General features: G+C 49.1%; 98 protein-coding genes, 1 tRNA gene and 5 pseudogenes (1 of these 104 running past the window's edge). 60 read left to right on the top strand and 44 right to left on the bottom strand.

What is annotated here, in order from left to right; all coding sequences use genetic code 11:
* Positions 1–232, top strand: partial view of a YcbJ family phosphotransferase gene (locus tag OGY15_RS13735; protein ID WP_151217925.1) — the 3' portion only. It extends 662 nt beyond the left edge of the window; only the last 232 of its 894 coding nucleotides appear in the window; its start codon lies off the left edge, out of view; the stop codon is at positions 230–232.
* On the opposite strand, the gene elyC is transcribed toward OGY15_RS13735, so the two are convergent.
* Entirely contained in the window at positions 209–985 is a 777-nt protein-coding gene (elyC, locus tag OGY15_RS13730) for an envelope biogenesis factor ElyC (protein WP_151217926.1), read from the bottom strand. The genes OGY15_RS13735 and elyC overlap by 24 nt on opposite strands.
* A 135-nt stretch (positions 986–1,120) precedes the next feature.
* On the opposite strand from elyC, the gene cmoM reads away from it, so the two are divergent.
* The 7 genes from cmoM (at position 1,121) to OGY15_RS13695 (ending at position 11,783) form a co-directional block, all read left to right on the top strand.
* Positions 1,121–1,924 (top strand): tRNA uridine 5-oxyacetic acid(34) methyltransferase CmoM, encoded by an 804-nt coding sequence (gene cmoM, locus OGY15_RS13725; protein WP_151217927.1) that lies wholly within the window; start codon positions 1,121–1,123, stop codon positions 1,922–1,924.
* A complete protein-coding gene (gene mukF, locus OGY15_RS13720; protein WP_151217928.1) occupies positions 1,917–3,239 on the top strand; it encodes a chromosome partition protein MukF in 1,323 nt (440 codons plus the stop codon). Before cmoM ends, mukF begins: the two co-directional genes overlap by 8 nt.
* Positions 3,220–3,924, top strand: a complete 705-nt coding sequence (gene mukE / locus OGY15_RS13715; RefSeq protein WP_016152457.1) for a chromosome partition protein MukE — start codon at positions 3,220–3,222, stop codon at positions 3,922–3,924. Before mukF ends, mukE begins: the two co-directional genes overlap by 20 nt.
* Positions 3,924–8,384, top strand: a complete 4,461-nt coding sequence (mukB, locus tag OGY15_RS13710; RefSeq protein ID WP_187259758.1) for a chromosome partition protein MukB — start codon at positions 3,924–3,926, stop codon at positions 8,382–8,384. The genes mukE and mukB overlap by 1 nt, the downstream gene beginning before the upstream one ends.
* Positions 8,385–8,629: 245 nt before the next feature.
* A complete protein-coding gene (ldtD, locus tag OGY15_RS13705; RefSeq protein WP_286539632.1) occupies positions 8,630–10,381 on the top strand; it encodes a L,D-transpeptidase in 1,752 nt (583 codons plus the stop codon).
* A gap of 177 nt (positions 10,382–10,558) precedes the next feature.
* Complete coding sequence (mepK, locus tag OGY15_RS13700) at positions 10,559–11,107, top strand: peptidoglycan L,D-endopeptidase MepK (protein ID WP_003831948.1); 549 nt, start codon at positions 10,559–10,561, stop codon at positions 11,105–11,107.
* 28 nt (positions 11,108–11,135) lie between these two features.
* A complete protein-coding gene (locus OGY15_RS13695; RefSeq protein ID WP_065944967.1) occupies positions 11,136–11,783 on the top strand; it encodes an MBL fold metallo-hydrolase in 648 nt (215 codons plus the stop codon).
* Between the two features lie 53 nt (positions 11,784–11,836).
* Here OGY15_RS13695 and aspC read toward each other — a convergent pair whose 3' ends face one another.
* The 4 genes and pseudogenes from aspC to pncB form a co-directional block, all read right to left on the bottom strand.
* Positions 11,837–13,027, bottom strand: a complete 1,191-nt coding sequence (aspC, locus tag OGY15_RS13690) for an aspartate transaminase (RefSeq protein WP_286539629.1) — start codon at positions 13,025–13,027, stop codon at positions 11,837–11,839.
* Between the two features lie 183 nt (positions 13,028–13,210).
* Positions 13,211–14,286: pseudogene (ompF, locus tag OGY15_RS13685) on the bottom strand (porin OmpF).
* A gap of 590 nt (positions 14,287–14,876) precedes the next feature.
* Positions 14,877–16,277, bottom strand: a complete 1,401-nt coding sequence (gene asnS, locus OGY15_RS13680; RefSeq protein WP_151217932.1) for an asparagine--tRNA ligase — start codon at positions 16,275–16,277, stop codon at positions 14,877–14,879.
* Between the two features lie 166 nt (positions 16,278–16,443).
* Complete coding sequence (pncB, locus tag OGY15_RS13675) at positions 16,444–17,646, bottom strand: nicotinate phosphoribosyltransferase (protein WP_151217933.1); 1,203 nt, start codon at positions 17,644–17,646, stop codon at positions 16,444–16,446.
* A gap of 266 nt (positions 17,647–17,912) precedes the next feature.
* On the opposite strand from pncB, the gene pepN reads away from it, so the two are divergent.
* A complete protein-coding gene (gene pepN, locus OGY15_RS13670; protein ID WP_210904897.1) occupies positions 17,913–20,525 on the top strand; it encodes an aminopeptidase N in 2,613 nt (870 codons plus the stop codon).
* Between the two features lie 71 nt (positions 20,526–20,596).
* On the opposite strand, the gene ssuB is transcribed toward pepN, so the two are convergent.
* The 5 genes from ssuB to ssuE are packed head-to-tail and all read right to left on the bottom strand — an operon-like array spanning position 20,597 to position 24,847.
* On the bottom strand, positions 20,597–21,364 hold the full coding sequence (ssuB, locus tag OGY15_RS13665) for an aliphatic sulfonates ABC transporter ATP-binding protein (RefSeq protein ID WP_210904898.1): 768 nt from the start codon (positions 21,362–21,364) through the stop codon (positions 20,597–20,599).
* Positions 21,361–22,152, bottom strand: a complete 792-nt coding sequence (ssuC, locus tag OGY15_RS13660) for an aliphatic sulfonate ABC transporter permease SsuC (protein WP_151217935.1) — start codon at positions 22,150–22,152, stop codon at positions 21,361–21,363. The genes ssuB and ssuC overlap by 4 nt, the downstream gene beginning before the upstream one ends.
* 10 nt (positions 22,153–22,162) lie before the next feature.
* Complete coding sequence (gene ssuD / locus OGY15_RS13655; RefSeq protein ID WP_286539625.1) at positions 22,163–23,308, bottom strand: FMNH2-dependent alkanesulfonate monooxygenase; 1,146 nt, start codon at positions 23,306–23,308, stop codon at positions 22,163–22,165.
* Positions 23,305–24,279 (bottom strand): sulfonate ABC transporter substrate-binding protein, encoded by a 975-nt coding sequence (locus OGY15_RS13650; protein WP_278238774.1) that lies wholly within the window; start codon positions 24,277–24,279, stop codon positions 23,305–23,307. Before OGY15_RS13650 ends, ssuD begins: the two co-directional genes overlap by 4 nt.
* On the bottom strand, positions 24,272–24,847 hold the full coding sequence (ssuE, locus tag OGY15_RS13645; RefSeq protein WP_286539621.1) for an NADPH-dependent FMN reductase: 576 nt from the start codon (positions 24,845–24,847) through the stop codon (positions 24,272–24,274). The genes OGY15_RS13650 and ssuE overlap by 8 nt, the downstream gene beginning before the upstream one ends.
* A 242-nt stretch (positions 24,848–25,089) precedes the next feature.
* Here ssuE and pyrD point away from each other — a divergent pair, with 242 nt between their 5' ends.
* Both pyrD and zapC read left to right on the top strand, forming a co-directional pair.
* On the top strand, positions 25,090–26,100 hold the full coding sequence (pyrD, locus tag OGY15_RS13640) for a quinone-dependent dihydroorotate dehydrogenase (RefSeq protein ID WP_016152472.1): 1,011 nt from the start codon (positions 25,090–25,092) through the stop codon (positions 26,098–26,100).
* A gap of 165 nt (positions 26,101–26,265) precedes the next feature.
* On the top strand, positions 26,266–26,808 hold the full coding sequence (gene zapC, locus OGY15_RS13635; RefSeq protein WP_151217940.1) for a cell division protein ZapC: 543 nt from the start codon (positions 26,266–26,268) through the stop codon (positions 26,806–26,808).
* Here zapC and OGY15_RS13630 read toward each other — a convergent pair.
* Positions 26,805–27,911, bottom strand: coding sequence for a YcbX family protein (locus tag OGY15_RS13630; protein WP_286539618.1), 1,107 nt, complete (start codon positions 27,909–27,911; stop codon positions 26,805–26,807). The two genes, zapC and OGY15_RS13630, sit on opposite strands and share 4 nt — an antisense overlap.
* A gap of 98 nt (positions 27,912–28,009) precedes the next feature.
* Between OGY15_RS13630 and rlmKL the strand changes: the two genes are divergently transcribed.
* From rlmKL to rmf, 6 genes are all read left to right on the top strand, one after another.
* The gene (gene rlmKL, locus OGY15_RS13625; RefSeq protein ID WP_210904902.1) at positions 28,010–30,118 is read left to right on the top strand and encodes a bifunctional 23S rRNA (guanine(2069)-N(7))-methyltransferase RlmK/23S rRNA (guanine(2445)-N(2))-methyltransferase RlmL; all 2,109 of its coding nucleotides are present in this window, start codon (positions 28,010–28,012) and stop codon (positions 30,116–30,118) included.
* A gap of 12 nt (positions 30,119–30,130) precedes the next feature.
* A complete protein-coding gene (locus OGY15_RS13620) occupies positions 30,131–32,038 on the top strand; it encodes an ABC transporter ATP-binding protein (RefSeq protein ID WP_151217943.1) in 1,908 nt (635 codons plus the stop codon).
* 14 nt (positions 32,039–32,052) lie between these two features.
* The gene (gene pqiA / locus OGY15_RS13615; protein WP_286539615.1) at positions 32,053–33,306 is read left to right on the top strand and encodes a membrane integrity-associated transporter subunit PqiA; all 1,254 of its coding nucleotides are present in this window, start codon (positions 32,053–32,055) and stop codon (positions 33,304–33,306) included.
* Between the two features lie 4 nt (positions 33,307–33,310).
* Positions 33,311–34,951 carry an intermembrane transport protein PqiB gene (pqiB, locus tag OGY15_RS13610; protein WP_286539612.1) on the top strand — a complete coding sequence of 547 codons (1,641 nt, stop codon included), beginning with the start codon at positions 33,311–33,313 and terminating at the stop codon, positions 34,949–34,951.
* Positions 34,948–35,511 (top strand): membrane integrity-associated transporter subunit PqiC, encoded by a 564-nt coding sequence (pqiC, locus tag OGY15_RS13605; RefSeq protein ID WP_151217946.1) that lies wholly within the window; start codon positions 34,948–34,950, stop codon positions 35,509–35,511. Before pqiB ends, pqiC begins: the two co-directional genes overlap by 4 nt.
* Before the next feature lie 256 nt (positions 35,512–35,767).
* Positions 35,768–35,935: a ribosome modulation factor gene (gene rmf, locus OGY15_RS13600; RefSeq protein WP_003035871.1), complete on the top strand. Its 168-nt coding sequence runs from the start codon at positions 35,768–35,770 to the stop codon at positions 35,933–35,935.
* A gap of 107 nt (positions 35,936–36,042) precedes the next feature.
* On the opposite strand, the gene fabA is transcribed toward rmf, so the two are convergent.
* Positions 36,043–36,561, bottom strand: coding sequence for a bifunctional 3-hydroxydecanoyl-ACP dehydratase/trans-2-decenoyl-ACP isomerase (gene fabA / locus OGY15_RS13595; RefSeq protein ID WP_003035875.1), 519 nt, complete (start codon positions 36,559–36,561; stop codon positions 36,043–36,045).
* Positions 36,562–36,629: 68 nt separating this feature from the next.
* Positions 36,630–38,390, bottom strand: coding sequence for an AAA family ATPase (locus OGY15_RS13590; RefSeq protein ID WP_151217947.1), 1,761 nt, complete (start codon positions 38,388–38,390; stop codon positions 36,630–36,632).
* 185 nt (positions 38,391–38,575) lie between these two features.
* On the opposite strand from OGY15_RS13590, the gene matP reads away from it, so the two are divergent.
* Positions 38,576–39,028: a macrodomain Ter protein MatP gene (gene matP, locus OGY15_RS13585; protein ID WP_151217948.1), complete on the top strand. Its 453-nt coding sequence runs from the start codon at positions 38,576–38,578 to the stop codon at positions 39,026–39,028.
* Between the two features lie 97 nt (positions 39,029–39,125).
* Here the strand turns inward: matP and ompA are convergent, their stop codons facing one another.
* Both ompA and sulA read right to left on the bottom strand, forming a co-directional pair.
* Positions 39,126–40,184, bottom strand: coding sequence for a porin OmpA (ompA, locus tag OGY15_RS13580; RefSeq protein ID WP_151217949.1), 1,059 nt, complete (start codon positions 40,182–40,184; stop codon positions 39,126–39,128).
* Between the two features lie 357 nt (positions 40,185–40,541).
* The gene (gene sulA, locus OGY15_RS13575) at positions 40,542–41,051 is read right to left on the bottom strand and encodes an SOS-induced cell division inhibitor SulA (protein WP_151217950.1); all 510 of its coding nucleotides are present in this window, start codon (positions 41,049–41,051) and stop codon (positions 40,542–40,544) included.
* Positions 41,052–41,267: 216 nt separating this feature from the next.
* Here sulA and OGY15_RS13570 point away from each other — a divergent pair, with 216 nt between their 5' ends.
* On the top strand, positions 41,268–41,882 hold the full coding sequence (locus OGY15_RS13570; RefSeq protein ID WP_151225160.1) for a TfoX/Sxy family DNA transformation protein: 615 nt from the start codon (positions 41,268–41,270) through the stop codon (positions 41,880–41,882).
* On the opposite strand, the gene yccS is transcribed toward OGY15_RS13570, so the two are convergent.
* Both yccS and OGY15_RS13560 read right to left on the bottom strand, forming a co-directional pair.
* Positions 41,860–44,013: a YccS family putative transporter gene (gene yccS, locus OGY15_RS13565; RefSeq protein ID WP_151217952.1), complete on the bottom strand. Its 2,154-nt coding sequence runs from the start codon at positions 44,011–44,013 to the stop codon at positions 41,860–41,862. The genes OGY15_RS13570 and yccS overlap by 23 nt on opposite strands.
* 18 nt (positions 44,014–44,031) lie before the next feature.
* The gene (locus OGY15_RS13560; RefSeq protein WP_016152485.1) at positions 44,032–44,478 is read right to left on the bottom strand and encodes a YccF domain-containing protein; all 447 of its coding nucleotides are present in this window, start codon (positions 44,476–44,478) and stop codon (positions 44,032–44,034) included.
* 125 nt (positions 44,479–44,603) lie between these two features.
* Between OGY15_RS13560 and helD the strand changes: the two genes are divergently transcribed.
* Positions 44,604–46,658 (top strand): DNA helicase IV, encoded by a 2,055-nt coding sequence (helD, locus tag OGY15_RS13555; RefSeq protein ID WP_210904905.1) that lies wholly within the window; start codon positions 44,604–44,606, stop codon positions 46,656–46,658.
* Between the two features lie 31 nt (positions 46,659–46,689).
* On the opposite strand, the gene mgsA is transcribed toward helD, so the two are convergent.
* Both mgsA and csgI read right to left on the bottom strand, forming a co-directional pair.
* On the bottom strand, positions 46,690–47,148 hold the full coding sequence (gene mgsA / locus OGY15_RS13550) for a methylglyoxal synthase (protein WP_114682373.1): 459 nt from the start codon (positions 47,146–47,148) through the stop codon (positions 46,690–46,692).
* A 92-nt stretch (positions 47,149–47,240) separates the two neighbouring features.
* The gene (gene csgI / locus OGY15_RS13545) at positions 47,241–47,903 is read right to left on the bottom strand and encodes a curli synthesis inhibitor (RefSeq protein ID WP_151217953.1); all 663 of its coding nucleotides are present in this window, start codon (positions 47,901–47,903) and stop codon (positions 47,241–47,243) included.
* Between the two features lie 172 nt (positions 47,904–48,075).
* Between csgI and OGY15_RS13540 the strand changes: the two genes are divergently transcribed.
* Positions 48,076–48,489, top strand: a complete 414-nt coding sequence (locus OGY15_RS13540; RefSeq protein ID WP_151217954.1) for a CoA-binding protein — start codon at positions 48,076–48,078, stop codon at positions 48,487–48,489.
* Between the two features lie 67 nt (positions 48,490–48,556).
* On the opposite strand, the pseudogene hspQ reads toward OGY15_RS13540, so the two are convergent.
* A pseudogene (hspQ, locus tag OGY15_RS13535) lies at positions 48,557–48,874 on the bottom strand (heat shock protein HspQ).
* A gap of 57 nt (positions 48,875–48,931) precedes the next feature.
* Positions 48,932–50,143, bottom strand: a complete 1,212-nt coding sequence (gene rlmI / locus OGY15_RS13530; protein WP_187259703.1) for a 23S rRNA (cytosine(1962)-C(5))-methyltransferase RlmI — start codon at positions 50,141–50,143, stop codon at positions 48,932–48,934.
* 214 nt (positions 50,144–50,357) lie between these two features.
* On the opposite strand from rlmI, the gene OGY15_RS13525 reads away from it, so the two are divergent.
* Genes OGY15_RS13525 through yccX form a run of 3 tightly spaced genes read left to right on the top strand, consistent with a single transcriptional unit; the run spans position 50,358 to position 52,037 of the window.
* Positions 50,358–50,906, top strand: coding sequence for a YbhB/YbcL family Raf kinase inhibitor-like protein (locus OGY15_RS13525; RefSeq protein WP_151217956.1), 549 nt, complete (start codon positions 50,358–50,360; stop codon positions 50,904–50,906).
* A gap of 14 nt (positions 50,907–50,920) precedes the next feature.
* Entirely contained in the window at positions 50,921–51,709 is a 789-nt protein-coding gene (locus OGY15_RS13520) for an AraC family transcriptional regulator (protein WP_286539600.1), read from the top strand.
* 46 nt (positions 51,710–51,755) lie between these two features.
* Positions 51,756–52,037 (top strand): acylphosphatase, encoded by a 282-nt coding sequence (gene yccX / locus OGY15_RS13515; RefSeq protein WP_151217958.1) that lies wholly within the window; start codon positions 51,756–51,758, stop codon positions 52,035–52,037.
* Here the strand turns inward: yccX and tusE are convergent.
* On the bottom strand, positions 52,034–52,363 hold the full coding sequence (gene tusE / locus OGY15_RS13510; protein WP_151217959.1) for a sulfurtransferase TusE: 330 nt from the start codon (positions 52,361–52,363) through the stop codon (positions 52,034–52,036). The two genes, yccX and tusE, sit on opposite strands and share 4 nt — an antisense overlap.
* An 88-nt stretch (positions 52,364–52,451) precedes the next feature.
* Positions 52,452–53,111, bottom strand: a complete 660-nt coding sequence (gene yccA, locus OGY15_RS13505; protein WP_016152501.1) for an FtsH protease modulator YccA — start codon at positions 53,109–53,111, stop codon at positions 52,452–52,454.
* Between the two features lie 269 nt (positions 53,112–53,380).
* Between yccA and OGY15_RS13500 the strand changes: the two are divergent.
* Both OGY15_RS13500 and OGY15_RS13495 read left to right on the top strand, forming a co-directional pair.
* Positions 53,381–55,008: pseudogene (locus tag OGY15_RS13500) on the top strand (ABC transporter substrate-binding protein).
* 142 nt (positions 55,009–55,150) lie between these two features.
* Positions 55,151–55,238: transfer RNA gene (locus OGY15_RS13495), tRNA-Ser, on the top strand.
* Positions 55,239–55,256: 18 nt separating this feature from the next.
* Here OGY15_RS13495 and OGY15_RS13490 read toward each other — a convergent pair.
* Positions 55,257–55,510: pseudogene (locus OGY15_RS13490) on the bottom strand (hypothetical protein).
* A 1,521-nt stretch (positions 55,511–57,031) separates the two neighbouring features.
* Here OGY15_RS13490 and OGY15_RS13485 point away from each other — a divergent pair.
* Positions 57,032–57,619 (top strand): helix-turn-helix domain-containing protein, encoded by a 588-nt coding sequence (locus tag OGY15_RS13485; RefSeq protein ID WP_187259701.1) that lies wholly within the window; start codon positions 57,032–57,034, stop codon positions 57,617–57,619.
* A gap of 1,103 nt (positions 57,620–58,722) precedes the next feature.
* Here OGY15_RS13485 and OGY15_RS13480 read toward each other — a convergent pair.
* On the bottom strand, positions 58,723–59,301 hold the full coding sequence (locus OGY15_RS13480; RefSeq protein ID WP_286539592.1) for an HD domain-containing protein: 579 nt from the start codon (positions 59,299–59,301) through the stop codon (positions 58,723–58,725).
* 362 nt (positions 59,302–59,663) lie between these two features.
* Here OGY15_RS13480 and OGY15_RS13475 point away from each other — a divergent pair, with 362 nt between their 5' ends.
* The gene (locus OGY15_RS13475) at positions 59,664–60,599 is read left to right on the top strand and encodes a LysR family transcriptional regulator (RefSeq protein WP_252838108.1); all 936 of its coding nucleotides are present in this window, start codon (positions 59,664–59,666) and stop codon (positions 60,597–60,599) included.
* 360 nt (positions 60,600–60,959) lie between these two features.
* On the opposite strand, the gene OGY15_RS13470 is transcribed toward OGY15_RS13475, so the two are convergent.
* The 8 genes and pseudogenes from OGY15_RS13470 to OGY15_RS24700 form a co-directional block, all read right to left on the bottom strand.
* Positions 60,960–61,622, bottom strand: a complete 663-nt coding sequence (locus OGY15_RS13470; RefSeq protein ID WP_252838109.1) for an EAL domain-containing protein — start codon at positions 61,620–61,622, stop codon at positions 60,960–60,962.
* A 33-nt stretch (positions 61,623–61,655) separates the two neighbouring features.
* Positions 61,656–62,375 carry a fimbrial biogenesis chaperone gene (locus tag OGY15_RS13465; RefSeq protein ID WP_187259697.1) on the bottom strand — a complete coding sequence of 240 codons (720 nt, stop codon included), beginning with the start codon at positions 62,373–62,375 and terminating at the stop codon, positions 61,656–61,658.
* Positions 62,375–63,721 carry a fimbrial protein gene (locus OGY15_RS13460; protein WP_210904910.1) on the bottom strand — a complete coding sequence of 449 codons (1,347 nt, stop codon included), beginning with the start codon at positions 63,719–63,721 and terminating at the stop codon, positions 62,375–62,377. Before OGY15_RS13460 ends, OGY15_RS13465 begins: the two co-directional genes overlap by 1 nt.
* Before the next feature lie 13 nt (positions 63,722–63,734).
* Positions 63,735–64,019 (bottom strand): FimD/PapC C-terminal domain-containing protein, encoded by a 285-nt coding sequence (locus tag OGY15_RS13455; protein WP_286539667.1) that lies wholly within the window; start codon positions 64,017–64,019, stop codon positions 63,735–63,737.
* A 3-nt stretch (positions 64,020–64,022) separates the two neighbouring features.
* Positions 64,023–66,374: pseudogene (locus tag OGY15_RS13450) on the bottom strand (fimbria/pilus outer membrane usher protein); the annotation flags it as partial.
* 46 nt (positions 66,375–66,420) lie between these two features.
* Complete coding sequence (locus OGY15_RS13445; RefSeq protein ID WP_247604983.1) at positions 66,421–67,152, bottom strand: fimbrial biogenesis chaperone; 732 nt, start codon at positions 67,150–67,152, stop codon at positions 66,421–66,423.
* A 53-nt stretch (positions 67,153–67,205) separates the two neighbouring features.
* A complete protein-coding gene (locus OGY15_RS13440) occupies positions 67,206–67,730 on the bottom strand; it encodes a fimbrial protein (protein WP_210904912.1) in 525 nt (174 codons plus the stop codon).
* A gap of 211 nt (positions 67,731–67,941) precedes the next feature.
* On the bottom strand, positions 67,942–68,325 hold the full coding sequence (locus OGY15_RS24700; protein ID WP_353655340.1) for a response regulator transcription factor: 384 nt from the start codon (positions 68,323–68,325) through the stop codon (positions 67,942–67,944).
* A gap of 2,028 nt (positions 68,326–70,353) precedes the next feature.
* Here OGY15_RS24700 and OGY15_RS13435 point away from each other — a divergent pair.
* The 5 genes from OGY15_RS13435 (at position 70,354) to OGY15_RS13410 (ending at position 77,616) form a co-directional block, all read left to right on the top strand.
* Positions 70,354–73,029, top strand: coding sequence for an autotransporter outer membrane beta-barrel domain-containing protein (locus tag OGY15_RS13435; RefSeq protein WP_286539584.1), 2,676 nt, complete (start codon positions 70,354–70,356; stop codon positions 73,027–73,029).
* A 99-nt stretch (positions 73,030–73,128) separates the two neighbouring features.
* On the top strand, positions 73,129–74,271 hold the full coding sequence (locus OGY15_RS13430) for a glycosyltransferase family 4 protein (protein ID WP_151217970.1): 1,143 nt from the start codon (positions 73,129–73,131) through the stop codon (positions 74,269–74,271).
* Between the two features lie 515 nt (positions 74,272–74,786).
* The gene (deoD, locus tag OGY15_RS13420) at positions 74,787–75,494 is read left to right on the top strand and encodes a purine-nucleoside phosphorylase (RefSeq protein ID WP_151217971.1); all 708 of its coding nucleotides are present in this window, start codon (positions 74,787–74,789) and stop codon (positions 75,492–75,494) included.
* Positions 75,495–75,532: 38 nt separating this feature from the next.
* Complete coding sequence (gene tsgA, locus OGY15_RS13415; protein WP_151225181.1) at positions 75,533–76,696, top strand: MFS transporter TsgA; 1,164 nt, start codon at positions 75,533–75,535, stop codon at positions 76,694–76,696.
* 86 nt (positions 76,697–76,782) lie between these two features.
* Complete coding sequence (locus OGY15_RS13410; protein ID WP_151217973.1) at positions 76,783–77,616, top strand: nucleoside-specific channel-forming Tsx family protein; 834 nt, start codon at positions 76,783–76,785, stop codon at positions 77,614–77,616.
* Between the two features lie 44 nt (positions 77,617–77,660).
* On the opposite strand, the gene OGY15_RS13405 is transcribed toward OGY15_RS13410, so the two are convergent.
* The 4 genes from OGY15_RS13405 to dsbA all read right to left on the bottom strand — a co-directional run bounded on the left by OGY15_RS13405 (position 77,661) and on the right by dsbA (position 80,500).
* A complete protein-coding gene (locus OGY15_RS13405) occupies positions 77,661–78,347 on the bottom strand; it encodes a Crp/Fnr family transcriptional regulator (protein WP_286539578.1) in 687 nt (228 codons plus the stop codon).
* A gap of 121 nt (positions 78,348–78,468) precedes the next feature.
* Positions 78,469–78,762, bottom strand: a complete 294-nt coding sequence (gene cbpM, locus OGY15_RS13400; protein WP_151217975.1) for a chaperone modulator CbpM — start codon at positions 78,760–78,762, stop codon at positions 78,469–78,471.
* Positions 78,762–79,682, bottom strand: coding sequence for a curved DNA-binding protein (cbpA, locus tag OGY15_RS13395; RefSeq protein WP_151217976.1), 921 nt, complete (start codon positions 79,680–79,682; stop codon positions 78,762–78,764). The genes cbpM and cbpA overlap by 1 nt, the downstream gene beginning before the upstream one ends.
* A 194-nt stretch (positions 79,683–79,876) precedes the next feature.
* Positions 79,877–80,500: a thiol:disulfide interchange protein DsbA gene (dsbA, locus tag OGY15_RS13390; protein ID WP_151217977.1), complete on the bottom strand. Its 624-nt coding sequence runs from the start codon at positions 80,498–80,500 to the stop codon at positions 79,877–79,879.
* A gap of 389 nt (positions 80,501–80,889) precedes the next feature.
* On the opposite strand from dsbA, the gene OGY15_RS13385 reads away from it, so the two are divergent.
* The 6 genes from OGY15_RS13385 to agp all read left to right on the top strand — a co-directional run bounded on the left by OGY15_RS13385 (position 80,890) and on the right by agp (position 86,263).
* Positions 80,890–81,294 carry a VOC family protein gene (locus tag OGY15_RS13385; RefSeq protein ID WP_151217978.1) on the top strand — a complete coding sequence of 135 codons (405 nt, stop codon included), beginning with the start codon at positions 80,890–80,892 and terminating at the stop codon, positions 81,292–81,294.
* 70 nt (positions 81,295–81,364) lie between these two features.
* A complete protein-coding gene (locus tag OGY15_RS13380; RefSeq protein WP_151217979.1) occupies positions 81,365–81,727 on the top strand; it encodes a copper resistance protein in 363 nt (120 codons plus the stop codon).
* A gap of 48 nt (positions 81,728–81,775) precedes the next feature.
* Positions 81,776–83,656 (top strand): protein-disulfide reductase DsbD family protein, encoded by a 1,881-nt coding sequence (locus OGY15_RS13375; protein WP_210904913.1) that lies wholly within the window; start codon positions 81,776–81,778, stop codon positions 83,654–83,656.
* Positions 83,653–84,276, top strand: coding sequence for a DsbA family protein (locus tag OGY15_RS13370; protein WP_151217980.1), 624 nt, complete (start codon positions 83,653–83,655; stop codon positions 84,274–84,276). Before OGY15_RS13375 ends, OGY15_RS13370 begins: the two co-directional genes overlap by 4 nt.
* Entirely contained in the window at positions 84,266–84,772 is a 507-nt protein-coding gene (locus tag OGY15_RS13365) for a protein disulfide oxidoreductase (protein ID WP_278238789.1), read from the top strand. Before OGY15_RS13370 ends, OGY15_RS13365 begins: the two co-directional genes overlap by 11 nt.
* A 249-nt stretch (positions 84,773–85,021) precedes the next feature.
* The gene (gene agp, locus OGY15_RS13360; RefSeq protein ID WP_151217982.1) at positions 85,022–86,263 is read left to right on the top strand and encodes a bifunctional glucose-1-phosphatase/inositol phosphatase; all 1,242 of its coding nucleotides are present in this window, start codon (positions 85,022–85,024) and stop codon (positions 86,261–86,263) included.
* Between the two features lie 38 nt (positions 86,264–86,301).
* Here agp and OGY15_RS13355 read toward each other — a convergent pair whose 3' ends face one another.
* Together OGY15_RS13355 and wrbA are read right to left on the bottom strand one after the other, a co-directional pair.
* Entirely contained in the window at positions 86,302–86,529 is a 228-nt protein-coding gene (locus OGY15_RS13355) for a YccJ family protein (RefSeq protein WP_061067654.1), read from the bottom strand.
* A gap of 20 nt (positions 86,530–86,549) precedes the next feature.
* Positions 86,550–87,146, bottom strand: coding sequence for an NAD(P)H:quinone oxidoreductase (wrbA, locus tag OGY15_RS13350; RefSeq protein ID WP_003832057.1), 597 nt, complete (start codon positions 87,144–87,146; stop codon positions 86,550–86,552).
* Positions 87,147–87,532: 386 nt separating this feature from the next.
* On the opposite strand from wrbA, the gene OGY15_RS13345 reads away from it, so the two are divergent.
* The 3 genes from OGY15_RS13345 (at position 87,533) to rutR (ending at position 89,479) form a co-directional block, all read left to right on the top strand.
* A complete protein-coding gene (locus tag OGY15_RS13345) occupies positions 87,533–87,706 on the top strand; it encodes a con-10 family general stress protein (protein WP_003036022.1) in 174 nt (57 codons plus the stop codon).
* Positions 87,707–87,867: 161 nt separating this feature from the next.
* Positions 87,868–88,782 carry a DMT family transporter gene (locus tag OGY15_RS13340; RefSeq protein ID WP_187259687.1) on the top strand — a complete coding sequence of 305 codons (915 nt, stop codon included), beginning with the start codon at positions 87,868–87,870 and terminating at the stop codon, positions 88,780–88,782.
* Positions 88,783–88,840: 58 nt separating this feature from the next.
* A complete protein-coding gene (gene rutR, locus OGY15_RS13335) occupies positions 88,841–89,479 on the top strand; it encodes an HTH-type transcriptional regulator RutR (protein WP_286539568.1) in 639 nt (212 codons plus the stop codon).
* On the opposite strand, the gene OGY15_RS13330 is transcribed toward rutR, so the two are convergent.
* Entirely contained in the window at positions 89,476–89,871 is a 396-nt protein-coding gene (locus tag OGY15_RS13330) for a lysozyme inhibitor LprI family protein (RefSeq protein ID WP_151217984.1), read from the bottom strand. The two genes, rutR and OGY15_RS13330, sit on opposite strands and share 4 nt — an antisense overlap.
* A 58-nt stretch (positions 89,872–89,929) precedes the next feature.
* Positions 89,930–93,892 carry a trifunctional transcriptional regulator/proline dehydrogenase/L-glutamate gamma-semialdehyde dehydrogenase gene (gene putA / locus OGY15_RS13325; protein WP_187259685.1) on the bottom strand — a complete coding sequence of 1,321 codons (3,963 nt, stop codon included), beginning with the start codon at positions 93,890–93,892 and terminating at the stop codon, positions 89,930–89,932.
* Positions 93,893–94,313: 421 nt separating this feature from the next.
* Between putA and putP the strand changes: the two genes are divergently transcribed.
* From putP to phoH, 5 genes are all read left to right on the top strand, one after another.
* On the top strand, positions 94,314–95,822 hold the full coding sequence (putP, locus tag OGY15_RS13320; RefSeq protein ID WP_286539563.1) for a sodium/proline symporter PutP: 1,509 nt from the start codon (positions 94,314–94,316) through the stop codon (positions 95,820–95,822).
* Between the two features lie 212 nt (positions 95,823–96,034).
* Positions 96,035–96,868 (top strand): iron uptake transporter permease EfeU, encoded by an 834-nt coding sequence (efeU, locus tag OGY15_RS13315; protein WP_286539561.1) that lies wholly within the window; start codon positions 96,035–96,037, stop codon positions 96,866–96,868.
* 57 nt (positions 96,869–96,925) lie between these two features.
* Entirely contained in the window at positions 96,926–98,053 is a 1,128-nt protein-coding gene (gene efeO, locus OGY15_RS13310; protein ID WP_187252685.1) for an iron uptake system protein EfeO, read from the top strand.
* Positions 98,054–98,058: 5 nt separating this feature from the next.
* Complete coding sequence (efeB, locus tag OGY15_RS13305; protein ID WP_151217988.1) at positions 98,059–99,342, top strand: iron uptake transporter deferrochelatase/peroxidase subunit; 1,284 nt, start codon at positions 98,059–98,061, stop codon at positions 99,340–99,342.
* Between the two features lie 522 nt (positions 99,343–99,864).
* The gene (gene phoH, locus OGY15_RS13300) at positions 99,865–100,653 is read left to right on the top strand and encodes a phosphate starvation-inducible protein PhoH (protein ID WP_003036052.1); all 789 of its coding nucleotides are present in this window, start codon (positions 99,865–99,867) and stop codon (positions 100,651–100,653) included.
* A gap of 55 nt (positions 100,654–100,708) precedes the next feature.
* Here the strand turns inward: phoH and OGY15_RS13295 are convergent, their stop codons facing one another.
* Complete coding sequence (locus tag OGY15_RS13295) at positions 100,709–101,002, bottom strand: YciI family protein (RefSeq protein WP_151217989.1); 294 nt, start codon at positions 101,000–101,002, stop codon at positions 100,709–100,711.
* Between the two features lie 730 nt (positions 101,003–101,732).
* Here OGY15_RS13295 and OGY15_RS13290 point away from each other — a divergent pair.
* From OGY15_RS13290 to OGY15_RS13240, 11 genes are all read left to right on the top strand, one after another.
* Entirely contained in the window at positions 101,733–102,275 is a 543-nt protein-coding gene (locus tag OGY15_RS13290) for a fimbrial protein (RefSeq protein WP_151217990.1), read from the top strand.
* A gap of 65 nt (positions 102,276–102,340) precedes the next feature.
* Positions 102,341–102,898, top strand: coding sequence for a fimbrial protein (locus OGY15_RS13285; protein WP_187259681.1), 558 nt, complete (start codon positions 102,341–102,343; stop codon positions 102,896–102,898).
* Between the two features lie 52 nt (positions 102,899–102,950).
* Complete coding sequence (locus tag OGY15_RS13280; protein WP_286539555.1) at positions 102,951–105,386, top strand: fimbria/pilus outer membrane usher protein; 2,436 nt, start codon at positions 102,951–102,953, stop codon at positions 105,384–105,386.
* A 16-nt stretch (positions 105,387–105,402) separates the two neighbouring features.
* Positions 105,403–106,149, top strand: coding sequence for a fimbria/pilus periplasmic chaperone (locus tag OGY15_RS13275; RefSeq protein ID WP_286539554.1), 747 nt, complete (start codon positions 105,403–105,405; stop codon positions 106,147–106,149).
* A 97-nt stretch (positions 106,150–106,246) separates the two neighbouring features.
* A complete protein-coding gene (locus OGY15_RS13270; RefSeq protein WP_187259679.1) occupies positions 106,247–106,795 on the top strand; it encodes a fimbrial protein in 549 nt (182 codons plus the stop codon).
* Between the two features lie 44 nt (positions 106,796–106,839).
* Positions 106,840–107,346 (top strand): fimbrial protein, encoded by a 507-nt coding sequence (locus OGY15_RS13265; protein WP_151217997.1) that lies wholly within the window; start codon positions 106,840–106,842, stop codon positions 107,344–107,346.
* Positions 107,347–107,405: 59 nt separating this feature from the next.
* The gene (locus OGY15_RS13260; RefSeq protein ID WP_187259677.1) at positions 107,406–107,867 is read left to right on the top strand and encodes a fimbrial protein; all 462 of its coding nucleotides are present in this window, start codon (positions 107,406–107,408) and stop codon (positions 107,865–107,867) included.
* Between the two features lie 9 nt (positions 107,868–107,876).
* Positions 107,877–108,428 (top strand): fimbrial protein, encoded by a 552-nt coding sequence (locus tag OGY15_RS13255; RefSeq protein WP_247604985.1) that lies wholly within the window; start codon positions 107,877–107,879, stop codon positions 108,426–108,428.
* Between the two features lie 7 nt (positions 108,429–108,435).
* Entirely contained in the window at positions 108,436–110,046 is a 1,611-nt protein-coding gene (locus OGY15_RS13250; RefSeq protein WP_286539545.1) for a PglL family O-oligosaccharyltransferase, read from the top strand.
* Between the two features lie 127 nt (positions 110,047–110,173).
* Positions 110,174–111,151 carry a fimbrial protein gene (locus tag OGY15_RS13245; protein WP_278238799.1) on the top strand — a complete coding sequence of 326 codons (978 nt, stop codon included), beginning with the start codon at positions 110,174–110,176 and terminating at the stop codon, positions 111,149–111,151.
* 108 nt (positions 111,152–111,259) lie between these two features.
* Positions 111,260–112,876 carry an EAL domain-containing protein gene (locus OGY15_RS13240; protein ID WP_353655355.1) on the top strand — a complete coding sequence of 539 codons (1,617 nt, stop codon included), beginning with the start codon at positions 111,260–111,262 and terminating at the stop codon, positions 112,874–112,876.
* Between the two features lie 680 nt (positions 112,877–113,556).
* On the opposite strand, the gene OGY15_RS24695 is transcribed toward OGY15_RS13240, so the two are convergent.
* Positions 113,557–113,718, bottom strand: a complete 162-nt coding sequence (locus OGY15_RS24695) for a hypothetical protein (RefSeq protein ID WP_353655354.1) — start codon at positions 113,716–113,718, stop codon at positions 113,557–113,559.
* Between the two features lie 499 nt (positions 113,719–114,217).
* On the opposite strand from OGY15_RS24695, the gene OGY15_RS13230 reads away from it, so the two are divergent.
* Entirely contained in the window at positions 114,218–114,448 is a 231-nt protein-coding gene (locus OGY15_RS13230) for a hypothetical protein (protein ID WP_210904926.1), read from the top strand.
* Between the two features lie 42 nt (positions 114,449–114,490).
* Entirely contained in the window at positions 114,491–114,766 is a 276-nt protein-coding gene (locus OGY15_RS13225) for a hypothetical protein (protein ID WP_151218002.1), read from the top strand.
* A 250-nt stretch (positions 114,767–115,016) separates the two neighbouring features.
* Here OGY15_RS13225 and OGY15_RS13220 read toward each other — a convergent pair.
* On the bottom strand, positions 115,017–115,343 hold a 327-nt coding region (locus OGY15_RS13220), incomplete at its 5' end, for an integrase core domain-containing protein (protein WP_162882076.1).

Below are 115,343 nucleotides of genomic sequence, written 5' to 3'. Positions count from 1 at the left end.
TTTGATGCTGTGGGCACCCAGGGAATATGAATTGTTCCGTTTAATGGATAATGCGCTGGCGGAAAGCCTGCTATGGCAATACCTGCAGCGCGCGCCAGTAGCGGAGTCGTTCATCTGGCGGCGCTGGTTATATGTGTTATGGGATGAGGTGGCACAATTGGTTAACACCGGGCGTTTTAATCGTTCCAACTTTGACCTGGCTACGAAATCACTGCTGCCGTGGCTCGCCTGAACCTTTTAGCCACTGCCATATGCGCCCCAGCGTTTCGTAACCCGCGCGGTCGCTATGCATCAGCCAGACGGGTGAAGGAATCGCGCGTTCCCACGGATTAAGCGGAGAATCAATCGCTAACTGATTAGCTGGCGCTGGCAAAGGATGTAACCCGGCCTGCTGGAAGAAGATCATCGCTCGCGGCAAGTGTGAGGCTGAGGTTACCAGCAAGAACGGCGCGTTACCGATGGCCTGTTTTACCGCGGCGGCTTCTTCTTCGGTATCTTTCGGTTGATCCAGGGTGATTATTTCATCGGCTGGCACCCCCAGCGACTGCGCAACGCGTGCACCAGCTTCAGCGGTACTGACGTTATTAGTTTTTGCGGCAGCACCAGTAAAGATAAGCTTAGATCCCGGGTTTGCGCGCCATAGGCGAATACCTTCACTCAGACGTGGAAGGCTGTTGTTGATCAGGTTTGAACTTGGTGCCCACTGCGGATTCCAGGTATATCCGCCCCCCAACACCACAATGTACTCCACTTTTTGTGTATCCTGCCAGGTTGGATAACTATCCTCAATCGGTTTCAACAAGCTATCGGCGACGGGCTGCAAACTTAAAAGTAACAGCGCCAGCCAACTCAGGCTAATACACACTTTCCCTGTTTTTTGAAAACGGCTAAACCAGATCAGTGCCAGGCCTATACCCATCATAATTAGCATCAGCGGCAGCGGCAGCATCATACCGCCCATCACTTTCTTCAGCGTAAAAAGCATGCTTTTTGGTTCCTTTTTTAACCATACAGCAGGGGATCTGCAGGGATATTACACCAGGAAGGTTCCTTCTTGGCGTGGGTGTGACAAAATAGCGGTTTTACTTAGTCACCCTAAAGCCAGTATGTGGAGAGCCCGATGCGGGATCGCAATTTTGATGACATTGCAGAGAAGTTTTCCCGTAACATTTACGGCACCACCAAAGGTCAACTAAGGCAGGCTATCCTTTGGCAGGATCTGGATCGATTACTGGACTCGTTCGGTGAGCAAAAACTGCACATTCTGGATGCCGGTGGTGGTGAAGGGCAAACGGCCATTAAAATGGCAGAACGTGGACATTTTGTCACATTATGCGATCTGTCAGGCGAGATGATCGCTCGTGCGCAACAGGCGGCAGAGGCAAAAGGTGTGAGCGGAAACATGCATTTTATACAATGCGCCGCTCAGGATGTTGCTTCGCATTTGGAAAGCCCGGTTGATCTGATATTGTTTCATGCTGTGCTGGAGTGGGTGACAGATCCGGTCGGCGTGTTGCAGAGTTTATGGTCAGTGCTGCGTTCTGGCGGCGCGCTGTCGTTAATGTTCTACAATGCTAACGGTCTGTTGATGCACAACATGGTCGCAGGGAACTTTGACTATGTTCAGGTGGGGATGCCGAAACGTAAAAAGCGTACGCTTTCACCGGATTACCCACGCGATCCGGGGCAGGTCTACCAGTGGCTGGAAGAGATCGGTTGGCAAATTACCGGTAAAACGGGCGTCCGCGTGTTTCATGATTATCTGCGAGATAAGCACAAACAGCATGACGATTACGAAATGTTACTTGAGTTAGAAACGCGCTATTGCCGTCAGGAACCGTATATCAGCCTTGGGCGCTATATTCACGTCACCGCGATTAAACGTCCGGCCCGAGCCGCAGATGCAAGGATAATTTATGAGTGAATTTTCCCAGACAGTCCCCGAACTGGTTGCCTGGGCCAGAAAAAATGACTTCTCCATCTCTCTGCCGGTAGACCGACTTTCGTTCCTGCTGGCTGTCGCCACACTGAACGGTGAGCGACTCGACGGCGAGATGAGTGAAGGTGAGCTGGTGGATGCGTTCCGCCATGTGAGTGATGCGTTTGAGCAAACCAGCGAAACCATCGGCGTGCGCGCCAACAACGCGATCAACGATATGGTGCGTCAACGTCTGCTGAACCGCTTTACCAGCGAGCAGGCTGAAGGCAACGCCATTTATCGTTTAACGCCGCTCGGAATTGGCATCACGGATTACTATATTCGACAGCGCGAATTCTCTACGCTGCGTCTTTCCATGCAGCTGTCAATTGTTGCCGGTGAACTGAAGCGCGCGGCGGATGCGGCGGAAGAAGGTGGCGATGAGTTTCACTGGCATCGCAACGTCTACGCGCCATTGAAATATTCGGTGGCGGAGATTTTCGACAGCATCGATCTGACTCAGCGCATCATGGATGAACAGCAGCAGCAGGTAAAAGACGATATCGCGCAGTTGCTGAACAAAGACTGGCGAGCGGCGATTTCCAGCTGTGAACTGCTGCTTTCTGAAACGTCTGGTACGCTACGTGAATTGCAAGATACGCTGGAAGCGGCAGGGGATAAGCTACAGGCTAACCTGTTACGCATTCAGGACGCCACGATGACGCATGACGATCTGCATTTTGTCGACCGGCTGGTGTTTGACTTACAAAGCAAGCTCGATCGCATTATCAGTTGGGGCCAGCAATCTATTGATTTGTGGATCGGTTACGATCGACATGTGCATAAGTTTATCCGTACCGCGATCGATATGGATAAAAACCGCGTCTTTGCCCAGCGTCTGCGCCAGTCTGTGCAGACATACTTTGACGAACCGTGGGCGCTGACCTATGCCAACGCCGATCGTCTGCTGGATATGCGCGACGAAGAGATGCTACTGCGTGACGAAGAGGTCACTGGTGAGCTTCCGGCCGATCTGGAATACGAAGAGTTTAACGAAATCCGTGAACAGCTGGCGGCGATCATCGAAGAACAGCTGGCTATCTACAAATCCAGACAAACACCACTGGATCTCGGTTTGGTCGTGCGCGAGTATCTGGCGCAATACCCACGTGCCCGTCACTTCGACGTTGCGCGTATTGTTATTGATCAGGCGGTACGTCTTGGCGTAGCGCAAGCAGATTTCACCGGACTGCCCGCAAAATGGCAGCCGATTAATGATTACGGAGCCAAGGTACAGGCGCATGTCATTGACAAATATTGAACAAGTGATGCCGGTAAAGCTGGCGCAGGCGCTGGCGAACCCGTTATTTCCAGCGCTGGATAGCGCCTTACGTTCAGGCCGACATATCGGCCTGGATGAACTGGATAATCATGCCTTCCTGATGGATTTTCAGGAATATTTTGAAGAGTTTTACAGCCGCTATAACGTGGAATTGATCCGTGCGCCGGAGGGGTTCTTCTACCTTCGTCCACGTTCAACGACGCTCATTCCCCGTTCGGTTCTGTCTGAACTGGACATGATGGTCGGTAAAATTCTTTGTTATCTCTACCTCAGCCCGGAACGCCTGGCGAACGAAGGGATTTTTACCCAGCAAGAGCTGTATGACGAGCTGCTGACGCTGGCGGATGAAGCCAAACTGCTGAAGCTGGTGAACAACCGTTCAACCGGTTCGGACGTTGATCGCCAGAAACTCCAGGAAAAGGTTCGTTCTTCGCTAAACCGCCTGCGCCGTTTAGGCATGGTGTGGTTTATGGGTCATGACAGCAGCAAATTCCGAATTACGGAATCAGTCTTCCGCTTTGGCGCGGATGTGCGCAGCGGTGACGATCCGCGCGAAGCACAGCGTCGCTTAATTCGTGATGGCGAAGCGATGCCGGTCGAGAACCGCCTGCAGCTCAACGATGAGCCCGAAGAGAATCAGCCGGACAGTGGAGAAGAAGAATAATGATTGAACGCGGTAAATTTCGCTCACTTACGCTGATTAACTGGAATGGTTTTTTTGCCCGTACGTTCGACCTTGATGAACTGGTTACCACGCTGTCAGGCGGTAACGGTGCGGGTAAATCCACTACCATGGCGGCATTTGTTACAGCGCTTATCCCTGACTTGACCCTGCTGCATTTCCGTAACACCACCGAAGCCGGTGCAACCAGCGGTTCACGTGATAAAGGCCTGCACGGTAAGCTGAAAGCGGGTGTCTGTTACTCAATGCTTGACGTCCTCAACTCGCGCCATCAGCGTGTGGTCGTGGGTGTGCGTCTGCAGCAGGTTGCTGGCCGCGATCGTAAAGTGGATATCAAACCGTTTGCCATTCAGGGACTGCCGATGTCCGTGCAGCCAACCCAACTGGTAACGGAAACACTGAATGAACGCCAGGCGCGCGTGCTGCCCCTCTCTGAGCTGAAAGAGAAGCTTGATGAGATGGAAGGCGTGCAGTTTAAGCAGTTCAACTCGATAACCGATTATCACTCGCTGATGTTCGATCTGGGCATCATCGCCCGTCGTCTGCGCTCAGCCTCAGACCGCAGTAAGTTCTATCGCCTGATTGAAGCATCGCTGTACGGCGGGATCTCCAGCGCCATTACCCGCTCGCTGCGTGACTACCTGCTACCGGAAAACGGTGGGGTGCGTAAAGCGTTCCAGGATATGGAAGCTGCGCTACGTGAAAACCGCATGACGCTGGAAGCGATTCGCGTAACCCAGTCTGATCGCGACCTGTTTAAGCATTTGATCAGCGAGGCGACCAACTATGTGGCCGCAGATTATATGCGCCACGCCAACGAACGTCGTATCCATCTTGATAAAGCGCTGGAATATCGCCGTGAGCTGCATACCTCACGCAAGCAACTGGCCGCAGAGCAGTATAAGCATGTGGATATGGCGCGTGAACTGGGTGAGCATAACGGCGCTGAAGGCGATCTGGAAGCCGATTATCAGGCTGCGAGCGATCACCTGAATCTGGTGCAAACCGCGCTGCGTCAGCAGGAAAAAATTGAACGCTACGAAGCGGATCTCGAAGAACTGCAGGTTCGTCTCGAAGAACAAAATGAGGTGGTCGCGGAAGCCGTTGACCGCCAGGATGAAAACGAAGCCCGCGCGGAAGCCGCCGAACTGGAAGTAGATGAGCTAAAAAGCCAGCTTGCCGATTACCAGCAAGCGCTGGATGTCCAGCAAACGCGCGCCATCCAGTACACTCAGGCGATTCAGGCGCTAAATCGGGCGAAAGAGCTCTGTCACTTACCGGATCTGACGCCCGACAGTGCTGTCGAATGGCTGGAGACGTTCCAGGCGAAAGAGCAGGAAGCCACGGAAAAACTGCTGACGCTGGAACAAAAAATGAGCGTGGCACAAACCGCGCACAGCCAGTTCGAGCAGGCTTATCAGCTGGTGGCGGCTATCAACGGTCCGCTGGCGCGCGGTGAAGCCTGGAGCGTGGCGCGCGAACTGTTGCGGGAAGGTGTTGAGCAGCGCCATCTGGCGGAGCAGGTTCAGCCGTTACGTATGCGCCTCAGCGAGCTGGAGCAGCGTCTGCGCGAACAGCAAGACGCCGAGCGTCTGCTGGCTGAATTCTGCAAGCGTCAGGGTAAACAGTTCGACATCGATGAGCTGGAAGCGCTGCACCAGGAGCTGGAAGCACGTATCGCCGCCTTGTCTGACAGCGTCTCTTCTGCCAGCGAACAACGTATGACGTTGCGTCAGGAGCAGGAGCAACTTCAGTCTCGTATCCAGCATCTGATGAAGCGTGCGCCTGTCTGGCTGGCCGCGCAAAATAGCCTGAACCAGCTTAGCGAGCAGTGTGGCGAAGAATTTACCTCCAGCCAGGACGTCACCGAGTACCTGCAACAGTTGCTGGAGCGCGAGCGTGAAGCCATTGTTGAGCGTGATGAAGTCGGCGCGCGCAAAAATGCGGTTGATGAAGAGATTGAACGTTTAAGTCAGCCGGGCGGGGCGGAAGATCAGCGTCTGAACGCGCTGGCGGAACGCTTCGGCGGCGTTCTGCTGTCTGAAATCTATGACGATGTTAGCCTTGAAGATGCGCCGTACTTCTCTGCGCTGTACGGTCCTTCGCGTCATGCTATCGTGGTGCCGGATCTGTCGCTGATCACCGAACAGCTTGAAGGACTGACGGATTGTCCGGAAGATCTCTATTTCATCGAAGGGGATCCTCAGTCGTTTGATGACAGCGTTTTCAGCGTTGATGAGCTGGAAAAAGCGGTAGTAGTAAAAACCGCCGAGCGTCAATGGCGTTATTCCCGCTTCCCGACGGTGCCGATTTTTGGTCGTGCCGCGCGCGAAAGCCGTATCGAAACCCTGCATGCCGAGCGTGAAGGGCTGTCTGAACGTTTTGCAACGCTCTCCTTTGACGTCCAGAAAACCCAACGTCTGCACCAGGCGTTTAGCCGCTTTATCGGCAGCCATCTGTCGGTGGCGTTTGAAGCCGACCCGGAAGCGGAAATTCGTCAACTGAATGGCCGTCGCGTTGAACTGGAACGTGCGCTGACCAATCATGAAAATGATAATCAGCAAAGCCGTATGCAGTTTGAACAGGCGAAAGAGGGGGTTTCTGCTCTTAACCGTCTGCTGCCGCGTTTGAATCTGTTGGCAGATGACACGTTGGCCGATCGTGTGGACGAAATTCGTGAGCGTCTGGATGAAGCCCAGGAAGCAGCGCGTTTTGTGCAGCAGCACGGCAATCAGTTAGCCAAACTGGAGCCGATGGTTTCGGTTCTGCAAAATGACCCTGAGCAGTTTGAACAACTGAAGGAAGACTACGCATATTCCCAGCAGATGCAGCGCGATGCGCGTCAGCAGGCTTTTGCCCTGACCGAAGTGGTGCAGCGCCGGGCGCACTTTAGCTATTCCGACTCGGCCGAAATGCTGAGCGGTAACAGCGATCTAAACGAAAAACTGCGTGAACGTCTTGAACAGGCGGAAGCTGAACGTACCCGCGCCCGTGAAGCTTTGCGCAGCCACGCCGCGCAGTTAAGCCAGTACAATCAGGTCATGGCGTCGCTGAAAAGCTCGTACGACACCAAAAAAGAGCTGCTTAACGATTTACAACGTGAACTGCAGGACATTGGCGTTCGCGCGGACAGCGGTGCCGAAGAGCGTGCGCGTATCCGTCGTGATGAACTGCATGCGCAGCTCAGTAACAACCGCGCTCGTCGCAACCAACTGGAAAAAGCGCTGACCTTCTGCGAAGCGGAGATGGATAACCTGACCCGCAAGCTGCGCAAGCTGGAACGCGATTATTTTGAGATGCGCGAGCAGGTGGTTACTGCGAAAGCGGGATGGTGTGCGGTAATGCGAATGGTGAAAGACAACGGTGTTGAACGTCGTCTGCACCGTCGTGAATTGGCGTATCTGTCCGGTGATGAACTGCGCTCTATGTCGGATAAGGCGCTCGGCGCGCTGCGTCTGGCCGTTGCGGATAACGAACATCTGCGCGATGTGCTGCGCATGTCTGAAGATCCAAAACGTCCAGAGCGTAAAATTCAGTTCTTTGTCGCGGTTTACCAACATCTGCGTGAACGTATTCGCCAGGATATTATCCGTACCGACGATCCGGTTGAAGCCATCGAACAGATGGAGATTGAACTGAGCCGTCTGACGGAAGAATTAACCTCCCGCGAACAGAAGCTGGCGATCAGCTCTCGCAGCGTGGCGAATATTATTCGTAAGACGATCCAGCGCGAACAGAACCGTATTCGCATGCTGAACCAGGGGCTGCAAAGCGTGTCGTTTGGCCAGGTAAACAGCGTGCGTCTGAACGTCAACGTACGTGAGACCCATGCCACCTTGCTGGACGTACTTTCCGAGCAGCATGAGCAGCACCAGGATCTGTTTAACAGCAATCGTCTGACCTTCTCTGAAGCGCTGGCGAAGCTGTATCAACGTCTGAATCCGCAGATTGACATGGGACAGCGTACGCCGCAAACCATAGGTGAAGAGCTGTTGGACTACCGTAACTATCTGGAGATGGAAGTTGAGGTAAACCGAGGTTCTGACGGTTGGCTGCGTGCTGAATCAGGCGCGTTGTCAACGGGGGAAGCGATCGGTACCGGGATGTCTATTCTGGTGATGGTCGTACAAAGCTGGGAAGATGAAGGGCGTAGACTGCGCGGGAAAGATATTTCTCCTTGCCGTCTGCTGTTCCTTGACGAAGCTGCGCGACTTGATGCGCGCTCTATCGCGACCCTGTTTGAACTGTGCGAACGTCTGCAAATGCAGCTGATTATCGCCGCGCCGGAAAACATCAGCCCGGAGAAAGGCACAACCTACAAACTGGTGCGTAAAGTCTTCCAGAACACTGAACACGTTCACGTGGTTGGTCTGCGTGGGTTTGCGCCTCAGTTACCTGAGCCGCTGCCAGGGACCGAAGATGCCTCCTCGCAGGCAAGCTGAATAAAAAGGCGGTCAAATGACCGCCTTTCTTCTTTTCCGAAAAGTCTCAATTGCAGGTGCAATTTCTTTTAACTTCTTTACATTATACCAGGTAAAACATTGGCGAAGTTTATATACTGAAGTTAAGCCTGACGGGTATGCAGGCTTACTCGTCATACTTCAGTTGTATTGGCGTCTACAGGCGTTCCACACCCGGTTAATGGTGCCTGGCTATAGAGTATGATAAAGAAAACAGGGGGCAAGGGATGTTGCTTAATAAAATGTATGGTCGTCGGCTGTCGGCAATCAGTTTGTGCCTGGCCGTAACATTCGCTCCACTGTTCAATGCGCAGGCCGATGAGCCTGAAATGATCCCTGGCGATAGCTCAGCGAGCATCAGTGAACAGCCAACAGCGTTATCGCAACCGCAGGTACAATCTTCCGCGACGGCTATCATGGCGGGAATTCAACCGCTGCCGCAGGGCGTGTCCGTTGATCAAGCCCGCGCCGAATTACAATCTCAACTTCCAGCGGGCTTCACGCCGGTTTATATGAACCAGCTGGAACTGCTGTATGCCGCACGCGAAATGAAACCGATGTGGGAAAATCGTGATGCGGTAAAAGCCTTTCAGCAACAGTTAGCCGAGGTGGCGATTGCCGGGTTTCAGCCGCAGTTTACCTCCTGGGTTGCGCTTCTGACTGACCCGGCAGTGTCCGGCCAGGCGCGAGACATTGTGCTGTCTGATGCAATGATGGGATATCTGCACTTTATAGCCAATATTCCCGTTAAAGGAAATCGCTGGCTCTATAGCGATAAGCCCTATGCGCTGACGACGCCGCCGATTTCCGTGATCAAACAGTGGCAGGTCGCGCTGGATAACGGCCAACTGACGTCGTTCGTCGCCAGCCTGGCGCCACAGCATCCGCAGTACGCCGTAATGCATGACTCACTACTCAAGCTGGTGAGCGATACGCAACCCTGGCCACGGTTAACCAGTACCGCGACGCTGCGTCCGGGAGAGTGGAGTAACGACATTCCCGCGCTGCGTGAAATTTTGCGCCGTACTGGAATGCTGGGGTCTGCCGTCAGTACGTCTGCTAAAGAAGGTCGTAGCGCTTACGATCGTGAACTTGTCGACGCGGTAAAGCGGTTTCAGACATGGCAGGGGCTTGGCGCCGATGGCGCGATTGGCCCTGCGACGCGTGACTGGCTGAACGTAACGCCTGCTCAGCGTGCGGGAGTGCTGGCGTTAAATATTCAACGCTTGCGCCTGCTGCCGAGCGATCTGTCTACCGGTATCATGGTAAACATTCCTGCCTACTCGCTGGTTTATTATCAGAACGGAAATCAGGTGCTAGCCTCGCGCGTTATCGTCGGGCGCCCCGATCGTAAAACGCCGATGATGAGCAGTGCGCTGAATAATGTGGTCGTTAACCCGCCGTGGAATGTGCCGCCGACGCTGGCCCGAAAAGATATCTTGCCTAAATTATGGAATGATCCGGGGTATCTTGAACGCCATGGCTATACCGTGATGCGCGGCTGGAACAGTAAAGAGACGATAGATCCGTGGCAGGTTGACTGGGCCACCATCACCGCCTCTAATTTGCCGTTCCGCTTCCAGCAGGCTCCGGGTGCACGTAACTCGCTCGGGCGCTATAAATTCAATATGCCGAGTTCGGATGCTATTTATCTGCACGATACGCCGAACCACAATCTGTTCCAGAAGGATACGCGGGCGTTAAGCTCCGGCTGCGTACGTGTGAATAAGGCATCTGAGTTAGCGAATATGCTGCTACAGGATGCGGGATGGAATGATACGCGCATCTCGGATGCCCTGAAGCAAGGGGATACGCGATACGTGAATATCCGGCAGAATATTCCGGTTAACCTCTATTATCTGACCGCATTTGTTGGCCCGGATGGCCGCACGCAGTATCGTACAGATATTTACAATTACGATCTGACAGCGCGATCCAGTGCACAAATTGTGTCAAAAGCTGAACAATTAATCAGATAAATGAAGCAGTTCGAGGAAAATGATTGTCGTAAGTTATGCGGGAAACGGGGCGGAATGGCTGTAAGCCCCGTGTTTCCTGGGGTTGGGAGCCTTGACGTGGACTACTTAGCCAGATAAGGTTTCTCGCGTGCGCTAGAGCATACATACGATAACATTGACCTTGTAGACCTTAATACCATGGACAAATTTGACGCTAATCGCCGCAAACTGCTGGCGCTTGGTGGTATTGCCCTCGGCGCTGCCATCCTGCCTACGCCCGCGTTTGCCACTCTTTCCACCCCACGTCCGCGTATATTGACTCTGAATAACCTGCATACCGGTGAGTCAATAAAAGCAGAGTTTTTTGATGGCAGGGGCTATATTCAGGACGAATTAGCAAAACTTAACCACTTTTTCCGTGATTTTCGGGCCAATAAAGTGAAATCCATTGACCCGGGATTGTTTGATCAACTCTTCCGTCTGCAGGGCCTGCTGGGCACGCGTAAACCCGTACAGCTAATCTCAGGCTATCGCTCTATCGATACCAATAACGAACTCCGTGCACGCAGCCGGGGTGTGGCAAAGAAAAGCTACCACACCAAAGGCCAGGCCATGGATTTCCATATTGAAGGCATCGCATTAAGCAATATTCGCAAAGCTGCGTTATCTATGCGCGCAGGTGGTGTAGGATACTACCCCAGCAGTAACTTTGTGCATATCGACACCGGGCCTGCCCGGCACTGGTGATCCATAAGCTTAATGAAACAGGAGCTGTATGAACTATCGTATTATTCCGGTCACTGCATTCGCCCAGAACTGCTCGTTAATCTGGTGTGAGCAGACTCGTCTGGCCGCGCTTGTCGATCCCGGCGGTGATGCCGAGAAAATCAAACAGGAAGTGGATGCCAGCGGTCTGACGCTTATGCAGATTCTGCTTACCCACGGTCATCTTGACCATGTAGGGGCAGCGGCTGAACTGGCACAGCATTATGGTGTTCCGGTTATTGGTCCGGAAAAAGAAGATGAGTTCTGGTTACAGGGGCTCCCAGCTCAGAGCCGCATGTTTGGCCTGGGCGATTGTGAGCCGCTGACGCCCGATCGCTGGCTGAATGAAGGCGACAGAGTAAGCGTTGGTAACGTGACGTTACAGGTGCTGCATTGCCCGGGCCACACGCCGGGACATGTGGTTTTCTTTGATGAGCAATCAAAGTTACTGATTTCTGGTGATGTGATTTTTAAAGGCGGCGTAGGGCGCAGCGATTTTCCACGCGGAGATCACAACCAATTGATTGATTCGATTAAACGTAAACTTTTACCATTGGGTGATGACGTGACGTTTATTCCGGGTCACGGCCCACTTTCTACACTGGGTAACGAACGGCTACATAACCCGTTCCTGCAGGATGAAATGCCCGTCTGGTAACACCGTAGATAAATAAAAAGGCCGCGATTGCGGCCTTTTTTATGCGCGATAAATTACAGTACTGCGACAATCGCTTCGCACAGCGGTGCCATGTTATCTGGCGTCATTCCTGCGACGTTTACACGCCCGGAAGCGACGGCATAGACACCAAACTCTTCACGCAGACGCAGAACCTGTTCTTTTGTCAGGCCGCTGAAAGAGAACATGCCGTTCTGTTTGATGATAAAGCTGAAGTCGCTGTTCGCACCTTTTTCCTGCAGCGTATTCACGAACAGTAAACGCATGCGCTGAATGCGTTGGCGCATATCAGTCAGTTCCTGTTCCCAGATAGCCCGCAACGCGTCGTTGCTCAGAATCGTGGCAACTACGGATGCTCCGTGGGCTGGCGGGTTGGAATAGTTAGCGCGAATGGCGGATTTCATCTGACTAAACGCACGGTCGACGGTTTCAGCATCAGCTGCAACCAGCGTACAGGCGCCTACGCGCTCATTGTAAAGACCAAAGTTCTTGGAGTAGGAACTGGCGACAATCAGCTCTTTGTGCAGCGCGGCGAACGCGCGCAGACCTTCGGCATCTTCTTCCAGACCGCGGGCAAAGCCCTGGTATGCGAAGTCAAACAGCGGCAACCATCCTTTTTCGACAGAAAGCTGAGCCAACGTTTGCCACTGTTCAAGCGTAGGATCGATACCGGTTGGGTTATGGCAGCAGCCGTGGAACAGTACTACATCGCCAGCCTGCGCTTCGCTGAGGCTTGCCAGCAGCGCATCAAAGTCTAATGAGTGGTACGCTGCATCATAATAGTTGTATTCACGAACTTCCAGACCGGCAGAGTTAAAGACGCTCTTATGGTTCGGCCAGCTTGGATTGCTCACCCATACGCGTTTAGTCGACGTATTTTTTGCGAGGAAATCAGCTGCCACTCGCAGTGCGCCAGTGCCGCCAGGAGTCTGTGCTGTACGTGCGCGCTTATCAATGATAAGCGAACTCGTTTTACCAAACAGTAATTCCTGAGTGCAACGACCAAACTCTGGAATACCGTCAATGCCAAGGTAATTTTTGGTGGTTTCATTTTCCAGTATATATTGCTCGGCTTTTTTAACGCTGGTCAGTACTGGCGTTTTGCCTGTCTCATCTTTATATACACCGATCCCGAGGTTTATTTTTCCAGGGCGATCATCGGCACGAAACAAATCAGCCAGACCCAAAATGGGGTCGGCAGGAGCAGCGGTAATGTTCTCAAACATGACGAGGTTCCATAGTGATTACAGAAGGGAAGTCCGCTATCAGGTTAACGGTAGATTTACAAAATGCCAACCGTTACTGGCGAAAAGCTGAGGTGTTTTTTTAAGACGCAAGAATCCGCTGGCAGATATAAAAAAACAGGACCGAAGTCCTGTTTTTAAGGCATTTAACAAAGAGGTCTGCTATTAGAACTGGTAAACGATACCAACTGCAACGATGTCGTCAGAGTTCACGCCCAGTTTGTTGTCAGAATCGATTTGGTTAATCTTGTAGTCAACATAGGTGGACATGTTTTTGTTGAAGTAGTAGGTCGCACCTACTTCGAAGTAATCGACCAGATCCACATCACCGATACCTTCTACGTCTTTCGCTTTAGACTTGTTGTAGGAGAGGGACGGACGCAGGCCGAAATCGAACTGGTACTGAGCAACGACGAATACGTCTTCAGTTTTGTTCGCAAAACCGCTGTTACCAGCACCTGAGATGCGGGTCGCGTTACGGGTTTCACCGTAGTTAGCTGCCAGGTAGATGTTGTTAGCATCGTATTTCACGCCGGTCGCCCACTGCTCAGCTTTTTTACCGCCATTGCCGTAGAAAGAGTTTTCCTGCGCGTTGGTGCGGTCAGCTGCGCCGTAAGCACCCACGATACCGAAACCATCCATTTCGTAGCTTACAGAACCGCCAACGCCGTGCCGTTAGAGCGACCGGTATTGCCATCACGTTCGTTTTTACCCAAATACTGGATACCGAAGTTCAGACCGTCAACCAGACCGAAGAAGTTGGAGTTACGGTAGGTTGCAACACCACCAACACGACCAACGAAGAAGTTGTCGCTGTATGCGGTATCACCACCAAATTCTGGCAGCATATCGGTGTAACCCAGAGCATCGTAAACGATACCGTAGTTACGACCGTAGTCGAAAGAACCCAGGTCTGCGTATTTCAGACCAGCGAATGCCAGACGGGTTTTGTTGCCGTTCTGAGCGTCACTACCGCCTTCAGAGTTGTTACCGGCAAAGTTGTATTCCCACTGACCGTAACCGGACAGCTCGGAGTTAATCTGAGTTTCCCCTTTGAAACCAAGACGAGCATAAGTCTGATCGCCATCGTCAGCAGCGCTGTCAGAAAAATAATGCAGACCAACGGTTTTACCGTAGATATCCAGCTTGTTACCATCTTTGTTGTAAACTTCTGCAGCGTTAGCTGCCCCGGCTACCAGCAGAGCAGGGATAACCACTGCCAGAATATTGCGCTTCATCATTATTTATTACCCTCATTGGTTTTTATATGACACCTGCCACTGCCGCCAATAAATTCCGTCAATTAAAATTTACGGAACTATTGATGAGAGTTTGGTGTCTTTATGTGTCTGACAGGCATCTTTCCATTCAAACTATCGTTTCGCTACCGTCAAAGTGCTACAAATATAAAGATTTGGTTTCAGGAAGAAAAAATGTGTAACAAAATGTTGTTTTTGTGCAACTTTGTGAACAACGTCAAACTTCAGATGTCTCTGCACTAAAATTCACCGCTTTTAATTCTATTTATATGATTTTCTTATGTTTAATTTTGATAAGGCATTTTTTGCTGTGTTGCATCGCAAAGATCCGGTTTTCCAGATGGCTATTTTTGGACGTCTGGAATGCTGTGCGCGTGGTCATAAAGTGTACTATTTAATCAGAAAATGCTAATCCACAATAAAAGTGCTGATTTTTTTTTGTGCGAATGTGTTGCGGTGAAATAATAAGTAACAGGAAAAGGGAAAGTTGTGTTTTAAGTGAAGAGTCCCATCGTGGGGAAACGGGTACAAAAAAGGCCAGCAGTGCTGGCCTTTGAATCAAACATTCAGGTTTAGAAAGTGGCGTTACGCGGTGTACGCGGGAATGGGATAACGTCACGGACGTTTTGTACGCCAGTAACGTAAGCGATTAAACGCTCAAAGCCCAAACCGAAGCCGGAATGCGGAACGGTACCGTAGCGACGCAGGTCGCGATACCACCAGTAATCTTCTTTATTCAGACCCATTTCCAGCATGCGGGCATCCAGTACGTCCAGACGTTCTTCACGCTGAGAACCACCGATGATTTCACCGATTCCCGGGGCCAGAACGTCCATTGCCGCAACGGTTTTACCATCTTCATTAAGGCGCATATAAAACGCTTTGATATCTTTCGGGTAGTTTTTAACTACGACCGGCGCTTTAAAGTGCTCTTCAGCAAGATAACGCTCATGCTCGGAAGAGAGATCCACACCCCAGTAAACCGGGTTTTCGAACTTTTTGCCGCATTTTTCCAGAATGCTCACCGCGTCGGTATAGTCCACTTGTGCGAAGTCAGCGTCAATAAAACGTTCCAGGCGCGAAATCGCATCTTTGTCGACACGTTCAGCGAAGAATTTCATATCATCCGCACGCTCTGCCAATACGGCTTTGAACGCGTATTTCAGCATCGCTTCAGCCAGACCTGCAACATCGTTCAGGTCGGCGAACGCCACTTCGGGTTCCAGCATCCAGAACTCTGCCAGGTGACGACTGGTGTTAGAGTTTTCCGCACGGAAAGTCGGACCAAAGGTATAAATTTTGGACAGGGCGCAGGCGTAAGTTTCGCCGTTTAACTGACCGGAAACGGTCAGGAACGCTTCCTTACCAAAGAAGTCTTTATCGAAATCGACTTTACCCTGATCGTTACGCGGCAGGTTTTCCAGATCCAGCGTAGAAACACGGAACATTTCACCCGCACCTTCCGTATCGGAAGCGGTGATCAGCGGAGTCGATACCCAGAAGAAACCCTGCTCGTGGAAGAAGCGATGCAGCGCTTGCGCCAGCGTATGACGTACGCGCGCTACCGCACCAATCATATTGGTACGCGGACGCATGTGCGCCACTTCACGCAGATATTCAATGCTATGACGCTTAGCCGCCATTGGGTAGGTATCAGGATCTTCAACCCAGCCCGCGACTTCAACCTCAGTGGCCTGAATTTCAAAGCTCTGTCCTTGCCCAGGGGATGCAACGACTTTACCCGTTACAATAACTGAACAACCTGTCGTCAGGCGCAGTACGTCCTGATTGTAATTGGGCAGAGAATTATTGATGACGGCCTGTACAGGATCAAAGCAGGAACCGTCATAAACGGCGAGGAAGGAGATGCCAGCTTTTGAATCTCGGCGGGTACGCACCCATCCGCGCACGGTGACTTCGCTGTCAACGGCTACGCGGCCCTGGAGTACGTCGGCTACAGGCACAACGCTCATAATATTCTCTCTGTTAATAGTCGGATATATAAACACATGTCCACCCGTAATGGGGGGATACCTATGTTACCTGGCATCTGCAATCAGACAAGCAGAATTAGTAGCTGGAGTGAAAGATTTCGGAAATAAATGCGAATTAGGGAGCCCAAATGGCTCCCTGGAAGGTTTAACTGGCTTTTTTAATATGCGGGAGATCGAAGGCTTTGCGCAGCGCACGAACAAACGCTTTATCGTGGCAGATGGTTTTACCCGGGCTGTCAGATAACTTCGCCACTGGTTTGCCGTTACATTCCACCAGCTTGATGACTATATTGAGCGGCTTAACCTGGGGAATATCACAGGTTAGTCGTGTCCCAATGCCAAAACTCAACTGCACACGAGAAGAGAAGTGGCGGTAGAGCTCAATCGCTTTTTTCAGATCGAGGTTATCTGAAAACACCAGCGTTTTGCTCAGCGGGTCAATGCCCAGTTTTTCATAATGGGCGATGGCTTTTTCACCCCATTCCACCGGATCGCCTGAGTCATGGCGTAAACCCTGGTAGCGGGTCGCAAACTCGACGCCAAAGTCGCGTAGAAACGCATCCATGGTGATGCAATCTGTCAGCGCGATGCCGAGTTGGTCAGGGTATTCATTTAACCAGGCGGCCAGAGCAACGCGCTGGCTGGTGGCAAGCTCGGGGCTGATTTGCTGATGAGCCTGGAACCACTCATGCGCCTGCGTACCCATTGGTGTTAATGACAGGCGGCGGGCGAGATCGTAGTTGCTGGTACCGACAAACCAGGACTCTTGCTGCAGGCGTTTAACAATAGCCTGCTGGACTTCACGTGAAAAACGACGACGCGTGCCGAAATCCATCAGATGGAAGCGGGACATATCGACATCTTTTGTTAAAGCAGAGAATTCTACTAGTTTACTTTCCAACTCATCGAGTGCCTGTGGGACGCCTGATTCAGGCGAACGGTAATGGTGTACCAGCTCGCTTATTACCGCCAACAGCGGAACTTCCCACATGATCACTTCGCGCCATGGACCAGTTAAGCGAATGTTCAACTTACCGTTATCATTGGTGACGCAAACCTGTTCCGGGTTATAGCGGAAATCACGTAACCAGGTAAGGTAATCAGCTTTGAAGAAAGGCAGGCCGGAGAGCCACTGGTACTCGTCCTCCTGCAGTCGCAGGTGCTGCATAGCATTCACCTGCTCACGAATAGAATCGGCATAAATACCGAGCAGGTCATCGCCACGGCAACGAAATTCAGCCGCTACTTGTACATCATAGTAGTGGTGAAAAACGGCTTGCTGCATATGCAACTTATAAGCGTCTGTATCCAGCAGCGAGTGCAGAACAGGAGAAGCGAATTGTGTCATAGGTGCGCAGTAGCATCCTCTCACGGGAGCGTTTAGTACAATAAACAACTAAGAAAACCGCTGGAGTATACCCTGTTTAGCGATTTATTGAACCCCGATCACACCATAAGCTGTCTTTCTGGTCGAGGGCAATTCGTGCCGCGTGTTATAAAAATGTAGCAAAAAGGGCGTTTGTGCCTGAAAAGATGAACATTCTGCGTAGCGCGATTTACGCAACAGGAATAGACTGAAGCCGAGACTCTACCAAAGATGCTAAAGGTTTTTTTATGACACAACAGCCACAAGCCAAATACCGCCACGATTATCGTGCTCCGGATTACCAGATTACTGATATTGACTTGACCTTTGACCTGGATGCTGAAAAAACCGTGGTCACCGCAGTGAGCCAGGCTGTCCGTCATGGCGCGTCCGACGCGCCCCTGCACCTGAATGGCGAAGATTTGACCCTGGTGTCAATCCACGTGAATGATGAACCGTGGCAAGCATATAAAGAAGAAGAGGGCGCTCTGGTCATCAATCAACTGCCGGAACGTTTTACGCTGCGTATCGTGAATGAAATTAGCCCAGCGGCGAATACCGCGCTGGAAGGGCTTTACAAGTCAGGAGATGCGCTGTGTACCCAGTGCGAAGCAGAAGGTTTCCGCCATATTACCTGGTATCTTGATCGCCCGGACGTGCTGGCGCGCTTTACTACCAAAATTATCGCTGATAAAACCCAATATCCGTTCCTGCTTTCCAACGGCAACCGCGTGGCGCAGGGCGAACTGGAAAACGGTCGCCATTGGGTTCAGTGGCAGGATCCCTTCCCTAAACCGTGCTATCTGTTTGCGCTGGTAGCGGGTGATTTCGACGTGCTGCGTGACACTTTTACCACCCGCTCCGGGCGTGAAGTGGCACTGGAACTGTACGTCGATCGCGGCAACCTGGACCGCGCGCCGTGGGCGATGACCTCGCTGAAAAACTCCATGAAATGGGATGAAGAGCGTTTTGGCCTCGAATATGACCTCGACATCTATATGATTGTCGCCGTGGATTTCTTCAACATGGGCGCGATGGAGAATAAAGGACTGAACATCTTTAACTCCAAATACGTGCTGGCACGTACCGATACCGCTACTGACAAAGACTACCTCGATATTGAGCGCGTCATTGGGCACGAATATTTCCATAACTGGACTGGCAACCGCGTGACCTGTCGCGACTGGTTCCAGTTGAGCCTGAAAGAGGGGTTAACCGTGTTTCGCGATCAGGAATTCAGTTCCGATCTTGGCTCACGTGCGGTAAACCGTATCAGCAATGTGCGTACCATGCGCGGTCTGCAGTTTGCTGAGGACGCCAGCCCGATGGCGCATCCTATCCGCCCGGATATGGTTATCGAAATGAACAATTTCTATACCCTGACCGTGTATGAGAAGGGGGCAGAAGTCATTCGTATGATCCACACCCTGTTGGGTGAGGCTAACTTCCAGAAAGGGATGCAGCTGTACTTTGAGCGTCATGATGGCAGCGCTGCAACCTGTGATGATTTTGTGCAGGCGATGGAGGATGCGTCCAACGTCGATCTCTCGCATTTCCGCCGCTGGTACAGTCAGTCCGGTACGCCGATTTTGACCGTGCGTGATGACTATAACCCATCAACGGAAGAGTACACGCTGACTATCAGCCAGCGCACGCCGGTCACGCCGGATCAGGCAGAAAAACAACCGCTGCATATTCCTTTCGCCCTCGAGTTGTATGACAACGAAGGGAAAGTGATCCCGTTACAAAAAGGCGGGCACTCGGTGAATTCAGTACTCAACGTTACCCAGGCAGAGCAGACGTTTGTCTTTGATAACGTCTACTTCCAGCCGGTACCCGCGCTGCTGTGCGAATTCTCCGCGCCGGTGAAACTGGAATATAAATGGAGCGATCAGCAACTTACCTTCCTGATGCGTCATGCGCGTAACGATTTTTCTCGTTGGGATGCGGCGCAAAGCCTGCTGGCGACCTATATTAAGCTCAACGTTGCCCGTCATCAGCAGGGACAGCCGCTGTCACTGCCGGTACACGTGGCCGATGCATTCCGCGCGATTTTACTGGATGAGAAAATCGATCCGGCGCTGGCGGCTGAGATCCTGACGCTGCCTTCGGTAAATGAAATCGCCGAACTGTTCGACATCATCGATCCGGTGGCGATAACAGAAGTACGTGAAGCGTTAACCCGCACGCTGGCGGCAGAGCTGGCGGATGAATTCCTCGCCATCTATAACGCTAATCATCTTGATGAGTACCGCGTAGAGCATGCCGATATTGGCAAGCGTACGCTGCGCAACGCCTGCCTGCGATTCCTGGCCTTTGGCGAAACCCATCTGGCTGACACGCTGGTCAGCAAGCAGTACCGTGAAGCGAACAATATGACCGATGCGCTGGCGGCGTTGTCTGCGGCAGTAGCGGCGCAACTTCCTTGCCGTGACGCGCTGATGCAGGAGTATGACGATAAGTGGCACCATGACGGTCTGGTGATGGATAAATGGTTTATCCTGCAATCTACCAGCCCGGCGGATAATGTACTGGAAACGGTACGCGGCCTGTTGAAGCATCGCTCCTTTAGCATGAGCAACCCGAATCGCATCCGTTCGCTGATCGGTGCCTTTGCAGGTAGCAATCCGGCGGCATTTCATGCGGAAGATGGCAGCGGCTATCAGTTCCTGGTCGACATGCTGACTGAGCTCAATAGCCGTAACCCGCAGGTAGCGTCACGTCTGATTGAGCCGCTGATTCGTTTAAAACGTTATGATGCAAAACGTCAGGCGAAGATGCGTGCGGCGCTGGAACAGTTGAAAGGCCTGGAGAATCTCTCCGGCGATCTGTTCGAGAAGATAGCTAAAGCATTAGCCTGATAATATTGCCGGATGGGGCCGGCCTACCATTCACGTGTAGGCCGGATAAGCGGTAGCGCCATCCGGCATTTTTAACCATGCCTGCGTAGCTGAACTTCATTTTCGCCACGTTGCATCACCCGGTTCAACACCTCAGCTTCCAGTTCTGCCAGACGCACTGAACCAATCCGGCGTGGTCGCGCAATATCCACCGTTAAATCCAGTCCGATTTTTCCGTCTTCAATGAGCAATACGCGATCGGCCATTGCTACTGCTTCGCTGACATCATGGGTGACTAACAATACGGTAAAGCCGTGTTCCTGCCATAAAGAGACAATCAGATCCTGCATCTCAAGGCGGGTTAACGCATCCAGCGCGCCGAGGGGTTCATCCAACAGCAGCAGACCGGGGCGGTGAATTAAAGCCCGCGCCAGGGCCACGCGCTGTTTTTGTCCACCAGAAAGGGCCGCAGGCCATTCCTGGGCACGACTCTCCAGTCCAACTGCGGCCAGCGCATCTCGCGCTGCATTGTGCCAGTGACCTTTCAGACCCAGACCGACGTTATCGGTAACCGTCTTCCATGGTAGCAGACGCGCATCCTGAAACATCATTCGTGTATCATCCTGAATCTCTGCCAGCGGTGTGGTTCCGGCGAGTAATGCGCCTGAGGTGGGCGACTCCAACCCAGCCAGCAGGCGCAGTAACGTGCTTTTACCTCCGCCGCTGCGACCGACCACGGCAACGAACTGTCCGGCTGGAATATGCAAATCTAACTGATTGAGCACCGTATTGGCGGCGTATTGTTTCGTCACGGCGCTCAGCAAAAGCGGTGTGCCCTGGTTCAGGCGAGCGGTGTTCATACATTAGTTTCCTTTAAATGGTAAGCCGGGTTCCAGCGTAGCCAGATACGTTCCAGTAATTGCGCGCTGACATCGGCAAGTTTGCCGAGCAGGGCGTAGAGAATAATGGCTACCACGACTACATCGGTTTGCAGAAATTCACGAGCATTCATTGCCAGGTAGCCAATACCGGCATCAGCCGAAATAGTTTCCGCAACAATGAGCGTCAGCCACATCAACCCGAGAGCAAAACGTACGCCGACCATAATCGAGGGCAGGGCACCGGGGAGGATCACATGAATAAACAGTGAAAAGCCGGATAACCCATAGCTGCGCGCCATCTCTACCAGCCCGCGATCGATGTTACGGATCCCATGCCAGGTGTTGATGTAAATCGGGAACAGCGTGCCCAGCGCGACGAGAAAGATCTTGGCGGACTCATCAATACCGAACCATAAAATGACCAGTGGGATCAGCGCCAGATGCGGGACGTTACGCAGCATCTGCACCGACGTGTCCAGCAGGCGTTCTCCCCAACGCGAAAGGCCGCTTATCAGCCCCAGCGTCAGGCCAATTGATCCACCGATGGAGAATCCGATCAGCGCCCGCCAGGCGCTGATCGCCAGATGCTGCCAAAGTTCGCCGCTGGCTGAAAGCGTCCAGAAAGCTTCGATCACGCCCTCCGGTGAGGGCAGTATGCGGGTGGACAGCCAGCCCATTGATGATGCGAGCTGCCAGAGTGCCACCAGACCGAGCGGTAAAAACCAGGGCGCGAGGCGCAATAACCATCTGTTTTTCGGCGTTGCCATTAGCCGCTCCTTAGCTTTGTGCGACTTTGCGCGGGATGAATTCATTCGCAACCGCTTCGCCTTGCTGTTGCAGGCGCTGTGGTTGCGGAATTTCTGGTATCGCGACATCCAGATGTGGGAACAGCAGCTCACCGACCTTGTACGCCTCTTCCAGATGCGGATACCCGGACAGCACAAAACTGTCGATTCCCAGCGCGGCATACTCGTTAATACGCGCTGCGACCGTAGGGCCATCTCCAACCAGGGCGGTCCCTGCGCCACCGCGCACCAGTCCTACTCCTGCCCACAGGTTCGGGCTAATTTCCAGTTTGTCGCGTTTACCGTTGTGCAGCGCAGCCATTCGCTGCTGACCAACCGAATCCGTTTTTGAGAAGGCGGCCTGGGCTTTGGCGATGGTGTCGTCATCCAGATGGCCTATCAGACGATCCGCAGCCTGCCACGCCTCTTGTGTTGTCTCTCGTACGATCACATGCAGACGAATACCAAAGCGGATCTTGCGCCCGAGCGCCGCCGCTTTGGCCCGTACTTGTTCAATCTTCTGTTTCACCTGTTCAGGCGGTTCGCCCCAGGTCAGGTAGAGATCAACCTGCTCGGCAGCCAGATCTTGTGCGACATCAGACGAGCCGCCGAAATAGAGTGGAGGATGCGGCTGCTGGATCGGCGGGAAGAACAGTTTTGCCCCGCGGACATGAATATGTTTGCCGTTGAAATCCACGGTTTCACCTTGCAGTAAGCGTCGCCAGACCTGAGTAAATTCACCAGAGGCTTCATAGCGCTCGGTGTGATCGAGGAACACGCCGTCGCCAGCCAACTCCTGCGGATCGCTACCGGTCACCAGGTTAAATAGCGCCCGACCATTAGAAAGCCTGTCGAGCGTTGCTGCCTGACGCGCGGCAACCGTCGGTGAGGTGACGCTTGGACGCAGCGCGACCAGAAATTTTAATCGCTGAGTAACCGGAATCATCGAGGAGGCGACCAGCCAGGCATCTTCGCAGGAGCGTCCGGTGGGGATCAGCACACCGGTAAATCCCAGACGATCGGCCGTTTGCGCAATTTGTTGCAGATAACCATGATCGACCGGGCGCGAACCCTCTTCCGTTCCAAGATAATGACCGTCACCGTGGGTGGGTAAAAACCAGAACATGTTCAGACTCATAATTTTTCTCCTGCCTGCTGAGTGGGTTGCCAGATACGCTGGCGAATATCGATTTTTTTCGGCACCAGACGGTTGTCATAAAACAGATCGGCGGTTTGTTGCTGCAATGCGGCAACAGAGTCGCTGATGAGGGTAATGGTGGTTGGCGGGCGGTGATCCAGATAGGACGCAATCACCGGTTCGGGCAGACCCATGGTTTTAGCCAGCAGGGTGATGCTTTGCTGGCGCTGGCTGAGGGTTAACGCATCGGCCTGGCTAAAGGTATTCAGTACGCCAAGAACAAAAGCGCCATTTTTCTCGGCATAAGGACGAGCGGCGAGATAAAACGAACCGGTCTGCTTCAGATCTGAGCCGTCTTTGAGCACGCGCACATCACCTTGCAGTAACGCGGCGGAATAGTAGGGATCCCAGATAGCCCATGCCTCAACGTTTCCTTGCTGGAAGGCCGCTCGCGCATCGGCGGGGGTCAGATAAGTCGGTTGAATATCGGTAAATTTCAGCCCGGCCTGTTGCAGCGCTCGGAGCAGTAAATTGTGGGCGCTTGACCCTTTCTGGAATGCGACTTTATGTCCTTTAAGCTGCGCGACGTTCTGAATCGGGCTATCTTTTGGCACCAGAATCACTTCAGCTTTCGGTTTGGGGGGCTCAACGCCCACGTACACCAGATCGGCTCCGGCAGCCTGGGCGAATATTGGTGGAATGTCACCCGTACTGCCGAGATCGATACTGCCGATATTCAAGGCTTCCAGCATTTGCGGCCCTGCCGGGAACTCAACCCACGAGATTTTGGTCTGTGGATAGCGCTTTTCCAACAATTGATGGCTTTTTGCCAGCACCATACTGACGCTTCCTTTCTGATAGCCGATACGCAGGGCATCGGGCGCAGACTCTGCGGCATACGCCAGCGTTGACAGTGACAGCAACCCGGCCAGTGCGAGCCATGATCTGTGGCGCTTGAGCAAATTAAGCATGGGCAGTACCCCGCAGTGTGTTCAGTTGGGGGAGTTGGATATCGCGACGATGCAATGCCAGCCAGAAGGTGGCGAGTGCACTGTCCAGGCGCTGCTGCAGGTTGGGCGTAAACTGCGGTTTATGCTGATAATCGATGACCTGTGAATCATCGGCAAATACGCCGTGCAGGATCTCCTGGGCTTTTAACGTACTTAGTACCGGTTTCAGCGCGTAATCGACGGCCAGTAAATGCGCCACGCTGCCGCCGGTCGCCAGCGGCAACACCACTTTTCCTTCCAGCGCCCGCTCGGGAAGCAGATCGAGCAGCGTTTTCAATACGCCAGAGTAAGCGGCTTTGTAGATCGGCGTGGCGACAATCAGCCCGTCAGCATCCTGCAATTGTTCGCTAAATGTCTTCAGCGTCGGACTATCAAAACGGGCATAGATGAGGTCTTCCGGGGCAAAGTTGTGCAGGTTCCAGTGAAAGACTTCGACATCCTGACCATTGAGTTTTTCTCGGGCATATTCCAGTAACGCGCTGGAGCGAGAGGGAAAGCGTGGGCTTCCCGCCAGAGTAATGACGCGCATAATTTTAATCTCCACTTATAACTAATTGTTTGCCTTTGTTTAACATTGATAACAATTATTGCAGTCTGGCAGAGAGGATATGTTTATCGAAATGATTTATGCGGGATAGAAAAGTTGAAAAATGGATAAAATGAGTGAGACAGGAAAACGATTGCTATTTATTGCCGCAGGTCAATTCCCTTTTTGCTCACGATCGCACATAATACGCCCCCGGTTTGCACACCGGGAATCCAGGAGAGTTCATGTACTACCCCTTCGTTCGTAAAGCCCTTTTTCAGCTCGATCCAGAGCGCGCTCATGAATTGACATTCCAGCAATTACGTCGCATTACCGGCACGCCGCTTGAAGCGCTTGTCCGCCAGAAGGTACCTGCAAAACCGGTTACCTGTATGGGGCTGACGTTTAAAAATCCGCTCGGGCTTGCTGCCGGACTGGATAAAGACGGGGAGTGTATTGATGCGCTCGGCGCGATGGGATTCGGTTCCATTGAGATTGGCACCGTAACGCCGCGTCCTCAGCCGGGTAACGATAAACCGCGTCTGTTCCGTCTGGTTGATGCAGAAGGTTTGATCAACCGCATGGGGTTTAATAACCTGGGTGTTGATAACCTGGTTGAGAACGTTAAAAAATCGCATTTTGACGGTATTCTGGGGATTAATATTGGCAAGAATAAAGATACCCCGGTAGAGAATGGCAAAGATGACTATCTGATTTGTATGGAAAAAGTCTATGCTTATGCGGGTTATATCGCGATTAATATCTCTTCACCGAATACACCGGGATTACGTACGCTGCAATACGGTGAGGCGCTGGACGATCTCCTGACGGCAATTAAAAATAAGCAAAATGATCTGCAAGCGATCCACCATAAATATGTTCCAGTGGCGGTAAAGATCGCGCCGGATCTTTCTGTGGAAGAACTGATCCAGGTTGCTGACAGTTTAGTTCGGCATAATATTGATGGCGTAATTGCGACTAACACCACGCTCGATCGCTCTCTCGTTCAGGGAATGAAAAATTGCGATCAAATGGGTGGTCTTAGCGGGCGACCATTGCAATTAAAAAGTACAGAAATTATTCGCCAGTTGTCTCAGGAATTAAAAGGTCAACTGCCGATTATCGGAGTTGGTGGTATCGACTCGGTCATCGCCGCACGTGAGAAAATAGCTGCCGGTGCTTCACTGGTGCAGATTTATTCGGGCTTTATTTTTAAAGGTCCGCCGCTGATAAAAGAAATCGTCACCAATATCTGAATGCTACCTTAATCACAATCCAGGGCTTTATTTCTGGCCCTGGTTGTTTTATATTCCTTTACTGTTGCTTATTTAAACATTCTGAGCTTTTATTATTAAGGCAATAAGCGAAGCGGCAAAAGGATACTGTCGTAATGGCGATGATTAAGGAAAGGAGAGAAACTGATGCGAATTAAACCCGACGATAACTGGCGCTGGTATTATGATGAAGAGCACGATCGTATGATGCTCGATTTAGCCAATGGCATGTTATTCCGTTCGCGTTTTGCTCGTAAAATGCTCACTCCCGATGCATTTTCACCGTCGGGTTTTTGTGTTGATGACGCCGCGCTTTATTTTTCCTTTGAAGAAAAATGTCGCTATCTGGATTTAGCCAAAGAACAAAAAGCGGAACTGGTGCTCAATGCACTGGTGGCGATTCGTTATCTTAAACCACAAATGCCAAAAAGCTGGCACTTTGTCGCGCACGGTATTAACTGGTCGCCAACCGTGGGTGATGCCGCCTGTGTGGATTTAAGCGATACCGATGAACAGGTAAACCTGTTAGTGGTCGAGCCGGGTGAAAACGCCGCGCTTTGTCTGCTTGCACAACCTGGCGTGGTTATTGCTGGAAGAACCATGCAGCTTGGTGACGCGATTAAAATAATGAATGACAGACTGAAACCGCAGGTCGTTGTTGACAGTTTCAGCCTTGAGCAGGCGGTTTAACTCTCCAGCCTGATTGTCGTTTTCGGAACACAACTGCAGCACAGAATTGTCCCGTCATCTCCTATCGCTGATTTTTTCAGCGGGTTAACTTCGCCTTCTACCAGTCGAATTCGACAACATCCGCAAATCCCTGCCCGACATGAATAGGGAATCCGGATACCCTGATTTTCCAACTGTTCAAGCAATACCTGTTGATTATTGCCTGGGAAGGTCTGCCCCTGCCAGTCAATCAGTACCGTGGCATCAGGCTGTTGTTCCTGTGCGGTATCATCTGACTCCGCCGCGCCGTATGCTCTGGCGGGGCCGGTTGCCAAAATTTCGACGTCATCGCCAACGCGAATCACGCCGCTGTTGCGCGCGATGAGATTCTGGCCGAAATCAACATCGCCGTTATCCACGGCCGTGCGGAAAGTTTGCAGCGTGGCGAGCGGCTCGCCAGATGGATGTTTCTGGCCTTTCTCTGGGCTGACGGTGGTGAATATGCATCGGCTACAAGGTTTTGCCACATCAAAAATGACGTCGCCAATGCGAATCACTTTCCAGGTATCTTCTTCCCAGGCGCCAGCCCCTGAAATCACCAGATTAGGGCGAAACTGTTCCATTTTCACGCTTGCCGGGCAGCGTTGCTGCAGATCGCGCAGCGACGCTTCATTGGTCAGCAGGTAGGGATAACCGTCGGCGAAGGATAAAGGAACATCATCGTGGCGCTTCACCCGACGCGTCAATTGTGGGCCAACCCAGCGCAGCTGCACGTCACGGGAGAAAAAGCTGCTCAGCCATTGGTTGATAGCGGATGGCGCGATACGCGCGGTAAAATGGTTTCCCCACACTTCTGTCGGCGCATCCTGGGTGGCGAAATCGGCAAATCGCACCAGCGCGCTGCTGCCGTCTGGCGCCGTAAGATGCAGTCCATCGTGGAAAGGGGAAGGGGTAAAGCGGACCATTTGCGGGAACTGTCGGGCAGTAATGAACGTTCCGTCGGCTTCGGTAATCATAAATATACGGTCAAAGGCGAGGCCGCTGACGTCTGCCAGGGCGTGCGTGAGCCCAATTCCACGCATAGATTTAACCGGATGAATAAAAAGTCGGGTCAACGTTACCACTGTACAGCCCCTCGAGCGAAAATAAGCCTTCAACTTTATGACATACAGCCCATATTAGCTATAATGCGCAGCAATTTTATTGGAGTAAAAGTGACATTATGAATTCTCTGTTTGCCAGTACGGCCCGCGGGCTGGAAGAGCTGTTAAAAACTGAACTGGAAAACCTCGGCGCGCTGGAGTGCCAGGTCGTTCAGGGTGGGGTCCATTTTAAGGGCGACACGCGGCTTGTTTACCAGAGCCTGATGTGGAGCCGCCTGGCCTCGCGCATTATCCTGCCGATGGGAGAGTGCAAGGTCTACAGCGATCTTGATCTGTACCTCGGTGTTCAGGCAATCGACTGGACAGAGATATTTAATCCCGGTGCGACGTTTGCCGTCCATTTTAGTGGCCTGAACGAGACCATTCGTAACAGTCAGTACGGCGCGCTGAAGGTCAAGGATGCGATTGTCGATGCCTTCACCCGTAAAAATCTGCCGCGTCCAAATGTGGATCGTGAATCTCCGGATCTGCGCATCAACGTCTGGTTGAACAAAGATACCGCCAGCATTGCGCTCGATCTTAGCGGTGACGGTTTGCATCAGCGTGGTTATCGCGATCGCGCTGGCCAGGCGCCGATCAAAGAGACGCTGGCTGCGGCCATCGTTATGCGTTCTGGCTGGCAGCCAGGTACACCGTTGCTCGATCCGATGTGCGGCTCCGGCACGCTGCTGATTGAAGCTGCGATGTGGGCAACCGATCGTGCGCCGGGCCTGCACCGCGGGTACTGGGGTTTTAGCGGTTGGGCGCAGCACGATGAAGTCGTCTGGCAAGAAGTCAAAGCCGAAGCACAGGTGCGTGCGCGTAAAGGGCTGGCTGACTACTCCTCGCATTTCTATGGTTCCGACAGCGATGCGCGGGTAATTGAAAAAGCGCGCAGTAACGCCCGCCGCGCGGGTATTGCCGACCTGATGACGTTTGACGTTAAAGATGTTGCCAAACTGAGCAATCCGCTGCCGAAAGGACCGTATGGTACGGTTATCAGTAACCCACCATACGGCGAACGTCTGGATAGCGAACCGGCGCTGATAGCCCTGCACAGCCTGCTGGGGCGGACGATGAAAAACCAGTTTGGCGGCTGGAATTTGTCGTTGTTTAGCGCCTCGCCGGATCTGCTCAGCAGCCTGCAATTACGTGCCGACAAGCAGTTCAAAGCGAAAAACGGCCCGCTGGATTGTGTACAGAAGAACTATCACGTTGCAGAGACCACCGCGGACAGCAAGCCAGCCACGGTCGCGGAAGATTATGCCAACCGCCTGCGCAAGAACATCAAGAAGCTGGAAAAATGGGCGCGCCAGGAAGGCATTGAATGCTATCGCCTGTATGACGCTGACCTGCCGGAATACAATGTTGCAGTTGACCGTTACGGCGACTGGGTTGTGGTTCAGGAATATGCTCCGCCGAAGACAGTTGATGCACAAAAAGCACGTCAACGCCTGTTCGACATTATCGCCGCAACGCTGTCGGTACTGGAAATCGCGCCGAATAAACTGGTGCTGAAAACCCGTGAACGGCAGAAAGGGAAGAATCAGTATCAGAAGATGAATGAGAAGGGTGAATTCATTGAGGTAAGCGAGTACAACGCGCGCCTGTGGGTCAACCTGACAGACTATCTTGATACCGGTTTGTTCCTCGATCATCGTATTGCACGCCGCATGCTCGGTCAGATGAGTAAAGGTAAGGATTTCCTTAACCTGTTCTCCTACACCGGCAGCGCCAGCGTACATGCAGGATTGGGCGGTGCGCGTAGCACCACGACGGTTGATATGTCGCGCACCTACCTGGAATGGGCGGAGCGTAACCTGCGTCTGAATGGCCTGAGTGGCCGCGCGCACCGTTTAATTCAGGCCGATTGCCTGGGCTGGCTGCGCGAAGCCAATGAACAGTTTGATCTGATTTTCATCGATCCGCCGACGTTCTCTAACTCAAAACGTATGGAAGACTCGTTTGACGTACAGCGCGATCATCTGGCGTTGATGAAAGATCTAAAACGCCTGCTGCGTAAAGACGGCACAATCATGTTCTCCAACAACAAACGTGGATTCCGTATGGATCTCGACGGTCTGGCAGCACTGGGATTGAAAGCACAAGAAATTACTCAAAAAACGCTTTCCCAGGATTTTGCCCGTAACCGTCAGATCCACAACTGCTGGCTGATTACCGCAGCCTGAAAGGAAAATTAAATGTCATTAATCAGTATGCATGGTGCATGGCTGTCGTTCAGCGATGCGCCGCTTCTCGATAATGCTGAACTGCATATCGAAGATAACGAGCGCGTCTGTCTGGTTGGCCGTAATGGCGCAGGCAAATCGACGCTAATGAAGATCCTGAATCGTGAACAGGGTCTTGACGATGGGCGTATTATTTATGAGCAGGATCTGGTTGTGGCGCGTCTGCAGCAGGATCCGCCGCGCAACGTGCAGGGTAGCGTCTACGATTTCGTCGCTGAAGGAATTGCAGAACAGGCAGTTTACCTCAAGCGTTATCACGATATCTCGCATTTGGTGATCGCCGATCCGAGTGATAAAAACCTTCAGGAACTGGCGAAGGTTCAGGAACAGCTGGATCACCACAATCTGTGGCAGCTGGAAAACCGTATTAATGAAGTACTGGAACAGCTTGGCCTTGAAGCAGACATGGAGCTGGCATCGCTTTCCGGCGGCTGGCTACGTAAGGCGGCGCTGGGCCGCGCGTTAGTGAGTAACCCGCGCGTATTGCTGCTGGATGAACCGACGAACCACCTGGATATTGAAACCATTGACTGGCTGGAAGGGTTCCTGAAAACCTTCAATGGGACAATCATTTTTATTTCCCACGACCGTTCGTTTATCCGCAATATGGCGACGCGCATTGTCGATCTTGACCGCGGCAAGCTGGTTACCTATCCGGGTAACTACGATCAGTATCTGCTGGATAAAGAAGAAGCATTACGCGTAGAAGAGTTACAAAACGCGGAATTTGATCGCAAGTTGGCACAGGAAGAAGTCTGGATCCGTCAGGGTATCAAAGCGCGTCGTACGCGTAACGAAGGTCGCGTGCGTGCGCTGAAAGCCATGCGTCGCGAGCGTGGTGAACGTCGCGAAGTGATGGGCACAGCGAAGATGCAGGTCGAAGAGGCAAGCCGTTCTGGCAAGATTGTCTTTGAGATGGAGAATGTTGATTACCAGGTTGACGGAAAGCAACTGGTGAAAGATTTCTCCGCGCAGGTGCAGCGTAGCGACAAGATCGCGCTAATCGGACCTAACGGCTGCGGCAAAACTACGCTGTTGAAGCTGATGTTAGGTCAGCTTCAGGCTGACAGTGGACGCATTCATGTTGGAACTAAGCTGGAAGTGGCATATTTCGATCAGCATCGCGCCGAACTGGATCCGGATAAAACCGTGATGGACAACCTTGCTGAAGGTAAGCAAGAGGTGATGGTTAACGGCAAACCCCGCCACGTGCTGGGCTACCTTCAGGATTTCATGTTCCATCCGAAACGCGCGATGACGCCAGTACGCGCGCTCTCTGGCGGGGAACGCAATCGCCTGCTGTTGGCGCGTTTGTTCCTGAAACCCAGCAATTTGTTAATTCTCGATGAACCCACGAACGATCTGGACGTCGAAACGCTGGAACTGCTTGAAGAATTGATTGATAGCTATCAGGGCACCGTGCTGCTGGTGAGCCACGACCGTCAGTTTGTCGATAATACCGTGACCGAATGCTGGATCTTCGAAGGCGGCGGTAAAATTGGCCGTTATGTCGGCGGTTATCATGATGCGCGCAGTCAACAATCGCAGTATGTGGCGTTTAAGCAGCCAGTTGCGAAAAAAACAGAGGAACCTGCTGCTCCTAAAGCAGAAATTGTCAAACGCAGCACCAGCAAACTAAGCTATAAACTGCAGCGCGAACTGGAGCAACTCCCCGCGCTGCTTGAAGAACTGGAAGCTAAGCTGGAAGCCTTACAGGCTCAGGTTGCTGACGCCACGTTTTTCAGTCAGCCGCACGAGCAAACGCAGCAGGTATTGGCTAATCTGAACGAAGCGGAACAAGAACTTGAGCAAGCCTTTGAGCGCTGGGAGTATCTTGAGTCTTTGAAGAATGGCGCATAATTAAAGGAGCACATATGTGCGAACATCACCATGCCGCGAAGCATATTTTGTGCTCGCAGTGTGACATGCTGGTGGCGTTACCTCGCCTGGAGCATGGTCAGAAAGCGGCATGTCCACGATGTGGCACTACGTTAACCGTTGAGTGGGACGCCCCCCGGCAGCGTCCCACTGCCTATGTTTTAGCCGCACTATTTATGCTGCTGCTGTCAAACCTCTTTCCCTTTGTGAATATGAACGTCGCAGGGGTGAGTAGTGAAGTGACACTGCTGCAAATTCCGAGCGTGCTCTTTTCTGAAGATTACGCCAGTCTCGGTACCTTCTTTATCTTATTCGTACAGCTGGTTCCGGCCTTTTGTCTGCTGACGATCCTGCTACTGGTAAACCGCGCTCAGATGCCTGATCGGCTTAAAGCATGGCTGGCGCGTATTTTGTTTCAGTTAAAAAGCTGGGGAATGGCAGAAATCTTCCTCGCGGGCGTGCTGGTGAGCTTTGTTAAGCTGATGGCCTATGGCGATATCGGCGTAGGTAGCAGCTTCATCCCGTGGTGTTTGTTTTGTGTACTCCAGTTGCGGGCGTTCCAGTGTGTGGACCGCCGTTGGCTGTGGGATGATATTGCTCCTATGCCAGCTATCGAACAGGAATTAAAGCCTGGTGTGCCTGGAATCCGGCAGGGTTTGCGCTCTTGCTCTTGCTGCACTGCTATTCTTCCCGCTGACGAATTAGTATGTCCGCGATGTCAGACCAAAGGTTATGCGCGGCGTAAAAACAGTCTGCAATGGACGTTGGCATTACTGTTTACGTCTATCATGCTTTATCTTCCTGCCAATATTCTGCCGATTATGATCACCGACCTGCTCGGGTCAAAATTGCCATCGACGATCCTTGAGGGGGTAGTTTTAATCTGGAGTGAAGGTTCTTACCCGGTGGCAGCGGTTATCTTTATTGCCAGTATTATGGTGCCGACCTTAAAAATGATCGCGATTGCCTGGTTGTGTTGGGATGCTAAGGGGCACGGCAAACGCGACAGTGAACGGATGCATTTTATTTATGAGGTTGTAGAATTTGTTGGTCGCTGGTCAATGATCGACGTTTTTGTAATTGCCGTACTCTCTGCGCTGGTGCGCATGGGGGGGTTAATGAACATTTATCCTGCAATGGGTGCTTTGATGTTTGCTTTAGTCGTCATTATGACAATGTTTTCTGCGATGACATTTGATCCGCGTCTGTCGTGGGACCGTGAACCAGAACCAGATCATGAGGAGTCCTGACAGCATGGAATCTAAAAGTGGGGAAGCCAAAGTGCAGAAGGTAAAAAACTGGTCTCCGGTATGGATATTCCCAATCGTCACTGCGCTCATTGGTGCATGGGTGCTGTTTTATCATTACAGCCATCAGGGACCAGAAGTTACGCTGATCACCACCAATGCCGAAGGCATTGAGGGGGGGAAAACGACAATTAAGAGCCGCAGCGTAGATGTCGGCGTCGTTGAAAGCGCGACCCTGACAGATGATTTGACCCATGTGCAGATTAAAGCCCGTCTTAATTCCGGTATGGAAAAGCTGCTGCATAAAGATTCTGTCTTTTGGGTGGTGAAGCCGCAGATAGGGCGTGAAGGTATCAGCGGTCTGGGTACGTTGTTGTCTGGGGTATATATTGAACTGCAGCCCGGCAATAAAGGCAGCAAACTGGAAAATTACCAGTTGCTGGACTCGCCGCCGCTGGCGCCGCCGGATGCCAAGGGGATCCGTGTGGTGCTTGACAGCAAAAAAGCCGGACAGCTTAGTCCGGGCGATCCAGTGTTATTCCGTGGATACCGCGTAGGTTCTGTTGAGACCAGTACCTTTGATCCGCAAAAGCGAAGCATTAGTTATCAACTTTTCATCAATGCGCCTAACGATCGCCTGGTCACCAGCAATGTGCGCTTCTGGAAAGACAGCGGGATCGCGGTCGATCTGACGTCTGCGGGAATGCGTGTAGAAATGGGATCCCTGACGACGCTGTTTGGTGGCGGCGTGAGTTTCGACGTCCCAGAGGGGCTGGACCAGGGGCAACCCGTCGCGGAAAAAACCGCGTTTAATTTGTACGACGATCAAAAGAGTATTCAGGATTCTCTGTATACCGACCATATCGATTATCTGATGTTCTTTAAGGATTCTATTCGCGGTTTACAGCCGGGCGCGCCGGTAGAATTCCGTGGGATCCGTTTAGGAACCGTCGGCAAAGTGCCTTTCTTTGCGCCAGGTCTACGCCAGGCATTCAATGACGATTACCGTATCCCGGTGTTGATTCGTATTGAACCGGAACGTCTGAAAGCGCAGCTTGGCGAGAGCACCGACGTGGGGGCGCATCTGACGGATCTGCTGAACCGTGGGTTAAGAGCTTCTCTGAAGACCGGGAACCTGGTAACAGGGGCACTGTATGTGGATCTGGACTTCTATCCTAAAGATCCACCGTTAAAAGGCATTCGTGAGTTTGACGGCTACCAAATCATTCCGACCGTGAGTGGAGGGCTGGCGCAAATCCAGCAGCGTCTGATGGAGGCGTTGGATAAGATTAATAATCTGCCGTTGAACCCAATGATTGAGCAGGCGACTACGACTCTGTCGGAAAGTCAGCGCACGATGAAACATCTGCAAACTACGCTGGATAACATGAATAAGATTACTTCCAGCCAGTCAATGCAGCAGCTTCCGGGGGATATGCAGAACACATTGCGCGAACTGAATCGGAGTATGCAGGGCTTCCAGCCGGGCTCCTCTGCCTACAACAAGATGGTGGCAGATATGCAACGTCTTGATCAGGTTCTGCGTGAGCTGCAGCCGGTACTGAAAACGCTGAACGATAAGAGCAACGCGCTGGTGTTTGAAGCGAAGGATAAAAAAGATCCAGAGCCGAAGAGGGCGAAACAATGAAAAAGTGGCTAATGGTGATGATGGCGGTCTGGCTGACGTCATGTAGCTCCAGCGGAGAAAATAAAAGCTATTACCAGCTTCCTATTGCACAGGGTGGGGTACAGAGCACAACTAACCAGGGGAATCGTCTGTTGTGGGTTGAGCAGATTTCGGTACCTGACTACCTGGCGGGTAATGGCGTGGTATACCAGACCAGCGATGTAAAATACGTGATCGCCAATAATAATCTCTGGGCCAGTCCATTAGACCAGCAACTGCGTAACACGCTAGTGGCGAATCTCAGCACCCAATTACCGGGATGGGTTGTTGCTTCTCAACCATTGGGAAGCGTACAGGACACTCTTAACGTCACCGTGACAGGCTTCCAGGGGCGCTATGATGGGAAGGTAATTGTAAGTGGGGAGTGGTTGCTGAATCATCAGGGTCAGTTAATTAAACGTCCGTTCCACATCGAAGCGGTGCAGACTCAGGATGGTTACGATGAAATGGTGAAGGTGCTGGCCAGTGCCTGGAGCCAGGAAGCGACGGCTATTGCTCAGGAGCTGAAACGCCTGCCTTAAGCTTAAATAATTGTAAATTATGCCGCCTCTGGTTCATTGCCCGGGGCGGTTTTTTTTATTTTTTTAGCCGTGGAGATAGCTGTTCTGACTGACTATTTTTGTACAAATGATTTTTCGGGTAGCTCACAAATATGACACTGGCGTGAATTTTGCGCATTGACGGGTCTGATGTTTAGGGGTATTCGTTTAGTGTGATTGCACACTTAGTAATCACTGTTTTCTTTTCCACCAGACCTAAAGATGAGGGAAACGAGGCATGAAGAGACAAAAACGAGATCGCCTGGAACGGGCACATCAACGTGGTTATCAGGCCGGCATTGCCGGACGCTCAAAAGAAATGTGTCCCTATCAGACGCTGAATCAGAGGTCATACTGGCTGGGAGGCTGGCGAGAAGCCATGGGGGATAGGGTTTTAATGGCCTGATTCTGTCTCTTTAGATAAAAGAAACCTCCGCAGAGCGGAGGTTTCGCCTTTTTGCCCACCAGACAAGACGAATAAACGTTAATGACTGGCAGATACACGGACCTGGATTAGAACGCGGAAGTATCCTGGAACAGACCCACTTTCAGATCGTTTGCGGTATAGATCAGACGACCATCAACCAGCACTTCACCATCAGCCAGGCCCATGATCAGGCGACGGTTAACGATGCGTTTGAAGTGAATGCGGTAAGTCACTTTCTTCGCGGTCGGCAGAACCTGGCCGGTGAATTTAACTTCGCCTACGCCCAGCGCGCGGCCTTTACCTTCGCCACCCAGCCAGCCGAGATAGAATCCAACCAACTGCCACATGGCATCAAGACCCAGGCAGCCTGGCATCACCGGATCGCCGATAAAGTGGCATCCGAAGAACCACAGGTCCGGGTTGATATCCAGTTCAGCTTCAACATAACCTTTGTCAAAGTTGCCGCCGGTTTCGGTCATCTTGATGACACGGTCCATCATCAGCATGCTTGGTGCAGGCAGTTGTGGCCCTTTTGCGCCAAACAGCTCACCGCGACCAGAGGCAAGAAGGTCTTCTTTTGTATAGGATTCGCGTTTATCTACCATGTTCTCTGTAAGCCTTATTTTATTGAAGCACGCAGGATAGCTAACACGTGTACGCTGAACAAGTCCGATCAGTTCGGAATAATCCAGTTCAGCCAACGTAGCGGCCAGGGAAAACGGTGACGACCTTCCTGTTGCGTTGCCGTAGCAATACGCTCCTGGATAGTTTGCATCAACGTTGTCTGACCTTCACCATCCCACACCAGATTTAACAACAGTGGCAGCGCATCGGTCACGTCGTCCACCGCCCAGATAGTGAATTTTTCTTCTTCTACAGCCTGTAGCAGCGTGGGCTGCAGGCTCAGATGTCTGACATTAGCTGAAGGAATAATAACGCCCTGCTTGCCGGTCAGCTCACGCTGCTGGCAGATGGCGAAGAAACCTTCAATTTTCTCGTTCAGACCACCAACAGGTTGCGCGCGACCAAACTGATCGACAGAACCGGTAATGGCGATGCTTTGATTAACAGGAACGTCGGCGAGGGCGCTAATCAATGCGCACAATTCGGCCATGGATGCGCTGTCGCCGTCGACTTCGCTGTACGATTGCTCAAAGGTCAGTGAGGCGGAGAAGGGGATTTGCTGTTCAAGCTGGAGTTCCGACATCAGGAACGCCTGCATAATCATCATGCCCTTGGCATGAATATTTCCGCCGAGCTCGGCTTTGCGCTCAATATCCGTAAATTCGCCATCGCCAATATGCACCACACAGCTGATACGTGAAGGCTCACCAAACGCGCGCGGATGTCCAGGGAATTCAATCACCGACAGGGCGTTAATTTGGCCAATACGCTCGCCTTCCGTCTCAATAAGGATCTGTTCCTGAAGGATCTCATCTTGCATACGTTCAGCCAGGAAACCTTCCCGCCATTCTCGCTGAGCTAGCATCAGGCCAAACTGCTCAGCGTTGCAGGTGTCGCTCTCGCATAACGGAGCCACTTCTTTGAACTGCCGGATTATCCATAATGGATTAAGCGGCAATGTATCCTGTTCGCCGGTGTAGCGCACGGCTTCACGAATCAGTACCTGCCAGGCATCAGGAGCGGGATAAGGTAAATGGTTACGCGTAGCGGTATGCGTTACCCACTGACACCACTGCGTCATGGTTTCGGCATCCACTATCTGTAGATTATCTTCAAACTCGCTATAAATAGCCTGCTCAGCCAGTTCTGGCTCCATTTCCTGGAAGTCTGCCAGTGATTCACGTTCACCCACTAATATCACTTTCAGTTTGAGCGGCATAGGTGGAACGGAGACAGGAAGTGGGCGCGACTCATCAAAAGCTACCCAGTCAAAACGCTCGTGGCTGACAATGGCTTTCAGGCGCATCCACAGCAGCGGCTGGGCCAACAGCGTGCGCAATGAAATAACCAGCACGCCACCGTTAGCCTGATGTACAAGTCCTGGCTGCAGGGTCACTTCGCCATTGAACTGACGCAGGCAGCCAAATAGCTGTTCGGCTTCAACCCAGTCAGCGCTGACTACCTGAGTTAACGTTGCAAAATTGTCTTCTGCTTTCTCAGCTGTACGATAGCGAATAGTGTGACCGGAGATATCATAATGACCTCCGGTCAGGCTTCCGGCATCCGTGTGCAGCGTACGTGCTGCTGCTGCAATAAGGTTGAGATACTCAAGCTCTTCCGGCGCTTTTACCAGCATGAACGAGGACGTCGTCCAGTGCTGAAGAAGCTGCTCTAATGCAAATTGTAAACGCGGTTGAGTATCGCTAAGTAAGGTGTCGGTGTCGTCAGTGACGTGCGGCTGTGCAAATACTTCCTGATAACTGTCGGTATCAGGAACCAGATCACGCCATGCAAGTTTCGTAATGGTCAAAGTTGATGTTTTTTAGTCTGTTGTAAAAAACGCGATTATACCGTAACCATCATCACTGCACACGTGGAAAGCGCCGGGAAACGAATGTGATGACGCGCGGCAGTTCACAGGCTGGATATTCTTTTCTTCAGATGCCGAAAAAGCTGATATTCTGATAAGAGTTACACGGTAACATTGAGATCGCAATGAAATATCAACAACTTGAAAACCTTGAAAGCGGCTGGAAATGGAAGTATCTGGTGAAGAAGCATCGTGAGGGGGAGTTAATCACCCGTTACGTAGAGGCCAGCGCTGCCAAAGAAGCCGTTGATTTATTGCTAACCCTCGAAAATGAACCGGTTCGGGTCAATACCTGGATTGAAAAACACATGAATCCGGCGCTGCTAAATCGTATGAAACAAACCATACGAGCAAGGCGTAAACGGCATTTTAATGCTGAGCATCAGCATACGCGCAAAAAATCAATCGATCTGGAATTTATGGTCTGGCAGCGCTTAGCGGGGCTTGCGCAGCGGCGTGGTAAAACGCTTTCTGAAACTATTGTGCAACTCATTGAAGATGCAGAGCATAAAGAGAAGTACGCGAACAAAATGTCGACATTGAAGCAGGATTTACAGGCGTTGCTGGGAAAAGAATAGCGGTAGGGTGTGGTTCGGCGTAACGTTCTGGTGCGTTTTTAACGAAAAACAGCTGAAAAAAAACCCCGCAAAGCGGGGTTTTTTACTAGACGATAACTTAAGCCTGAGGCTGAGTTACAACGTCTTTGATACCTTTAACTTCGATCTCAACACGACGATCCGGAGCCAGGCAGTCGATCAGTGCAGCGCGAGCTTTCACGTTGTCACAGGTGTTGCCAGTAACCGGGTTGGATTCGCCCATACCACGTGCAGAGATTTTGTCAGAAGGAATACCTTTAGAGATCAGGTAATCAACAACGGACTGAGCACGTTTCTCGGACAGACCCTGGTTGTAAGCGTCAGAACCGATGCGGTCAGTGAAGCCCAGAACCACTACGGAACCGTCTTTCGGATCCAGGTTGCTCAGCTGGCTGTACATCTGGTCCAGAGCCTGCTGGCCTTCTGGTTTCAGAGTTGCTTTGTTGAAGTTGAACAGAACGTCAGACTTCAGAGTGAAGTGTTTGGTCTGTACTTCTGGAGCTGGAGCCGGAGCCGGTGCAACTACTGGAGCTACAGTTTCCTGACCGAAACGGTAAGAAACGCCAACGCTCAGCAGGCCGTTATCCGGACGACCACCAACGGTGTTCGCGTCACCGATGTTGTTGGTCCACTGGTATTCCAGACGGGTAGCGATTTCAGGAGTAATTGCATACTCTACGCCACCAGCGAATACTGGGGATACACCAGTGTCGTGGTCTTTGAAACCTTCGTTGTTTTTAGCGTCTGCACGCCAAACCATACCACCCAGACGGGTATAAACGTCCAGATCGTCAGTGATTGGGTAACCCAGTTTAGCGGTCAGCTGAACGCCCTGAGCTTTGAAAGCGCCGTTTTGATGAGTAGCGTCGGTGTAGCCTTTGTACGGCATACGACCTAACCAGTCGTAACCCATTTCAAAACCAACGTACGGGTTAACCTGATAACCACCGAACGCACCAGCACCCAGTTGGCTTTCGTGGGTAGGACCGGCGTTGTTGATCTGGTTGTTACCAATGTCATGGTACTGAGACCAGCCCATTTTAGCACCAGCGTACCAGGTGTTATCTTTCGGAGCGGCCTGCGCCACGGTAGCGAAACCAGCCAGTGCCACTGCAATTGCGATAGCTGTCTTTTTCATTTTTTGCGCCTCGTTATCATCCAAAATTCGCCATGAATATCTCCGAAGAGAGATAACACGGTTAAATCCTTCACCCGGGGACCAGTTCAATAGTTACTCTACCGATATCTGCGGCTTACGCCGAGCACCCCTGGCGATGTAAAGTCTACAACGTAGTTGAAAACTTACAAGTGTGAAGTCCGTCAGGCATATGAAAAAAAAAGGCTTGTATACACAATATTTAACATTTTTGGATGAATAAATGTACTGAGGATATCCTGAAAACCGCTTCAGACAAGCGTTCTCACGAAAAACCCGTTAAGGCTCAAAACCAAATTGAGACATGAAAAAAAATTCCAGGATAAATCCTAATTTTACTTAATGATACAAATTCGAGTGAATTTTTAGCCCGGAATGCTGTCTCCCCGCAAGTGTCTGAGCGCGAACAGGACGCATAATAAACCCCATCGCATTACCTTCATCTGCCGCTTTTACCAGTTCGGCATGTTCATCTTCGGTTAACTCCTCCGTCAGCCAGCCGATAACGACGCTGTAGTTGCCCGTGCGCAGTGCTCGAACCATAGATTCCAGCGTATTGCAGGGAGAGAGCTGACTAATTTGCATGACTTTCGTCAATGGAAGCCCGGCCGACTGTACCCACTCCCGACTTAATTTTTGCTGAGGTGTCAGCCACAGCTGCCAGCGGGATTGCTGCCCTAACTGTTGCAGGAGTGGAAGCAGCAGGAGCTGTGTCATCATGGGCTGGTCTTCGCGATAGACCACTTCACTGATAAGCCCAGTGGTAGCGTTCTCTGACGACACGCGCGCAATGCTGCTTGATGCAGAAGAGAACGACGAAGAACGATTTGCATAACCTGAAGTGTACATAATCAATCCAGCCCTGTGAGTTACTGTATGGATATACAGTAACCCTGCCATCAATAAAGATCAACCTTATTTTCGGAAACAGGTTCGCAATTTTTAGTCGCCGTCACGGGAAAAATTAAATTCATCTTGCCCCATTCGAATAAGTTGCCTATTTTCGTCATTAACGGATCTGCTACTGAAAATCATTTGGTTACGTTATGATTTAAAAGGATTTTTATGAAAGAACTTTCTTATGCAAGGATCTATAAATCTCAAGAATATCTGGCTTCTTTGGGGGCGATTCACTATCGCTCATTGTTTGGCAGCTACAGTCTGACTGTTGGGGATACGGTCTTTGCCATGGTTGCCAGCGGTGAACTATATCTTCGGGCATGTGAGCAGAGCGCTCAGTACTGTGTAAAAAACTCTCCTGTCTGGCTGACATTTATCAAGCGCGGACGTCCGGTTGTACTCAATTATTACCAGGTGAACGATGCCCTGTGGCAAAACCAGCCGCAGTTGGTGATGCTATCACGCTATTCGCTGGATGCAGCTGTTAAGGAAAAACAGAGCCGCTTTGCACAACATCGTCTGCGGGAGCTACCCAATATGACGTTTCATCTGGAGACTCTGCTAAATGAAGCAGGAATTAAAGATGAGGGGACATTGCGTTCGCTGGGAGCACAAATGTGCTGGCTGAAACTTCGGCAAAATAACCCCGCCTTGACGGTAAAAATACTCTACGCCCTTGAAGGAGCTGTCGGGGGAGTGCATGAAGCTGCGCTCCCGGCGACGCGTCGCCGGGAGCTGGTAGAGTGGGTGAGTTCTCTTACGTCGAAACTGGGGTATTAGAGGGCAGCACGGCAATTTGCTGCTGTAATCGCCGGATCTCCGGGAGTAAGGCAATCAATAGTCCAACTTGCTGTATGACCAGTGGCTCTTTACTGTCCGAACGCGGCTCAAGACGCTGAATTCGCTGCTTCAGTCCCTCCAGTGCCTGGTATACGCGCTGCTCGTCAGCGGGTTGATGGTGAAGCGCATCATCAACATAGCAGACGGCATCGTCTAGCAATGCCAGGACCTCCGGATTGGTTAGCTGTTCGCGATGCGCGCCCAATGCGGAAATATAGCTGGTAAACGTATGGTTCAGACACAGCAAGCGGAACGCCGTTTCGCGCGTTTGGGCCGTGACGTCCGGTTCACTCGACATGTTCGACACCACGGAGGCCAGTTCCGCGTCACGATTGTGCGCGTCCCTCCGGGCGATACGGTATGTAAGGCGATTATCGCGACCCTGATGATATTGTTCGAGTATTGCATCAAGATAACGACAGTTTGCATCAGTCGCCCGTTCAATCACCCGCGGCAGATTACGAAAACGCCAGTCTGGCCAGATAAAGCTGACAGCAGCCCAGGCGATAGCGCAACCAATCAGCGTATCAATGACACGCGGCAGTGCGACCTCAAAACCTTCACCAAGCAGGTTAAAGCACAGTAGCACCAGCAGCGTGATAAACATTGTGGCATGCGCATACTGGACGTTGCGAAAAGCAAAAAACAGTACGCCGGTGATCACTAAAAGTATCAATTGCCCTTCGAGAGAAGGCACAAACCACAGGATCGGTAAACCAATAGCGATCCCGACGAGTGTACCGATAATCCTCAGCGCCAGGCGATGTCGTGTTGCGTTGTAGTTTGGCTGACAGACAAACAGGCTGGTCAACAGGATCCAGTACCCGTGGTTCATACCTGTTATCTGGATAATGGCATAGCCGACGCAGAGCACCAGCGACATACGGATAGCATGGCGAAACAGGGCGGACTCGGGCGTGAAATTACGACTCAGACGTAACCAGATATCACTGAACCCATGCGGACTGTCATCAGCAAGCTGATTTTCAGACTCATTGCGTGAGAGTACCTGAGCCTGTTCGGACTCAATAGTAGCCAACTGGGCATCGATGGCTCGCAGATTCGACAGCAAAAATCCCAACGTGTTGAGCAGATCGGCTGGCTCACCACTGGCACGCATGCGCTCAAGCGCAGCATCTATATGGGTGAAAACGCGCTCAAAGTGTGGGTCGTGCTGATAAGGTGTGCGCAATAAAATACAACGGGACAGCTGTGAACAGGCTTGCCCCTGCATCGACATCAGACGCTGGAAGCGGAACATCACATCGCTGTGGCGGAAATGATCGCGCAGCGTTTGGTACTGAATATGCGAGGAGCTGGCGCGTTCATGGATATCCTGCGCCACAAAATAGTAATGTAGCGTACGCCGAGTTCCCCGTTGCCCGCGGTCGCCGCGCAGGCGAGTCAGTAACGACACCTTCGTCTGGTTTAACGTCGCCATCAGTTGCCCATTCGCGAGAGCTAAATCATACAACGGTGCCTGGCTTTCATCTTCTATATCGGGATCAAACAGACGCGATTTCAGTTCCAGATAGTGCGCTAACTGTTCGTAGCTACGTGCCAGATTATCCTGCAAGGGACGGATGGGGAACAGAAGATGCCCGGTCAGTGTTAACAGGTTGTACCAAATAGCGCCAGCGAGCAGCAGGATCGGTTGCTGATACCACTGATCGTAAAGCGAAGTGCCAAGCATCGTGTAAATGGCGATCAGCAACGCGCCAAAAGCGATGGTTGCATAGCGTTGACCTAATCCACCCAGTAATATAAAGCCGCTGGTGGAGAGCGTTAACCCAATGGCAAACAGCCATGGCCATGGGAAGAGCAGTTCGACAGAAGCCGAGGCAATAAAAAAGCAGACCAACGTAATAATCAAATTGCGTAGCCGGCCTGCAAGACGATCGTCCAGGTCGGTCAGTGCGGCAGCAACCATACCCAGCGTGAGCGGGATGGTTAGTTTAACGTCGCCCAGCCACCAGGGCAGTGCCGTTGTGCCGCAGAGCGCGATAAAAATCCGCACGTAGTACAGCCAGGTGCTGTTCCAGGTATAGCGTTTGAGCAGAGGACTTAACATAAAGGCCATCGGTCCTGATTATTCAAAGCGACGACGCGCATTGGCTTCACGTGCTGCACGAGCAACTTCTACTGATACCACCCGGCGACCAACTGGCCAGAGTGCAATTGCGGCGATTTTAAAATTCGCGATGCCAACCGGAATACCGATGATGGTAATGCACTGGGCAATACCGGAGACAATGTGCATCAGGCACAGCCACCAGCCGAAGAAAATCAGCCAGAAAATATTGAGCACTGTGCCGCCGGTATTCAACAAAACGTTTTTACCTGCCGGGTTCAGTTCATCGACATGAATTGCTTCGTTGCCATAAGGAAACAGCGAGAGTCGGGTTATCTCCCAACATGAACGGGTCAAGGGTAGAGTAAAAATAAGCACAATACTGACCAGCGTAGCCAGTAACCAGGCTAAGGTGGTGGCGAAGCCCCCGAGCACAAAATTTAAAATATTCAGAACAGTACGCATAAACCCTCGGTTAACTCTGGTTTTCTGTGATTTCGGCAATTGTAACGTTTTTTTGGGCTGGAGCACGTTTTCTCTGGCGGTTACACTGATAAGTAAACCTCTTCGTGTGGATCCGCCTGAGTCTTATGGAACTGAAAGCAACTTCTCTTGGAAAACGTCTGGCACAACACCCTTACGATCGGGCTGTTATTCTCAATGCCGGGATTAAAGTTTCCGGCGATCGTCACGAGTATCTTATTCCCTTCAATCAGTTACTGGCTATTCATTGTAAACGCGGCCTGGTATGGGGCGAGCTGGAGTTTGTGCTCCCGGATGATAAGGTGGTGCGACTTCACGGTACAGAGTGGGCGGAGACGCAGCGTTTCCATCACCACTTGAACGCACTCTGGCAGCAGTGGAGTCAGGAAATGAGCGCCGTCGCTGCGGGAGTTTTACAGCAACAGCTGGATGCGATCGCGGCACGTACCAGTGATAACAAATGGCTGACGCGCGAACAAACGACAGGGCTGCAGCAGCAGATCCGTCGTGCCTTTGCCGCGCTACCACTTCCAATCAACCGACTGGAAGAATTTGATAATTGCCGTGAGGCGTTGCACCAATGCCAGGCATGGTTGAAGGACATTGAAGCCTGTCGCCTAAAGCACAATCAAGCCTATACCGAAGCAATGCTGGAAGAGCATGCCGAGTTTTTCCAGCAAATTGAATCCTCACCGCTGAATCCGGCCCAGGCGCGTGCTGTGGTCAACGGTGAGCAATCCTTATTGGTCCTTGCTGGGGCGGGAAGCGGCAAAACATCCGTATTGGTCGCCCGTGCGGGCTGGTTGCTTGCGCGAGGAGAGGCAGCGGCTGAACAGATCCTGCTGCTGGCGTTTGGACGAAAAGCGGCCCAGGAGATGGACGATCGGATCCGTGAACGCCTGCATACGCAAGACGTCACCGCGCGCACGTTTCATTCGCTGGCGCTGCACATTATTTCGCAGGGCAGCAAAAAAGTTCCGACGGTTAGCAAGCTGGAAAATGATGCCGCCGCTCGCAGTAAACTCTTTATAACGACCTGGCGTCAGCAGTGCAGCGAGAAAAAAGCTCAGGCCAAAGGCTGGCGGCAATGGTTAGAAGAAGAGATGCAGTGGTCTGTACCCGAAGGCAACTTCTGGGATGACGAAAAATTACAGCGCCGTCTGGCTTCCCGGCTGGATCGTTGGGTTAGCCTGATGCGTATGCATGGCGGAGCGCAGGCGGAGATGATTGCCACTGCGCCAGAAGAGATCCGCGATCTGTTCAGTAAACGCATTAAGCTGATGTCGCCCCTGCTCAAGGCCTGGAAGAGCGCGCTGAAGGATGAGAATGCCGTCGATTTTTCCGGGTTGATTCATCAGGCTATCGTTATTCTGGAGAAGGGGCGGTTTATCAGCCCGTGGAAGCACATTCTGGTCGATGAATTTCAGGATATTTCTCCTCAGCGTGCCGCTCTGTTAGCCGCCCTGCGTAAGCAGAACTCACAGACTACGCTGTTCGCCGTGGGGGATGACTGGCAGGCCATTTATCGCTTTAGCGGGGCGCAACTTTCGTTGACTACCGCATTTCAGCAAAACTTCGGCGAGGGCGATCGTTGCAATCTGGACACGACTTACCGTTTTAACAATCGTATTGGTGAAGTTGCAAACCAGTTTATCCAGCGAAACCCTCACCAACTTACGAAACCGCTCAACAGTCTGATGACCGGTGATAAAAAAGCCGTCACGTTGCTCGATGAAAATCAGCTGGATCTGCTGCTGGATAAGTTGTCAGGGTTTGTGAAGACTGAAGAGCGGATTTTGGTGTTGGCGCGATACCATCATCTGAAACCAGCGAGTCTGGAGAAAGCGGCCACCCGCTGGCCTAAGCTACAGCTGGACTTTATGACTATCCATGCCAGCAAAGGACAGCAGGCGGATTACGTCATTATTGTGGGGCTTCACGACGGTAATGATGGTTTTCCAGCTCCGGCCCGCGAGTCGATTATGGAAGAGGCGTTGCTCCCGGCGGTGGAAGATTTTCCGGATGCAGAAGAGAGACGCCTGCTGTATGTGGCGCTAACACGTGCGCGGCATCGGGTATGGCTGCTATTTAATAAAGAAACACCCTCATGCTTTGTTGATGAGCTTAAGCAACTGGATGTTCCGGTTATCCGAAAACCCTGAAACGCAGGCGGCGGTAGCCACCTGCTTGGGATCATTTGAGGCGTTCTGCAAGATAGCGGGCGTAATCTGGGATCAAGATGTCCGCAGCATCGTTGAAGTTTGGCGACTGAATAATAAAATCGGCCGTCGACACGTTGGTGGCGACCGGGATATTCCATACCGTCGCCAGACGCAGCAGGGCTTTGACATCCGGATCGTGTGGTACGGCGTTGAGCGGATCCCAGAAGAAGATCAGCACATCAATTTTCCCTTCTGAAATGAGCGCGCCCACCTGCTGGTCACCGCCCATTGGGCCGCTCAGCATGGCGTTGACGTCCATTCCGGTCGCGCGTTGGATTAAGTTTCCTGTCGTCCCGGTGGCATACAGAACATGCTTTTCCAGCAAGGGTTGGTGGCGTTCCACCCAGCTCATCAACATCTTTTTACAGTGATCGTGTGCAACCAACGCAATATGCTTACGCGCTGGCAATGTGCGAGTCGTTAATTCCATAGTACAGCTCCCAAGTTAACCTGGTTACAGAGTACTGGAAGCGCTTGACGCTGCAAGAGAAAGACCAAAAAAATGCGATGCGAAGATAAATGTCATGAAGGAGGTTGTTTTTGGGCCCATTGCAAAAAGTTACTTCGCGTTTGCGCGTCAGCCTGTTGGAACCAATATTTTAAGCGCTGTTCGGTCAGCGTTTGCGACTGAGGCGGCACGCGATCCAGTTCAGAAACCCCGGATAGCAGAGAGCTGTCATCGGCCATCATTGTGGCGAATTGTGGCAACGAAGCATGTTTAGCCGCTTTGTTATAGCGTTCTGTTTCCATTTCATAATCCACGGTTTTCGCCGTGGAGGTGATGGACAGAATATCCAGCTTGACGGGGATAGGCATAGAGTCCCCATCCAGCAGTTCCACGCGGGGAACCTCATCGAAACGAGCGGCATCCAGCTCATTGTTCAGACGCGGGAGGTGAAAATTAACCTGACTGACGAGTTGGGTATCAAAGCTTATGACCAGCGGGGATGAGATATAGAGACGTTCTTCGTGGCTGGACAGACGAATGGATTTTTCTACGCGAAACACGAGCTGGTGCCGACCATTTTCCAGCTCAATACTGTCGGCACCACGTAGTAATGAGCTGGAGACTTTTTTTCCGTCGAGCACCAGCAGGTCAATATCATTTGACAGACGTAAAGAGGTAGCAAAAACGGTTACCGGCAAACACAGGGCTATTAAGGCTGTCACAATGCCGGTTTTCATAGGTTTCTCCTGACCAGAAATTATCTGTATAAGATGTATCTAAATTTTTCGATAATCATGTTTACTAACATATAGACATATTTTTGAGTTTAGCTCTCATACGCCAGTATGGGATGAATGGTTGCGTGCTCAGGTTTGTCGTACACTTTGCTAAACAGCCTGGAGGAAAACGATGAAAGAGACCGATATTGCTGGCATTTTGACAACGACCCGCACGATTGCACTGGTGGGAGCAAGTGATAAACCCGATCGCCCAAGCTATCGGGTCATGAAATATTTACTTGACCAGGGCTATCACGTTATCCCTGTTTCGCCGAAGGTTGCCGGGAAAACGCTGCTGGGACAACAGGGCTATGCGACGCTGGCGGATGTGCCTGAGAAAGTGGATATGGTTGATGTCTTTCGTAATTCAGAAGCGGCGTGGGGCGTTGCTCAGGAAGCTATCGCCATCGGTGCGAAGACACTGTGGATGCAGCTTGGCGTGATTAACGAGCAGGCGGCCGTGTTGGCGCGTGACGCAGGGCTGATGGTGGTAATGGATCGCTGTCCGGCGATTGAGATCCCGCGTTTGGGGTTGGCGAAGTAAATTCGTGCGGATGATTGGATACGAATCCGGCCTACGACAGATATCGTTGTAGGCCGGGTAAATGCGATCAGTTACGCAGGCGCGGAGCCTGAAGCTGTTTACGGATTGTTCGCGCCAGTTCATCCATTGACGGTTGCTCCGGATGTTCTTCCTGTAGCTCGCTACTCAGCTGTGCTTCGGCCAGATACGTATGTACGGGCAGGCCATTATCGTCTTCCATCACCACGTGATACCAGGGAGCGGCGCGAAGTTCGTCGTTGACCGCCTACTCATCGGCTGACGGCTCATCAAGCGAATATTCCGGGTCGATATCCACGACCACTCCGAGGTAACCTAACAGGGAATGGCGGACCTGCTGGCCGATACCGAATTTGCTGGCAATCATAGTCACCTCCCGGGAAATAGATACCCTCTATGTAAGGGTAATATTCCACTTTTCAAGTTACATGATGCGACAGGCAAACCCTTTCAGATACAGCCCTTCCGGGTAGGTAGCGATCACCGGGTGATCGGCGGCCTGACGGAACTGCTCTATAAATTGTACATCACGACCAGCATCTATTGCGGCATCAGCGATGATTTTCTGAAATAAATCGGTGGTCATCAGCCCGGAACAGGAGAAAGTCAGCAGTACGCCGCCCGGATTGAGTAATTGAATCGCCAGCATATTAATGTCTTTATAACCGCGGCAGGCGCCCATCAACTGGCTTTTGTTTTCGACAAATTTAGGCGGATCCATGACGATGACATCAAATTTCTCACCGCGATCGCGATAGGCGCGCAGCAGTTTGAACACGTCATCACGCACGAACTCGGCTTTGTTCAGCTCCAGTTTGTTCAGTTCCACGTTCTGGCGGGCAATATCAAGCGCCTCCTGGGAGGTGTCGACGCTGACTACCTGACGGCATCCACCCATTAATGCTGAGACAGCAAAGCCGCCGGTATAAGAGAAACAGTTCAGGACACGTTTGTTTTCCACGTAACGACGCGTGGCCAGGCGACTGTCGCGTTGATCGAGGTAATAGCCAGTTTTGTGACCGTGCTGAATATCAACCAGTAGCTTCATGCCGTGCTCTTCAATCGGCAGCAGAGCAGGCGGCAATTCGCCTGTTACAGGCCCTTGGGTCAGCTCCATACCTTCTTTTTTGCGCACGGCGACATCGCTACGGTCATAAATTGCGCAGTCCGGGAAAACAATTTGCAAGGCGCTGATCAGCGCCGCACGTTGATATTCAGCACCAGCGCTGAGCAACTGCAATACCAGGAAGTTACCAAAGCGGTCAATAGTGATGCCTGGCAAGCCATCAGATTCGCCAGCGATCAGACGGTAGCTGTCCAAGCCATCTTTGCTTGCCAGCCAGTCACGCCATGTCTGTGCTTTCTGCAGACGACGAGTGAAGAAATCAATATCGATGGATTCAGACTTGTCAAAGGTCCAGACGCGCGCGCGGATCTGTGACGCAGGTGAGAACGCGCCGCGCGCTAACCATTTACCCTGGTGATCAACAATATCAACGGTTTCACCAAGGTTGGCTTTGCCTTCCATACGGGCGACAGCACCGGAAAATACCCACGGATGGCGGCGAACTAAGGACTTTTCGCGCCCTTTGGCTAACACTAAACGAGGATAATGTAGAGTTGTAGATTCAGTCATGCGGAGCAACCTCTCACAAACAGTGACGCGGGCTGGAGTAAAATACCAGCCTGAAACCATTAAAATAAAATGGCGCGTAGAGTAGCACAGATGATGAGGTCAATCATCAGCGCATGGCGCTGAGCGTTTCGGCACAAAACGCTATCGCAGAGGCACAGTTTCTTTTATGCCCACCGTTTACATTGCTATTTCTTAATGAGAAAAAGGAAATACAATGAAAGCTATCTTCTCTCTGGCTACCGCCGCCATTGTCGCGCTGAGTTTTGATGCCTCTGCAGCCTCGGCGTTTCGCCTCACCAGCACCGACATACCCGCTAACCTGCAATTAACGCAAAAACAGGTGTTTAAGGGGTTTGGCTGCAGTGGTGACAATATCTCCCCGCAGCTGAGCTGGCAAAATCCGCCAACTGATGCCAAAAGTTTTGCCATTACGCTGTTTGATCCCGATGCGCCAACGGGAAGCGGCTGGTGGCACTGGACCATTGTGAATATTCCGGCCCAGGTGCATTCGCTTCCTGGCGGGGCCAGCACGAATAAGATACCCGTAGGAGCTGTTCAGGGACGTAATGATTTCGGTTATGCTGGATTTGGGGGCGCCTGCCCGCCGCCGGGCGATAAACCTCACCGCTATCAGTTTACCGTGTGGGCGTTAAATACCGACGCGTTGCCAATTGACAGTAATGCCAGCGGCGCGCTGGTCGGTTTTATGCTGAACAGCCATGTGATTGCCAAAGCTGAATTAACCGCGACGTACGCAAGATAATAGAGGATGAACGGGTGCAGGATGTACATTTTCGCCATAACAACCTTACCACCGCAGAGGTGCGTTCCGGCCATTTGCACCGCCTGCACCGGGTAAAACTGTTTTCTGCTGCTATTTGCCACATTACGCAGGGAAGTAAGGTCATTATTCAGGACGAAAACCGCCTGGTTGCGGGGCCGGGCGAGCTGATTATCATCCCAGCCAATACGCCTCTGGAGATTATTAATCAGCCGGAGCAGGGGGCATTTCGCTCGGATTTGCTGTTGCTGTCGACAAATATCATTACCGCGTTTAAAAATAACTGGGTCGAGGATTTCCCACCGGCAAAGTTGACATCGCTCTGCACGCCCATGAGCAGCGGTTTGGCATTTATGTGGGAAAGCTTGCTGGATGCAGTACGCCAGAATTTACCGGCAAAATTGCAGGAGCATCAGGCGATGGGATTATTTCTGGCGTTACTGCACGATGGTGTGGCGGGACCACTGCTTATCGAGCGTCGATTTAATCTAACCGAACAGGTGCGACAACTTATTATGTTATCCCCTGCTAAGCTATGGACAGCTCAGGAAATTGCCGGTCATCTTTCCATCGGTACCTCAACGCTACGCAGACGATTGCAGATGGAGTCGCAGAGTTATCGGCAAATCGTGGAGGAAGTGCGTATGTCCTGCGCACTCTCTCAGCTGCAATCGACCACGCTGCCGATTGGTGAAATTGCGTTACGCTGTGGTTATCTGTCAGGTTCACGGTTTACCGCAAGATTTCGCCAGCATTATGGATGCCTGCCGAAGCAGGTGCGTTGAGGCATCGGGAACTGTTTCTTCATTTATGTTGATAAGGAGAACCGCCATGTCGAAAGTCTGCATCATCGCCTGGGTTTATGGCCGGGTTCAGGGGGTAGGATTTCGCTACACCACCCAGCATGAAGCGCAACGCCTCGGACTGACCGGCTACGCAAAGAATATGGATGATGGCAGCGTAGAGGTTGTTGCCTGTGGCGAAAGTGAGCAGGTGGAACAACTGATGAAGTGGTTGAAAGCCGGAGGACCGCGTAGCGCCAGAGTTGACCGGATCCTCAGCGAACCGCACCGCCCTGGCGACGAGCTAAAAGGATTTAGTATCCGCTATTAAATGCATTTCACCGGTTTCGGCAGGCCGGCAATTTTAGTCGCCTGCTTAGCCGGACCTTTCGGAAACAGGCGGTAGAGATAACGGCTGTTGCCTTTCTCTTCGCCAAACTTGTTGGCCATCGCTTTTACCAGCATGCGTATAGCGGGGGAGGTATTAAACTCCAGATAAAACTCGCGAACAAAACGCACAACTTCCCAGTGTTCCGCGGACAGCGTAATACCTTCGTTTTCGGCAATGGCAGCCGCCAGCGGCTCGCTCCATTCGGTAGTATCTTTTAGATAGCCTTCGCTATCGGTACTGATTTCTTTACCTTCAAAGATCAACATAATTTGTCACTGCGTTAGTCAAACTGGCGGCAGTTTACCAAAAAAGAAAGCCCCGCATAAGCGGGGCTGGATAATGCGTGTTGACACCTTAATCGCGGCTGGCGAAGCCCAGAATGCTCAGCAGGCTGACGAAGATGTTGTACAGCGAAACGTACAGGCTAACGGTGGCACGGATGTAGTTGGTTTCACCGCCACGGATGATATTGCTGGTTTCAAACAGGATTGCGCCTGAAGAAATCAGGATAAACACCGCGCTGATCGCCAAATGTAACGCCGGCAGCTGCAGGAAGATATTCGCAACCATACCAATCAGCACCACCACGATACCTGCCATCAGCATACCGCCGAGGAAGGACATATCCTTACGCGTGGTCAGCACATAGGCCGAGCAGCTGAAGAAGACCAGCGCCGTACCGCCCAAAGCCATGGCGATAACATCACCCATGCCTGCAGACAGGTAAGTATTCAGTATCGGTCCCAGAATGTAGCCCAGGAAACCGGTGAAAGCGAAAGCGGACAGAATACCGACCGGTTTATCCGCCGTTTTATAGGTCAGGAACATCAGACCATACATACCCACCAGCGTCAGGATAAGTCCCGGAGAAGGCAACATCAGTACGGTACTGGCGGTCGCCGTGAGCGCTGAAAACGCCAGCGTAAGGCTGAGCAGGAAATAGGTATTGCGCAGCACCTTATGTGTGCTGAGTAGCGATGTACGATCGCGTGAAGAACTAATAATACGATCCATGAGTCACTCTCTTATGACAGATGTAATTAATGATGAAGGATAATGAAATCAAGGGGAATGACACAGCGGTTTTACCCATCTTTACGCATTTTAACCCGCCAGGCTTAAGCATATTATTTCAACAAAAGCTCCCGAATCAGATGTTAGCACTGTATGTGCAAAAATGTCAGATCCACCTCTGCCAGGTAACTGAAAAATATTGCGTTATTCCCGAATCTCTCTGACAGTGATTGAGGTGTCTACAAAAACAGAGCGATAAGGTAAAGGGAATGATTCAACACAAATCGAAGATATTGACGTTTACGCTGTTGGCTGTCTGTTTGATGTCTATCAACGGCGTGACGAGGGCGGCAAATGTGCCTGCAGGTACACTACTTGCAGAAAAACAGGAGCTGGTCAGGAATAACGGCAGTGAGCCAGCGTCGCTGGATCCGCATAAAGTCGAAAGCAACGTTGAGTTTAATTTAATCAGTGATATGTTCGACGGGCTGGTGGCAGTTAAGCCGGATGGCTCTATTGAACCCCGTCTTGCCGCGTCCTGGGAGAACAAAGACAACACCGTGTGGACCTTTCATTTGCGTCCGGGCATAACCTGGTCAGATGGGTCAGCTATTACCGCGCAGGATGTTGTCTGGAGCTGGCAGCGTCTGGTCTCTGTACAAACGGCTTCCCCTTATTCTTCGTATCTGGGCAATATGCATGTTGCGAACGCCGTCGATATTGCTCAAGGGAAAAAAGATCCTGCCATGCTAGGAGTCAAAGCCCTCGATGATAGCATGCTGGAAATTACTCTTACGCAGCCGACGGCGGCGTTTCTGGCGATGCTGGCGCACCCGTCTCTGGTTCCACTGGATAAAGTGCTGATAGGCCGCTTTGGCGATAAGTGGACCCGACCAGAACATTTTGTCAGTAGCGGACCGTACAAATTGTCGCAGTGGGTGGTCAATGAGCGCATTGTTGCCGAGCGTAACCCACATTACTGGGACAATCAGCACACGGTCATTAATAAGGTTACCTATTTGCCCATCAGTTCAGAGTCTGCTGACGTTAACCGCTATAAGGCCGGTGAAATTGACATCGTGTATAGCGTACCGGTCAATCAATTCGCGCAGCTGAAAAAGACGATGGGTGATGAACTTCATGTCTCACCTCAGCTTTCAACCTATTACTATCAGTTCAATACGACCCGAGCGCCGTTTAATGACCCGCGCGTGCGTCGTGCGCTGAATATGGCGTTAGATAAAGACATCATTGCACAAAAGGTAATGGGGCAGGGGCAACGCGCAGCGTGGCTTATCAGCCAGCCGGAAATAGGGGGAGTACAACTGCATGCGCCGGAATATGCGTCGTGGCCGCTTGAAAAACGTATCACTGAAGCGAAGAAGCTGCTGGCTGAAGCCGGTTTTGGCCCCGAGCATCCGCTTAGTTTAAATCTGCTCTATAACACGTTTGAAACCCATCAACGTATTGCTATTGCCGCATCATCAATGTGGAAGAAATCCTCGGCGTAGAGGCGAAGCTGCAAAATCAGGAATGGAAAACCATGCTGGACACCATGCATACCGGTAATTTTGACGTCGTACGTTTCGCGTGGATCGCTGACTATGATGATGCCTCAAGTTTCCTCAACATCTTCCGTACCGGAGATAGCGAAAACACCACCGGCTACAGCAATCCCGCCTTTGATGAAGCGATGCGTAATGCAGCGAAAGCAACTTCGCTCCAGGAGCGAGGCAAATATTACCAGCAGGCTGAAGACCTTTTAGGGGCAGATGTGCCAGCGATTCCGGTTTACCACTATGTTCGCACGCATCTGGTGAAGCCGTGGGTGGGGGGATTCGCACCGGATAACCGCGGAAACTACTACACCAAAGATATGTACATCAAAAAACTTTAAGCGCTGGAGCCCGTATTTGTGCTGAATAAACGGTCAATTTGTTGTTATTTAAGTCAATTAACAGCATTTTGGCTGTTTTTCAGGCAAACGAACACATTGGTGCTTTACAGGTCCGTTCGGGATGTTTATAGTGCGCCTCATTGGAAGCGTGGCCGAGCGGTTGAAGGCACCGGTCTTGAAAACCGGCGACCCGAAAGGGTTCTAGAGTTCGAATCTCTACGCTTCCGCCAAATTCGAAACCCAAGTCGTTATGCGACTTGGGTTTTTTGTTTTTTATCCGTTTCCATTATGCCATTGCCGTCCGGATTGCACTGGAGGGCATGAGAATTCATCAGACTTAGCATTCCGACTTCCCAGAGAGCTTGTTCATTTGACGACAACAGTACAGCTGAATCTGTGTTGTCTTCATTGTTATCGAAAATGATCCTGCTGTTGCAACAGATGTTGCCCTGCAGCCAATCGTTCAGATATTGAGAGCGGTTTCAGTGGTTAATTGCGGCATGAAAATAGCTGGTGATTACTGAGGATGGTTACCAGTCGAAGGTGGCAAAGCCAGGCAGTACTTAGCCCGAGGTCGGTTCTGTGAGAAAGATGATCTCGTTTAATATGTGATTTTTTCACGATACAAATACTAACCGGTGATTTCATGATGTGTATATCCTCGCGTTCAGTGGAGCAGCGCAGACAGACCCTTTGCAGTATTGCCTTTGGCGCTTGACCTGCGTCCGTGAATATGAGGCTGGCAGGTCCCTCACAGGCCAGATACCGTTGTGACGGCCTCTTACCCATGTCAACGCCATGATCTTTGACCATTCTGTCTTAACTGGAAGTAGATATTTGACGGCGTGGGGGAAAGCATCTCGATACCCACCCCTGACACACATTGAGCAGTGCTGGAGTATGGATTTTGTGTCGGATAGTCTGGTTAACGGAAACCGTTTCCATGCACTGACTGTAGAGAATAATTTTAATCAGAAATGTCAGGCGTTCCATGCCAAAATATCATTGAAGACTGAGGACGTTGTCAGCGCAATAAAAGCGCTGAGAATGCAGGATAAGTGCCTGCTGGTATGTCTTAAGACAGAAAACGGCAGCGAGTTTATCTCAGATCAGTCTGGATAAATGGGCATATGAACAATGTAATCACGATGTACTTTTCCTTCCTGAAAACTGACAGATAACCCGTTTGTAAAGTTTCTGAAAGGCAAAGTGCCTTGATTTATCACCAGACTGATTCTGCAATCAAACTATTTATAGAAGGTGGTTATTTAACACGAGTCACAAAACGAAATGTTTAAATATTTTGGTGATACGAAATGAGATTTTGCCTAGTTTAAATGTGATGAATCTTATATATTCATAAATAATTTAAAGGATATAATTCCAACACAAAACTTAATGATAATACGAGCCATTGATGGCGAGGAAAAATTTATAATATTTTAATATTGGTCTCGTTGTTTATCACTGTGATGATCACTGAAGATAAAATCATTGCGACACTTTTTTTATATTCAATCCGGGCATCGCGGACACCAGGGAAAAGTCTATTTCGATTATATAGAGTCGGGGTTGGAGGTCGTTAGAATAATTGTTTTTCATATTTATATGTCATTTTTGATTGATGGCATTTAAGTTCCCCGAAATAACTTTGCAATTTAATCAATAAGTCAATATATACATTGGCAGCATCAGCGTGCTACACGTTTTATCATTGTCTTTTTTTACCTACTGATTATTGGATTTTTAAAAAAGATCTGACACCTTGACTGATTACAGAAAATCATGAGATTTTGGTACTTACATTACAAATTTAATACTATTTAAAATAATCATGATCCTGACAGTGGTAGAGTCGTTAACTCTGAAAATGTTCTAGTAATGTGAAATATATATACTCCTGCCACAATGTTGCAACGACTACAGTGATTGACTGCCAAAGTAGAACGCGTGATGAAATGGTATGACAACACGCAATAGTGCTGGAGAACATGACAAAGGATACAGACGCAAGGGTAAGCCGATGACAAAGATAGTCCCAAACACATTTTGTTTGTACAGCAATATCACGTTCAGCGCCCTGGTGGATGAACTGAATGATGAGTTCAGGCGTTTACAGCCAGGGCGGGACACTATGTGTGTGATGTTCACGGACGGGGATGCGGCTACACCACTACGAGTCAATCCTGCCTGCCGGAAAACGTTTTTTATTGTATCATTGGTCCGGTCGGTTTTAGACGTGTCGCCCAGTATACATGCTGGTGCGGACCTGGTCGTCAGTAAAAAAATACAACCAGCAGCGTTAAAACAGCAGATGTTGCGGGCACTGAAAGCTCGTGAGACAAACCGTTTTCGTCCTGCTAAAGAATGGAAACGAAAATGCGCTTCCATTACTGAACAGCAGGTTCTGGCGTTGCTTCTGCATGGCTATCCTACATCGCAGGTAGCTGAAAGGATGAATCTGACGGTGCAGGCTGTTAGCCGCTATCGGATATTGGCTGTGAAGCGTGCTGGGCTCAGGAACTTTAACGAACTGGTGCTGGACCACATAAAATACAACAGAGTACTGCCAGCTCTGTCTGAGAAAGGGAGCCGTGTATCAGCGAAATGAAATCATGTGACTGTAGTGACTTGTACTGGTACCTGCCACGTGTAAATCAACGTTATATACTGTGTGTAAAAATCATAATTAATGAAATCATATTATAACCAATAGTATTAAGTGTAGTTGCGACTTTATGCCCAATAGGATGCCATTATTCAATAAGTCATCTAACGGAATCTGACAATATGATCCCCGTATGGCTAACGCTTCTAAAATCAGTGATAGCAATAACTATACCTTTAACAAAAATACAGATGTTAACTAAATCGATTTTAGGACGTTATTACGACTAAGAAATTTCGTTAATAACTGTCGTGAAGATAAATCAATATTCGAAACTAAGTTATTGAATAGTTGCTTTTTGTGGTTTATTTATTAAATAGTAGAGAATAATGATTTTCTTATTACACTTTAACCCTAATCAAGGCCAGTGCTTCATAATGGAGTGATTTATTTAATTAGTGACGCCCGAAAAGGATGCCATGAGCCTAGCAATCAAAATTATCCTGATTATTTTAGTTTTGTTTTTTTGTTTTCGTGAATATGCTGCGATGTCTAAGAAGTCATGTGAATGGAAGTTGAGAATGAAAGATGAATGGTTAAATGAGATAGTCTGGATGGTGTGTCTCATTCTATGTCTTTTGTTTTTTTGGGGGATGCTTTATGTTTCCTCAATGGTGATATATGAATTGGTTATTATTGGTGAGAAGTTTCATTTTCGATACGGCAATAATCTATTGCCTCCCAGTACTTATTGTCTTTTATTTATATAAGAACAAAAAATAGTGTTCAAAAGAGTATTGCACGTACGCATGCTACCACTGCACATCCCGGCGCGCGAATGTCATTCCAGCGTTCATTTTAATGGGGGCTGTGAGATATCTTTTTTTGGGCTAGATTTGATGCACTTGTTGGAACTAAAGTTGCGTACATTACTCCTTGATTAAGGAGCGCTTTACTACCGCCCGGTTGAATTCTGCAATTTTGTGTAGATACCCCTCGGACTGTTCATGAGAAAAGACTTTATACTTCGAACCAGGTTGGATTGGATAAAGTGAAAACGACTGGCCTGCCAATGATGGCATCTCGCCCAGCCGCCTTCAGGAAGATCACCGTTGTGCTCGCCCGGTAATTTTTTGGCGCGTATCCTCATTGAGAATTTCGCGCAGCTGCATGAACAAGGGATGCGTGCTGGTGTACTCCTGACCATAAGTAAGATTAAATGCATAATTGAAGTCTGGCGGATTAATCCCCTGGTTGTGCTGGAGGATCGTTTCGAGTTTGTCGAGTGCCTTGACGGCTCTGGCTTCCGGTGAAGCGGCACATTCGTATTCCTGCCAGAGTGACAGAATTTCCTCCCGTTGTTTTTCACCAAGCGCACGAGTGAGATGCAACAGCGCGTCTTTCTCCTGTTCTCCCTTATCCGGGTGCAGATCCCGCTCGACAGCGGGAATATCACCATGGATTGCTTCTCCCAGATCGTGAACGAGACACATCTTGAGAACTCTGAGCATATCTACCCCTGCTAATTCATCCTCAAAGATCATGGCCATCAGGCTCAGGCGCCACGAGTGCTCGGCCGTGCTCTCCGTTCTACCAGTAGAGGTATGCGCACTACGAAGCACACTTTTGAGTTTTTCTGCCTCCTGAAGGAAGATCAAACGCTCTTTAATTTTTACGATATCCATGTCTTGCCCATACCGGTCGTTGAGGATGGATATTCTATAGCCAGAGTGTTCCCGCGTGAAACAACTTGTCATGTTCGAGAGAAGCACAGATGAACGACATAGAGCGACCGCTTTGGGTGAGAAACTGACATTGTAGTGGCCTATCTTTCCTGTTTTTTTGCTCTGGTTCTTGCTCTAACGAGAGATTGTAGTGTCGTTTGTACATCAGAATCGGATATCATTATCTACTATTCAGGGCGCTTTGGCTGAGTTTGAGAGTTCATCCCCTCAATAAAGACTGCTTTTGAGGGCTAAAATAAATTACAATGTTCGATTGTTGAAATGTTGAGTTAATTAAAAGTATACTTTACTTGTGGGGTCATATGTATCGTAGCGGCTTTCCAAAAACACTGAGGTATAATAGCGACTTGCTGATAGTGTTATATCTCCTTTTAAAGTTGAAGAATGTAAAGGCGGTAGCGGCTCAACTTCACCTTACCCCACCAGCAGTCAGTCAGAAATTATCACGACTAAGGGAAATCTTTAACGATCCTTTGTTGGTACGAAGTAAAAAAGGGATGATTTTAACAACCCTAAGTGAAGTTCTTCTTCCAAGTCTTGAAAGTATTGTGCTGAAAATTGAAAGTTTCTACAACATCAGCGAATACTACAACAATACAATTATTCCATTAAAAAGAGAGTATGTGCTATCGGTTAATGCGGATACTCATTTTTACGAGGATATTGGGTTTCTTGATGCCTGTGTGCAAGAATCAGGTGGCGATCTCGATGTCTCTTTCTCTATCTTGTTGAGGGATGATAATTCCATTCATGATTTACTTTCAGCGAAACTTGATTTTTATTTTGGCAATGTGAATGTATTGGAAGATAATTTAACGCGTATAAAGGTAAGCGACCTGGAATACTCATTCGCGGTAGGGAAGCATCATCCTCTTGCAGGGAAGAAAATAAAACTATCGTCAATTGATGAATTAAATGAGTTTAAATACATAGCCTTGTTAAGTTTACCGGAAAAACTAGAGGAAAAGTATAAAGATGTTTTTGGTCGTGAGCCATTTAGACCCTTCATCAAAATACAATCAATCAGAACGATTGCTGACTTTTTGAATCGAAGTGATTACTTTTCTTTTTTAACCGTCCGTTCAATAAATAAGCTGGGATTATCACGCGTTTATGTCGGCACTGAAAGTATATTCTTACAGCAATATTTGTACTGGCATAAAAATATGGAAAATGATAGCTTTCATAGATATTTGAGAAATTCTTTTATTGAAACTTTATCAAAGAAAGATGTATGACATTAACTACGTAATGTCGGCAAGGGGGACAGGTGAATACGCACAATGTGTCGGTTGAATATTTTTCCGGCCAGATACTTATCCTTCGATTGTCCCGGTCATAACAGCCGTGGTCGTGCCGCGAACGTTGGCTCCTCCGTTCGGTTATCTATTCTTCTACACCCGGTTTACTGACCTCATACGCCTGAGTTAGCTAAAGCGCGCGAGAGCAGTAACCCATCGATATCTGTCATCTCCTTTAAGGTTCTGACCATGGTAATAAATTTGAGCAGAAAATAAACGCAGGGGAAAACCTCAAAAGACGATCTTGTTCATCAGATTCAACAAATTAGAGGTATTGCCTATCTCGATTTGTGAAGATTACGGATAACAATACGTAAATAAATAAGGATGTTGTATATGAATTTCAGGCCATAAGAATCCTTGTAGAAAATTTGCTCCGCAACGAGTTGCGACTCTCTGTTGCTGGATATTTTCAATACCTTCTACTGTTACATTTTGAGTTAGCGTATGGCAATCGTATATAAATTGCCGTAAGTGTTCGGGCGTTTCGCTGAGAGTCCAGAACGCATGTTTATCGATTTTAATCCCATCAAATTTAAAAAGAAGTGAAGAAACGTCATCAAATAACGCTGGCGCAATGTCATCCAGCCAGATGGGGATATCGTTAGCACGAATCAGGTTTAGGTTGTGATTTAACACACGTGCCGCCGAGGGAGAAAGGCGACTAATATTTTCCGGATCCTGTAGTTCAATAATTATGTTGTTATGTAGTTCTGGCAGAAGCTGTTCTATAGCAAACATATCGCTTAATAAGGCAACGGGTAAGTTTAAATAATAACGAGAATAATCATTTCGCTGTTTGATTATATTTAACTGCTGTACCAATAGGGTTTGATGTGAGGCGGAACTCAGCGACGAAAAAAATGTCTCGCAATCCTGAGCAGGTAAAGGACCACTCAGGACTTCATAACCGTGAATTATCCGTTTTGTGACAGAATAAATTGGTTGTAAACGTAGCATTACGTGCATCATGTTCTCTTATCAGCAGCGCACTTAAAAGCTGCGGTTGCCTTTAACGATATTGCCATCATCATCAATCAATTCAAATGTAGCTCGCTTTGGCTCACCTAAGGAAACAATATCTGCATTGATTATTTTGGCGCTAAAGGGTGATAGCATTCCCGGATCAATTGTTTGCATGCTCTTTTCTCCTACCAGACTTAATGAGCGATAGGTTGCAAAATATGGCGTTGGATTACTTATCTTTATTGCCAGTCTACCCGGCATTCTTTGTGGCTCTATCTTTTGTTCTTCAACGACTTTATCTGGTGAAGGAGACAAGTTTTCCGGGCGGAAAAACAGTTTAAGCTGCAAACGAACCGCAACTTTTACCGCTGATAAACTGGCTGGTAGTTTCGTCTCTACTGGCGAGATTTCATACATATTCAGCCAGTATAATGATTCGCGATCGGTTGCCTGAGGTATGTGAGTGGCCAGTAGTCGGAGATTTTTTTTCTCTTGTGGTTCCAGACGAAAAACGGCAGGTAAAGGAATTACTGGAACGTTGTCTACCGTTTCCGGCGTATTTTTCAAGTCACCATTATCCACCCACGTTTGTACGATCACCGGATAACTATTATTGTTAGCCAGCAGTAACGAGCGTTCTCGATCAGACGCTGAAAACACCACTCGAGAGGACTCGATGGTCATCCCTGCCTGACAGACATTGCCGAGTAACAGGAGGTGCAGAAGATATATTCTTAGCTTTTTCATTATTGTACCTGGATGATCACCTGTGCTGTTGCATTAAACTTACCCGGCGTAATGGTTTTCCCCGGTAAAGCCTTAAACGTGGCGTTTATTGTTTTTGTGTAGGTTGTAACTCCATTCACCACTGAACCTGCGGAAGCATCATCCAGCACCGGATACCATCCGACCGCATTGCCACCTAATACCGCTCCGCTGAGCGTGCTGAGGAGATTCAGCGGCGAGCCGTTGGCTCGGGTAAACTGGATGCCCACACCGGTAGCGATATTTGGAGAAGAGTTGTAATTATCGGAAAGGAGATAACTGACGCCGGAACCTGCCGTACCAAAGCCTTCCGAAACAGCGGCAGCGGCGTTAGCTGGATTGACCAGAATTCCCATCGCGGTCTGATTTGCGGCAACACCGCTGACAAAGGCACCAACACCCGTATTGGCTGGACTTCCCGTTTGACAGTTAAAACGGATAGCTATAGGTTTCTGCCGTGTTACGCCCGACGAAAGTTCTGAAACAGAAATTGTCGGAAAAACGACAGTTGGCGTCACGTTTGTCACCGAACAGGTCGCTGAACGACGGATATATATACGGTTATACAAATTTACAGCGCCGGGCCAGGCATTATACCAACCACTATATTGTGAGTTTGAGTCGCTGCCGATGGTCAGACCGGATGAAAAGCCTCCTCCCTGGAATGCAATGTAGGTGGCTGGCTGTGAATGTGGGTAAATACCTGTAAATACCGCTCCCGCGCTTCTGTCGAGTCGAAAGAGCTCAATCCTGGTGTCACTGAAGTCTTTGGCTTTTACCAAAATCCAGCCCAAAGAATCACGATCGAGATTAGTTAGCGGTCTGGATTTCCAGTAACGGCTGTAATATTCACCGGTCACCATATTGGTTGCACGTAGTGCCATTCCGCTGGCATAGGTTTGATAGCTTTCCGGTAACCCGTTGCTTGCACCGACTTCGACTTGTCCACCATATGTTGAGTCACCGTTAGTGGCATAGTATTCATACAACTTGCCGTCTTCGCTGGCAGTACAACGAAATAGAATTTGGTCGCTGTTGTAGGACTGAGCGCCGGATTGCAAGACGTTGACAACGCCGGAAGCGATCAAAGTCCCATTTGGTTGAAAAGTACTGTTATTAATATTTATTACCGTGGGTAATGTCCCTGCAGAACCCGATGAATCGGTAGCTCCATCCCAGTTCGCCGCCGTGCCTTTTCCTGGCTCGGTGTAATAATTAGAGCTTGAGTTAGTATTAGTCGTAGTGATTCGATAGCAGGCGGCCCATGTAGGCTCAACCAGCAGCAACGCAAACAGCATCAGAAACGCCACAGATATTCTATTATTCATGATTTATTTCCCATCAGATACTGATGCATGGCAGGTCGAGTCTGTAAAGGGACTGCGATATATCGGTGTCCTGTAAGTCATACTTTAAGAGACATTGTTCGGATGGCGATTCACCCCATTTCACACGCAGCGTTCCTTTTTTCTTTGGTGCGCGGGCATACACCTGATTTCCCTGGCCGACGAGACCAATAACAGTGTCTTTACTGTCATAAACATCCGCCCCTAACGGGAGACTTCCTTCAGCTTTTCGCTGGATCTTGATTAACAGGGGATATCCGACCAATGTTCTGAAGCGCACCTTGACGACTGCTCCGGCATAAGGTGCTACGCGTTGCTGGTTTTCGGCCAACTCCGCGCTCTGGTTTTTTATACCTTTGGCGTCGAGGCCGATATCGTTGTACCGATAAGGCACCAACGAAGGGACAATGGCATATCCAAAGTTGTTAATTTTTGCCCCCATACCGTTTTGAACCTCTGCGCCATCTACACCTTCAGCTTCGATAACACCAAAAGTATCGCCAAGGTAGGGACCAAGTGTAACGCCACCAGAATGGGCAACCAGAGCACCACGTAAGCTTGCCCCCCCTTGGGTGTAATCACGACTATGTGATGCGCTACCGTTAACTGTGACCCAAGGCAATTGTTGGGTGACGTTTGCGCCTACGGTAGTGCCGGTTCCTGCGTTGTCATAAGCCCCATTCACGGTGTAACTAAGTGCTTGATTTTCTCCCAGCGTCCCAGTGAGTGAACTTTGATAAAAGGTGCTGCTATCGTCTCCGGATTGGTGGCTTACGCCAGTGGTCAGAATAGGCGAACGAGAACCTTCACCAAACGGGACCGTGATTGAAAACATCAGGGTGTTTTGCGTACGACCAGAATAACCAGAAGCATTATTGCTATAGCCTTGTGAAGACTGCACGCCATAACGAGTGCTGCCGGTTTGCTGCCTGCTCAACGAGAGGTTATAACTGACTGAACCCCAGCTATTGGAGTATCCCATCTGATACTGCGTGTCGCGGCTACGACGGTCACGATAATCGCTGGTTGAACCAGAAACGTAGAGTTGCCCGTAGCTGGATAGCCCCTGACTTATTGTCAGTACGAACTGATTTTTCTGTTGATAGGTGCTGGAATTCCATGTGCCGTTGCGATCGTGCGCATCGCGCAAACCTAGTACATCGCCGAGATCGCGGTAGCCATCGGTCGAGTATCGATAGCCCGCCAACGCGACAGTAGTTGCCGTCGGAGAAAATGTACGACTATAGGTGGCTCCCAGACGCCAGCCATTAAGGTTTTCACCCAGAATATCCGCTCGCGAATAAACGGCATTCAAACCCAGCGCCCCTAACTGATTAGTGAAGACAAAACCGCCCAGCAAAGACTAATACCCCTGCGAAATTCGTACACCACTATTCGCCGTTATGGCATTGCTTAAGCCAGTTTGCCACGTCAGATCGGTGAAATTTGCGTCACTGTCGCCAATGTCCCGTACCTGCCCGGCAGAGAAATTCACATGGGAACGTCCAGGCCGCATGGAGTTTGGCACGGCAGAAAATGGTACGGTAAATGACGAAATACGCCCATCGGCTTCCTGAATTTCAACAACTAAATCCCCTTCATAACTGGTGGGGTAAAGGTCATCAATGACAAATGCTCCCGGCGTCACGGTGGTTTGATAAATTTTATTGCCTGATTGAGACACAGTGACTTTTGCTGCAGTAGATGCAATACCGCGAATTGTTGGTGCATAGCCTCGTTGAGATTCCGGCAACATACGATCGTCCGTTTCCAACTGGAGTCCGCGAAATCCAATACTGCTAAACAGATTGCCAGAGGTATAACTGTCGCCCAGTGTCAGTTGACTGCGCAAGGCCATGATAGGTCTCTGAACATAAGTTCGTAGTGGTGTCCAGTGGTTGCTGCCTGGACCTGAATCGCTAGAATAACGGTTATAGTTTGCCTGGTGGCGGAATTGCCACAACCCCAGGTTTAACCCGGCGTTGAGGCCTAAATAAGTAGATTCTGACGTCTGACCAGACGTATCAGTGCGATAGTAGTTCGTATCATAATTCGCAAACGCGACTGTTTCTCCCGCAGACAAATCGCCTGCAGAAACTTTGCCACGAGGGGTACGCACCATGAGTGCCTGAGGAATAAATAAATCCAGTCGTAACCTCGCAAAGTCAAAATGGTTTGACGAATCTTTAATCTGACTTTCCAGCGTTGCACATTGCGCCGTATGATCTACTGGCGTAATACTCTGTGGGTCGACGCCACCTTTGGTTAACAGTTCTTGCGATAGGCAAGGAGATACCTTTCCCTGAGCATTGGGCGCAAAAACGAGCGATTCTCGGGAATAGAAATTACCGTTAATAAAAATATCGACCTGATACGTACCAGCGGCAACGCTATTTGCATGGTTAAACCGCGCAATGATCTGTTGGTCTTTTGCGTTACCAAGCAGCATGGCATCATCAAACTGATATTGGTTTTCAGCCTCCAGTTGAGTTTCGGAAAACGCAAAAGATGGACATAAAATTAGAGCGATGAGTAAGCATTTGATAGGAATTCTCCGCCCCGAAATAAGACGGAAATAAACCTGACTACTTGGTACATTGCTATGCAAAGTTTTAGCTTCTGGAATGTACAGCATCCATTCCTCCAGTAATTGAATAAACTCTGCACTCAGAGTTGAAAAGTTAGTTTTTGAGTGGAGCTTCAGCACTCGTATGACCACCGTAGTCATTCACCAAAGTAAATTTAACTTTCAACGGTTTTGAAGAAAGCCGGCTATTTTTAGCGACCCAAAGCATTTGAGTTTTGGGAGCAACCATACTGGCAGGAAAAGCAATTTTCTGTGTACCAGCAATAACGTCTGCACTAATGAAAGAGGCATAATAACCTGAATCATTAATCACGGTGAGCTGTACATTTCCACGTTCTTCTTTAACGGAAAAATGAATCTGATTCACCACGTCATCAACACTGCCAATGATCGTTTTTGGTCTGTAAAATATTTTATTTCTGTTTCTCAGAACGACGACCATTTGGTTTTGTGCTTTGGCCATATTCTTCGGTGGAATTTGCACAAAGTTAAGATAAAAAACAGATTCGCGATCTTGAGGTAGATTCTTTCCAGTAAAAAAAAGGCGCACCGATTGACCTGTTCTGGGTTCAATACGAAATAAAGCGGGCACCGCCATAAAAGGGCCATCGGCATTATCTGGGGTAGATGCTGGATTATTTTTATCTGACCAGATTTGCATTATATAGGGAATGTTATCATTATTAGTAAATTGTAAGGTTTCAGATTGAGCATCCCCTGGATAAATGACCCTGGTGTTGAGCATTACCACACTAGCCATTACTGGCGTGGTTACTGTTAAAACTAATGCAGCCCACAATAGCGCGTTGAGGATTTTTCTTGGCATTATAATTTCTCGTGTATAAATACCCCTTCCATAAACTGGAAGGGGATTGGTGCTTATTGGTAAGACACAGCGTACTGTACGCTTCCCAGAACTGAGCCAGCGGTAGCAACGCCTTCGGCATAGTATTCAACTGCAAAGTCATAGGATGCTGAAGTTGCGTTAGCTGCAAGGTTTAAGCCAGGAGAGCCAGTTTGACCTGTCAGATCTAACGGTGTAGTTGGGTTTGCAGGATCAACCAGTTGTAATGAAACATTCGTTGCGCTACCGGAGTTTCCCATACGACCATTACTGGTCAGGTTATTTCCGACAAATACCGTTTTGATCGCGGTTGCAGAGGTGGTAGCTGTACAACCACTCAGAGAAACAGCGAAAGGCGTTTGGCCCGCGGTCTGACCGGAAGCAGCCAGGGCAGATTTAGGCACCGTAGGCAAAAGAACCAGCGGTGAAGAGGCATTGCCGTTAATACTAACAACGCACGTTTGATCGGCTACTTCACCCTGAAAACGAATAGTGTTATCCGCCACTGCTGAAGCCGAGATAGCAACAGTACAAATGAGAGCTAGCGTCATTCTTTTCATATTTAATTTTCCTTATTTCTGAATCAAGCATATAACAATGTTATTTGCCAATATATAACTACACTTTTACGTCTCTCTCATTAATGCAATGTCTTAATTAAAGAGCCAGCAAAATCCGTTATTGAAATGGGTAACTGTATGTTTATTAAGGTGTTTAATGAAACTACATGATCAATATTTGTATTCGATATATTTTTAACTGCAACGCCTCCTATTCAATCAGGTTCTCACCAACAAGTATCTTATATAACTCACTAATTGACCTGACGTTAAATTTTGCATAAATATTAGAACGATGCGTCGATACCGTCTTTACGCTGATAAATAGTAAGTCGGAAATTTCTGAGCTACTTCTTCCTTTCATTATTAGCTTCAGGATTTCACTCTCTCGACTTGAAAGTGAAAGGTAATGAAGCGCATTCTTTTCTTTCCTTCTATAGCTTTCATTCGATTCTTTTGCTAACAATATGTTAAGTTCGTGATTTATAATGCTTGAGTAGATCTCTACTGGATCATTTCTTTTTAGTACAATATCGCAGAAGGTATTATAAAAATAAGCATTATGCTTATAGTCCCAGTGACTGCATATCGCCACAGTTTTTACAGTTCGATGAAGCTTTGCTATTTTCTCAATTACCCTAATTTTTTCCGAAAAAAAACGGCATCAAAATCAAATATGATCAATGAACTGTTTTCATTTTTCAATAGGCTCCTGAAAACCTCATTCAGGTCTATGACATCTGTAAGAATAAAGTTTACCTTCTGATAAGTTGGAAGCTTCCTGATTTCTGATAGTAGATTACTCAGCGCAAATTTCAGGAGATTATCTTCACTAAACACGATGAAATTAATGTTCAAATTTGACAAATAATGCGTCCTATCACCAGTTATCGGTAATGTCATTAATATCCTCACTTTGTATATGTAATTATCTTATTTTGATTAAGTCTGCGTATATAAGAAAATACCCATTTGAACTAGGAATCATCTCATCCACCAGGATGAGATGTATAAAGTTCTTGTTATGTAGTCTATGTTGAGCCAGGAACCAGTAGGCTTTTATAAAATGGTTTTATCCTAAAATCAATGCAATGCTAAATCAGAGGCCTTTTGTATACTCCAGATAAACTCAGACAGAACCTATGCTATTTAATGATGAACATGCTCTTTAATGAGTATATTCTTTGTGACAGTTGTCGACTTTTTTCTGTAGCAGACGCCTATCTATGTTCCAGTATTCATCTCGTAACGCCCATTAAAACTCTTTGGTTCAGCGCCTCAACGGTTCTGCTAGTTGTCGGATAACCAAAAAACAACGCTATAACTACTGATTACCCAGATAATTCTTAATAGATTACCCACACTCAGGCCAGCCACTTAATATAATGATTGTTATTTAACACATTTATAACAAAATACTTCTAACTACGTTAGAAGAGGTTGCAACATTGACTAATAGCAGATGCTCTATTGCAAATTCTTTGTGGTGTGGTTCCATTTCCCCACGCCAGAGGAGCAGTTATATACGACGGCAATCGACGCATCTGTGTTCCTGTGTAATCGTCTTTACTTCGGTCTTTTCATGTCATCACTGTTTACATTATCTATAAAAAGTGACAGTTAGAGATAGTGCGTTTACGACAGAGATCATGGATATAAAATCCAATATTCGAATCTCGCGACGAATACTCATTCATATCGCACCGTGTTAACCAGTGGGAAGCTGGCTAACTATTGTTCTCATAACTCGTATTGCGCCTAATGTGTAACTATTTTGCTGTTAAGCCGCGAAGTACAAAAGTGTTAAATCCTAAATAATGCATAGAAATTTCGTTACGCAATAAATATTACATTTTAAATGAAGTTAGTGAAAGTTATTTTTTCTAACTGAGGGGATAAGGATTATTTATTTCATCATAATTTTTACTGTTATATTAATGAAAATGTTTTATAAGAAAATAACTTTTACAATGGTCTAACCACGTCATAAATTAACAATCTAAACTCCTCCTGAGTTTTTATTAAGTTCAGATAATATGGAAGAAACATTTACTCGGTGTCAACTTATCCAGTAATTCGCTCGAAAATTATCATTTGTATTTTTATAACAACCTTTCTGTGATTACATGTTCATTATCCAACATACTGAACTATAAGGTGACAATAATTATTACTGTGATGAGACAAGCTCAATACCAACCACGGGTTCATCTGTTACCGCCAACGTGCTCTGTGATCCTTCTCACGTAATGTAAATTTAGCTTCAGGCGCTCCAGTTACACTCATCCGATGCTTCAAAAAATATAATTTTTTTATAAGGTTAGACCGTTATATAAGAAAGCGCCCAGAACAAATGGGTGTTTTCTTATATATAAGACAATAACAATAAAAGATAATAACAAAAATAAAATAGGGATATTTAATAACGTTATTATAAACAATAACCGAAGACATAACTCATTGATATAAAAACTAACCTGGCATTTTTTTAAGAATAGCGCCATGAGACAGGATGCAGGCAATTCATATATCCGAAATATAGAAACCTTTTATTCATCAAATGGTGAATTTTAAGAGTTACATTTTTACAACATTTAATTCCTTCCGGGAGATGACTGAACATATGAACATTTCACGTATGCGCAACATTAACTCAGTAATATTTAATAAAAAACTGCTTGCCAGTTTGATTACTCTTTTTGTTAGTCCGGCCTATGCTGCAGGAGCATGTGACTATATCTCACCAGTGGCTCCTGTTCCTGGAGTAACCTGTTCATTAGTCGATGACTGGAGGAATATTAATATTAACAATGATATTCTTAAAAGTGATAACCTTGCCCCTGCTTATCATTTTGAGTCTTACCATGCCGATAACATTACTTACAAAACAGTTATTAATCTGGAAGATGGGAAAACAATTACGTCAGATGTTACAGGCATTATGGCTTTAGGGTTTCCTTTGGCGTCATATGACTCTCATGGAGAGCCATATGTAAATGCAGAGCAAATTGAAATTAATGTTTCAGGGAATATATATACTGGTAGATCCACCGATATTGATGGTTCTGCACCACAAGAACCAATTGTAGGGCCTTCTGGCTCTATGATCTTTGCCGAGAATAATATTCGAGAGACACAACATTCGGGTATTTATATGGCGGGGGCTTCTGGTATGCTCTTAGGTTTGGGTGTTGTACATCAGAACGTAGATAGTCAGATTATCAATAAAAGCGCCAGCAAGGATACTGCGGCTGTTTATATTAAGGCTCTCGAATCCCGCGTTACAACCTCCGGTATTATTCGTTCTCAGGTTGGCGATGCAGTACGACTACAAGATACAGGCCCCGTTTATAATTATAGCAGCGGGGGATATGTCATTCACGACCCAGAAAATATTTTTGACGTTAAACTTCAGGCTGGTAGCGTCGTTGAGGGGGGAGCTGAAGGGGCTGGTCTGAAAATTATCGGTGGCGCTACCTCTAATATTATTATTGATGCAGGTGCAACATTGGGGGCTCTATCAGACATTGCTATTAGCGCTGATGGTTATGAACATTATGGTTATAATGATTATGGTGAATTTGTATCGCGTCATTATACGGGCGCGGAGACAAACATCACGAATGCAGGAAGTCTGAATGGTGTTATTCAACTGACTAGCGGAAAAGATACCTTCATTAATGAAGTGACTGGTGTCTGGAATGTTAGAGAGTGGTCAGATTCTGATCGTGATGGCATCAGGGATACCATTGCACCTGTGGCAACAAGTGACTTTGGTGGTGGAACAACAGAGTTAATCAATCGTGGACAAATTATACTGGCGGCCAACAGTGATGGAACCCCTAACGATGCACTCTTTCAAAATCTGAATACATTTAAAAACCAGGGTCGATTGACATTGGCCAACGGTGTTGCAGGCGATCGGTTCATAATTGGAGGTGATTACATTGGCGATCAAGGTGTAATTGAACTTGATACTCATCTTGGAAGCGACGACTCTCCGTCAGACAGAGTGATTATTAATGGCTCGACATCAGGTCAAACCTATCTATCGGTTAATAATATTGGCGGGAAAGGTGCTCAGACAGTTGAAGGCATCAAGGTTATTGAAGTCCAGGGGGCCTCATTAGGTGAATTTGTACAGCAAGGCCGTATTGTCGGTGGTGCATACGAGTACTATCTGCATAAAAATGGTGTGAACGACCAAAATGGAGATTGGTACTTGCGATCGCAACTTCCTGCAATAATACCGCCGACTACGGACCCAGTACCACCTATTACTGACCCAGTACCGCCAACTACTGACCCAGTACCACTTACCCCTATTAACAGGCCCGAACCTGGCAGTTATATGTTTAATCATATGGCAACAAATACTCTCTTTTTGCTACGTCTACACGACCGCTCAGGGGAGACTCAATATACAGATATCCTGACAGGAGAGGACAAAGTAACCAGTTTGTGGTTACGCCAAACTGGTGGACACAACCGAGCCAGTGACAACAGCCAGCAGTTGAAAAATCAGGGGAATCGCTATGTTACTCAGATTGGGGGAGATATCGCTCAATGGAGTAGCGATGGCCTGGATCGCTGGCATCTCGGCCTGATGTCGGGATATGCGAGACAAAATAGCAATACAGTATCTGAATACTCTGAATATACATCCAGCGGCTCCGTTGAAGGGTACAGTGTGGGTCTTTACGGTACGTGGTATGCCAATAATAAGGATAAAACAGGTAGCTATATTGATACATGGGCACTTTATAACTGGTTTGATAACGAGGTAAAAGGTGAGCAACTCGCAACGGAAAAATACAAATCCCGTGGGATAACTGCCTCACTTGAAGCGGGCTATACTTACAAGCTAGGAGAAAGATACAGTAATGGTGATAAATACTTTCTTCAGCCCAAAATTCAGCTTGTGTGGATGAATGTCAGAGCTGACGATCACACAGAGCGCAACGGTTCGCGAATTTCATTTGAAGGCGATGGTAATATTCAGAGCAGAGTTGGTGTCCGGGCTTATATCAATGGTCACAACACGATTGATAACGGGAAAGATCGCCAATTCCAGCCGTTTGTTGAAACGAACTGGATCCATAACACCCGAGCTTTTGGTGTAACTGTCAATAACGACTATAACAATATTGATGGAACTAAAAACATTGCTGAATTGAAGGTGGGGGTCGAAGGACAACTGTCCAAAAACGTGGATTTGTGGGGCAATGTGGCACAACAGCTGGGAGATAATGGTTACAGCGATACCCAGGCTATGTTGAGCCTTAAATACCGTTTCTGACCACAAAGGAAATCAGTCAAGCTTGTTATAGTTGACTGATTTCATGATTAATCTATTGATATTGCTACATGCATCTCAGATTGTACAACAGGAACGACTATGCAACCTCGGGTTTTAATTGTTACAACTGAAGCTCCTGATATATTTTTCAGTGGCCTTAGCTTCTTTAATCAAGAGTTTTGGGCGGAGTTAAAACGTCGCAACTATCCTTTTAAAGTTTTATATCTGAATAACCAAAAAACACGACCATCCCAATTGGCTGACTATGAGGTAATAGTTGAGCCTGCTTTACCTTTTGATTCATCGTTTGAGTCTCTTGTTTTAAACGTAGCATGGAGTACATCACAGAAAATTGCTCCAATTTTGAAGGAATTCAATCCAGATGTTATCTCTGTACACGAGAATACTCCATTGCTTCCGTTCTATTTCGAATTGGAACGTGTTCAGTTCACTCTGCATTCAAGCTATATAGGCATGCAGCATTATCTAACCCGGACGCAAAAAGGTATGCAGAATTATTGGGAACAACGAATCGCCGTCAGGCAAAGTGGTGCTCTCATATTGCATAGTAATTGGGCTCATCGTTCAGTTATTGATTTTGTATCCGCTGATAGTATTACACCCAATATCTTTCCTATCGGCGTTGACTTCACTCACTACCCGACAAAGAAAATACATCATCCTGAAGGGAAGATTGTCATTAGCTTTTTTGGACGTTTTACTGATATTGTTAAAAACTTTTATGTTTTTCGCGATGCTATCAACACATTACCTTCGTCATATCGAAATCGCGTGGAAGCAAGAGTCTATGGCCCTGAAAAAATCCCTGATTATCTGGTAAATGAGGGGTTTAAAGGACTGACATTCGTTCAGGGAGAAGATAAAAAACAAGCGCTGGCTGAAACTGATATTGTCGTTTTTCCAAGTATACAAGAAAGCTACGGAATCGTGGGGCTGGAAGCATTACTATCAAACTGCGCGCTTATCGCTACACCAGGGTTAGGTATGGATAGCTATATGAAATCTGAATATAGCTGTGAACCAACGGTTTCCGCGATACAGAATAAGATTATAGGCTATTTATCAAATGTGAAAAAACTGCGTAGCGATCAAGCTGAGAATACTTTTCGAAATAGCGTCAACCGCTCTGAGTTTACTCTTGGGAAAATGACTGAGTCGTATATAAAAGTCTGGAAGGAACTGTATGAAAAAAATTTAGCATCATCATTCGGCAATAAATAGCAAGTTGATAATCACAAAGATGAGAAAAAGTTGTACCCAATACCACGACACTTTTTTCTGATTATGTGTTCTTCTGAGAAAAAGATTGGCAGTGACGGTAAGGTAGCTAAATTTCCAGCAACCACCGCATTGAGCGGCATTGATGATTACGAGTTAGAATCAGTCTTGCATCGGGGAAGTCTGCAGAAAGAAGAAAATTTCTGAGCCCACTTTCTACATCTATGGACTCCCCGTTTTGTACGTACAGAATTTTGTTTTGCGTTGTAGCTTACATCTATCCGGCCAGGAAGATCACTTTTCGCATTTACTTTTCGTAAAAATGAGGTGAGTGGCATATCGGATAAAATGCTCTGCTTATGCGCAGGAGGGGAAAACAAGCTCCCTGTGCAACCCCCCGCATCTAACTCTCAGAAATGAGAGGCCGATCCTCTGAGCAGGACTTTTGTCCTCAATCCTCTTCAAACGTCTGGTTACAATCCCTGCATATCTCCAATACTCATAATTCAGGAATTGTTATGACTGCACATATTAATGCTAAAGCGGGTGATTTTGCGCCAACCGTGATTATGCCGGGCGATCCGCTGCGCGCTAAATTTATTGCCGAAAATTATCTTATGGATTACCGCGAAGTTACCAACGTGCGCAATATGCTGGGCTATACCGGTCTTTATTTTGGGCAACCTGTTTCGGTGATGGGACACGGCATGGGTATTCCGTCTATGACGCTATACGCCCATGAGTTGGTACATGATTTTGATGTGAAGAGAATTATTCGCGTTGGTAGCCTGGGGGCAACACAACAGCATGTAAAAATGCGCGACATTATCCTGGCTCTTGCTGCCGGAACGGACTCTGTCACAAATTTAAAACGTAGCGCGGGCTACACGATGGCGACATCCGCTCACTTCCCATTACTACAACAAGCGTGGATGCTGGCGCAGAAGGCCGGGATTGACATTAAAGTCGGCAATATTTTTAGTGGCGATCTTTATTACGATCCTGACGAAAACCTCATTCCGGCACTGGAAAAGTTTGGTGTACTGGGTGTGGATATGGAAGTGGCCGGCTTATACGCCTTAGCACACCAATTTAATATTGAAGCACTGGCTATTTTAACGGTGTCCGATCATTGCCTGACAGGTGAAGAAACCACGGCAGAGGAACGACAATTAACCTTTAAAAATATGATTGAGCTGGCGCTAAATACAGCCGTTACGGCTTAGCATAGGCTTTTAATTGAACCAATCAGGGATGTCATTATATGAAGAATAAAATAGCGCTTACACTGATTAGTTTTCTGGCAAATTTTATTATGGCGGGGTTTGCCAGTCAGTTTGGAATGCTGATTGAACCGATTGCGGTACGTTACAGTGCTGATGTGAATACCGTTGCTTCGATATTTTCGCTGCTTAACGGTGGGGCGTTAGCTGGGACCATTGCTGCCTTTTTCCTGATAGAAAAAATTGGCGTCAAGCGAATGACGTTTATTATCTATTCGATAGTGTTCCTTTGCGCTCTGGCAATGCACTTAAGCCCTGGCTTATGGCCAGTGATGGTCGCCATGACTCTGGTGGGATTCTGCGGTGGGATTGGTCTGTGCGTGGCGGGAACGATTGTCGTTTCGGTGTGGCAGGATCGCATTCAAAGTACGATGCTGGTGGTGCAAGACGCCACCTTTAACGTCGCAGGCGTTGTTTTCCCGCTGATCACCACCTTCGCCCTGACGCACAATATGTCATGGAGTTACAGCTATCTGAGCGTTGGTATGGTGGCCTTACTTACGTTAGGTGTTGTGGCGCTCACTCGTTTTACTGCCTGTGAAACCGCACCTGCGGAGGATCGGACAGACGCGGTGAAATCTGAGTGGAACCCAGGGATTATCAGCGGAGGAATTGGTCTGTTCTTAGGTATGTTGGCGTTGTATACCTTCCTGACCTGGGCACCATTATTTGTGAAGAACAAATTTGGCATTCCTTTTGAAGAAGCTGGCAATATTATTACGCAATACTGGGGAGCGGCGTTGGTTGGGGCGTTAGTATCAACCGTCATTGTTTCTCGTGTAAGGATACATTATTTCCTGTTGAGTATTATATTGCTCGCTTGCGTAATTACTACCATTATTGTATCGAAAGAAAATATCTCCGGACTTGATTATCTGGCATATAGTTACGGATTTGTTTGTGCGGCGCTGTATAACTCCTTCATCGCCTATGGAGTTTCATTTGTGAAGCGCGCAAGTAGTCAGAACGTTTCTTATATTTTAATTAGCGGTAGCGCCGGGGCCATGTTTAGTCCAGCGATCAGTGCGTTAATGGAAAAAACAATGGGATTGCAGAAAATCATGTACGCAATACCAGTATTATATTTAATTATCTTTATCATGTTGATAGGTACATTAAGACTTAAACGTAACAAAGTGCAGTAATAACACTTACCTCTCTAATTAGATAGTCAGTCGCCACACCATTTATTTGGTGGGGCGGCACTCAACCTTGCTCAAAGGAATTGAAAATGCTGAAGAATAAATTAATGATTAAAAAAGCTGTTCTGGGCGCAGTCGTTGCTATGAGCTGTACGCAAGCGCTTGCTGCTGATTATACCGATGGCAACATCCGAAAAAATGATTTTAACTGGATGCAGATGAACTTAATGCAAAGTGTGGATGCGAAAGTGCCATATGGTATTCGTAATGACACTTATCTGGAACTGGAGTTTGGGGCACGTTCCGGAATTATCGATCTGTATGGTTATGTCGATTTCTTCGATATTTTGGACCGCAAGCAGGATGACCGCCACGGCGGCGATAACTTCTTCGCCAAGATATCCCCACGGTTTTCCCTGGATGCTCTTTTTAATAAGGATTTATCCGTTGGGCCGTTTAACGAATTCTATATCGCAACGGTAAATAACATTGGCGACCGGGAGTTATTTGAGCATTATGTCGGTCTGGGCACGGATGTTAAGGTTCCGTGGTTTGGCCTTGTGGGAATGAACATCTATGCGCATTATGTGCGAGAAAACTACGGTGCGGATAATGAAGGCAAGTGGGATGGCTATATGTTCTCGACCAACTGGTCGACGCCGTTCTATACCTTTGCCAACGGCAGCTACCTGAATTATCAGGGTTACTTTGACTATCAGTTCGCCGCTAACAAGATTGCTAATCAACCGTTATACAGCAATAACGCGATTGAATGGTATAACGGCATCTACTGGCATTCAGAGCATTATGCGGTAGGTTATGGCCTTAAGTATTTCCGTAACATGGCATTGATGGAAAATCACGGTGGAGCAGGGCGCACCACCGGACTCGGTCACTATTTCAACCTCAGCTATAAATTCTGATTGTGCTGAACTGACACACTTACCCTCTTTGCGGGGATGGTGTGTCAGTCAATGATGTCATTGCCGAGGAATTTTCGTAGCCCATCCAGATCCTTAATTTCCAGTCCTTGTTTCGTGCGCGTTACCAACTCGGCATCCGTCAGGGCTTTAACCGCCCGCCGATAGACCCGATCGGTGGTACCGAATCGTTCTGCTTCCTGATATTTTTTATGGAAACCATCCATCGGTTGTTTGTTCTGATGCTGGCGATACAGGTCATACGCCACGTTATGAACGATAGGGTAGAGCATCCGGTGCAGGAAGATTTCCAGCATATCCTGATAATCAATCGCCATCGCACTGGCAAAAAATATCGCCAGTCTGGGATGTTGGTTCAGCGCTTCTTCCAGACGTTCGCAGCTACACACCGCCACGGTCAGCGGCTCTTCGGCCACGATATCGAGCTGGCAGCGATACCCGGTAAAAAACTCCATTTCACCAAACAGTTGCTCATCGCATTCCATTGCGCCAAGCTGAAAACGGCGACCATTTTCCGCACTGTAACGCAGGGAAATTCTCCCTGATTGCACCATGATAAGTCGATCGACTACCTGTCCCTGGTGATAGAGATACTCATCTTCGTGGATAATCTGCGTTTCAGAGAGTAGCTCCTGGAATATCTTCTCAATTAAGGCATCATCCTGCTGCCAGATATTGTGAAAACGACCTTTTGTGAGGGGCTTAAGCTGCATGACTCAACGTCTTAGTGTTTGCGAAAATTCTTATCACTGACTGTATGCTATCTACTGCTTAATGTCATTAAGAGCAGGTTTCGGACAATAAAAGGGCCAGCCCCATGCCGGCCCTGAGAATTTAAGGATGACTGATAAAACGAGACAACCGCTGGCGCAGGAGGCGATTTTCCTGCCGCAGTTGAACGTTCTCTTCCAGCAACGTCAACGCAACGGCTATTCCTGGCCAGTCAAGCTCCAGTTCCTGACGCAGGCGCACCGCGCGACGCATTATGGTTAGCGCATGATCGTCGAACGTTTCGTCTTCATGGGGTTCTATCACTCCTAAGCCGACAATCTCATGCAGCTCCTCTTCTGATACCCCGGTGTACAGACAAAATTCGGTAATAGTAAAGGTGACGGTGACGTTAGCCATTATGCTTTCCCCCACTCTTTGCGCGGATCAAAGGACTTTTGTGCATCCGCCAGTTGCTGCCACAGGGCGGCGCTGGTGTCGTCTGGTTTTGGCGGCATGACGATTTTGATCACTGCATACAAATCGCCAGTGTGTTTTTTACTTACCAGGCCCTTGCCCTTAATGCGTAACCGCTGCCCGGCCTGGCTACCCGCTGGAATGGTCAGCAGGATGCTCTCTTTTAGCGTAGGAACCGTTACTTTCGCGCCCAATGCGGCTTCCCATGGTGCCAGAGGAACCACCACTTCAAGATCCTGATTAACGATGTCGAACAGCGGATGCGGTGCAATATGAATTACCAGCCACAAGTCACCGTTCGGCCCACCGTTTTCACCTGGGGTGCCCTGGCCTTTAAGACGGATACGCTGACCGTTGCCGACGCCAGCCGGAATTTTCACATTCAGCGTTTTGGGAATTTCACGTTCTACCATGCCGAATGCGTTGTAGACCGGCAGGTTGTAACTGATCGTGCGGCTATGCTCAGTAAGCGTTTCTTCCAGGAACACCGCAACTTCAATTTCAATATCGTGTCCGCGGCTGGCATGACGCTGGCGCGGCTGGTGTGCATGCTGACCAAAAATGGAGGAGAAGATATCGTCGAAATCTTCGGCGCTGTAGCTTTGCCCCTCACCTTGCTGGAATTGACGGTTGAACTGTGGGTCGTTGCGATGCTGCCACAGCTGGTCGTACTCGGCACGTCGCTGTTCATCACTCAGGACTTCCCAGGCTTCAGCAACCTCTTTAAACCGGGCCTCAGCGTCAGTCTCTTTGCTGACATCAGGATGATATTTACGGGCGAGTCGACGATAGGCGGTCTTGATTGTCTTGAGATCGTCTGTCGGTTTCACGCCCATAATGGCGTAATAATCCTTTAATTCCATAGCGTTCTCTCGTGTAAATCAACACTTGAAGAAGGTGTACCCCGACAACAGGTAACACCGCTAAGTTTAGGGTAATCCTGATAACGGCGAATGCCAACCGGGAAGAAAGGATATTGGTATAAATGATGTGATTGCGCACCACCAACAGCGCTTTTTGCCAGTTGTGTGGTGCGAAAAGTGAGATTAGCGAAAGGTCAGGATTTGGTGATCAGATAGCGAACCGTATCTGCGTAGCTCTTCACAAAAGAGTTCAGGTCATCCGATTTCAGTCCTTTCGGATTGATCATATATTTACCGTTGATAAAAATGGCGGGCACACCGGTTAAATCTACAGCTTTAGCCATTTCTTGCTGTTTTGCGGTTAGTGATTTCACGGCAAAACTGTTCCATGCGGCATCATAATCACTGGCGCTGACGCCCGCGCTGATAAATACGTTACGAATATCGTCCGCTGTTTTAATGGTTTGTTTTTTCTGCACGGCATCAAAAAGCAACGGTTTAACTTTATCTTGTACATTCAACAGCATGGCGACGGACCAGGCATGCGTCATGTCTTGCCCCAACGGGCCTAAAAAGTCGACATGGTATTCGGTGAGTTTTACATCAGCAGGCAAGACTTTTTTCACGTTATCGGTGATTTCAAAAACTTCATCGTACTGATAACAGGAAGGGCAATAGAATGAGAAAAACTTCAATGCAGCTGGTGCGGAAGCGACAGGTTTTTCCAGTGAGATGAACTCTTTGCCGTCGGTAAATGATGCTGCCTGGGCGCTCATTGTAAAAAGTAACGCAATCAGGGGTAATAAATATTTTTTCATTTCCATATACTCTAAATAACATTTAACAAACAAATTTCGGCGAATGAATACACCATTCATTGCGTCTGGCTATAATACGATAATGACCTGAAAATGCGCTGACCCTTACTTTCATTTACGCATTCGTAAGTTGTGGTCATTATTTATGTGCAGTCATAGAAATACTCACGGGTATTCTTCGCAAATAGTGAATAATAACTTCCGTGATATTTATGTGGTTATTTTTAGCAATGTTATAGTGTAATGAATAAAGGCGAAAATAGAGTCATTATCATTTCGCTTGTAAAACGTGAGTGGTAAGGCGTTGCGCATACATTATGCCAAAGTATCTGAAAGATTTTCTTGTCGCACAGGAATGAATAGGGTAAGTGTCAGAGACGAGCAACCAAATGGATATCGTTATGATTGACCGCCTGGATCACCTGGTACTGACCACCAATAATGAAGAGGCTTGCGTACGTTTTTATGTCGAACTATTAGGAATGAGGCTGGAAACTTTCGCGCAAGGGCGCAAAGCCTTCGTCTTTGGTAATCAAAAGATTAACCTCCACATTCGGGGAAAAGAGTTTGAACCCAAAGCTTATCTACCTACACCGGGGGCGCTGGATCTGTGTTTTATCACCACGCGTACGCTGGATGAAGTGATGGCAACGTTTCAAACGCATGGGATCGATATCGTTGAGGGACCGGTGGCGCGCACTGGCGCGACAGGAGCGATTCGCTCGGTTTACATCAGAGATCCCGATCTTAATCTGATTGAAATTGCGGTATATCCAGCCGACAGCAGGACATAACTTTACAGCACAAAGGTTGCCAAAACCTGGCGAGTGGTTAAGATAACTCGCATCAATCAGTGAGGGTATAATGGCGAAACGTCAACGGATGGGATGGTGGTTCCTCTGTCTGGCATGTGTTGTGGTGATGGTTTGCACCGCACAACGCATGGCAGGTCTGCATGCGTTGCAGATGAACACTGTTGCCGCCAGCATTGTCGTAAGCGCACCCGCTCAGACCGATGAGGCCTCACCCGTTACCCCGTGTGAACTGAGCGCGAAGTCGTTACTTGCCGCACCTCCTGTACTGTTTGAAGGCGCTATTCTGGTGCTGTGTCTGCTTTTGTCGCTGCTGGCGCCAGTGCGGGCATTTCGTTTGCCTTTTTTCCCACCGCGAGCCATCTCGCCCCCCACTCTCAGGGTACATCTGCGATTTTGTGTCTTCCGTGAATGACAGAACAGCTGTTGCTGACTGTTAGATAATTATTCACGGAGAAAATTTATGATGACTGTTTTCAGGCAGGCGCTGTTCTGTCTGTTATTGCTATGGCTGCCCGTATCCTGGGCGGCTGAACCCGGCTGGCTGCGTTCACCCGATAACGATCACGCCAGCGTACGGTTACGCGCTGATACGTCCGCTGGTGGCGAAACCCGTCTGTTGCTGGATGTTAAACTGGAAGATGGCTGGAAAACTTACTGGCGTTCGCCGGGTGAGGGCGGGGTCGCACCTTCTGTCGCCTGGCAAGGGGAAATGCCCGTGGTCGACTGGTTCTGGCCAACCCCTGCACGCTTTGAAGTTGCAAACATTACTACCCAGGGGTATCACGATCAGGTGACGTTCCCAATGGTTGTGCGCGGCAGATCACCTGCCACGCTCAACGGTATTTTGACGCTATCTACCTGTAGCAACGTATGCCTGCTGACGGATTTTCCCTTTTCCGTGACGCCCACAGCTCAGGACCCGGCTTTTGCGCATGACTATGCTCAGGCGATGGGGCAGGTTCCGCTGGCCAGCGGCCTGACCGATGCTCTGAGCGCCGGCGCGCGGGCGGGAGAGTTAGTCGTCGAAGCTCATCGCCAGGGCGGCTGGACTCAGCCTGAACTTTTTCTGGATACCGTTGATGATGCGGATTTTGGTATGCCGCAAATTCACGTCGAAGGTGAGACCCTACGCGCTACGGTACCTGTTCATGACGGTTGGGGGGAAGGCGCGCCGGATTTACGCGGTAAGTCAGTCACGCTGGTTCTGGCGGATAACGGTGTTGCCCAGGAAAGTCGTCTTACGATTGGCGAAGCCCCGGTTATTGAAAACGCCTCACTCCCGTTGTGGCAGGTGGTGTTAATGGCGTTATTGGGCGGTTTGATTCTCAACCTGATGCCCTGTGTGTTACCGGTTCTGGGCATGAAGCTGGGCTCAATTTTGCTTGTTGAGGAAAAAAGCCGTCGCCAGATCCGCCGTCAGTTTCTGGCATCGGTAGCCGGAATACTGGTTTCCTTTATGGCCCTGGCGCTATTGATGACGGTGTTGCGTTTAACCAATCAGGCGCTCGGCTGGGGGATCCAGTTTCAGAATCCGTGGTTCATTGGCGTGATGGTATTGGTGATGCTGACGTTCAGTGCCAGCCTGTTTGGTTGGTTTGAATTCCGCCTGCCGTCGGCGATGACCACGACGCTGGCGACTCACGGCGGCAACGGCCTGTCGGGACATTTCTGGCAAGGCGCATTTGCGACGCTGCTTGCTACGCCGTGCAGCGCCCCGTTTCTGGGAACAGCGGTGGCGGTAGCTTTAACCGCTTCGCTGCCAACATTGTGGGGGCTGTTTATCGCACTTGGGGTGGGGATGAGCTTGCCGTGGCTGCTCGTGGCCCTGCGTCCCGGTCTGGCGCTGCGTTTGCCGCGTCCAGGGCGCTGGATGAATATTTTGCGGCGTCTGCTCGGTGTGATGATGCTGGGTTCGGCTATCTGGCTTGCGACACTGCTGCTCCCGCATTTAGGGTTTGGTGGGCAAAGTGGCGCGAAAGAAAGCGTGAACTGGCAACCGCTAAGCGAGCAGGCGATAGAGGATGCACTGGCGCAACATAAGCGCGTGTTCATTGACGTGACTGCCGACTGGTGCATTACCTGTAAAGTAAATAAATACAACGTCTTGAATACAGATGACGTACAAGCCGCTTTACAACAACCGGATGTGGTGGCGTTGCGCGGCGACTGGACACTCCCTTCTGAAGCCATCACCGAATTTCTCAAAAAACGCGGCCAGGTTGCTGTGCCGTATAACCAAATTTATGGCCCCGGTCTGCCGGAAGGCCAGGCGTTACCCACGTTGTTAACCCGCGATGCGGTACTGCAAACGCTGACCAATGCCCAAGGAGTCACTCCATGAAGATGATGATTGTTCTGCTGTTAACCCTGTTTTCTGCCGTCAGCGTAGCGAAAGAGCCAGCACCGTTTACTCCGGAACAGGAAAAGCAAATTGAAGCATTAATTCAGGAAGCCCTGTTCAACGATCCCAACAGCCCGCGGATTGGCGCAAAGCAGGCAAAACTGACCCTGATAAACTTCACTGATTACAACTGCCCATACTGCAAGCAACTGGATCCGATGCTGGAAAAAATAGTGCAGAAATACCCTGACGTGGCGGTAGTGATTAAACCGTTACCGTTTAAAGGGGAAAGTTCGGAACTTGCGGCGCGGACCGTGCTGACTACCTGGCGTGAGCATCCGCAGCAGTTTCCGGCGCTACATGAAAAACTGATGCAGAAGAAAGGTTACCATACCGACGTCAGCATCAAACAGGCGCAGGAAAGAGCGGGTGTCAATCCGGTGACGTTGGACGCCCAAAGTGCGGAAACGCTGAGCACTAACCTGCAATTGGCGCGGCTGGTGGGTGTGCAGGGAACTCCCGCAACGATTATTGGCGATGAACTTATTCCCGGTGCAGTGCCGTGGGAAACTCTTGAGGAAGTGGTAAAAGAAAAGCTGGCGGCGGCCAATGCTCAGTAAGCTGCGCCGCTGGCTGCGCGAAGGACTGATTTTACTGGCGCTGTTGGCAGGGACGATGCTACTGATGGATGTCTGGCGCGCGCCGCAGGTCCCTGCCTCTTTTGACAGCACGCATTTGCAAACGCTGGAGGGGGAAACCGTCACCCTGGCGACGCTCAGTAAAGACAAACCGGTGTTGCTCTATTTCTGGGCGAGCTGGTGCGGTGTATGTCGCTTTACAACGCCGGAAGTTGCCAGACTGCGTTCAGAAGGGGAAAACGTGATGACCATTGCGTTACGCTCCGGAAGTGAAGCCGAGGTATCTCGCTGGCTGTTGCATAAAGGCGTGGAGTTTCCGGTGATCAATGATGCGAACGGAGCCATCTCCCGTAGTTGGGATATTAGCGTCACACCGACATTGGTGGTGATGTCACAAGGACGGGTAGTATCAACAACCAGCGGTTGGACCAGCTACTGGGGCATGAAGCTTCGGTTGTGGTGGGCGAAAACGTTCTGATATTCGTGCCGGGGAAACCCGGCATTTTTTTATCATTCCCCGTAAATGGGAAGACATATTTCGTTGCCTGGCGAAGCTGGCACGGCGTTCAACGTCCAGAACAGGTTATCTTCGCTTTTCAGGAAAATTGAAAGTGAGTTCGGCGTTAAAACAACGCGGTAGATGATTCGTTTTGCGAAAGCGTTCCCGGAAAAATGTCATATTTCTGTCACACTCTGTTGTGATTGATAACAACAAGAGGTCGTAGGGATGAATAAATCGTTAATCGCCGCAGCCGTGGCAGGGGCTGTATTACTGTCTACCGCCGCGCAGGCTCAGACCGCGCCGGAAGGCTATCAGCTTCAACAAGTATTGATGATGAGTCGGCATAACTTACGCGCACCTTTAGCCAATAACGGCAGCGTTCTTGAACAGTCCACCCCCAAGCAATGGCCAGAATGGGATGTCCCCGGCGGACAACTGACTACTAAAGGCGGTGTGCTGGAAATCTATATGGGCCACTATATGCGGGAGTGGCTGGCAGAGCAGGGGATGGTGAAATCGGGCGAATGTCCGGCACCGGATACAGTCTATACCTATGCTAACAGTCTGCAGCGTACGGTCGCCACGGCGCAGTTCTTTGTCACCGGCGCTTTCCCTGGTTGTGACGTTCCGGTTCATCATCAGGAAAAAATGGGTACCATGGATCCCACCTTTAACCCGGTGATCACCGATGATTCTGCCGCCTTCAGCCAGCAGGCCGTTCAGGCAATGGAGAAAGAGCGTAGCAAAATGCAGCTCAACGACAGCTATCAGTTGCTTGAGCAAATGACCGACTACAAGGACTCACCGTCCTGTAAAGAAAAGCAGCAGTGTTCCCTGACCGATGCCAAAGATACGTTCAGCGCGAAATATCAGCAGGAGCCTGGTGTTTCGGGGCCGCTGAAGGTGGGGAATTCGCTGGTTGATGCCTTCACGTTGCAATATTACGAAGGTTTCCCGATGGACCAGGTCGCCTGGGGCGAGATTAAATCCGATCAACAATGGAAGGTATTGTCGAAGCTGAAAAACGGCTATCAGGACAGCCTGTTCACCTCCCCTGAAGTGGCGCAGAACGTCGCCAAACCGCTGGTGAAATATATTGATAATGCGTTGGTTACGGAACGCGTGAAAGCGCCGAAAATTACCGTGTTGGTGGGCCATGACTCAAACATCGCATCGCTGCTCACTGCGCTGGATTTCAAACCATACCAGCTTCACGATCAGAACGAGCGTACGCCGATTGGCGGGAAGATAGTCTTCCAGCGCTGGCATGACAGTAACGCGAATCGTGACCTGATGAAGATCGAATACGTGTATCAGAGCTCGCAGCAGTTGCGTAATGCTGAGGCCCTGACGCTGAAGTCTCCGGCGCAGCGCGTAACGCTGGAGCTGAAAGGCTGCCCGATAGATGCGGATGGTTTTTGTCCGATAGATAAGTTCGACAGCGTGTTGAATGAGGCGGCGAAGTAAAAGAAAAACTCCCCCGCGAGCGCGGGGGAGTCAGAGCGCTAGACGTTTTTGCGTTCGATAGTCTGTTCACCCCAAAAGAGCGAATCTTTGTCTGTTTTCTCAAAGGCTTTGATGAGTACTTCGTCGCTACCTTCTTCCCAAATTTTTTCCGCCAGTTTCTCGTCATAATTCGCGACTTCAAAAATGGCTTCGGCTATTTCCGGCGATGTATTGCGCAGACTTGCCCATTCACCGACGTGATGAGCTTTCGCTTCTTGAGTTGGCATTCGAATCCTCCTGTTGAAGATTAGCCGTTGAGTTTTACTGCCAGACCCGCGACATATTCACCCTGATAGCGGGCGATAGATAATTCTTCCTGACTTGGCTGGCGAGAGCCGTCGCCTCCGGCGATGGTCGTTGCGCCGTAAGGTGTACCGCCGCGAACTTGAGAGACATCAAACAGTTCTTGCGCCGCGTAACCGATGGGCACAATCACCATCCCATGGTGGGCAAGCGTAGTCCAGGTTGAGGTGATGGTTTGTTCCTGGCCACCACCGGTGCCCGTTGAGCTGAATACGCTGGCGAGTTTGCCGTACAGGCCGCCAGAAGCCCACAGTCCGCCAGTCTGGTCGAGGAAGGTGCGCATCTGGCCGGACATATTGCCAAAGCGTGTCGGGGTACCAAAAATAATGGCGTCGTAATCAGCCAGTTCTTGCGGGGTTGCGACTGGTGCGTTTTGGGTTTTGCCGCCAGCCTTGAGGAAAATCTCAGGCTGCATGGTCTCTGGTACGCGCTTAATAATCACTTCCGCACCATCTACCTTATTTGCGCCTTCTGCGACTGCATGGGCCATAGTTTCAATGTGTCCGTACATGGAATAATAAAGCACCAGAACTTTTGCCATTTTACACTACTCCTCGAGTTAACCGTGTCCGTAGCGATTCGCTACCTACATTTAAAGATATGACGTACTGTCAGGAGTGCAAATTTCACAATCACTTCTTTGATTTATAACAATTTTTACACAACCATGTTTTGTAGCAAAATGATACATATTTAAACGGGCTGATTTCAGTAATGATAAGAAAGGCTTATTGATTTCTTGTGGTGATTATTTGTATATCGCCACTTATCCTGTTGCAGAATATTACAGCCAGCCATTGTTCAGGCCATGCTTCACTATGCTTGATCCCACGCAGTTATTTTCAGGGCATCGCCCATATCGCTGCGTGAGGTATCACTCCTCAGTACCTATGCAATATGATGTCTAAACAATGACGGAGGTCAGTAATGGCAAACCATCGGGGCGGTTCCGGTAACTTTGCGGAAGACCGCGAAAGAGCATCAGAAGCAGGTCGAAAAGGTGGCCAGCACAGCGGGGGCAACTTTAAGAATGACCCGCAACGCGCTTCAGAGGCAGGCAAAAAAGGGGGCAAAAATAGCCACGGCAACAACAAATCGTAATTGCCAGGTTATCTGTCAGATATAGCGTGACGGCTGAGGATCAGAGTCAGACGTTACGAAGCCACCGCCGCCGGGTTTTTCCGGCGGTTTTTTTTATCTGCAAGGTTGAACTGTAACAAAACGCAACGCAGACTAACGATATTCAGTTAATCGGGTGTCTCATGTCATTACTTTCTCGTTATTCCTTCTCTGTTAAACCTCAGGAAGCGATCCTTATTGTGATCACCATGTTCTGGGGTGGCACGTTTCTGGCGGTGCAATATGCCGTTACCCTGAGCGGACCTTTTTTCTTTGTTGGCGTACGTTTTGCCACCGCTGCGCTGGCGGTCGCGCTTTTGTCGTTACGCACATTGCATCAGCTAACGTGGCTGGAATTCAAAGCAGGGGTGGCAATCGGTATCGCCATTGCGCTGGGCTATAGTCTGCAAACATGGGGACTACAGTTTATTCCCAGCAGTAAATCGGCGTTTATTACTGCGATGTACGTGCCGTTGGTACCGCTTTTACAATGGTTGTGTCTGGGACGTATGCCCGGACTGATGCCGTGTATCGGTATTGTTCTGGCCTTTATCGGGTTGATTTTCCTTGCCGGGCCGGGAGGCAATGTGTTGGCTTTAGGCGAAGGGGAGTGGATAACGCTCGCTGGCGCGGTGGCGATTGCGGCGGAAATTATCCTGATTAGCGCGTGGGCGGGAAAAGTGGATGTGCGGCGGGTAACGGTGGTACAACTGGCAACTGCTTCTATCGTGGCGTTTATTGCGATGGCCCCTGCCGGAGAGTCCGTACCGTCGATGTCTACCGGATTGCTGGTTGTGGCGTTGGGGCTGGGGATTTTCAGTGCGATTATCCAGGTTACCATGAACTGGGCGCAGCGCAGCGTTTCGCCGACGCGCGCGACGGTCATTTATACCGGCGAGCCGGTATGGGCAGGGATCTTTGGTCGTCTGGCGGGGGAACGCTTACCGCTCCTGGCTTTGCTCGGCGCGGCCTTCATTATTGTTGGCGTGCTGGTCAGTGAACTAAAGTTCAAAAAGAAAAAAACGGTGGTACAAGAGGTACCGCCGGAGTCGCTTTAATTTAACCATTCACCGCGTGATTTGGTATGCTGACGCCCTCACAAGAAGGAGAGGGCGCATGGTTCAACGCGCAGAGAAAAAAACAGGTAAGCGCTCGCAGGCCGTCAGTGCAAAACGCCAGGCCATATTAACCGCGGCATTAAATATCTTCTCCCAATATGGGATCCACGGCACGCGCCTCGAACAGGTCGCTGAGCAGGCGGGGGTGTCAAAAACCAATCTGCTTTATTACTACTCGTCAAAAGAGGTGCTTTATATTGCCGTTTTACGGCAAATCCTCGACATCTGGCTGGCACCGTTGAAGGCGTTTAGCGAAGACTTTGCGCCGCTGGCGGCCATCAAAGAATATATTCGTCTTAAGCTGGAAGTGTCCCGGGATTACCCTCAGGCGTCACGGCTGTTTTGTATGGAGATGCTGGCAGGCGCACCGTTGTTGATGGCTGAATTAACGGGCGATCTCAAAACGCTGATTGATGAGAAGTCCGCGCTGATCGCCGGGTGGATTAAAAGCGGGAAGCTGGCGCCGGTCGATCCGCACCATCTGATTTTTATGATTTGGGCATCAACCCAGCATTACGCCGATTTTGCTCCACAGGTGGAGGCGGTGACGGGCGCAACGCTGCGTGATGAAGCCTTTTTTAACCAAACCGTTGAGAGCGTGCAGCGAATGATTATTGAAGGGATCCGCGTGCGTTAACCGGCCGGCGGTAACGGACAGCTTAAATCACCTTCTTCGCACTGTAAGAGCGAGGCGAGAAACGCTTCGCGCTCGTTGGTTTTATCCGTCAGGCACTGGCTGGATATCATCGCCTGGACACTGCCGCCTTCGGTACCGGAACTGATTAACGCACAGTCCGCATCGCGCAAGGTTATCCATGCGTTTTGCGCTTTTTTCAGTAAATCGCGCTGGGTTGGGGCGGCGCGCTTCAGCGCATTCTGATAGGTTTCATTCAGTTTGGCATCTGCCGTCTTAAACTGTCCTGCCGCACAGGTGTTCATTTCAATCTGCGTGTTCGCGCTGGCGCAGTCATCCGCCAGTACCTGGCCGCTAAGCAGCAGCGCTGCACATGTCAGTAAAATTCGTTTCATGTTTCCCTCTGACTTTACAAAAAAGGCCCCGTTACCGGAGCCTTAATTAACCACAACCTTAACCGATTGTCATCAGGCTGGCGTTCCCCCCGGCAGCGGCGGTATTGACGCTCAGGGAGCGCTCAATGTACAGCCTCTCCAGCAGAATATTGCTTTCGCCGCGGGCAAAGCCCTGGACCGAGACAATCGCCCCTTCGCGGGCCGCCACCGCTTCGCACAATGCGCGAAGCTGATCGGAATCACCGTGGAAAATAACGGCATCAAACGGCTGCGAGGTGATGTTGTCTGCTTTGGCAAACTGAATGCGCCCGGAAACCTCAGTTGGCAGGCATTTTGCCAGGTCGCGATGGAATGCATCATCAGGCCACAGGATTAAGCTACCTACGGAAGCCACGGCGGCAACCTGTACCAGTGCATCTTGTTCGTCATCGGCAATACATAGCACGCGTTCGCGCGGCAACAGCGTCCAGGTATTGCGCTCGCCGGTGGGGCCTGGCAGCAGACGTTGGGTACCGGCTTGCGCCAGTTCGCCAAACTGCTGGCAGAGCGCACGCAGCGATGGACGATCGGTTGCCCATTCACTGAGCGCTTCCAGCGGCTGAATGAGTGCAGTTTTTAGCTGCGCATCAACCGGGTAGTCTGCATCCTGACGCGCAAGCGTGATGCCTAACGCATTTTCCGGACGGTTAGCCAGCAGGCGATACAGATACAGCGGTCCACCTGCTTTTGGCCCGGTTCCTGACAAGCCTTCGCCGCCGAATGGCTGCACGCCGACGACGGCACCGACCATATTGCGGTTAACGTACAAGTTACCCACATGTGCCGATCCCGTGACCTGGGCAATGGTTTCATCGATACGGGTGTGCACACCCAACGTCAGGCCGTAGCCGGAGGCATTAATTTGCTCAATGAGGCTGCCCAGATTGTTACGGGTGAAACGCACGACATGCAGTACCGGGCCGAACACCTCTTTTTGTAATTCGTCGAAGCTTTCCAGCTCGATAAGCGTTGGCGCGATAAAGGTACCTGTTTGCCATTCACGGGCATCGTCGCTGTTTTCACGCACGGCCTGGAATACCGGACGTCCTTTGGCGCGCATAGACTGAATGTGGCGCTCAATATTGTTTTTCGCTTCTTCATCGATAACCGGCCCGATATCGGTCGTCAGGCGGCCCGGGTTGCCCATGCGGCATTCCGCCATCGCGCCGCGCAGCATTTTCAGCGTGTGGTCGGCCACATCATCCTGCAGACACAGGACGCGCAGCGCGGAGCAGCGCTGTCCGGCACTGTCAAATGCAGAGGCCAGGACGTCGACCACGACCTGTTCCGTCAGGGCGGAGGAGTCGACAATCATTGCGTTCATCCCACCCGTTTCGGCGATAAGTGGGATTGGGCGCCCCTGAGCATCAAGGCGGGTTGCGATATTGCGTTGTAACAGCGTGGCGACTTCTGTGGAGCCGGTAAACATCACGCCGCGAACGCGCTCATCGGAAGTGAGCTGCGCCCCAACGGTTTCACCCTGACCGGGCAACAGTTGCACCACGCCCGGAGGGACTCCCGCTTCAAGCAAGATTGCGATGCCCTGAGCGGCAATCAGCGGGGTTTGTTCTGCCGGTTTCGCCAGCACGCTATTGCCCGCTGCCAGCGCGGCGGCAATCTGTCCGGTGAAAATAGCCAGCGGGAAGTTCCATGGGCTGATACAGACCACCGGGCCTAATGGACGATGAGTTTCATTATCAAAGTCATCGCGGACCTGGCCGGCATAATAGTGCAGGAAGTCGACCGCTTCGCGTACTTCCGCAATGGCGTTGCTGAAGGTTTTACCTGCTTCACGCACCAGGATGCCAATCAACTGCTGCATCTGACCTTCCATCAGCACGGCGGCGCGATGCAAAATAGCGGCGCGCTCCTGGGGCGGCGTGGCGAACCAGATCGGCGCGTTATTTACCGCGTTCTGCAACGCCAGTTCCACTTCGCTGTGTGTCGCTTCACGCACGTAACCGACAATGTCTTTCGGTTCAGCCGGGTTGACGACTGGCGTCATTTCACCGTCAGCGACTGGTTGTTCGAGCATTGGTTTGGCGTGCCATTTTTGTAGCGCGCTGTTGAGCAGGGCAGAAGACAGCGAGGCCAGACGATGTTCGTTAGCTAAATCCAGTCCGCCTGAGTTTTCCCTGCCTTTACCGTACAGGTCTCGCGGCAGGGCAATCTTCGGATGCGGCAGCCCGGCCTGACCTTCCTGCTGTGCCAGTTTTTCAACGGCTTCGACAGGATCAGCAACCAGTTCATCCAGCGGCAGGGTGGTGTCTGCAATACGGTTGACGAATGAGGTGTTGGCGCCGTTTTCCAGCAGACGACGCACCAGGTACGCCAGCAGCGTTTCGTGCGTGCCGACCGGCGCATAAATGCGGCATGGACGGTTCAACTTGCCATCAGCGACTTTGCCGGTGACCTGCTCATATAGCGGCTCACCCATGCCGTGCAGGCACTGGAACTCGTACTGCCCTGGGTAGTAGTTTTGACCCGCTAACTGATAAATGGCCGCCAGCGTATGGGCGTTGTGGGTGGCAAACTGTGGGTAGATCAGGTTGGGGACGGCCAGCAGTTTTTTCGCACAGGCCAGATAGGAGACGTCGGTGTACACCTTACGGGTGTAGACCGGATACCCCTCAAGACCGTCCATCTGAGCGCGTTTGATTTCGCTATCCCAGTACGCGCCTTTGACCAGGCGGATCATCAGTCGGCGGCGGCTGCGTGTAGCCAGATCAATGAGATAATCAATCACATACGGGCAGCGCTTCTGGTAAGCCTGGATTACAAAGCCAATCCCGTTCCAGCCCGCCAGCTCAGGTTCAAAGCACAGTTTTTCCAGCAGATCGAGGGAGATCTCCAGTCGGTCGGCTTCTTCAGCGTCAATGTTAATGCCGATATCGTACTGACGTGCCAGAAGAGTAAGCGATTTCAGTCGAGGATAGAGCTCGTCCATGACGCGGTCATACTGCGCGCGGCTATAACGTGGATGCAGCGCCGACAGTTTGATAGAAATACCTGGTCCTTCATAGATACCACGACCGTTCGAGGCTTTACCAATGGCGTGGATCGCCTGTTGGTATGAAACCATATAAGCCTGAGCATCAGCGGCGGTCAGCGCCGCTTCGCCCAGCATGTCATAAGAGTAGCGGAAGCCTTTTTCTTCCAGTTTACGCGCATTAGCCAGCGCTTCGGCGATGGTCTCCCCGGTGACAAACTGCTCACCCATTAAGCGCATTGCCATATCGACGCCTTTACGCACCAGCGGTTCACCGCTCTTGCCGATAATACGGTTCAGTGAGCGTGAGAGACTGGCTTCGTTATGCGTAGAAACCAAACGACCGGTAAACAACAACCCCCAGGTCGCCGCGTTGACGAACAGGGACGGGCTGCGTCCAATGTGCGACTGCCAGTTACCGTTGCTGATTTTGTCGCGGATTAACGCATCGCGGGTTGCCTTATCAGGAATACGCAACAAGGCTTCGGCCAGACACATTAGCGCGACACCTTCCTGCGAAGAAAGAGAGAACTCCTGCAATAAACCCTGTACCATCCCGGCGCGCCCGCTGGCGGTCTTCTGGTTGCGCAGTTTATCGGCCAGGCTGTACGCCAGCTTATGCGCCTGCTCGGCGATGGGCTGCGGCAGGCGAGCCTGCTCCATCAGCATTGGCACTGCGTCGGTTTCGGCACGGCGGTACGCGGCGGTAATTGCTGCGCGTGAAACAGACTGTGGCAGGATCTGTTCGGCGAACTCCAGGAAAGGCTGATACGCTTCATTCTGCAGCGTGGTGGATTCCTCACCCTCATTCGCAGCGCCCGCCAGCAGAGCTGGCAGTTCAGGAAGCGCATCGTCATTTTCCAGTCTTTCGAGATAATTAAAGATGGCTTGCTTAATCAGCCAGTGTGGTGTGCGATCGATTCGTGATGCTGCTGTTTTAATACGCTCGCGAGTGGCGTCATCCAGCTTAACCCCCATCGTGGTGGTTCCCATGCCATTTACTCCTGTTGTACTTAAATACGGGTCTGATAGTTACCGAGAAATATCCACCATGTTGCAACTTTGTGCAACCATGTTAAATGTGACTTGGTTTGCAAGCTTGGAAATGAATGAAATGTTAATAAATATGATCGTTATGCCAGGGACTGAAAAAGTTACTGAATCTTTTTCTCTGCGGTAGTTAACACTTTTAAAAGGTGCAACCAAAAAAAATGTGAGAGAGTGCAACCTACAGAAAAATGCTATCTACTCTGGATTAAATTTGATGTAAATGGTGTGTTAAATCGATTGTGAATAACCATCGCTTCCGGCAGGATACGGTCGCCTGGTAAACATAGATATCTTTGCCACGTTCCGGCAGGGTAATAAAACGGCAAGCCACGGCATTGCTGATACATAATTTTGGAGAGTTTTGATGGCTATTAGCACACCGATGTTAGTGACATTCTGTGTCTATATTTTCGGCATGATATTGATAGGGTTTATTGCATGGCGTTCGACCAAAAACTTTGACGATTACATTCTTGGTGGGCGCAGTCTGGGTCCATTCGTGACCGCGTTATCCGCCGGGGCATCTGACATGAGCGGCTGGCTGCTGATGGGGCTGCCTGGCGCAATTTTCCTGTCGGGGATTTCAGAAAGCTGGATCGCTATCGGTCTTATTTTGGGCGCATGGATCAACTGGAAACTGGTGGCCGGACGTTTACGCGTACACACCGAATACAATAACAATGCACTGACGTTACCGGATTACTTTACCGGACGCTTTGAAGATAAAAGCCGGATTCTGCGTATTATCTCCGCGCTGGTTATTCTGCTGTTTTTCACCATCTATTGTGCTTCCGGTATTGTGGCAGGGGCGCGTCTGTTTGAAAGCACCTTTGGTATGAGCTACGAAACCGCGCTGTGGGCGGGGGCGGCCGCGACTATCATTTACACCTTTATCGGTGGTTTCCTGGCGGTAAGCTGGACCGATACTGTCCAGGCCAGCCTGATGATTTTCGCCCTGCTCCTGACGCCGGTGATGGTTATTATTGGCGTGGGTGGGTTCGATGATTCACTGGAAGTGATTAAACAAAAGAGCATTGAGAACGTGGACATGTTCAAAGGGCTGAATTTTGTTGCCATCATTTCGCTGATGGGCTGGGGTCTGGGTTATTTCGGTCAGCCGCATATTCTGGCGCGCTTTATGGCAGCAGATTCTCATCATAGTATTGTTCATGCTCGCCGTATCAGTATGACCTGGATGATCCTCTGTCTGGCAGGAGCAGTTGCCGTTGGCTTCTTTGGTATCGCTTACTTTAACAACAATCCGACGTTGGCCGGTGCCGTTAATCAGAACGCCGAGCGCGTGTTTATTGAACTGGCGCAAATCCTGTTCAACCCGTGGATTGCCGGTATTCTGCTGTCTGCGATCCTCGCTGCGGTGATGTCGACGCTGAGCTGCCAGCTGCTGGTATGCTCGAGTGCAATCACTGAAGATTTGTACAAAGCGTTCCTGCGTAAAAATGCCAGCCAGAAAGAGCTGGTTTGGATTGGTCGCATCATGGTGCTGGTTGTAGCGCTGGTGTCTATTGCGCTGGCGGCGAACCCGGAGAACCGCGTGCTGGGTCTGGTAAGCTACGCCTGGGCTGGTTTTGGCGCAGCATTTGGTCCGGTGGTTCTGTTCTCCGTAATGTGGTCGCGCATGACCCGTAACGGCGCGTTAGCAGGGATGATCATCGGCGCGGTGACGGTTATCGTCTGGAAACAGTTTGCCTGGTTGGGTCTGTATGAAATCATCCCTGGCTTTATTTTTGGCAGCATCGGGATTGTGATTTTCAGCCTGGTAGGTAAAGCGCCGTCAGCGGCTATGCAGCAACGTTTTGCTGAAGCCGACGCCCATTATCACTCCGCTCCGCCGTCGCGTTTACAGGTAGAATAATCAGCCTCTGTCCCTAAGCCCGCCGCGTGCGGGCTTTTTTATTACCCGATCGTAAAACAGTCATAACCGTTACCAGCCTAACTTTTTACATTCAGTCATCATTCTCAAAACATTCTGCTTGAGTTTTTTTCTTCCGTAATGATAATCACTATCACTGTAATTTACTTTTCTTTTCATCAATTGACTGAGAATAACGTTTAAGGGTTCTTCGCATGTTTGTTCCATTTCTCATTATGTTGCGCGAAGGCTTAGAGGCCGCGCTGATTGTCAGCCTGATTGCCAGTTACCTGAAACGGACTCAGCGTGGTCGATGGATTGGGGTGATGTGGATTGGTGTTCTGCTGGCGGCGGCATTGTGCCTGGCCTTAGGCGTTTTCATCAACGAAACCACCGGCGAATTTCCGCAAAAAGAACAGGAGCTGTTTGAAGGTATCGTGGCGCTGATTGCCGTAGTGATCCTCACCTGGATGGTGTTCTGGATGCGCAACGTTTCCCGCAACGTCAAAGTCCAGCTTGAACAGGCTGTCGATAACGCGTTGCAACGCAGTAATCATCACGGTTGGGCGCTGGTAATGATGGTCTTTTTTGCTGTTGCCCGTGAAGGACTGGAATCTGTGTTCTTCCTGCTGGCGGCATTCCAGCAGGATGTCGGCATCTGGCCGCCGTTAGGTGCGATTCTGGGGCTGGGCACTGCGGTGGTACTGGGTTACCTGATTTACCTCGGCGGGATCAAACTCAATCTCGGGGTATTCTTCAAATGGACCAGCCTGTTTATTCTGCTGGTGGCTGCCGGTCTTGCCGCTGGGGCCATCCGCGCGTTCCACGAAGCCGGGTTATGGAATCATTTTCAGGATGTGGCGTTCGACATGAGTAGCGTGCTTTCGACGCATTCGCTGTTTGGCACATTAATGGAAGGTATTTTCGGTTATCAGGAAGCGCCAAGCGTCAGTGAAGTCGCCGTTTGGTTTATCTACTTGCTTCCAGCTTTGGTTATGTTTGCACTACCGCCGCGCTCAGGTACTACGGCATCGCGTACCGCACCCTGATAAAAATGCGATGCAGAATTTTTTTTAGTTACAACATACTTATTAAAGGGCCAGGTTATGACGCTTCATTTTCGCCGTAGTGCGCTGCAGTTGGGTATTGCTGTGCTGTTTGCATCCGCTTTTTCTGCTCAAGCCGCCGATATTCCGCAGGTAAAAGTCACGGTTAACGACAAACAGTGTGAGCCGATGACCCTCACGGTTAACGCCGGGAAAACGCAATTCATCATCCAGAACCATAGTCAGAAAGCGCTGGAGTGGGAAATTCTTAAAGGCGTCATGGTGGTTGAAGAGCGTGAAAACATTGCGCCAGGCTTTAGCCAGAAAATGACGGCTAATCTGCAGCCTGGCGAATATGAGATGACCTGTGGTCTGTTGACTAACCCGAAAGGCAAACTGATCGTAAAAGGTAGCGCAACGGCGGATGCTGCGCAGAGCGATGCTCTACTGAGCCTGGACGGTGCGATTACCGGATACAAAGCCTATGTGACAGCAGAAACCGCGCAGCTGGTTACGGGGACTAAAGCCTTCACCGATGCGATTAAAGCCGGCGATGTGGAAAAAGCGAAATCGCTGTATGCGCCAACGCGTCAGCATTATGAGCGTATTGAACCGATTGCTGAATTGTTCTCCGATCTCGACGGTAGCATCGATGCCCGTGAAGACGACTACGAGCAAAAAGCCGCTGATCCTAATTTCACCGGTTTCCACCGCCTGGAAAAAGCGCTGTTTGGCGACAATACCACCAAGGGTATGGATAAATACGCCGATCAGTTGAACAGTGACGTTATCGATCTGCAAACGCGCATTAGCGAACTGGCCTTCCCACCGTCAAAAGTGGTTGGCGGGGCAGCCGGTTTGATTGAAGAAGTCGCTGCCAGCAAAATCAGCGGGGAAGAAGATCGCTACAGCCATACCGATCTGTGGGATTTCCAGGCCAACGTCGATGGCGCGCAGAAAATTGTCGATCTCCTGCGTCCCCAGTTACAAAAATCCAATGCTGGACTGCTGGCGAAGGTGGATGCGAACTTCAAAAAAGTCGATAGCATTCTGAGTAAGTACCGTACCAAAGACGGTTTTGAAACCTATGACAAACTGACCGATGCCGATCGCAATGCGCTGAAAGGGCCGATCACGACGCTGGCGGAAGACTTGTCGCAATTACGCGGTGTTCTGGGCCTGGATTAAGCACTATGCAGCAAGATTATGAAAACGGCGTGAGCGAACCGTCACGCCGACGTTTACTGAAAGGGATGGGCGCTCTGGGTGGGGCGCTGGCGCTGGCGGGTGGGTGTCCGGTTGCCCACGCGCAAAAACCACAAAGCGCGCCGGGAACGCTGTCCCCTGATGCGCGTAGCGAAGCGCAGCCGTTTTATGGTCAGCATCAGGCTGGGATCCTGACGCCGCAGCAGGCATCAATGATGCTGGTGGCGTTCGATGTGCTCGCCAGCGATAAAGCCGATCTTGAACGTTTGTTCCGGTTACTGACCAGCCGATTTGCGTTTCTGACTACCGGCGGGCCGGCGCCGGATACGCCGAATCCGCGTCTCCCCCCTATGGATTCCGGTATCCTCGGCGCATATATTGCACCAGACAACCTGACGATGACGTTATCAGTCGGCTCCTCGCTATTTGATGAACGTTATGGTCTGAAATCGCAGATGCCGAAAAAGCTGCAAAAAATGACCCGCTTCCCGAATGATTCGCTGGATGCGGCGCTGTGTCATGGTGATTTGCTGCTGCAGATTTGTGCCAACACGCAGGACACCGTCATCCATGCGCTGCGCGATATTATTAAACATACGCCTGATCTCCTCAGCGTACGTTGGAAACGTGAAGGGTTTATTTCCGACCACGCCGCGCGCAGTAAGGGTAAAGAGACCCCGGTCAACTTACTTGGCTTTAAGGACGGCACCGCGAATCCTGACGCTACGAATGCGAAGTTGATGCAAGAGGTCGTGTGGGTGACGGATGGGCAGGGTGAACCCGCGTGGGCGCAAGGTGGGAGTTATCAGGCCGTCAGGCTCATTCAGTTCCGCGTTGAGTTCTGGGATCGTACGCCGCTACAAGAGCAGCAAACGATTTTTGGTCGCGATAAACATACCGGCGCGCCGCTGGGTATGCGGCACGAGCACGATGTGCCTGACTATGCCAACGATCCTGACGGTGAGGTGATTGCGCTCGACAGCCATATCCGTCTGGCAAATCCTCGCACCAAAGAGACTGACTCCAGTTTGATGATGCGCCGTGGCTATAGCTATTCACTCGGCGTGACCAGTTCCGGTCAGCTGGATATGGGACTGTTGTTTGTTTGCTATCAGCACGACCTGGAAAAAGGTTTTTTGACGGTGCAGAAACGTCTGAACGGCGAAGCACTCGAAGAGTATGTCAAACCGATTGGTGGGGGATACTTCTTTGCTTTGCCGGGCGTCAAAACCGCAGACCATTATCTGGGACAGGCCCTGATCGAAGCCTGATGATGATGCCCCGTTGTACAGCGGGGCTTTTCCTGACATCTTGATGAATCAACAAATTATTTTTTATGCTTGGTGGGGGACTGAAATATTTCTGTCATCTCTCTGCAAGAGACTGTCTCTGGTGATAAGATAGATATTAAGTTAACGACAAGTAAAAATATTGTTGCATTGGCAAAAGATTATGGTGTACTTATAAGTATTAGCGGTAGTTCCCGGCGGTGATGGTTGTTCACTATGGAGATCGCGAATGGAAAAGTCCTGCATTGGACATGTTTTTCACAATAGCAGCTGTACCCTACGCGGACGTTTCTCTTCCGGTAGCCTCCTCGTCACCGCTAAATCTCTCACTCATTCACTTCTTCTCCTTGTAACTGACACCCTGTACGGTGCGCGTAGCCGTGTGTGGCGTCTTATCCGAAAGCAAGCAATGGCTTACAAGGAAGCCAACCCTCAGATGTTCGTGCGCATAATCGTGCCGCCAACGGCGCGTGTGATGTATACCTACAACTCAAGGTGCTATCCATGGGAAGACAAAAAGCAGTGATCAAAGCTCGTCGTGAAGCAAAACGTGTGCTGAGGCGGGATTCGCGTAGTCATAAACAACGTGAAGATGAGTCGGTCACATCGCTTGTGCAGATGGGCGGCGTAGAAGCGATCGGTATGGCGCGTGATAGTCGCGATGCCACGCCAATCACGGCGCGAAATGAGGCTCAGGCGCACTACCTGAATGCTATCGAGAGTAAACAGCTGATCTTCGCCACCGGTGAAGCCGGGTGTGGTAAAACCTGGATCAGCGCGGCAAAAGCAGCAGAGGCCCTGATCCACAAAGACGTGGACCGGATCATTGTAACCCGTCCAGTTCTGCAAGCTGATGAAGACCTCGGCTTCTTACCTGGAGATGTTTCTGAGAAGTTCGCTCCCTATTTTCGCCCAGTGTATGACGTACTGGTGAAGCGCCTGGGAGCCTCCTTCATGCAATATTGCCTGCGACCTGAGATTGGTAAGGTGGAAATCGCACCGTTCGCCTATATGCGTGGACGTACATTTGAAAATGCAGTGGTCATTCTTGACGAGGCTCAGAACGTTACTGCTGCGCAAATGAAGATGTTTTTAACTCGCCTCGGGGAGAATGTGACGGTGATTGTGAATGGGGATGTGACCCAGTGCGATCTACCTGCGCACGTTCGCTCAGGGCTAAGCGATGCGCTGGCCCGTTTCGAAGAAGATGATATGGTTGGTATAGTTCGTTTCAATAAAGACGATTGCGTCCGTTCGGCGCTCTGTCAGCGGACGCTCAACGCTTACAACTGATAAGTACTCCGTCTCCAGAGCCCGGGAAACCGGGCTTTGTTATTTGTTAACGGTATTACAGAATATCTTTTATAGCTGCCGTCGTCATTGTTGCTTCAAATGGGATCAGCTCAACTTTTGCGATACCTGACTGTTGGAAGGGATCCTGGTTGAGGTAGTTTTTAAGTTTTTCAGTATCATCACATTTTGCCAATATCACGCCACCAGAACGTGGGATTTTAGGACCTGAAGTCAGGAATAAACCCTCGGCATAACCCTTTTTCAGCCACTCGACGTGTGCAGGAAGTAGGCTATCAACTTCATTTAACGGTTTGACATAGGTTAAAACGACCACACTAATAACGCTCATTTTATTGTCCATGTATACATGCGGGATACCACGGTAGCATGCGACTCAATAGAGATAGAATATTTATTGGGGTTGCTAGGGGATTTAATGCTATTCCGGACGGATCACATACGAAAAAAAGTCTGTGCTTGCGTACGAGATCTTGTTTAAAGATGGCGGTGAAGGGAACTGCTAAATATGAATACAAAGGTGTGCTACACGGCACGCTGATAGTCAATCCTGATACTCTCCGCCTCCTGGTTCTTCTTGATGACAGCTACAGAAAACAGTTTGCTCAGTTGTCAAAAACACAACTGCTTATCCTGGACTGTCTGAGCATAACACTCACCGGTTGGGATGAAAGGTGAACCAACGAGATATGCTGGTACAGGTTGACACAAAATGAATAGTGGAGCTGATAAATTAATGTTAGGGCATGTTAAGAAATAACGCGTTCACGTTCCTCAGAAGCGAAATATACACAAGTTGTAAAAACTGGCGGCTGTTGTAGATTTTGCGCAGTTGGCGTCCTGAAAATGCAGGGGATTCGCGGTTGTGGAATAAACTCTAATTGAGATGGATTCTTAATTTAATAAATATGGAGATATTAAATGAATTAATGTTTTATATTATAAAACATCATTTTAATGCTCTTGATGTTATTGTTTGATGTGATTAGTATGCAGACGTGAATTTAATCTTGATTAATTCATTTTCTATTTTTAGTTAAAACTAACGGAATATTTCATATATGAAAATTAATAAACTTGTCATTGCTGTGGGAGTAGGTTTGGTAATGGCTTCAGGTAGCGCCTTAGCTTTGCCGGGTGCTGACTCTGGTCATGGTACCGTTACTTTTACGGGGACCATTATTGATGCGCCGTGCTCCATTGCCCCTGACTCTATCGATCAGACTGTTAGTCTGGGACAGATCTCTAACAAGGTGTTGGAAGGTGGCGGCAAGTCAACACCGGTTCCTTTCCAGATCAAACTGGAAGATTGTAATGTCGAATCGCTGACAGATAAAACAGTAACGACAACGTTTGATGGTACTCCGGCCGGTTCTGCAACGGATCTGTTTGCCATTGCAGGTACTGCTTCTGGCGCAGGCGTTGCCGTTACTGCTGACGATGGCGTTCCCGTGACATTAGGTGAAGCGGCCTCAACCACTGGTATTATGAGCGGTGACAACGAGCTGAATTTTGCCGCCTATCTGACCGCGTTGGATGCTTCGAGCGCCATCGTTCCAGGTGACTTCACTTCTGTAGCAAACTTCACTCTGGCTTATAACTAAGTACTGAGTAAACGAAAAGGGGAGCAATCCCCTTTTATCAATTCTGATAAATAAAGGTTAAATGTATGGGGCGGCTTTTTATTATTGATAAGTTTAGCCTGCATTTACCTATTTTATTATTGACGCCAGCTTGGGTGGGGGCGACAGATTTTGGACATGGTAATGTCAATGTCGGTGGTTCGATTGTTGATACTCCTTGTGCTATTGATACCGAAAGCCAGGATCAGACTGTGCTTATGCCGACGATGACGGTTGGTTCTATATTAGGACAAAATAAGAAGAATAAAAAAGATTTTTTTATTAAGTTAATCAACTGCGACACAGTTTCAGTGAGTAAACCAGATCATCAATGGGGATATTATAGTATTACATTCTATGGTGATAATACCAGCCAAACGTACCCTTCGAGATTATTTGATGTAAAAGGTGAGGCAAAGGGAGTTGGGCTGGCGATAAGAACAGTTGCGGGTGAGCAAGCTACTCCAGGGGCTTCCTTTGATAATCACATGATAGCTAAGGGCGAGAACATACTGGCGTACTCCATGTATTTAGAATCAAATGGGCAAAAGATTAAGCGTGGTACTTATAGTGCAGTGATTCGATTCGCCATGAATTATTATTAATATTATGACTCATTATTTTCAATACATTTCCTTTTCAGGTGAAAAATTGTTTATGTTTTTCATTCTGATTATATACTCTAATTGTAGTAATGCAGCGCAAGAACAAATTGAATTTAATACAGATGTCTTGGATGTTGCTGATCGCTCCTCAGTGGATTTGTCGAAGTTTTCTGCTGGTGGTTACATTATGCCAGGCAAATATCCGATGGTTATTCAGATCGGTGAGAGTACCTTGCCTGAGCAGTTGGTTGAATTTTATGCTGAGTCCGATGATAAGAGTTTACCCTGTGTCAATAAAGACATTGTTGATTCTTTAGGGTTTAAGAAGAAGTTTCTTAGCGATCTAAAGTGGGTTCGTGATAATCAATGCTTAGATTTGTCTAGCCTCAAGGGATTTAGTGCGAAAGGCGATCTGTCGGCGGGGGCATTATACATTAATGTTCCTCAGGCTTATGTTGAGTATGTGGATGAAAACTGGGAGCCTTCTGCACGTTGGGATGAGGGACTTTCCGGTGTCATGCTTGATTACAACATTAATGCGCAGCGGCAATATATCTATCAGGGCGATAATTCAACGAACGTTAGTGCCAATGGAGTATTAGGGTTGAATGCTGGTCCCTGGCGTCTACGTGCCGACTGGCAGGAACAGTATGAGAAAAGTAAGTTCGTGACGGATTCTCAGTTCGATTTTTCGCGTTTTTATGCCTATCGAGCCTTAAAGGATCTGCAACTGAAGTTGGTTTTGGGAGAGGATTATTTTCGTTCGGATGTATTTGATTCGTTTCGTTTTGCAGGGCTAAGTGTGCGCTCGGATGACAGCATGTTACCGCCAGGCCTGCGGGGATATGCGCCGGAGGTGAGAGGGATTGCGCAAAGTAACGCCAAGGTAACGGTGAGCCAAAAGGGTCGGATAATCTATCAAACGCAAGTGGCAGCCGGGCCGTTCCGTATTCAGGATTTGGGGGATACGGTGAACGGTAAGCTCGACGTCAAGGTGCAGGAAGAGGATGGTTCGGTCAATACGTTCCAGGTCGATACTGCCTACGTGCCTTATCTGACTCGTCCGGGAACTGTACGCTATAAATTTGCCTCCGGGCGACCAAGCAACATGGATCATAGTGTTGAAGGTCCATTGTTTGCCTCTACAGAGGCGACCTATGGGGTGAATAATGGTTGGTCAATCTATGGTGGGGGGCTCTTTGCAAAGGATTACGGAATTGGTGCTGTGGGGATTGGCCGCGATTTATTGACTTTCGGGGCAATATCGCTGGATATCTCTCAGTCGAAAGCGCAGGTTAGGGAGTACTCCCTGTCGGGAAGATCGTATCGCATTAACTATTCGAAGACTTTTAGTGATTACGATAGCCAGATAACGTTTGCCGGATATCGCTTTTCCGATAAAGACTTCCTGAGTATGGGGCAGTTTATCGATCTGTTACGCGATGATGCTATTTATTCGAGGGGGAGAGAACTTTACACTGTCACATTTAATCAGCAATTAAAAAAACTAAATCTAAACTTTTTTCTTAACTACAGTCGCCAGACTTACTGGGATCGACAGCCCGACAGCACCTACAGTCTGACTGTTTCTCGTTATTTTGATATTGGTAATTTTAAGAATGTGAATGTCAGTTTATCGGCGACGAAGACCAAGAATAATTATCAAAATGATGAGACTTCATATTATCTCGGTATGTCGATTCCTATCGGCGATCGTGGAAGTATAGGCTATAACCTGCAAGAAGATAGAGGCAAGGTATCCACGGGTTTAAGTTATTACAATGCTATTGACGATAATAACTCTTACCAGGTTAGAGCTGGATTAGACAATGGCGATCGCTCGCGGGCGAGCGGTTACTTTCAACATGATGGTGACATGGCTTCAGTCACGGCGTCGGCGGGGTATTACAACCAGAGTTATCGCAGTTTGGGGCTTTCCATGGAGGGGGGGGTGACTGCAACGACACAAGGGATTGCTCTGCATCGCATCAATAGCCCGGGTGATACTCGGATTATGTTGGATACAGGGGTGGCAGGGATCCCGGTACGTGCTGAGTATGGCGGGGTCATCTTTACTAACCGTTTCGGCAAGGCCGTTAGTCCCGATGCCCAGAGTTATTATAAGAATAGTTATTATATCGATTTAAATAAATTACCTGAAAACGCCGAGGCTATTGTTTCGCTCAAACAGTCGGCCCTGACGGAAGGTGCTATTGGTTATCAATCCTTTAATGTGTTAGCCGGTAGTAAGGCAATGGCGGTAATCCGCTTTGCCGATGGGAGTTATCCACCGTTCGGCGCGATGGCGAGCAATTTGAAAGATATCTCTACAGGTATGGTCGCGGATAATGGCGTGATATGGCTGGCCGGGATGAACCCTGATGAAACAATGAAAGTTGCCTGGGGGGATGGGAATACATGTGAATTCACCTTGCCGCATGAGATCCCCACTGCGTTTGACACTAAATTACTGTTGTTATGTAAATGATATAGGTTGAATTTTAATGAACTTAAAAAAACAGCTGTCGATGACCTTGATTAGCGTTCTGTATGCACTGTCTGGCTACGCTCATGCGGCAATTGCCCTGGATCGGACGCGCATCGTGTTTAATGGTGACGCTTCATCTATGAGCGTCAATATTCAGAATCATAATAAACAGCTGCCCTATTTAGCGCAGGCATGGGCAGAGGATGCCCAGGGGAAAAAGATCACCTCGCCATTGACTATTCTGCCTCCTTTGCAGCGCGTTGAACCGGGAGCAAAGAGCCAGGTAAAATTGCAGCTGACCAACGAGGCGGCCAGAGGGTTACCTCAAGACAGAGAGAGTCTTTTTTTCTTTAACTTGAGAGAGATTCCACCTAAAAGCAATAAGCCTAATACGTTGCAGATTGCCTTGCAGACAAAAATCAAGATTTTTTATCGACCGAAAGCTATCGTCATTAAGGACTATGGCGATCCTTTTCAAAAGGGGATAACTATTGAGCGCAAGGGGAATAAACTCGTGGTTAATAACCCGACACCTTATAACGTAACTATTGCCTATGCTTCTAATTCGGAGAAGGGAAAAGCGCTTGGCGGGTTTGAGCCCATCATGATTGCACCGAAGTCGAGTGCCGATTATAAGGGAGATGAGAAGGCGTTGGGGAGCACGCCAGTTCTGACGTATATCAATGACTTTGGTGGCCGACCGAAACTGGTGTTTGGCTGTAGCGGAAGCCAGTCTAAAGTCACATCGAATATTAACGGTTAATGTGTGATTGAAACGGCGCGATATTGGTGGCTTTTATCGGTGGAGGCATATGATTAGCTCCTATATAAAGAGACTGTATATTGTACTCGCGTCTCTGATGATCACGGTGAGTGTTAATGCCAGAGCCCTTGACTCGCTGGCCATTGATGGTGAGCATGGGACTTTAAATGTAATTGGTGAGTTAGTCGAAGGGGCATGCTGGATCGATAATGGCTCGGTGTATCAACAAATCGAGCTGGGTGAAGTGAACTTTGCCGAACTGGCTGATGAGAATGCGAATATTCAGCCTCGCCGATTCTTTATCGCCTTGCGTGATTGCATTTATTATTCTGGAGATATGCGTGACGCGCGTAACGGTAATCTGACGACGAACAGCATGCAGCCTATTGTTAAGATCTCATTTGCTACAGTACAAGAACAAGAGCAAAAAAACGTTATCGAGGTCGAAGGCATGGCACAGGGCATCTCTTTACGATTGAGTGACTCGCAATATCGTCCTGTCTATTTGAATGATAATAATAGGCCCTACGTCATCAATTCTATCAATGATAAGCTTATTTATAATGTGCAAGTTGTACGTAATAACCATAAGTTGATCGCCGGACCTTACCGTGCGACGCTTAACTTTAAGTTGGATTACGATTGACGAATTATAAGGCAGGGGGAGGTATTTATTGGAGGGGACGTGCTATGATGTACAGGATGTTTTTATTTATACTGTTATCCAGCGTTACCATTATTGGCAGGGCCGATACGAGAAAGTTAAATTTTTCTACGGGTATTAATATATCGGGGACTGTAATTTCGACCGGAGCTTGTAGTTTTAATAAGACTGAGCTCGATATCAATTTTGGTGACGTATATATTGCTGATTTGGTAGGAGATAGCAACCGTAAAGACATTGGCTATACCCTTAGCTGTACGGGGGACTATGCGTATAGCGATATTCAGTTACATATATCGGGCACTGTGAGTAGTAGTGATAGGTCTCTTTTAGCAACAAATGTACCAGGCGTCGGTATTAAGCTATTTCGTGATAATATTCAACTTAAGCCAGATGAAATAATTTCACTCGGTGACGATCCATCCATAGCACCTAAATTAAGGGCTGCGGTAGTTATTGGTGATGGCGATGTTTCTAAGTTAAATGGTGTGAGGTTTTTTACCTCTGCAACCTTGACTGTGGCATTTAATTAAGTGAAGGGGGCGTTTTAATGAGGACGTTGATGCTTTGTTTAGGCCTGTGGATATTAATAATGCCAGTTAGTCAAGCAATAACTTCTGATAATCATCTAACAGGTGATACGACTAATTTAAGATTCTATGGGGTATTAAAAAGAAAACCATGCCATATTAATGGTGACAGTTTGATAAATATCGATTTTGGAAAAGTAAGGATCAAAAAAATAGATGGATTAAATTATAAACAAAAAATCCCTTACTCCATCACATGCGAAGAGTATTCTCCAGAGTTAAAGCTGACTCTGGCGATTAATGGAGCCAGTTATTTCGAGAAGTCCGTGCTAACGACAACGGTAGATGGGTTAGGCTTAAAATTACTTGCTAACGGTGCAGACTTTGAAATGAATAAACCGGTTCAGATTAATTTCGATTCGGGAAGTCTAATCCTTGAGGCGGTTCCCGTGCAGAAACCAGGTGCAACGCTACCTGAGAAAGCTTTTAGCGCCACGGCGACGCTACTCGCAGAGTATTTATAAGGGGGAGACATGAGTATTAGAATCAGTTTGCTTATGTTGATTTGTTTAATAGATATGGCGGGAATACATTCGGCTCAGGCAGATGATAACTTAAAGTTTAGTGGTTTTTTAGTTATGGATCCATGTGAACTGGACCCAGATACCTCTGATGTTGAGGTATCTTTTGGAACCATTGTCGACAAGTATTTGTATTTGAACCAGAGAACGCATAGCCAACAATTTGTTATTAATTTAAAAGATTGTGATATTGACTCTGGAAACATCGTACAGATGACGTTTAGCGGTACACCGAGCACAGAATTACCTGGTTATATTGTTCCATCGTCCGGTGAGAAGACGGGTATCGCCGTGGGTATGGAGCGCGTCGTCAATGACGGTTCTGGCCCAATCGTACAGTTATTACCCTTTAATGAGGCTATGCCGACCTCGCCACTGTTTAATGGTACGACGACGTTGAGATTTCGTGCTTTTATACAGGGAATACCTAGCGCGATTGCCTCGCATAGTATTGTTCGCGGTAACTTTAGCGCCGTAGCAACCTTTACTATCGAGTACCCCTGAGGCTGGTATGACGATTAATCTACTGCGAGGCTATACCTATAAGAATGCAATATGCCTACTGATTGCATTGTACTTCCTGGTTCTGATGCATATCTATTTACCAAACCGAGGCGGAAATGGCCTGAATCTTCCTCTCAATATCTTTGCATGGTTGTGGATCTGTATGTTGATGTGCGTAATTGCGTTCAGTGGCAATCGAGGCCGCTTTATCTATCCGCGTTACATCAGCGCTATGGTTTTGGGGGGCTTTCTGCTGACGGTTCCCCTGTTTTGGGCCAGCCGCGCAGGCATGATGAATGCTGTCTGGCGAGTAATGGCATTATGGGGTGGGCTGTTTATTTACGTCCTGCTATACCAATTGAGATTATGTTTCACGCAAAAGATCAGGGTAATGTGGGCGATCTTCGGCGCTACCGTGATTGAAGCGGTTGTCTCCTTATGGCAGATCGGTCAATTGCTGATGGGAGCGGGAAGCCGCCCCGGCGGAATTTTTCAACAAGTTAACGTACTGGCTTCTTTTCTTGCGACGGGGCTGGCCATCTCTTTTATCCTCTATTCGATGAGTAAGCCAGCTTGGGTGAGGGCTTTCCTGGCACTTAGCCAGATTATGATATCTCTGATTTTGGTGATGTTGTCATCGCGAGTCGGCTGGTTGGCGGGGATAGTGGTCTATACACAGTATTTAGGCCGTTATCTGACCAGACGGCACGATACGGTTGCTGCTGTCTTGTTGTACCCTTTGCTCGGCGCGGGAGTGGGCATCGGGATCATGTATGCCGTGCAACAAGGTTGGTGGGTTTTGGACGGCTTATTGGTTGATAAGCAGATGTCGAGCCACTTGCGATGGATCCTTTTGATTGCCACTTGGTCAATGATAAAGGCCCATTTACTCACCGGGGTGGGATATGGTGAATACGCCTATACCTTATTACGTACCCTCTCTGCACCCCAGGCGCAAGAGGCCTGGCGGGTGACACACCCGCATAATGAAATTCTATATTGGTGGGTTGAAGGAGGAATATTAGCACTTGTTGGGATCGGTTGTATCATCTATGGGATTCTGCGTCAGGCGACCACACCTAAATGTAATGAGAATTACTTATGGCTATATGTGATGATTCCCATTGCCTTGCATACAATGACCGAGTTTCCCTTTTATCTGTCAATGCCGCATTTATTTATTTCTTTGCTGTGCATCTCTTTCTTGCGTGATGATGGAAGACCTATTCTCAGGGGGCGCGCACGTCTGCTTAGAATAACTTTTGGCGTTGTTTTTTTTCTTTTTGCTGCGATTTTTATCTTTATGCTACAGGCTAATTTCTATTTATATCAGTTTGAGCGTAGTGGGATGAAGAATAAAGACTATCTGGCACGAATCGATATGCCCATGCTTCAATGGGAGCGCTATCAGTTCGATCGACATATCAGTATGTTGTTGAGTTATAATACTACGCGAAATGATCAATTACTAATCGAGTTTGAGCGTTGGGCCCGTGACTATAGCGACCGAAATAACGATCGAAACGTCTGTTGGACGAGGGTGAATATTGCGAAGCATTTTCGATTGGCAGATAAATATTCCGCACTGAAAAGAGAGTGTACTGTACTTTATCCTTAGCGAGGGTCATAAACTATGTTTTTCAACACTATTTATGAGAAAAGTATATTTTATTTCCAGGATAGATTTGCATTAACTGAGTTTTAATATATTACTTAACAATTTTGTTCTTGTGGAGGGGCTATAGGTGATTAAATCATTGGTATATATTTTTTTCGTGGTTGTGACTTTAGTCACACCCCCAGTATCTGCAAGTTTTTTTTATGGTAAGCCGGGTGATGCGGGGTGTGGGAGCACCTCTGGAATTGCTTGTGTTAAAAGAGGTCCAGCTAATAATTATGTCACTGCCGTACCACATGTATTCGATGTAGTAATGAATGGTAATCCTGCTGTTTGGGCTAAATCAAACGCAATTAAAATTACACTTGGTGTTCGTCAAAGTTCAGTGGGTACCAATACGTATACGGACTCAAATAAGTATACTTGGCTGACTGCATACCATGATTTGTCTAAGTCCGCGGGGCCGCTTAAACCCATGAAATGGGTTAATATAGATCAAACCGATCCCGGTTACTTAGCTCAGGGCATCGCTTATTATTACCCTCAGCTCGGTTCTACGATTACTACGGGTGTGGGTAATGTTTATTGCGTGGGTTTATTCTATAGCACTGGTTCTGGTAATCCCACGGGTATTTCTGGTTTAGTGGAAGGCTTTGGTTGTAAGAGTGATATGGGGGGCTCAGAAAGTAAACCTCCGATCGAAAAATGTGTAGCGACTAGTACGCTGAATATTGATTTTGGTGAGGTTGATAGAGCCGGTATAACGAATACTGGAGCCTACGAAAAATCTGTTAAATTGAGTATTAACTGTAGTGGGGTCTCCGTGCTTCCCGTTCATACTTTTCAGGCCAAATTAAGTGGTACAGGAGTAACATGGGCTGGTGGACAGCTTAAGACTTCCAACCCCGCACTTGGTGTGAAGTTTAATATTGCGGGCAAGGACGTCAATGCAAATTCTTCACCCTTCGATCTTGGGTCAACAAGCGGTGGGGCGCTAAATGTGACAGTAAAGGCGGCCTTAGCCAAGAATCCAAGCGTAATTACACGTGATATTGCTACCGGTAGTTTTAACGCGAATGCGACATTAATTATTGAAGAAAAATAATTGTTTCATATTTTTATATGATGAACTACCCGTATTCCTGGTATATGGTGTTTATCCAGTTTTGAGCGTATGCACTTTACCGGTCTTAGCACCAACTTCCAGAGCTGAATGATGCCAGGGACAGAAGCAATGATAAATAACAAGATGCTTTTCGCTATCTCCTGCGGAAAAAAAGCCTTGTATGTCGCTTTTTCTGGGGGGCTGGTACTGGCCGTAACTCTGGCAACTGTGACCTGGTGGTCTGTCGAATCCCTCCGGAAAGACACTCTCACACGTATAAATTTTGCACAACATCACATTGACACCATTATTTCAAATGCCAGAGCGGTGGCGAATGTGACCCGAAATCTTGTCGGGATGCCCTGTACCGGAAACACACTTTCCCAGCTCCGTCATGATGTAATCCGCACACCGAATGTGCGCGCTATCGACCTGGTACGTCAGGGGCGCATTTACTGCACTTCGCTGTATGGCGCAACAGATGAACCCGACAGGCTCTCCCTCCCGTCTGCCCGGAACAACCTGCAGTTGCTTCCCGGTAACACAGCCACACCGCATTTATCTGTGCTGGTATACCGTACTACCTGGCCCAAGGGCACGTTACTTATTAGTATTGACGGGTATTTTGTTGCTGAAACGCTCTTTGCGATTCGTACACTCCCTTTGGTTTATTTTCAGGTCGGGAATACTCTGATGTCGAAATCCGGCCAAATCCTGACACCTGCGCAACTCCCCGCCGGGAAACGCGAGTTCATTACATCTCCGGACTGGTCTTACCGGCTTGTTATCGTCACGCCGACGGGGACACTGTTCGGCAACATCGTGCATAACTACTGGAGGAGTGTGTTGGTTTGCCTGCTGCTTGCTTTGGCGGCCTCACTTCTGTGTTACCGGATATTGACTCGCCCTCTGACGCCTGTGGAGCAATTACAAAACGCGCTGGCACGCCATGAATTCGTGCCATATATTCAGCCGATCGTCGATATCACTACACATCGCATTAAAGGTGGTGAGATTTTAATTCGCTGGAAACATCCGGAAGCAGGCCTCATCCCTCCGGACCAGTTTATCCCGCTGGCGGAAACCTCAGGTCTGATTGTGCCCATGACGCGGCAGTTGTTTGCAGATACAGGCCGCTTTTTTCAGGCGCACACAGCCCGGCTTCCAGCCGGTTTTCACCTGGGATTCAATATCAGCAAGTCTCACCTTGCAGACCGTCACCTCATGGAGGATTGTCAGAATATCCTGGCCGAGTTGTTGCCCTGCAGGGCAGAGCTGGTCCTCGAGTTACTGGAACGGGATACCGCTGAATGCACTGCTGAAATGAAAACTGCGTTCAGCAAATTAAAGCAGGAGGGGATAAAGTTCGCGCTTGACGATTTTGGAACCGGATATTCGACGCACGCCTGTCTGCAGAATTTCAGTGCTGATTATATCAAGATAGACAAAAGCTTTATTCAGATGGCAGGTGTTGATGATATATCCCGGCATATTGTAGACAACGTCATTGCACTGGCAGAAAGTCTGAATATCAATATTATCGCTGAAGGCGTTGAAACTGCGTCGCAGGAGGCATATTTACAGGGGCGTAATGTGAAATATCTGCAAGGCTATCGCTATGGCCGTCCGGTGTCTCTGGATCAATTTATAAAGAACCACCTGAGTGGTGGCGACGGACCGTTTTTCACAGGTTCACCGGCGTTGGCATATCAGGCTGAACAATAAGTCGGAATACTGCGCACTGATATGACGTCTTTACACCAGTCGCGTTATCCGACAAATCCGCGATGAGCGCTCATTTTCTCGAACAATCTAATCAGGGGCTACGCGGCCCGTAATGCTGCGCTGGCGTTGCATCAGGGAGAGTGGGTGGTGTCCTGAATGCGGATGATGGTATTGCTGACGAGTTTATTGAACCCCGGTGGCGGACGGCAGTTGCGACACAGAGCGACGTGGTGCTATTCAATGTCTGGCATTCTGTTACAGAGCACAACTGAAGGGTCGTACACACCCGGCCACTCTGCTGGCAGAGTTTCACAGGCTACGACTGGATATTTAGCAATGAGACTTTCATCACGCACCGGGCGGATTATTATGATGTTCGTGCGATGATCTATATCGGTGTAATAACAGAAATCATCAGACGGGCGAAACGGGACGGTGTGAGATAAAAAAATCCCCAACGGAGATGATGGGGAAGGTAGTGTTTGAAGTTGTGTTGTTATTATCTGTCGTCAATGTGTTAGCACGTATGATTTTAATTTGATATATAAGTGGTAATCAAATTAAATATTTTAATTGTCATTATTATAATGGAGTAAAGCAAGGTTTATTGAGTAAAAACTTCAGACTCCTACAGCAACAAAATTTCACAAATGTCAGCTAGTTTTATATTCCGGCCTTTTTCAGCTACCGGCACGGGTTACCACTAGCGCTGGGGGGACGGCGTCCTGCAGCTGAATGCCGGACTGAATCATCTGTCTGGGATCCTGGTTAACGAAAATGCCCAGGCTATGCTGATTGTCATCATCACCGCCCTGGCCACCGTTTCTCGGTTCTGCCGGCACGAAATTCTTCCTCAGGAAGGACGATTCCCGCTGTATCGGTTTGATTATGGCGCTTATATTGGGGCGACTGCTGTATGATCCGGATATCTTACTCGTTCGAACCTTCAAGTTCGGATGGTATGTATGCACGCCAAAGTTCAGTATCGGCATCATTATACTGTTTATGTAAGCCGGCATATGTCACCTAATCCCGAACAGTGCTGCGAGTGAACAGTTACGGAGGAAAATGCCATTCTGGCCAGGAATCCGTCTTTTATCTTCATTTTTCCCTCTTGGGGCTCCTCTATGGCTGCGTCAGTATGCCGAATCTGGAAAAGAGTATAATTAGTAGTTTTAATTTCCTTATTAATCATCGATTTTGCGATTTATTAATATATGGAATTAATAATTATCATGTAATGAATGAAGTATTTGTCATGAAAAACATTTTTTTGTTAAAAAACAAAATGCAAAATGGGTAATTATGCACTCGTGACCCAGAGAAAAGGGGGTTAGTTTGGTGACAAAAGAACGTGATGAAACGATCGCGCTGGAAGCGGTAGAAGAATATTTAAACAACATCGACTGGATTAACGATGAGATAAGAGCAACTCTAAATTATGCGATAGAGGCGATGATAAGCACTGCGGAAAAGCACGAAAGTAGAATGTTCAAAATTGTGATGGCGCAGGAAGGAAGGAGGACTGCCTGGGGGCATGAGTTAATCGAAGAAATGGAGCATATCCCGTAACCGTAACGTAGTTTATTAACTAAAACATTCAAAAGGATAAATATGAAAAATATCCAGAGCAGAGATGAAAAAGTATATCGTAGAATGGTGAGTGATACGATGGTTGGGTTCATGAACACAATGGGTGATCTCAGTGATGAAGCAAAAGACGATTTGCTTTCGATCATAGTGGAAGCTATGGAGACGAATGCTAACGAAGACGAAGAAAGCAGGAGAAAAATAAATCTGAAGGTACATGAGGTATCAAAGGAATACAACATTCCGATACTTAACATCTTTTCTGTTATTTCAATGGTTTTCATAGATTTCGAGTACTAAAATATTCCCAGTTAAAGCTCATGGGAATGTTATTTTCAATAAAGAAAGGAGGGAAGGATGTCTTCATGCAAAGAGGAAGATGATATGTGTAAGAGGATCGTCGCGAGAACAGTAGCTGAATGTCTTAATAGCATTGATAACCTTCATGATGGGGCTAAGGAAGGATTAACCTATGTTATAGCAAGGTTGGTTGATAACCCTGATTCAAATGATGAAATGAAAAAGAACATCATTGCGATTGGATTTGCCCCTATATTTCCAGACATCTGTTATCACTTAACCCATTACAGGCCCGCTGCCGCAGATATTCCCGTGGCGAGCGATAACCCAACGCACTATGCGGATGCCATTCGTTATAATGCTCGAACGCCTCTGCAAGGTTCTTTGCTGCCGTTAACCCGTCTGGTTTGGGTATGATACTTATGTAGTCACGCTTTATCGTTTTCACGAAGCTCTCTGCTATGCCGTTACTCTCCGGACTCCGCACCGCCGTGTTTTTCGGTTCAAGCCCCAACATCCGGGCAAACTGCCGTGTTTCATTAGCCCGGTAGCATGAACCATTATCCGTCAGCCACTC

This window comes from Citrobacter sp. Cu231 (assembly GCF_030332265.1).
Taxonomy (GTDB): Bacteria; Pseudomonadota; Gammaproteobacteria; order Enterobacterales; family Enterobacteriaceae; genus Citrobacter; species Citrobacter meridianamericanus.
This window is presented reverse-complemented; position numbering and strand designations above follow the sequence as displayed.

What these genes read in the sequence shown, in the direction of transcription:
- OGY15_RS13485 (WP_187259701.1), top strand. Translation starts at nt 57,032, where the DNA reads ATGACAAAGATAGTCCCAAACACATTTTGTTTGTACAGCAATATCACG.
- yccX (WP_151217958.1), top strand. Translation starts at nt 51,756, where the DNA reads ATGTCGAAAGTCTGCATCATCGCCTGGGTTTATGGCCGGGTTCAGGGG.
- OGY15_RS13275 (WP_286539554.1), top strand. Translation starts at nt 105,403, where the DNA reads ATGAACTTAAAAAAACAGCTGTCGATGACCTTGATTAGCGTTCTGTAT.
- OGY15_RS13650 (WP_278238774.1), bottom strand. Translation starts at nt 24,279, where the DNA reads ATGCTTAATTTGCTCAAGCGCCACAGATCATGGCTCGCACTGGCCGGG.
- sulA (WP_151217950.1), bottom strand. Translation starts at nt 41,051, where the DNA reads ATGTACACTTCAGGTTATGCAAATCGTTCTTCGTCGTTCTCTTCTGCA.
- mgsA (WP_114682373.1), bottom strand. Translation starts at nt 47,148, where the DNA reads ATGGAATTAACGACTCGCACATTGCCAGCGCGTAAGCATATTGCGTTG.
- tsgA (WP_151225181.1), top strand. Translation starts at nt 75,533, where the DNA reads ATGAAGAATAAAATAGCGCTTACACTGATTAGTTTTCTGGCAAATTTT.
- asnS (WP_151217932.1), bottom strand. Translation starts at nt 16,277, where the DNA reads ATGAGCGTTGTGCCTGTAGCCGACGTACTCCAGGGCCGCGTAGCCGTT.
- rmf (WP_003035871.1), top strand. Translation starts at nt 35,768, where the DNA reads ATGAAGAGACAAAAACGAGATCGCCTGGAACGGGCACATCAACGTGGT.
- pyrD (WP_016152472.1), top strand. Translation starts at nt 25,090, where the DNA reads ATGTACTACCCCTTCGTTCGTAAAGCCCTTTTTCAGCTCGATCCAGAG.
- OGY15_RS13410 (WP_151217973.1), top strand. Translation starts at nt 76,783, where the DNA reads ATGCTGAAGAATAAATTAATGATTAAAAAAGCTGTTCTGGGCGCAGTC.
- OGY15_RS13225 (WP_151218002.1), top strand. Translation starts at nt 114,491, where the DNA reads ATGAAAAATATCCAGAGCAGAGATGAAAAAGTATATCGTAGAATGGTG.
- helD (WP_210904905.1), top strand. Translation starts at nt 44,604, where the DNA reads ATGGAACTGAAAGCAACTTCTCTTGGAAAACGTCTGGCACAACACCCT.
- fabA (WP_003035875.1), bottom strand. Translation starts at nt 36,561, where the DNA reads ATGGTAGATAAACGCGAATCCTATACAAAAGAAGACCTTCTTGCCTCT.
- OGY15_RS13355 (WP_061067654.1), bottom strand. Translation starts at nt 86,529, where the DNA reads ATGCCAACTCAAGAAGCGAAAGCTCATCACGTCGGTGAATGGGCAAGT.
- pqiB (WP_286539612.1), top strand. Translation starts at nt 33,311, where the DNA reads ATGGAATCTAAAAGTGGGGAAGCCAAAGTGCAGAAGGTAAAAAACTGG.
- OGY15_RS13480 (WP_286539592.1), bottom strand. Translation starts at nt 59,301, where the DNA reads ATGGATATCGTAAAAATTAAAGAGCGTTTGATCTTCCTTCAGGAGGCA.
- cbpM (WP_151217975.1), bottom strand. Translation starts at nt 78,762, where the DNA reads ATGGCTAACGTCACCGTCACCTTTACTATTACCGAATTTTGTCTGTAC.
- ompA (WP_151217949.1), bottom strand. Translation starts at nt 40,184, where the DNA reads ATGAAAAAGACAGCTATCGCAATTGCAGTGGCACTGGCTGGTTTCGCT.
- phoH (WP_003036052.1), top strand. Translation starts at nt 99,865, where the DNA reads ATGGGAAGACAAAAAGCAGTGATCAAAGCTCGTCGTGAAGCAAAACGT.
- OGY15_RS13540 (WP_151217954.1), top strand. Translation starts at nt 48,076, where the DNA reads ATGAAAGAGACCGATATTGCTGGCATTTTGACAACGACCCGCACGATT.
- putA (WP_187259685.1), bottom strand. Translation starts at nt 93,892, where the DNA reads ATGGGAACCACCACGATGGGGGTTAAGCTGGATGACGCCACTCGCGAG.
- ssuD (WP_286539625.1), bottom strand. Translation starts at nt 23,308, where the DNA reads ATGAGTCTGAACATGTTCTGGTTTTTACCCACCCACGGTGACGGTCAT.
- OGY15_RS13370 (WP_151217980.1), top strand. Translation starts at nt 83,653, where the DNA reads ATGAAGATGATGATTGTTCTGCTGTTAACCCTGTTTTCTGCCGTCAGC.
- zapC (WP_151217940.1), top strand. Translation starts at nt 26,266, where the DNA reads ATGCGAATTAAACCCGACGATAACTGGCGCTGGTATTATGATGAAGAG.
- aspC (WP_286539629.1), bottom strand. Translation starts at nt 13,027, where the DNA reads ATGTTTGAGAACATTACCGCTGCTCCTGCCGACCCCATTTTGGGTCTG.
- yccA (WP_016152501.1), bottom strand. Translation starts at nt 53,111, where the DNA reads ATGGATCGTATTATTAGTTCTTCACGCGATCGTACATCGCTACTCAGC.
- ssuB (WP_210904898.1), bottom strand. Translation starts at nt 21,364, where the DNA reads ATGAACACCGCTCGCCTGAACCAGGGCACACCGCTTTTGCTGAGCGCC.
- OGY15_RS13255 (WP_247604985.1), top strand. Translation starts at nt 107,877, where the DNA reads ATGAGTATTAGAATCAGTTTGCTTATGTTGATTTGTTTAATAGATATG.
- OGY15_RS13430 (WP_151217970.1), top strand. Translation starts at nt 73,129, where the DNA reads ATGCAACCTCGGGTTTTAATTGTTACAACTGAAGCTCCTGATATATTT.
- rlmI (WP_187259703.1), bottom strand. Translation starts at nt 50,143, where the DNA reads ATGACTGAATCTACAACTCTACATTATCCTCGTTTAGTGTTAGCCAAA.
- OGY15_RS13295 (WP_151217989.1), bottom strand. Translation starts at nt 101,002, where the DNA reads ATGAGCGTTATTAGTGTGGTCGTTTTAACCTATGTCAAACCGTTAAAT.
- cmoM (WP_151217927.1), top strand. Translation starts at nt 1,121, where the DNA reads ATGCGGGATCGCAATTTTGATGACATTGCAGAGAAGTTTTCCCGTAAC.
- OGY15_RS13620 (WP_151217943.1), top strand. Translation starts at nt 30,131, where the DNA reads ATGTCATTAATCAGTATGCATGGTGCATGGCTGTCGTTCAGCGATGCG.
- mukB (WP_187259758.1), top strand. Translation starts at nt 3,924, where the DNA reads ATGATTGAACGCGGTAAATTTCGCTCACTTACGCTGATTAACTGGAAT.
- dsbA (WP_151217977.1), bottom strand. Translation starts at nt 80,500, where the DNA reads ATGAAAAAATATTTATTACCCCTGATTGCGTTACTTTTTACAATGAGC.
- matP (WP_151217948.1), top strand. Translation starts at nt 38,576, where the DNA reads ATGAAATATCAACAACTTGAAAACCTTGAAAGCGGCTGGAAATGGAAG.
- deoD (WP_151217971.1), top strand. Translation starts at nt 74,787, where the DNA reads ATGACTGCACATATTAATGCTAAAGCGGGTGATTTTGCGCCAACCGTG.
- pepN (WP_210904897.1), top strand. Translation starts at nt 17,913, where the DNA reads ATGACACAACAGCCACAAGCCAAATACCGCCACGATTATCGTGCTCCG.
- agp (WP_151217982.1), top strand. Translation starts at nt 85,022, where the DNA reads ATGAATAAATCGTTAATCGCCGCAGCCGTGGCAGGGGCTGTATTACTG.
- rlmKL (WP_210904902.1), top strand. Translation starts at nt 28,010, where the DNA reads ATGAATTCTCTGTTTGCCAGTACGGCCCGCGGGCTGGAAGAGCTGTTA.
- OGY15_RS13470 (WP_252838109.1), bottom strand. Translation starts at nt 61,622, where the DNA reads ATGCTACGTTTACAACCAATTTATTCTGTCACAAAACGGATAATTCAC.
- OGY15_RS13340 (WP_187259687.1), top strand. Translation starts at nt 87,868, where the DNA reads ATGTCATTACTTTCTCGTTATTCCTTCTCTGTTAAACCTCAGGAAGCG.
- OGY15_RS13260 (WP_187259677.1), top strand. Translation starts at nt 107,406, where the DNA reads ATGCCAGTTAGTCAAGCAATAACTTCTGATAATCATCTAACAGGTGAT.
- tusE (WP_151217959.1), bottom strand. Translation starts at nt 52,363, where the DNA reads ATGTTGATCTTTGAAGGTAAAGAAATCAGTACCGATAGCGAAGGCTAT.
- OGY15_RS13405 (WP_286539578.1), bottom strand. Translation starts at nt 78,347, where the DNA reads ATGCAGCTTAAGCCCCTCACAAAAGGTCGTTTTCACAATATCTGGCAG.
- pqiC (WP_151217946.1), top strand. Translation starts at nt 34,948, where the DNA reads ATGAAAAAGTGGCTAATGGTGATGATGGCGGTCTGGCTGACGTCATGT.
- OGY15_RS13695 (WP_065944967.1), top strand. Translation starts at nt 11,136, where the DNA reads ATGAACTATCGTATTATTCCGGTCACTGCATTCGCCCAGAACTGCTCG.
- mepK (WP_003831948.1), top strand. Translation starts at nt 10,559, where the DNA reads ATGGACAAATTTGACGCTAATCGCCGCAAACTGCTGGCGCTTGGTGGT.
- efeB (WP_151217988.1), top strand. Translation starts at nt 98,059, where the DNA reads ATGCAGCAAGATTATGAAAACGGCGTGAGCGAACCGTCACGCCGACGT.
- OGY15_RS13365 (WP_278238789.1), top strand. Translation starts at nt 84,266, where the DNA reads ATGCTCAGTAAGCTGCGCCGCTGGCTGCGCGAAGGACTGATTTTACTG.
- OGY15_RS13285 (WP_187259681.1), top strand. Translation starts at nt 102,341, where the DNA reads ATGGGGCGGCTTTTTATTATTGATAAGTTTAGCCTGCATTTACCTATT.
- OGY15_RS13380 (WP_151217979.1), top strand. Translation starts at nt 81,365, where the DNA reads ATGGCGAAACGTCAACGGATGGGATGGTGGTTCCTCTGTCTGGCATGT.
- mukE (WP_016152457.1), top strand. Translation starts at nt 3,220, where the DNA reads ATGTCATTGACAAATATTGAACAAGTGATGCCGGTAAAGCTGGCGCAG.
- OGY15_RS13440 (WP_210904912.1), bottom strand. Translation starts at nt 67,730, where the DNA reads ATGAAAAGAATGACGCTAGCTCTCATTTGTACTGTTGCTATCTCGGCT.
- OGY15_RS13265 (WP_151217997.1), top strand. Translation starts at nt 106,840, where the DNA reads ATGATGTACAGGATGTTTTTATTTATACTGTTATCCAGCGTTACCATT.
- OGY15_RS13570 (WP_151225160.1), top strand. Translation starts at nt 41,268, where the DNA reads ATGAAAGAACTTTCTTATGCAAGGATCTATAAATCTCAAGAATATCTG.
- OGY15_RS13250 (WP_286539545.1), top strand. Translation starts at nt 108,436, where the DNA reads ATGACGATTAATCTACTGCGAGGCTATACCTATAAGAATGCAATATGC.
- efeU (WP_286539561.1), top strand. Translation starts at nt 96,035, where the DNA reads ATGTTTGTTCCATTTCTCATTATGTTGCGCGAAGGCTTAGAGGCCGCG.
- csgI (WP_151217953.1), bottom strand. Translation starts at nt 47,903, where the DNA reads ATGAAAACCGGCATTGTGACAGCCTTAATAGCCCTGTGTTTGCCGGTA.
- yccS (WP_151217952.1), bottom strand. Translation starts at nt 44,013, where the DNA reads ATGTTAAGTCCTCTGCTCAAACGCTATACCTGGAACAGCACCTGGCTG.
- OGY15_RS13330 (WP_151217984.1), bottom strand. Translation starts at nt 89,871, where the DNA reads ATGAAACGAATTTTACTGACATGTGCAGCGCTGCTGCTTAGCGGCCAG.
- OGY15_RS13290 (WP_151217990.1), top strand. Translation starts at nt 101,733, where the DNA reads ATGAAAATTAATAAACTTGTCATTGCTGTGGGAGTAGGTTTGGTAATG.
- OGY15_RS13525 (WP_151217956.1), top strand. Translation starts at nt 50,358, where the DNA reads ATGAAAGCTATCTTCTCTCTGGCTACCGCCGCCATTGTCGCGCTGAGT.
- pncB (WP_151217933.1), bottom strand. Translation starts at nt 17,646, where the DNA reads ATGACACAATTCGCTTCTCCTGTTCTGCACTCGCTGCTGGATACAGAC.
- OGY15_RS13460 (WP_210904910.1), bottom strand. Translation starts at nt 63,721, where the DNA reads ATGAATAATAGAATATCTGTGGCGTTTCTGATGCTGTTTGCGTTGCTG.
- OGY15_RS13445 (WP_247604983.1), bottom strand. Translation starts at nt 67,152, where the DNA reads ATGCCAAGAAAAATCCTCAACGCGCTATTGTGGGCTGCATTAGTTTTA.
- cbpA (WP_151217976.1), bottom strand. Translation starts at nt 79,682, where the DNA reads ATGGAATTAAAGGATTATTACGCCATTATGGGCGTGAAACCGACAGAC.
- OGY15_RS13475 (WP_252838108.1), top strand. Translation starts at nt 59,664, where the DNA reads ATGTATCGTAGCGGCTTTCCAAAAACACTGAGGTATAATAGCGACTTG.
- OGY15_RS13280 (WP_286539555.1), top strand. Translation starts at nt 102,951, where the DNA reads ATGTTTTTCATTCTGATTATATACTCTAATTGTAGTAATGCAGCGCAA.
- rutR (WP_286539568.1), top strand. Translation starts at nt 88,841, where the DNA reads ATGGTTCAACGCGCAGAGAAAAAAACAGGTAAGCGCTCGCAGGCCGTC.
- OGY15_RS13270 (WP_187259679.1), top strand. Translation starts at nt 106,247, where the DNA reads ATGATCACGGTGAGTGTTAATGCCAGAGCCCTTGACTCGCTGGCCATT.
- OGY15_RS13240 (WP_353655355.1), top strand. Translation starts at nt 111,260, where the DNA reads ATGATGCCAGGGACAGAAGCAATGATAAATAACAAGATGCTTTTCGCT.
- OGY15_RS13560 (WP_016152485.1), bottom strand. Translation starts at nt 44,478, where the DNA reads ATGCGTACTGTTCTGAATATTTTAAATTTTGTGCTCGGGGGCTTCGCC.
- OGY15_RS13465 (WP_187259697.1), bottom strand. Translation starts at nt 62,375, where the DNA reads ATGAAAAAGCTAAGAATATATCTTCTGCACCTCCTGTTACTCGGCAAT.
- wrbA (WP_003832057.1), bottom strand. Translation starts at nt 87,146, where the DNA reads ATGGCAAAAGTTCTGGTGCTTTATTATTCCATGTACGGACACATTGAA.
- putP (WP_286539563.1), top strand. Translation starts at nt 94,314, where the DNA reads ATGGCTATTAGCACACCGATGTTAGTGACATTCTGTGTCTATATTTTC.
- efeO (WP_187252685.1), top strand. Translation starts at nt 96,926, where the DNA reads ATGACGCTTCATTTTCGCCGTAGTGCGCTGCAGTTGGGTATTGCTGTG.
- mukF (WP_151217928.1), top strand. Translation starts at nt 1,917, where the DNA reads ATGAGTGAATTTTCCCAGACAGTCCCCGAACTGGTTGCCTGGGCCAGA.
- elyC (WP_151217926.1), bottom strand. Translation starts at nt 985, where the DNA reads ATGCTTTTTACGCTGAAGAAAGTGATGGGCGGTATGATGCTGCCGCTG.
- ssuE (WP_286539621.1), bottom strand. Translation starts at nt 24,847, where the DNA reads ATGCGCGTCATTACTCTGGCGGGAAGCCCACGCTTTCCCTCTCGCTCC.
- OGY15_RS13435 (WP_286539584.1), top strand. Translation starts at nt 70,354, where the DNA reads ATGAACATTTCACGTATGCGCAACATTAACTCAGTAATATTTAATAAA.
- ssuC (WP_151217935.1), bottom strand. Translation starts at nt 22,152, where the DNA reads ATGGCAACGCCGAAAAACAGATGGTTATTGCGCCTCGCGCCCTGGTTT.
- OGY15_RS13345 (WP_003036022.1), top strand. Translation starts at nt 87,533, where the DNA reads ATGGCAAACCATCGGGGCGGTTCCGGTAACTTTGCGGAAGACCGCGAA.
- pqiA (WP_286539615.1), top strand. Translation starts at nt 32,053, where the DNA reads ATGTGCGAACATCACCATGCCGCGAAGCATATTTTGTGCTCGCAGTGT.
- ldtD (WP_286539632.1), top strand. Translation starts at nt 8,630, where the DNA reads ATGTTGCTTAATAAAATGTATGGTCGTCGGCTGTCGGCAATCAGTTTG.
- OGY15_RS13385 (WP_151217978.1), top strand. Translation starts at nt 80,890, where the DNA reads ATGGATATCGTTATGATTGACCGCCTGGATCACCTGGTACTGACCACC.
- OGY15_RS13375 (WP_210904913.1), top strand. Translation starts at nt 81,776, where the DNA reads ATGATGACTGTTTTCAGGCAGGCGCTGTTCTGTCTGTTATTGCTATGG.